The sequence below is a fragment of the Nitrobacter sp. Nb-311A genome (assembly GCF_000152905.1).
Lineage (GTDB): Bacteria > Pseudomonadota > Alphaproteobacteria > Rhizobiales > Xanthobacteraceae > Nitrobacter.
In genome coordinates, this window is the sequence record NZ_AAMY01000004.1 from 1 (window position 1) to 114,438 (window position 114,438).

Below are 114,438 nucleotides of genomic sequence, written 5' to 3' on the forward strand. Positions count from 1 at the left end.
CCTTCTTTGTCATTCGGCATGCAAAATTGACCCCGTAAGCCGGGGGATCGGCGTCCAAAATTGACCCCCTACAGGTTGGCTGTTGCGCTGCCTGCTTTGTCATGAAGCAGGTGGTCGGGGATGCTGATCGTGGAGACGATTGCGCGGATACGGCGCGAACACTTCATCAAGGGCAAGACGATCAAGGAGATCGCCCGTGACCTGAAGGTGTCGCGGAACACGGTCCGGAAGGTGCTGAGGTCGGGCAAGACCTTGTTCGAGTATGAGCGTTCGATCCAGCCGCGCCCCAAACTCGGGCGTTGGGCGGCGGAGCTTGATGAACTGCTGGCGGCGAACGCGGCCAAATCGGCTCGCGAACAGCTGACGCTGATCCGGATCTTCGAAGAGTTGCGCGGACGCGGCTATGACGGCGGCTACGATGCCGTACGGCGTTACGCCAGGCGTTGGAGCAAGGAGCGCGGGCAATCGACCGCGGCGGCCTATGTTCCGTTGAGCTTTGCGGCGGGCGAAGCCTACCAGTTCGACTGGAGCCATGAGATCGTTCTCCTCAACGGCGTGACGGCGATCGTGAAGGTCGCTCATGTCCGGCTGTGCCACAGCCGCATGCTGTTCGTGCGGGCCTATCCGCGGGAGACGCAGGAGATGGTATTCGACGCCCACGACCGGGCGTTCGCACTGTTCAAGGGTACCTGCAGCCGCGGCATCTACGACAACATGAAGACGGCGGTAGAGACGATCTTCGTCGGCAAGGATCGCCGCTACAATCGCCGCTTCCTGCAGATGTGCAGCCACTATCTGATCGATCCGGTCGCCTGCACGCCGGCGTCGGGCTGGGAGAAGGGTCAGGTCGAGAACCAGGTCGGGCTGGTCCGGGAACGGTTCTTCACGCCACGGCTGCGGTTCAAAACCCTGGACGAGTTGAACGCGTGGCTTCTGGATAAGTGCATCGCCTACGCCAAGGCGCACCGACATCCAGAACTGGCCGAACAGACGGTCTGGGAGGTGTTCGAAGCCGAGCGGCCCAAGCTCGTTCCCTATGCTGGCCGGTTCGACGGATTCCACGCGGTGCCGGCATCGGTCTCGAAGACCTGCCTGGTGCGCTTCGACAACAACAAATACTCGGTCGCTGCCAGCGCCGTCGGGCGCCCGGTCGAAGTTCAAGCCTATGCCGATCGCATCGTGATCCGTCAGGACGGGCGCATCGTTGCGGAGCATCCGCGATCGTTCGGACGCGGCGAGACGACCTACAATCCCTGGCACTACGTGCCGGTGCTCGCGCGCAAACCCGGGGCCTTACGTAACGGCGCACCCTTCAAGGACTGGGTGTTGCCGGCCGCGATCGAACGGATCCGGCGCAGGCTCGCCAGCACCGACGACGGCAATCGACAGATGGTCGACATCCTCAATGCGGTGCTGACGGACGGTTTGTCGGCGGTCGAAGCCGCCTGCGCCGAGGCGATCGCTCATGGCGTTCATTCCGCTGACGTCGTTCTCAACATCCTGGCTCGCCAACGCGAACCCGCTGCACCGGCCAACATTATGACGCCGGCGGCACTGACGCTCCGCCATGCGCCGATCGCCGATTGCGCCCGTTACGACAACCTCCGGAGGACCATCTGATGGAACGAACCCAAATCTTCGACCTCATGGGTGAGCTCAAACTCTACGGAATGAGGGCTGCCTTCGACGAGATCATGGCGACGGCCGTCAAGCGCCAGCACGAACCTCAGCACATCGTCGGCGACCTGCTCAGCGCCGAGATCAACGAGAAGCAGGCGCGGTCGATCAAGTACCAGCTCACCATCGCCAAGCTGCCATTGGCCAAGGATCTCGATGACTTCCAGTTCGAAGGCACGCCGATCAATCAGACGCTCGTCAATGATCTCGCCGGCGGCGGCTTCATCGCCCAGCAGCGCAACGTCGTGCTCGTCGGCGGCACCGGCACAGGCAAAACCCACCTGGCCATCGCAATCGCCAGAAGCTGCATCCGATCCGGCGCCCGCGGTCGCTTCTACAACGTGGTCGACCTCGTCAATCGCCTCGAGATCGAGACCCGTAACGGACGTCAGGGCCGGCTTGCCGAACATCTGACCCGGATGGACTTCATCGTGCTCGACGAACTCGGATATCTGCCCTTTGCCCAATCCGGCGGCCAGTTGCTGTTCCATCTCGTCAGCCGGCTCTACGAGCGTGCTTCCGTCATCGTCACCACCAATCTCGCCTTCGGCGAATGGCCCAGCGTGTTCGGCGACGCCAAGATGACCACCGCGCTGCTCGACCGGTTGACCCACCACTGCGACATCGTCGAAACCGGTAACGACAGCTGGCGCTTCAAAAGCCGCGACGACGATCACGCCACCCGCGCTCGTCTCGTCTCCGCAATCCCGGCCAGCTCCGACGAGTCGAGCGCTACCCTCAAACCACGCCGCGCGAAGGGGTCAAAATTGAACGCCGATACGGGGTCAAATTTGCGAGCCGATTGACAATGACCCAAGAGGAAGTCCGCGATGAAGCCGCGCTTGTGAACGGCGAACGGCTCTTCTCCACCGCAAAGATCTCTCGTTTCGAAAAGGATCCGGAAGGCACCCCGACGCCCCCCGGGCTTGAGAAGACGGCAATCGCGCGTCTCTACTATACTTCGTCCCGTATTGGCGTCGCTTGCCAAGAACTGGAGTTGTCACTGCGCATCGCCGACTTCGAGAAGAGGCCACTCGAGCACCTCATTCGCGCCGCCGAAGAGTTCCTGCGCGACGCACGGAAGTGGATCATTAACCTCTACGAGACCAAAGCCGTCGATGCCGCCACGCTCGCGGAGTGGAATCTCGATTGCGCGTCGCTCGATTCCCTGGCTCAGCAAATGCGCCTTTATCGCGCGCGCTTCGCTGAGGAAGCGCAGAAGGCGCGGCTTTACTCCGAATCGCTCAAATTTGGACGTGAGGTGCAAAGGCGCCTGCACGACGCTATTGTGGCATGCCCAAATGCCGAAGCGGCCGACGTGATCCTGGCCGGCCGTAGCTTGCTGAATGCCTTTTTCGCGACGTTCATGCTTGATGGCCTCAACGGCAATCAACTAACACTTCCGCTTTCGCACGATTTCGCGCGCAACTCTGCGAACCCTCACATCCTCCTGACCGGTTTCAAGGCGGCGAGTTGGACGAACGATCCGCGCATCGCGCTCTATCTCGGCGAACTTACAAGCCTGGTGGATACAGGCGGGAAGCCCCGCGGGGCACTCGATGTTCGCATCGCAAGACCCAGTCACAACATGATGTTGACCGCGGCGCGGCTGGTATTTCTGGCGAAGAAAATCGACAGGAACGAACTTACCCCTGTTCGCAATTGGCGTCCCAAGTGGCTCACGGGTGAGTTGCTCTCGCAACTCGAGCCTGCGCTTGAACTCGTTGAGTCGGATGAGAAAACTCGCAATCTTGCAAACTAAGGAGACATACAATGCCCGGACATATCAAGTCGCCCTCAACGCTTCGTCGCATCGTTGCCATCTTGCTTACATTTGCATTGATGAACGCGGTCGCAATCCAGCAGGCACTGGCATTGTCGCCTGGCCATGTAACCTAATCTGACCGTCGATCGAATAGACGAGATTGAAAAGGCCTCTCGCACAATTGCGAGAGGCCTTTTGCTTGGGTGGCGATTAAAAAGCGACATTTTCAAATTGGCCCATTCTGCAAACGTCTGATCGATTGGGTGACATCCTATGTGCGTTGACCAACTCGGGAAATGCACAATGAACCTCTTCGTTCTCACCACTGTTACCCTTGTGCTGACTGGCGTTCTCATCCCCTCAGCTCACGCCGAAGAACAGACTACGGTCTATGTCCAAGGCACGATCCCCCTGGACAAAGGCAAGCCAAGTCTCAGCGGCGGCGCAACTTATTCCCAGACGAGGGGCAATTCGTCCTCGTCGACTACGACGACCGTTGACGTCAACACTGATGGCAAGAACCTGAACGTCAAAGGTTCGCAGACAAACCAACGCCGCTAAACGGTCGGGAGCGAATGCAGTTTACTCGCATTTGCTCCCGGCTCTTTCATCGCTTCAAATTTAGCAAGGAAAGGAAGTACTAATGTCGAAACGACTTCTTATGGCCAGCATGGCATTTGTCGTGAGCGCGGGTGTGGCTGCTGCAACGGAGCAGCCGGAGCCTGGATGCTCAAATATTCCGAACGGGCCGACCGTTTGCCGCGACGGTTCGACGGTGTCCGTCGGAGGCAAGACGGATGAAAAGGGTATTCGCGAGTTCTTCGAGTATCCCATGGGAAAGAGCCCCCCACAGCGTTCCCCAGGATATCGGCCGTGGTGTCGAACACCTGGGCCAGGAAGTGGGAAAACTGGGCCGGCGTATTTTCCGCTGGTAAGTCAATTGATGTCTGATTGGCCTTGACGGAGGGCTGCGTTTCTCAAAGAAGCGCAGCTCTTTCTTATGCAGCAGGGCGAGGAACTGACCGGTTTCCGCGATTAGTTGAGTCTTTCTCCAAATCGCTCTGCGGAACAAGATATGAATCATATGCAAATATGGACATATTTAGGTTGTTTTTGCGTACGGGATTAGCTGACTTACTTGGATCGTATTGAAGAATGGACGTTTTCGGCCTATTTTTGCATATGGCGCTAGAAATGCGATCCAGCCTTGTAGACTATCTGGACGGCCTCCAAGCGGAGGGCCGAATAACCTTTACGCGCAATGAAGCAGTCGCCGCGCTCGGCATTACCGAAGGCGCTTTCCTGAAGGCAGCAGCCCGACTGCAGAAGCGTCACAAGCTATTCAACCCACGCCACGGATTCTACGTTGCAGTGCCGCCGCAATTTCAATCGTGGCACGCTCCGCCGCCATCTTGGTATATCGATGCGTTGATGAAGCATGAGGACCGGCCGTACTACGTCGGTCTCCTCAAAGCAGCTGAACTGCATGGGGCCACCCATCACGCTGTCATGGAATTTCAGGTCGTAACCGATCGACAGTTGCGGAAAATACGCGCCGGTCGATCGTGGATTACCTTTCACTTCCGCAAAGAGATGAAGTCGGTTTACCAGGGGATCATCGAGCGCAAGACGGATACCGGCACAATGAAGGTCTCATCACCTGAACTGACCGCTCTCGACCTGGTTCGCTATATCCACGTCGCCGGCGGAGTTGACGCCGTCGCCACCGTTCTCAACGATCTCGGCGCAAAAATTGACGGTGAAAGCCTTGCTACTATTGCCGGAAATTTCGACCGTGCTTGTGTGCAACGCCTAGGCTACCTGCTTGATCGATTGGGGCATGCAGAACGCGCGGACGCGATGCACAAACATTTGTCGGCAACCAAAACCGTGCCTTGGGTTGCGCTTGAACCGCAAAGGCACAGCAATGATTCCCCCTCGATACCACCGGCCGAACGCAGCGAGCGATGGCGCGTGACCGTCCAGCGCGAACCGGAGATCGACGAATGATTCCGAACCAAAACATCGTTGCCTGGTCCAAAGTGGCGCCGTGGGCTGAACCACGTCAAATAGAGCAGGACCTTCTCATTGCGCGCGCGCTCGTAAACCTTTTTGAAGATGCTTTTCTGCGTGACGAATTGCGCTTTCGCGGTGGCACGGCCCTCAACAAGCTGCATTTCCCCAAGCCTCTGCGTTACTCCGAAGACATTGACCTGGCCCGTACGAAAGAAGGAGCATCAAAGCCGATTTGGGACCGCATACATGAGGTGTTGGATCCCTGGCTGGGCGATCCTGAATACAAACGCAGTCCGACCGCGCCTTCGCTCCGCTACACGGTCGCGGCGGAGGATGGCTCGTCCACGATCCGGCTGAAGGTCGAGGTAAACGAAGTCGAGATCGTAGCGCTCGATCCAGCCAAGTCATTGCCATTCAAGGTCGAGAATCCTTGGTTCTCCGGCGAGGCCAACATCTCGACCTTCTCCCCTGAGGAAGTGCTATCGACAAAAATTCGCGCGCTCCTGCAGCGCAATAAGGGGCGCGACCTCATAGACCTTTCACACGCGCTTAACGTCTTTCAGGGTCTCAATGCGCAGCGAACCGTCGACATGTTCGTCGAGTACGTCAAACAAAAGCCGATCCCGCGGTGGGAAGCCGAAAAGCGTATGTTCGAGAAACTCGAGCGGGGCGGGTTTCTCGCGGACGTCCACCCTTTGCTAACCGCGGAAGAGCGCGCCCGCTTCGATGAGGCCGCGGGCAAGAAGGCATTCAAACGAGTGTTTGATGAGTTCATCGGTCGTATTCCTGGTAAGGCTTGGGCGACCACACCCGAACTTCTGAAGAAACACGGGTTTTGACGCCGAGGTGCGTCGACCAAATATTGTCTAGAAATCACCGCGTGGCCTCGGAGGGCAACGCTCCACCGCCAGTAGCAGCACTGGGCTGCGCGGACGAGGAGCGATTTCGCGTTGGAGAAAAATTGAAGAAGCAAAGAGTGGCAGCGCCGATTTCCTGCTCAAGGTATTGAAATCATTGGCGCTCCCTAGGGGAATTGAACCCCTGTTTCAGCCTTGAGAGGGCTGAAAAGCTTTTGCTCAATCGTTCACTCACGTCCGCCACTGTCCAATTAATATCAACATCTTACTTGAATCTCATTCGTCACTGGTCGCTGCCCTACGCTGATGTATATTTGACGGATATTCGACGACTTGGAGGCGGGGGTATGACAAGGACGCTCATAGAGGCTCAAATTACCACTGCGAAGGCGCGCTCCAAACTTGGCGCTGGCGTGCACTGGCGCCGCCTCGATGCCGAGGCGCACCTTGGCTATCGACGGGGGGCACGCAGTGGTGTGTGGCTTGTGCGCTGGCGCAATCATTATGATGGCGCCAACTACAAGCAGGCGCCTATCGGCCCCGCCAATGACCTTAACGATAAGCCCACCGAAGGAACCCTGACCTTTCAGGAGGCGGAGAAGCAAGCGCGGAAATGCCTCGCCATATTCCGAACAGAAGAGGCGGCGCGAGCGGCCGGGCCAGCGCCCGCCGTGAGCACAGCTGTTGAGGCATACATCCGGGAGCGCAACGCCCGTGATAGCCGCAGGGTCGGTCGCGAGATTCGATCCGATGCCGGTCGCCGCTTGCGGCGCTACGTACTTGGCCAGGAGAAACGCGGTAATAGAGAAGCGGTTAAGGCCGCCCCTCTCGCTGCAGTCTATCTCCATGCCTTGAAGGAAGATGATCTTTTGGGATGGCGCGAGGACCTGCCCGAAGGACTGAAGGCCACGACAAAGCAGCGGCTCATAAATGATCTGAAGGCTGCGCTAAACGCAGCTTGGCCTCGGTTTTCGGCGGAAGAAAAGAAACTCCATCCCACATTCCTTTCCATCGTGAAGGACGGGTTTAAGGCTGAGCGCATCGATGATGACGATGAGGCATCCGTCGCGCGAGACAACCAGATTCTTACGGATGCGCAGATCGGCATCCTGCTTCGGGCCGCGGCCGAAATCGATGCCGACCAGGGATATGAGGGCGATCTGTATCGGCTTGTCGTGTGCCTCGCCGCCACTGGCGCACGGTTTGCTCAGGCAAGGCGAATGCGCGTCAACGACGCACAAATAAAAGAGCGGCGCTTGATGATGCCAGGTTCCTACAAGGGTCGTGGCGGGAACGGAGGGGCCGTCCCGATTCCGGTGGGCCAGGATGTGATTGAGGCGCTATTGCCTGCGATAGCGGGTCGTCCGAACGAAGCTCCACTGTTGGAGCGATGGAGTTACGATCAGGAGGCCGGCAGCATTGCTTGGAAGAAATCAGAGCGGGCTCCGTGGAAGACGGCCGAACTTGTTCGCCCCTGGCGCGCTATCCGCGAGCGCGCTGGATTGCCGGCAGCAATTCCGTATGCGCTGCGACACTCCAGCATCGTCCGCGCCCTGCGAAATGGTCTGCCTATCCAGCACGTCGCTAAATTACACAATACCTCCGTGAAAATGATCGAGCGACACTACGCGAAATATATCGCGAGTGCCCTGGAAGACCTCGCTCGGGCGGCAGTCGTGCCGCTGGTGCCACAACACGGCGGGAATGTGGTTAGGATGGAAGGACGCGCGCGATGACGATGGATCTAGGGATTTTAGCGAAGCTGAAATCCGACAAGGCCGGATGATAAAATCGCCTTTTGTATCTTTGTAGCCGATTCTATTGGGTCGGGTCGCAGAATTGCACGGACGGACTATCCGGTCGCAACCTCAGGATATTCCACGAGCGAGTGAAGATGATGGCATGGTGGGCGGCTTATGGTGACCACTTCATCAGGAAGTTTTGTTCAAAAAAGCGGGGGTATGAAGACGAGCGTTAGCGTAACAGCACGGTCACGCTTGGATTCATTGTGCGACTCACATATATGATTATTTAACCGCGTAGGATGCGCGGCAATCCAGCCTTGGGTTGCCCCGCCTGCGCGTTTTTTTTGTGCGCTGGGCTCCCCACCAGATGGAGCGCACAGAATGAGCCCGCAGCTTAAAGCTGATCAAACACACCACCATATTCCCAGTAGCGATGATGGCAGCCTCATGACGGTTGCCGAAGTTTGTGCATTTGCGAAGTGTGGTCGAACGTTTCTCTACGGGGAAATAGCCAAACGCAGAATCCAGAGCTTTAAGCTCGGATCGGCCACTCGATTCAAACGCCAAGACGTCGAGGAGTGGCTGAGTAACCGCCTCGTCCCTGTCGGGCAGGAGGTGGCATAGTCATGGACAACCATGAAAAGAGGCTCGCATCGGCAAAATGCGAGCCTCCGAAAAACAATCTTGCTGGCGCTTCGATCAATTCCGAAAATACCGGATCGTTCACGGCTTCTCAAGCCCTTTCGCCAGAGCCGGTTATCGTCATCCTTGACCGCATACCGACGGTGGCCGCCTCAAGCCGCGTGAGCGCGAATTCGTCAGCGACATCATGCGCTATCAGGCCGCTGGTCGGCATCCGACTTATCCGAAATCGGACTGGTTGCGCGATTTCTGCCAAGATTGAAAGGGCGCGCGTATGAACGCGATTGATTTTGCGCGCGTCAACATGGCCGCGCTCGCGGTGCTGCCGTCGCTTTTGGCGCGGTGGTTACCGGGTGGACGAAGGCAGGGGCGCGAGTATGTCGCTCGCAACCCGCGCCGTACCGACCGCACGGCGGGAAGTTTCCGCATCAACATGACCACAGGCCGCTGGGCCGACTTCGCTACGGGTGATGCCGGCGGCGATCCGATCAGCCTTGCCGCCTTTCTTTTCGATCTGTCGCAGATCGATGCCGCGCGCCGGCTCTCTGCGATGCTGGGAATCCGCGAGGAATAAACATGCTCACCCAAGATGAGGCGTTCGCGCCATTGCACGTAACCAGTGCTACGTCACCGGCGCCCGATGACGAATGGCATCCGGTGTTGCCAGTGCCAACGGATGCCCCAGAGCTCTCTATGGAAATCATCAATCGCTCTTGCCCCGAGGGGTACACTTTCACGACCCAATGGCGCTACCTCAACGCCGCAGGCCAGATCCTTGGATACGTCGTTCGCTATGACCGGCCGGCGAACGGCCTGCCCGCGGCCAAACAGGTGAAGCCCTTCACCTTTTGCGAGAGCCCGAACGGCAAGCGGGAATGGCGGTGCAAGGGTTTCCCTGAGCCGCGCCCGCTCTACGGTCTGGCTCGCCTTGCCGCCCGCCCTGATGCCCCGGTGCTGGTGGTCGAGGGCGAGAAGACCGCCGATGCAGCGATGATGCGTTTCAAAGACTACGTAGTGGTTACGTCGCCCGGTGGTTCAAATGCTGCCCGAAAGGCTGACTGGTCCCCTCTCAAGGGCCGCCGTGTCGTGATCTGGCCCGATGCCGATGAGCCGGGAGCGAAATATGCCGACACCGTAGCCGATCTGCTCCAGGGCATAGCCGTAGCGACCTACGTCGTGGGTATTCCGCCATGTATGCCCCAAGCTTGGGATTTGGCTGATCTGCTTCCAGCCGACCTTACGGACAATGACATTGCGGGGTGGTTGGAGGGGGCAAAGCCAGCCAGACAGATTGTGGCCGATAAGCCGCTCCCACTCTTCCCGCCGCTGCCGCCAGCCCAACCGTTCCCCGTCAACGCGCTTGGCCCGGTCTTGTCCCGCGCCGCCGCCGCCATCGCCCGCAAAGTGCAGGTGTCCGAGGCTGTCGCTGCCCAATCGGTGTTTGCCGCCGCCGCGCTCGCAGCGCAGCCCCATGCGGATGTGATGCTACCCTATGGTCAGAAGAGGCCCCTTTCGCTCTTTTTCGTGACAGTGGCCGCGTCGGGCGACCGAAAGTCTACCGCCGACAATGAAGCCCTTTGGCCGATCCGCAAGTACGAGCAGGAGCTGAAAAAAGGGTATGATAGCGAGCGTCAATCGTGGTTGATAAATCACGCGGCATGGAACGGCGAGAAAAAGAAGATCGAAAATGACCGCAAGCTTGATTTCGAAGGCCGTGAGGCCGCACTGGTAGATCTTGGCCCCGAACCAGAACATCCGCTTCTTCCATTCCTGACGGCGCCCGACCCGACGATTGAGGGGCTACATAAGGCATGGGTTTCCGCGCAGGCTGGACTTGGCATCTTCACCGCCGAGGGGGGCATGTTCGTCGGCGGGCATAGCTTGTCGCGAGACAATCGGCTTCGCACCGCTGCGGGCTATTCGGAAATGTGGGATGGGCAGCCGATCAAGCGCATTCGCTCGCAGGACGGCGTATCGGTGCTTTACGGGCGGCGTCTGTCCGTGCACCTGATGGTGCAGCCTGAGGCGGCGGCTCAATTCCTGGCCGATCAAACCTTGCGAGATCAGGGACTTTTGTCCCGCGTGCTTGTGGCCGCTCCCGAAAGCATCGCTGGCACTCGGACTTATCGCGAAACATCGGCAGATGACGACGCCGCGATCCGTGCCTATGGCGCGCGCATCCTCTCCATTCTTGAAGCGCCGTGGCCATTGACCAAAGGCAGCAGGAACGAGCTTGAACCGCGCGTGCTGACCATCACCGATGATGCAGCGGCCTTGTGGGAAGCGTTCTACAATCAAATAGAGCGGCAGTGCGGGCCGGGAGGCGATCTGCAGCCTGTGCAGGATTTCGCGGCCAAGATTGCGGAGCACGCGGCGCGGATCGCTGGTGTTTTGACAATTGTGGAGGATTTTCACGCCACCACCATCGACGTTGAAGCCATGCGTTCGGCCCTGACGCTGGCCGACTGGTACATGAACGAGGCCGTTCGCCTTCAACAGGCTGCCCGCACCGATCCGAAACTTCTGGAGGCTGAAAAAATGCTCAACTGGTTACGCGAGCGCGGCAAGAATGTGATCGCTCTCCGGGAAATCATGCAGTTCGGGCCTTCACTCTTGCGAACGAAAAAAGCTGCTGAAGCGGCGCTGGCGGTACTCATAAACCACGGCTGGATTACCGGGGTTTCCGACCGTCCCCGAAAGGTCAGGCTGGTAAGGGGAGCGTGAGTAAGATGGCCTACCTGCGCTTCAAAATCCCAGAAATGACTTCGGCCGCTGCTACAGTTGCTACGTTTGCTACGGTCTCATAATCCGCGGGCGAAGTGTAGCAACTGCAGCAAGTGTAGCAGGGGCAGGGCGCAATTCTGACATCTAAACCGTAGCAACCGTAGCAGCTGTAGCAAACCACCCTCTCGATTGTGGTATTCGGGACGCTGCCGACCTTCGCGAGATTTTGGGTGACGGGGCGATCAGGCGGCGTGGTTTGCCGGCACGTGGATGACCTCGATACCGTCGTTGAATCTGACACCTGCGGCGCCACACCGTTTTTCGCAATCGCGCGCATGGCTTCGACGAGCTCTCGGGGCGCCCCAGCTCGGGGCGGAGTCTTGCGGCCTTCGTCAAGCCGACCGCGGTACTTGAGCTTGCGGTCGGCGCTGTAACCGAAGAAGTCCGGCGTACACACCGCCCCATACGCTCGCGCGACTGCTTCGGTCTCATCGTGCAGATAAGGAAACGGGAAGCTGTGCGCCTTTGCGAAAATGCTTCATATTTTCAAATGAATCTTCGGGATGCCTCGTTGCATCATTCGAGCAAATCGCCGCAAAGCCAACGCCCTCCGACATCAGTTCCCGCGCGTCCGCAACCATGCGGTCGATTATCACTTAGACGTAGGGACAATGGTTGCAAAACGACGCGACCGGCACGACCCCGCGCTCTTCTTCGCGAGGGAGTACGCCACCCAAGGCGGCCGTATCCGTGCTCGTTTCAAACGCCCTGCGCCTCGCCAGGAGAAATGGGCGACGCTTCATTACCCATCGTCCCATTCAACCTGGCGAAGTGCGTGTTCATGCGGTTTGCGCGGGGAGACCTCGCCGGCGCATTCGCCAAGCGCCGCCACCCTCAGAGTGAAAGGCCCCGACGTGAGGGCCTCTCACGTCCCGAGCCGCTTCCGAGAGCGTTACATGGCACTTCACGGCAAGGGCCGACGCTGTGAAGCGTCAGCCGCTGCTTCTCGTCATAGGATTCTCTGCGCCCTTCTTGGTCGTTACGGTGTCGATGTTGTCGTAATAGGAATCGAGCTCCGCGCGTTCCGCGGTCCAATCGAACAGCTCGGAGCCGGAGCTGCCGAACACGCTCTTCGGATAGCCCTTCAGCCGGTTGCCGCTAATATCGCTGCAGTAGCCGTCCAGTTCGGAGTCGAATCGGAGCAGCCGCCAAGGGACTGGGTAGTGCTCGGCTCCCATGCCGAGGATGCCGCCGATGCTGAGCACGGCATAGGCCGGCTCGCCGCTTGACTTATCGACCATGACAGATTCAATCGAACCTATCTTCTTGTCTTCGGCGCCGTAGACAGCCTTCCCGTTGTACTTGTCGCTTGAAATGAGGTTGTCGGATTTTCCATCCATAGCCATCCGCTTTCTCCTTGCTAGGTTGAAATTGCTAGGTTGGGCTTAGGAACCGCTCGCCGCTCGGCCGTAAGTTCCGGCTTGGGATGCGCTCACTGAGTCGCTGCTCGCGTCCCCCGGGTCCTTAGGCAACGACCGAGGATAGGCCCGGTTCCGATTGCTTCGGCAGGCTGCGACAGCGGACTCTCTATAGGATGATGGTGGGCGCTGACCGCGCAGTTCGTCCTGATGCACGCCTGGACGGAGCTATCGATTGGAAGGGAACCATCCGTTGCCAACTATATTTCCATCCTCATCGAAGCAATGGCAGCTATCGAGGAGAAGACCATGGCGAAGATAGAAAACGGGCGCGTCGTCGAGACTTCTAGGGAAGCGCGCGGCGCGGAACGTGGGCCCACGGTGCGGAACGTGCTGATCGCGGGCACGGGACTGGTTATCGCGGCCTTCGTGGTCGTCTACATCGTCTACTTCGGAGGTGGACAATAATGGGACGCAGACTGCTGCCCTGGCTTAATGCCGCTACCCGTTATCCTCCTTCTCTGGCTGCTATTCGGGCGCTAGCGCCCGCATGACGCCGAGGGGACATTCTCATGAAGCCCAGGTCCCGTGCGAAGCAGACTAGATCGCTTCATGACCGCCTTGCGGAGTTCGCTGCGGCGGCGCGCGCCGAGGCCGCCAGCCTTCCGGAAGGCCGTGAGCGCGATAGACTGCTCAAGACGATTAGGCGCGCTGAGGCCGCTTCCGAATTCGAAGCCTGGGCGAGCGCGCCCGAACCTGCGCCGAAGCAACCTTTATGACGTTCTTTATGGCTAGTTCGTCCTATGGACTCATCTGCCCGCCGTTGCTTTCAGCGCGGCGGACTTTTATTGGCGGCTTGAGTGGCTAGGCGCAAATTTCCCGGCATACCGGCCGAAGGCGCGAAGACCGCGGGAATGCCGGGTTTCATCAAGCCGCAGCTCGCCACGCTGAAGGCGAGGGCGCCGAGCGGCGACCAGTGGCTCAACGAGATTAAGTACGACGGCTACCGGGTGCAGCTGCACGCGAGCGGCGGGCACGCAAGGGCGTACACCCGCAACGGCCTCGATTGGACCAAGCGCTTCGCGGCGATCGCGAAGGCGCTCGATATTCCCGGGCAGGCGATTTTCGACGGCGAGGCGGTAGTCATCGAGGAGAGCCGCACCAACTTCTCCGAGCTCCAGTCGGCGCTGGCGGCCGGCAGGCAGGGACGCATCGAGTACTACGCCTTCGACCTTCTGTATCTCGACGGCTACGACCTGCGCGCGGTTGCTCAGATTGAGCGCAAACGCCTGCTGAAGGACTTATTCGATACGCGCGGGCTGAAGACGCCGCTTCACTACAGCGAGCACATCGCGGGCAAAGGCGCGGAGATGTTCGAGCACGCCGCGAAGCTCAACTGGGAGGGCATCGTCTCGAAGGACCGCGCCGCGCCGTACCGCTCCGACCGCAACGAGGGATGGATCAAGGTCAAGACGGCCAAGCGCGGCACCTTCCCCGTCGTGGGTTTCATCAAGGACCCGACGGGCGTCGCCGCCCTCTATCTCGGCAGATGCGAAGGCGGGGAGCTGGTGTACATGGGCAAGGTCGGCACCGGCTGGTCGCGGACCGCGTCGAGCAAGATACGTAAGCAGCTCGACACGGCCGTGACGGCGAAGTCGCCGCTAACGAAGCCGGTCAGGAAACCCAAGGCGACGTGGGTAGAGCCGCGCTTTGCAGCCGAGGTGGAATACCGCGACATCACATCTGAGGGATTGCTGCGGCAAAGCTCGTTCAAGGGGCTGGTTAAAGACGGCTGAGCCTTCCAGAGAGACCAACGCGTCGCCTCAGCGTTATCCAATGCACGCGCTCCCGCACCCCAGAGAACGTGTCATTGGAGGAAGCCATGCAGCCGATCTTCTCGATAGCGCTGGCTGGACCTGATTTGACGGAGATAGTGCAGCTGCTGTGGCCAATGCTGGGCTATAGATCTGCATGATCTGCATGAGACGCATTGATCCTACCGAAGATGCGAGAGGCTCTGGCGTTGCGAGATAGCGATCGGTTGCTGGTCCTTCTCGGATAGTCTCAGCTTCAAAAACCCTGGGCTTCCAATCTGACCCTGCATGAATGTCAGGCTGTGGCCTGCACCCGCTTCTCGATCGTCAATTCCGTTTCGCGCCGCTCATAGGTCAAGTTTGATGGACCATGGAAATCCCGTCCCCTGTATTCCGTTTGCCGTGCTCCCGATACCTTGGCTCGGGCTGAACGGGCCATCGGCGAGCTTGGCGAGGGGAAACCCTTCCTCATCGTGTATTACGGCTCGGATGGCAGTGGTGGCTGGCAGCGTCTTGATTGCCCACTCCGTACGCTTACAACACTTGAGCGGTTCGGCCTTGTCACTTGGGAAGGACGAACGCCTACCCTGACGTGTCTGGTCATCGGGTATCGGCGGGCGTAGAATACGATCTCAGGAGATTGAGTGGCATGAATGAATTTGACGCCGCCGACCGACGGAAGCAATACAAGCCATTAAGGAGAGGAAACGTCTGGAGTGGGGACCTGCCGCCTCTGATCACACCCGAAGGCGACGGCTTTATGCCGTTGTTTTCCTCAGCACATTGGATTGCGGTGTGCGGTGGAACGCGCAAGGCCAATCCGAAAGACGAGGAGTTTTGGCCGCGCGTTTATCGCGAATTGCTGGAGGCCATTTGCTCCGGCGGAATTTGCGTTGTAGGCAGCCGGCCACCGAGCACTGTCTCTCTCCCAGCGAGCCAATATATCAGGTAACCGCTATGGACACGTGCGAAGTTTTCAGGATGCTCGGTTTGAGGAGGATCGGGAGGAGGACGCGAACGGGAACGTCGCTGCCCAAGCGCGACTTTCTGCCCCGCGAAGAGGCCAAGTTCAAGATTTCAAATAGGATTCGTGTTGCCAATCAGAAGCAACGCAGCACCGCACATCCATGAGAAGCAAAAGCCTTCTCAACCTTTTTTTCGCCGCCCCCATTCTGGCTAAGTGCGAGGAAAAGCGAATCCAGGTTAACGGCTGCTAGGCGGCAGGTGCTGGGGAACCAACGACGCCCACCTCGCTTATCGGTCCGGATGCATCGCTCGCGGGCAATCCACGGCTGGACTCAATTGCCGGACAGTTTTTCTTATGGACCCACCACAAGTCTTAAAGCGAGAATTCAAGCCCCCGAAGCGAAGCTGGAAACAGATTCTGGCAGGTACTTACAAAAGTATCTCTGCAGATCGCGTCCTTGCCGTCGCAGCTGGCGTCACATTCTATGGATTGTTAGCGGTCTTTCCTGCAGTCGCGGCTCTGGTCTCACTGTATGGACTATTCGCGGACCCCGTAGCGATCAAACGTCACCTGGACCAGCTTTCATGGTTACTACCTGGCGGGGTGGTGCAAGTTGTCGGGGGTCAAATCCAAAGGGTAAGCTCAGCAGGCACCGGAACACTGGGGGTTAGCTTTATTATTGGCGTCGCTATCGCGATCTGGGGCGCCAATGCCGGCGTAAAGGCCGTCTTCGACGCAATCAACGTGGCCTATGGAGCCAACGAAGAGCGGAGCTTCGTCAAACTCAACTTGATTTCGCTTGCTTTCACACTTGGTGCGATCGCGTTTGCAATCATCGCCCTGGCGACTGTCGTTGTTCTTCCGGTGTTTCTACAGTGCGCCGGGTTGGACGCTCTATTCGATGCTCTCCTCCGATATGGAAGGTGGCCTCTAATTTGGCTTGCAATCGCAATCGCGTTGTCTTTGCTGTATCGATTTGGCCCTACCGACTCGCTCGATCCAAAATGGCGCTGGATAACGTGGGGCAGTGCGCTGGCTTCACTGCTCTGGCTTGCGGCCTCTGCGATCTTCTCCTGGTATGCTGCGAACTTTGGCAGCTTCAATGCGACGTACGGGTCGCTCGGGGCTGCGATCGGTTTCATGACGTGGATGTGGATTTCAGCAATCGTGATCATGCTTGGCGCAGAACTCAATTCTGAAATCGAAGAGGCTGCCGACGAGCCTCACGCGCAGCGACCAAAGGATGGAACCCGAGGTACGAGAACGGAGTGACCTATTGCAGGCGGACGAGCTCCGTTGCGACGTGTTCAGCCACTGATGGGACACAAAGCGGCTGAGAGCGCGCGCGTGTAACAAACGACGATCAGTCGCCGCTTCAAACCCAGGCGAACCGAAAGAAAATTCCTGTGATTTATCCAGGTCGTATTGAGAGCTACATCGAATGCGGCGCGCTCGGACTTAGCCGAGCTAAGTTCTCGCGGCTTTGTAACTGAGCAGTGCCGAACAGCGAAGTTTTTCCAAGAAGCTATGATCGTTCACGCGAACTACATTTGTCCCATCAGAACGAAAACGTCTGACAGAGCTTAGTGATCTCTATATTATAGAGGCAATGTCCCTCATTAAAGAAGGAGGAGTTGGTATGAAAAAACATGCTGTTGGATATTTGATCGGTAGCCTTGCCAAGGACTCCATAAATCGAAAACTCGCCGTGGCTCTTGTTAAGCTTGCGCCGTCGCATCTCGAAATGAAAGAGATCTCTTTTAGCGAACTGCCGCTTTACAGCTACGACTATGATGCGGATTTTCCGCCCGCCGCGCGCGCCTTCAAGGACGCCATCGCCGCTGTTGATGCTGTTTTGTTCGTGACCCCTGAATATAACCGATCGATCCCTGGCGGCCTCAAGAACGCCATTGACTGGGCAAGCCGACCCTACGGCAAGAATTCTTTTACGCGCAAACCCTCGGCCGTCATCGGGACGTCCCCCGGTGCGATCGGCACCGCGGTCGCCCAGCAAAGTCTCCGCAGCGTTCTGAGTTTCTGCAATTCCCCGCAGATGAATGCCCCTGAAGCGTACATTCAATTTACGTCCGGCCTCATTACCGATGATGGCAAGGTCACCGTCCCATCGACCGAGCAATTCCTGCGTACCTTCATGGAAGAATACGCGGCCTTCATTGCACGCGTACTGTCTGTCCTCCCTCGGGACGCCTGAAATGCAACGGCGGTGCTCACATCGTCGGCGCCTTTGAACTTGTAGGGTATTTGAACGGGAGTTTTTGAAGTGGCCGCCATGCCTGCCCTTTTCATCGGCCACGGAAGTCCGATGAACACCCTGGAGAATAATGGCTATACCCAAGCATGGCGGAAGCTTGGACAAACTTTGCCACGACCGCGCGCGGTGCTGGTGGTGTCGGCGCATTGGTTCATCGGGGCGACCGCCGTGACCGCTATGGCCCGTCCGCGCACCATTCACGACTTCTACGGCTTCCCAGAGGAGCTGTTCGCTTTCGAATATCCCGCACCAGGCCTGCCTGAATTAGCCGGCGAGGTGGCGGAGGTTGTGAAACCGCACTGGGTCGGTGCCGACCGGGATCAATGGGGCCTCGATCATGGCACCTGGAGCGTTCTTGCCCACCTCTTTCCGAAAGCCGATGTCCCGGTCGTCCAGTTATCGATAAACGCTCTGAAGCCGCTGGACTATCACCTTGACCTGGCGACCAAGCTGAAAGCTTTACGCAAGCAAGGCGTGATGATCCTCTCCAGCGGCAACATCGTGCATAACCTTCGCCGCATCGAGTGGAGCCGCCCTGATATTGGCTTCGACTGGGCACACCGCTTCGATGACGCGGTGGCTCGCCAGATGACCGAAGCGCCTGCCGATATCTTGAGAGCTGTCGAACATCCCGACTATCACATGGCTGTCCCCACACCTGATCACTTCATCCCGCTACTCTATACGGCCGGATTGGCCGCGGAAGATAGGGATGCCCAGGCTTTGCTACGCGGCTACGCCATGGGATCACTGTCGATGACCTGTTACGGCGTGGGCATGAAGAACGTGACATGCGAAGAAGCAGACGGAGCCGCGCAGCTCCCTAAAGGCGTGCCGCCCGACCAGACCAACATCTAAGCGCTGTGCGCGCTTCTACTCTGCCGCCCTTTTTTGTTTTCGGCGTGGCAGTCTTGTCAGTCTGCTGCTTTCTCGGGGCGTAGCCATCAAGCCACCCTCCTCGATGCCCTCGGCGAATATCAGTTCTTCGCGCTCTGGATTGTCCGCCGCGATGATCGGTGATGAGCCGATCATGATCTTGTCTTTGTCGGTGCCAGCCTTGCTCGATACGTCCGGTTTGAGTTTCGTGAGGTGTATCCCTATCGGCTCGTGTTATCGCCGAACCGTAAAATCATGGCCGGCGGATGCCCGCTCAGAACTTTCGGGCGGCCTTTATCGTTTCGCCTCCGGCCGGAGCGCCGCGGGCTAACTCAATGCGGTCTAGATCTTCAACATGAGACCTCTGGGTTCGCGTGAACGTCGCCAGAATTTCCCGCGCTGTGATGGCGGCCTGTTCATGCATCTGCCCGGTTTGCTCATTTATCTTCGAAAACGCGCCAAGCACTTATGCTTGGGCCAAGGACGCGCCGAGCCACGCGCAAGTGAGACGAACTGCACCACCGACCGTCCGGTTTTGCTTGCGGTAAGCGGGCTTCCCACCAGTTGCTGGCGCCCATCACAGGATGCCCTACCGACTATACGCCGGAGCGGGGAGCAAACGTATCTACGGGATGGAGCAGGTTTGCTGACGGCAGCGAGCTCGAGCACAACGAGGCCACCGACAGCCCGCTTCGGATTCTCGCGCAGCAAATCTCCGGCCAAGCCATTCGTCCGCGCCTTCCTGAACCAAAGATCATCGATCACGAGCCGAGTGCGATCCGGCCGAGCACCCGCAGAGCGTAACCAGCGTAACCACGCCAGACGACATCGAGTTTGAGGACGCGCCGGTTACACGCGCGCCAGTGGTTACGCGCGCCGTCGATGACGACGACGATCGCCCGTGCGAACCGCGCACACCATATCGCAATCCTACCAAGAAGACGGCGATGACCTCTGAACATCCGTGAAATACGTGTTTAACCAATTTCCGAGTCCTGACAGCTCGGAAAAGAAGCGGCTAGATCCTCTCATAGAATCGCAACGCATTGGCATATCCGAACGCCGCTGCGCTACGCGCCGATCGAAACTCGACGAGATCGCACTTGGCCAGCGGTCTCTGAGCATCCCATCTCTATTCTTTCTCCGCAGCGGGCAAGCACGACGCCGATCGCCATTCGCCCGAGCTCCGGTCATTGAACGCCCGGCGGAAGGTCGCTTCAGAATCGTAGCCGACTGCCTCGGCCACCGCGACGAACTTGGCGTCGGTGTCTGTTAGCTGCTGCGAGGGGCAAGCGCCATTGCGTCAAATATTGAATCCGGGGATAGCCGGTTAAGTGCGCGAAGCGCTCAGCTAGCGCCTCAAGCCTCCAGGCATTTCGTCGTCCGCGCATCGCGCGACCAACAAGCGTACGCACAGGTCAGCCAGTCGAGTGTGGTTGCTGGCGAGCTGGTCCTTAGGTGTGCGATCACTTCGATGAACATCAGCTCCGACAGGTTGAAAACATTCCGTCTGTTCGCGCGCTTGCTATTCGCCTGCCTCGTGGCAAAGCGAATGAAATTATTTGACCGATCCCGTGGGCATTTTTGGGAGGAAGACCTTGGCAATCGATAGGCGTATCTGGCGGCTTGGTCTGCTAGGCAGGTACTAAGGCGCGTCTCAGGCTGATCGTCTTGCGGCTGTCCCATACTTTGCTACTCTCTACGCGGAGAGTCGGCACCAGAGCGTTAGCTCATGGGTTTGAATTTTGATTTCCAACGGTGTATCGAATCTGGGATCGTATGTTCTTTGCTCATTCGCTGGAAGATCAGAATCTGGACTTGTGGCAGCCGCTAGCCGAGCACTTGGAAGCTGTATCTCGGTTGACTTCACAGCGCTCAGAAAAGTTTGGCGCTGGCCGTTTGGGCGCGGTCATTGGATTACTTCACGACCTAGGCAAATATTCGCGTGAGTTTCAGGACTATATCAGTGGAAAAGGGCCAAGCCCAGATCACGCAACAGCCGGCGCCTGCGAAATCAGGAAATCTGAAGCTGCAACTTCGGCAGATCGACTCGCGGTTCTGATCGGAGCTTACTGCATCGCAGGTCACCATTCCGGCTTGCCTAATTGGTTGGGTGACCGTGCGTTGTTGGAACGGCTTGGAAAGCGAATTCCGACAGTGGATCCGATTTGGCAGAAGCAGGTTTCGCATGATGCGTACAGCGACTTGCTCCCGAAACTAATGCCATATCGCCATAAAGGCGAGGTCGATAAAAGTAGAGTAGCTTTTCAGCTTGCGCTGTTTGGACGGATGTTATTTTCCTGCCTTGTCGATGCCGATTACCGTGATACGGAGGAATTCTATTCGCGCGCTGAAGGCGAGCGCATCGACCGGGAATGGCCTAACCTGACAGCGATTATTACGGATCTCATAGATCGTTTCGACGTGTATATGAAGGATTTGCCGGCCCGCGCAGGTGATATGCCTCTCAGCGTCTCGCGAGCCCAAATTCTTGCTCATGCGCGAGGCAAAGCTGGACTTCCACGTGGCGTGTTTACGCTCGACGTGCCGACTGGCGGCGGAAAGACGCTCGCCTCGCTAGGATTCGCGCTCGACCACACTAAAATTCACGGTATGGACCGGATCGTCTATGGTATCCCGTTCACATCGATCATCGATCAGACCGTCGAAATATTCCGCAACGTACTCGGCCACGATGTTGTTCTGGCGCACCATTCTGCGATCGAGGACGAGCGCCAAGATCGCAGACTCGAGAACGAGGAGGGCGAGCGGTTTGCCCGCGACAAAATGCGGTTGGCGATGGAGGACTGGGCGGCTCCAGTCGTCATTACCACTAATGTGCAACTCTTTGAGAGTTTGTTCGCCAGTCGCACGTCACGCTGCCGCAAACTGCACAACCTTGTGAATTCCATAATCATTCTTGACGAAGCGCAAACTATTCCGAGGCCGTTGCTGCGTCCTTGTGTCGCTGCGCTTGATGAGCTTGTCCGCAATTACGGGTGCAGCGTTGTGCTCTGTACTGCCACCCAGCCGGCCTTGGGTGAGCCTCGCTTCAAGGGCGGTTTCAACCTCTCTAAGGATCGCGAGCTTGCGCCAGATCCGGATAAACTGGCGACGGAACTGCAGCGCGTCCGTCTTGTGTATGGCGGCGACATGGACGATACGGCGCTCGTCGGTGCGCTCGCACGCACGGAGCAGGGGCTCGTGATTGTCAACAGTCGCAAGCATGCCCTTGCGCTCTACTGGGCCGCCGAATCGGCCGGGCTTGAGGGCATCATGCATTTGAGCACGCGCCATTATGCGGTGCACCGCCGCGAGATTCTTGAAAAAGTGAGACATGCACTGAAGACCGGTGCGCCCTGCCGTCTGATTGCGACCTCACTGATCGAGGCCGGCGTGGACATCGATTTCCCGAAAGGCTGGCGCGCCGAAGCCGGCCTCGATCAGATAGCGCAGGCAGCGGGGCGGGTAAACCGCGAGCGGACGCGCTGGCTCGACGAGAGTACCCTGACGGTATTTCGCGCCCCCGACTATCCACCGCCACCCGAGATCAGGAGCCTGTCCGGCGACATGGCGCGCATGATGCATAAACATGACAACCTGTTCTCACCTGCCGCCATTGAGGATTTCTTTGGCGAAGTTTATTGGCGCGCGAGTCCGCAAGGACTGGATGCCAAATCGATCTTCGACGATTTTAAGATCGGCGGTGGCATAGTCGATTTCTCCTACCGCACTGTCGGCGAAAAATTCCGCATGATCGAAATCGGCATGGTACCGGTCATTGTCCCGGGTGACGACAAGGCAAGCGAATTGATCGAAAAACTGTCCATCCCGCAAATTTCATCGGGTGCGATTGCGCGCGAGCTTCAGCCCTACATCGTGCAAGTACCGCCTAAGGCCCGCGAGCGGCTGATCGCCTGCAGCCGCGCGATGTTCGCCGCACCGAAATTGCGTCTCGACCAGTTCGCGGTACTCACCGACACTCAGTTGTATCGGCAAGATGTCGGTCTTCTCTGGGAGGACGCCGATTATTTGTCGGCCGAGGAGCTTATTTGGTAGTGGAATATATACTCCTATTAGGTATTTCGCTCTAATACCATTAGCGAGGAGATTGCGTTGTACGGCGTTCGCTTGAAGGTGTGGGGCGACCACGCATGTTTTACCCGACCCGAGATGAAGGTCGAGCGCGTCTCCTATGATGTGATGACGCCGTCCGCTGCGCGGGGAATCCTCGAAGCAATCCACTGGAAGCCGACGATCCGTTGGGTGGTTGACCGAATTCATGTGCTCAAGCCGATCCGTTTCCAGTCGATCCGTCGTAACGAGGTCGGCAGCAAGGCGTCTGCGAGCAAGATCAAAACCGCGATGAACCGCGGTACTCTCAAAGGCTTGCACCTGCTCGCTGATAAGGACCGTCAACAGCGCGCCTCGACCGTTTTGGCGGACGTGGCTTATGTCATCGAGGCAAATTTCCAATTGACGGTGAAATCCGATGCCAATGAAAAAGAGGGCAAGCATCTCGACATCTTCAACCGCCGTGCCGCTCGCGGCCAGTGTTTCCATCAGCCCTGTCTCGGCACCCGGGAATTCGCCGCAAAGTTCGAGCTGATTCCCGCTGATGCACCGCTACCTGTGGCGATCGACGAAACCCGCGACCTCGGCTTCATGCTGTGGGACATTGATCATGCGGCGAAAGGAAAGCCGTCCCTGCTGTTTCGCGCGCACCTCGATCGCGGTGTTGTGAACGTGCCGGCGCCCGCCTCTTCGGAGATCAGGCGATGAGCATTCTTGCAGCGCTGGCGAAGGCTTATGATCGCATCAAAGACGCGCCGCTGTTTGGCTACTCGGCGGAAAAGATTGGATTTGTTATATCGCTGAGCGATGATGGTGCGGTGGTCAGTGTGACTGATCTACGGAGTGAGGATAGGAAGAAATCACATCGCCTTATGCAGGTGCCTCAGCCTAGCAAGAAGTCGGTGAATATTTCACCGAATTTTCTTTGGGGAAACACATCATATACTCTCGGTATCACGGCCAGGGACGATAAGAAGTCGAAGCGTCTGGCTGACGAGCATGCAGCTTTTGTCAGGCACCACCTCGAAGCATTAAATCACGCCGATGATGTTGGTCTGGTTGCTCTGCGCCGTTTTCTTGAACATTGGACGCCAACGCAATTTGCAGATCTACATTGGCCAGATGAAGTGAGGGATCAGAATGTCGTTTTTGCACTCGAAAGCGAGCGTCGGAATAATGTCTATTTGCACGACCGTCTCGCTGCGAAATCGCTTTGGGAGAAGTTGAATTCACCAGAAGAAGCGGCAAAGGCCGTCTGTCTGATCAACGGCGACGAAGCGACAATTGCGCGGCTGCATCCATCGATTAAGGGCGTGTGGGGTGCTCAATCATCAGGTGCCTCAATCGTCGCCTTCAATCAGGAATCCTTTGAGTCTTACGGACACGAACAGGGTGACAATGCTCCGGTTTCCGAGGCCGCCGTATTTCGATATACTACCGCGCTTAATGCGTTTCTCGCAAAGGGCAGCCGCAACCGTATCCAGATCGGCGATGCATCGACAGTGTTTTGGGCGGATGCGTCCGATGCTGCCACGGCGGAAATGGCGGAAGATGCCTTCGCCGCGATGTTCGAGGAGGTGAACGAGGAGGTCGAAACCCGCAAGGTTGGCGATATTCTCGAACGCATCCGCAAGGGGCAGCCCTTGAAAGAGGCCGCGCCAGAGCTTTCGCGAGGTGTGCGCTTTCATGTCCTTGGCCTTGCGCCGAATGCCGCGCGGCTATCGATCCGCTTCTGGTTCGACAATGATTTTGGGGTGTTGGCCGAAAACTATCAGCAGTTTGTCGCCGACATGCAGATCGAGCCGCCGCCCCGAGAGCCTAATCCACCGTTGTGGCGCTATTTGATCGAGACGGCTGTGCTCGGCAAACGCGAGAACGTGCATCCCAACCTCGCCGGCGAATGGATGCGCTCCATTCTGACGGGCGCGGCCTATCCGCAGCCCCTTCTTGCGACGGTCCTGATGCGGATCCGCGCTGATGGCGAGGTCAACGCCTTGCGAGTTGCCATTCTCAAAGCGCTCGTCATTCGCAATTTCAAGAACGAAAGGGAGGCTTCCGTGTCGCTCGACCTAGAGAACAAAAACAAAGGCTATCTGCTGGGGCGCTTGTTCGCTGCCTACGAGTACGCACAGGCAAGGGCACTAGGCGACAAGATCAACGCGACAATTAAGGACAAGTTTTACGGTGCCGCCTCTGCTCAGCCGCGCAAAGTCTTTGCTATTCTGGAGAAGAATTCGGCCAATCATTTGTCTAAGGTCGGGAGGACCTCTATCGGCTCGCTTAGGTTCCTGCAAGATGCGATTGGCGGCATCATGGAGCAGATGTCGCCGGGCGATGAGCCTTTCCCCGCCTCGCTCTCGGCCCAGGAACAGTCGCTGTTCGGGCTCGGGTATTACCATCAGCGAAACGAATTCTTCAAACCCAAAACGAACCAACCGGCTGACTAGAAGGACTATCCGATGACCGCGCTCGCTAACCGCTATGATTTCGTGCTGCTGTTCGATGTAATGAGGGGGAACCCGAACGGCGACCCGGATGCCGGTAATCTCCCGCGGCTCGATCCCGAGACCAATCACGGTCTGGTTTCGGATGTAAGTCTCAAGCGCAAGGTACGAAACTACATCGAATTCGCCAGGAATGGCGTCGCTGGTTTCAACATCTACGTTCAGGAAGGAGCCATCCTGAACGAGCAGCATCGCAAAGCCTATTTGGCGGTGCGCCCCGGCGACGACAAGGTGGCCAAGGACACCAAGCTCAATCCGAAGAGCGAGGATGAGGCCGCTCGTCTGCGCGACTTCATGTGTCGCAATTTCTTCGATGTCCGTGCCTTCGGCGCGGTGATGTCAACTGGCATCAACGCCGGTCAGGTGCGCGGACCGGTGCAAATGACTTTTGCCCAGTCGGTCGAACCGATCGTGCCGCAGGAAATCACCATTACCCGCATGGCGGCGACCACTCCAGCGGAAAAGACCCTGCGTGCCGAAGGTCAGGAAGAGGGCAACGACCGGACCGACAACCGCACCATGGGCCGCAAATACATTGTGCCTTACGGCCTCTATCGCTCCCACGGGTTCGTCTCGGCCAAACTCGCCGAGCGGACGGGTTTTTCCGACGCCGATCTCGATGCGTTGCGCGAGGCGCTCACCTCGATGTTCGAGCACGATCGCTCGGCGGCGCGCGGCGAAATGGCGATGCGAAAGGCAATTGCCTTCAAGCATGCCAATCCGCTCGGCAATGCGCCGGCCCACGAGTTGTTTGACCGGGTGAAGGTCGGCCGCGGCGTCGATGACGAGTTCCGCAAGATCGACCGCCGCCTCGACAATCTGCCGCCTGCGCGAGAGTTCGCAGACTACGCGATCGAGATCGACCGCAACGAGCTGCCGGAGGGGGTGGAGATCGAGGAGTGGGCGTGAGGCGGTCATGGTCGCGCTGGAGCTCGACAGTCCCATCCCCATCTCCGCGCTTCAGCACGCGGTCTATTGCCTGCGTCAGGCAGCGCTCATCCATATCGAGCGCGTCTGGGCCGAAAACCGTCTTACCGCCGAGGGCCGCGTCTTTCATGGCGTGGCCCACGAGGCGGGCTCGCGCAAAAGCCGCGGCGTGCGCCGCGTCAATGCGCTGCCGCTCGCCTGCAAACGCCTCAACATCGTCGGTGTCGCGGACGTGGTCGAATTCCACGCCGGCCCGGACGGCGAGACCGCTTTTCCCATCGAATACAAGCGCGGCAAACCGAAGCTGCATCGCGCCGACGAAGTGCAGCTCTGTGCGCAGGCGCTCTGCCTTGAGGAAATGACGGACCGTCCAGTGCGCACGGGTGCGCTGTTCTACGGCGAGACAAAGCGCCGAGTTGTCGTTTCGTTCGACGCCGAGTTACGCAAGCTCACCGAAGGCACGGCCATTGTCTTCGGTGCTCTTGTGGGCGAAGGCCGCACACCGCCGCCGGTGTGGAAGGCGAGCCGTTGCCGCGCCTGTTCGCTGGTTGAGCTGTGCCGGCCACAGGCTATGACGAAATCTGCGTTGAGTTTCCGCCAGCGCGCCATCGCGGCGGCGTTTGCGTTGGGATCTGCGGCCGACGAGCCCACGTCATGAAGAAGCTGCTCAATACGCTCTATGCCACGACCGAGGCCGCAAGATTGCGCAAGGACGGTGAGAACGTCGTCGCCGATGTTGATGGCGTCGAGCGTGGCCGTGTACCGCTACACATGCTGGGCGCAGTCGTTGTGTTCGGGGCAATATCTGTGTCCCCACCGCTGATTGGTGCGTTGGCTCGGGCTGGCATCACGCTGGTGCTGCTCGACCGGCAGGGACGCTTCGAGGCGCGCGTCGAGGGGCCGATCAGCGGTAATGTGCTGCTTCGCCGTGCACAGTATCGAGCCTCCGAGCAGCCGGACGAGATCGTGCGCAGCATCGTCTCTGCGAAGATTGCGAATCAACGCTCCGTGCTGCTGCGCGTTTTGCGGGATCATGGCGAGGAAATGCCCTCCGAACGTTGCTCCGCGATTAGAGCGGCTGTTGACCGTATGGAACAGATTTTACGTCGGGTCGCCTTCACGAAGGAGGGAGCCGACGTTATGCGCGGTGCGGAAGGGGAGGCGGCGAACAATTATTTTGCGGTGTTCGGCGATCTGATCCGCGGGCCCGATCCCGACATTCGCTTTAACGGCAGGAGCCGGCGGCCACCACTTGATCCGGTGAATGCGCTGTTGTCGTTCCTTTACACGCTGCTCACGCACGACTGCCGCAGCGCTGCGGAAAGCGTCGGCCTCGATCCGGCTGTGGGTTTTCTGCATCGCGACCGGCCGGGACGACCGAGTTTGGCGCTCGACCTGATGGAGGAATTGCGGCCGGTGCTGGCCGATCGGCTCGCGCTGTCACTCATCAATCGGCGTCAAGTGCGCAGTGGCGATTTTGAGACACGTGACGGCGGCGCGGTGCTGTTGTCTGAAGTGGGTCGCAAGACGGTGCTGACCGCTTGGCAAGACCGTAAGAAAGAGGAACGTAGGCATCCATTTCTGGACGAAATGGCACCATTTGGGTTGGTGCCTTACTTGCAGGCGCAGCTTCTCGCTCGGCATTTGCGTGGTGATCTTGATGCTTACCCTCCCTGGTTTTGGAAATAGGAAGCCAGATGTTGGTGGTTGTGACCTACGACGTTAGCTTGACACAGCCTGGCGGTGCACGACGCCTCCGCCGCGTAGCACGAGCATGTCAGGATTATGGTCAGCGGGTGCAGTTCTCGGTGTTCGAAATTGAAGTCGATCCGGCGCAGTGGGCCGCACTTAAGGCCCGGCTCGAAGGCGTGATTGATCCCACACATGACAGCTTGCGCTATTATTACCTCGGAGCCAATTGGCATCGCCGGGTCGAACATGTCGGAGCCAAAGCCGCCGTGGATCTAGGCGGTCCGCTCATCGTGTGAGAGTAAGCGCGAAACACAAGCGTGCCACCATTTCCCGGGTGGTTCGCGACTACGGTAGCTGTTTGAAATCGTAAAAAGAATCCATTTGATGCTTGGTTGCATCCCGGGTGTAGTAGCTTCATTGGCCGTAGTTTCGCGCCGCTGGCAGTATTTCCCAAGATCGTGAGCCGTGTTAAGCGACGCCGGGGTCGCGCCCCTCGCGGGCGCGTGGATCGAAACTGGCAGCATGTTGAGGCCCTGATCATTGTACTGCGGTCGCGCCCCTCGCGGGCGCGTGGATCGAAACTTGCGAGAAAACTCACCAGACTGACGCTCCCACAGGTCGCGCCCCTCGCGGGCGCGTGGATCGAAACTGCTAGACCAGAGATGGGGTGACCTTTACCCCGAGTCGCGCCCCTCGCGGGCGCGTGGATCGAAACATTGTCTAACGTTGCGTAAATCATTGTCTTGCTCGGTCGCGCCCCTCGCGGGCGCGTGGATCGAAACTCCCATATGGGCAGACACTAAGCCGCACGACCTAGTCGCGCCCCTCGCGGGCGCGTGGATCGAAACCCGATCTTCCTCGGTCGTCCCACCATGATCCAGAGTCGCGCCCCTCGCGGGCGCGTGGATCGAAACGCGAACTGCGAGAGTTTGAGCGCAGAACGAGAGGTCGCGCCCCTCGCGGGCGCGTGGATCGAAACACGATGGAAAACAACGTATGGGCGCGGACCTATTGGTCGCGCCCCTCGCGGGCGCGTGGATCGAAACCAAAAAGGAAGTGGTTGGGGGCGAAAGGCGGGAAGTCGCGCCCCTCGCGGGCGCGTGGATCGAAACATCGCTTGAGCAGTGTGCATGAAGGAAAAAACAAGTCGCGCCCCTCGCGGGCGCGTGGATCGAAACTGAGGAACGCCACCAAGTATGACGCCTCGTTTATCGGTCGCGCCCCTCGCGGGCGCGTGGATCGAAACGTCCGTTCGGGCATCCAGGAAAGTGCGAGCACCGTCGCGCCCCTCGCGGGCGCGTGGATCGAAACTAGACGCGTATTACGCCGCATGGCTCTATGATGGTCGCGCCCCTCGCGGGCGCGTGGATCGAAACGATTTCACGTTCCTGTTCCGGCGTGATGTCGTAGTCGCGCCCCTCGCGGGCGCGTGGATCGAAACATCAACGCAATGGCAGAGAGCCTTTCAGAGCGTCGTCGCGCCCCTCGCGGGCGCGTGGATCGAAACTCAACCGCGAATCTCTGAGTGTGAACGTACACAAGTCGCGCCCCTCGCGGGCGCGTGGATCGAAACACTGGTGTCGTTGGCTGAATATCTCGATGACAAAGTCGCGCCCCTCGCGGGCGCGTGGATCGAAACAAACGCCACAAGGCGGGCAGTAGATGGAGCTAGGCGTCGCGCCCCTCGCGGGCGCGTGGATCGAAACGTGGTGACGCTCGATCTCGCGTGGATCTGGTCCGGTCGCGCCCCTCGCGGGCGCGTGGATCGAAACTTTGCTGGGGAGGGTTGACAGGCATTAGGGGAGGGTCGCGCCCCTCGCGGGCGCGTGGATCGAAACCACGTAACCCACAACTCGCTGTCTTCCTCGCGCAGGTCGCGCCCCTCGCGGGCGCGTGGATCGAAACCTGACACGAGAGGAACATCACGAGTCCCGCTTGAAGGTCGCGCCCCTCGCGGGCGCGTGGATCGAAACGATGCTTAAGCTAAAGCTGTCCCCGGATGATGTCAGGGTCGCGCCCCTCGCGGGCGCGTGGATCGAAACACCCATGACATCCAGCGCGCGCCTTCGATCTTAGGGTCGCGCCCCTCGCGGGCGCGTGGATCGAAACAGCCTTACGTGCTGCTCCAACTGCGGGATAGTCGTCGCGCCCCTCGCGGGCGCGTGGATCGAAACTTCTCCTTCTCCGGACCGGCGAGACGGCGGACAGGGTCGCGCCCCTCGCGGGCGCGTGGATCGAAACAAATTCGCACGGTTCGTCTACGTGGTGATTGCCGGTCGCGCCCCTCGCGGGCGCGTGGATCGAAACCAGCTTGAAGGAAATGCCGTGTTTCTTCGCGAGGGTCGCGCCCCTCGCGGGCGCGTGGATCGAAACTGGTAGCCGCTCGTTCCCGCAGCCTCTCAATCAGGTCGCGCCCCTCGCGGGCGCGTGGATCGAAACAGTTTGACGCGGCGGGCAATTTGCGATTCCGGCATGTCGCGCCCCTCGCGGGCGCGTGGATCGAAACTTGAATGAGGGCTATGAGATGGTCTCCGCACTGCCGTCGCGCCCCTCGCGGGCGCGTGGATCGAAACGTCGTATTTGTCAACGGTGCGCACGCGCTGCGCGTCGCGCCCCTCGCGGGCGCGTGGATCGAAACAAGCGCGCTCCGGGAACGCGAGAAGCCCATCACATTGGGGTACGGTAACGCCCATGACATCCAGGGTTGCAACTCCCTGCCTATCGTCATGGAGCAATGGGTAAAAACTTGGCGGCCGTCCGGAGATTCGTCTCGCCATTGCTCGACGCTTTCCGAAGATTGGCGAAGAGCGAAACTTCGTAGCCAGGGCGAACTTGCAAAATCGGAACCGCCCGAAGCCAACAACAATTGGCTCGGCATCCGAACAGAGCAATACGTAATGGGATATGGAGAGCTTGGTTCCTTCCACGCGCAACCCCCTCGATAGATCGAGCGCCGCGCAGAGTTTGGACGGAAACCGTCTGATCGGGGAGTCTGCCTATCCCCTGGAGCGAGACTAGATCATAGGCGCGCTTGGATTCAAGACCGGGTCGCCCGATCGGAAAAATATTTCAGTGCTCTCTGTCGGAGTCTTTTTGGAGCCTAGCTAGCGGTGGCCTTATTTGAAGATGCCCGCGTAAGCAGGACAAAAAAACCGCTATGCAAAGCTTGAATAGCCCGAGAGGAGCGATTTGTGAGGGCATCGTTGGACCAACTCTCTAGGACGCATCGGCATGATGAGGATCATAAGGTGACGTCAGGATTATTTTCGATGACCTCCGGCTCGTTCGCGGGCCACATCAGCGAGGCTCCTGTGACGCCGACAAGGGTTACGACCGCTAGTACGAGCGCCGTGAAAGATAGGCTAGCCGTCTCGCCGAGCCAGCCCGCCAGCGGATAGGTCAGAAGCCAGCACGCATGTGATAACGCGAACTGGGCGGCGAATACAGCAGGTCGGTCGGAGGTGTCCGCCGAGCGGCGGAGCAGCCGCCCGGTCGGTGTCTGCACTGCGCTGTAGCCCGCTCCCATCAGCGCCCACAGTCCAAGCAATAGCAGCCACAGGCTTTGTGAAGCGTTGCCGCGCAATATGGCGGAGAGGATCACGAGCTGAGGGATCAGCAGACCAGCGGCGGAAATCATGACAGCGCGATCCGGCAGCCGGTCCAGCATGGACGGTAACAGCAGGGCTGCGAACATCGATCCGCCGCCAAAACAAGCCAAAGCGATCGCGACATCCCCATCCGGCCGCCCCAGAACTCCGCGCACTAGAACGACTGTATTGACGATGACCATGGCACCAGCCGCAGCCACTGAGAGATTCAAAGCGAGCAGTCCGCGCAAGCGAGGCGTCGCTAGATAGATGCGGATGCCGCGTGCGATTTTGTTGCGAAAGGATTGACCGACACTCGCTGCTGTACTCTCAGGAGAGGGGAGTTGCACCGACAGGACCAGCAGGGCTGAAAACAAGAAACCGATGACGGTGCCGGCGAACAAGGCGTTGAAAGAAATTACCGTCAACAGCGCAGCGGCCAGCGCCGGACTGAGAAGGTTCTCGAGATCATAGGCAAGACGAGACAGCGACAGAGCACGGGTGTAGTCGCCTTCATCCGGAAGCACATCCGGGACGGTAGCCTGAAATGTGGGCGTAAACGCCGCTGAGGCGGCTTGTAGCAGGAAGATCAAAAGATAGATCTGCCAGACCTGCGTTGCGAACGGCAGTGCGATTGCAACCGATGCTCGGATCAAATCCATGGTCACGAGAAATGAGCGGCGCGGCACATGACCTGCAAGGCTGCCGGCGATTGGGGCGATGCCGACATAGGCTATCATTTTGATGGCAAGGGCAGTGCCGAGCACGGCTCCCGCCCTGTCGCCAGCAATTTCGAAAGCCAGTAGCCCGAGTGCCACGGTCATCAGACCCGTGCCGATCAAGGCGATGACTTGCGCCGCGAAAAGGTGCCGATAGATGCGGTTGGCAAGTATCGACAGCATTTTGTACCAATGAGGTTAATCTGGGATGTCGTTCTCTCTCGTCGTTGGTCTTACTTTATTCGGGACCGTCCGAACGACAGCCACGTTGGCTAACGACGGTCCCTCAGATCATTGGCGATCATTCGACCGTATATCGGGCGGTTAGGGAATGACCATGCACGTTGCCCGAGAATACGACGCGAGCCTGCGCTGCAAGTTCGGTCTCGGTCTTGCCGACCATCATGTTAGGATTAAGTGGCTTGAGCTGCACGGTGATAGTCTTGCCATCTTGCTGGATCGTTGCGCGGCCCTTCATCTCCTTGGTCGGCAAAGGCGATCCATCGTCGTCACCGACATAGAAAATGACCTCCTCGCCGTTGTGAACGAACTCGATTGGATGGCCCTGCGAGGTGACGAGGGGGCCGCCATGATCCCCCTTCTTCGTCTGGGCCATTGCCGGATCGAACGAGGCTGTCATCACGGAGATTATGGCCAGAAAACCGTACTTGAGCATCGCATTTCTCCCTTAGCGTTTTTGAGCCGATTTCAGAAAGCTTCCGCTAACCTGGAAGTTGCGGCGTGCTCGGCCAGAAGGCGACTCAAGGGCTTCCGGCCGAACAATAGGAACAGGATCGGCGTCACGACGGTGTCGAGCGCCGTTGCGCTCAGCAGGCCGCCGAAGATCGTGACAGCGACGGGATGGAGGATTTCCCGACCCGGCTCGTCGGCGCTGAGCAGCAATGGCGTCAGGGCGAGCCCCGCGCAAAGCGCCGTCATAAGAACGGGCGTCACGCGTTCCAGACTGCCCCGCACGATCAGGCGGCGGCCGAAGCGTTCACCCCCGTGCACAGCAAGATTGACGTAGTGAGATATTTTCAAAATCCCGTTGCGGGCCGAGATGCCTGCGAGCGTGATGAAGCCGATCATGGAGGCGACCGACAATGGCTCACCCGTGATGGTCAACGCGATCACGCTACCTATCAACGCCAGGGGGATGCCACCCATGATGATGAAAGCCAGCGCAGCCGATCGGTATCGACCGTAAAGAACGATGAAAATTATCGACAGCGACACCAACGACAAAACCCCGATCCGCCACGTCGCTTCCTCCTGCGCCTTGAACGCCCCCTCAAGGTTGGTCGTATATCCCTGCGGGAAACTGATCTCGGCCAGGGCACGCCGGATGTCTGACGCGATCTCGCTCATGTCACGACGGCCGTCGCCGTTTCCGTAAACGACGATTCTGCGTTGCGTACCTTCCTTTTGGATCTGGTTTGGCCCATCGGTTTCGATGACCTTTGCGAGCTCCTTCAAGGGAATGAATCCGGACAGCGTCGGGATCAGGAGATCCCGGAGACCACTGGTTGACCTGTCCTGATCGGACAGGCGCATGACAACGTCGAAACGCCTGTTACCATCGACGATTTGCGACACCTTGCGGCCGTTTGAAAGGGTATCTAATGCCTGGGTAATGGAGGCGGGGGTGAGACCGTGAAGTGCCGCACGCTCATAATCGACTTGGATCCGAACCTGCGGAATGAGAACCTGTTTCTCCACCTGGAGATCGACCAGCCCGGAGATTGGTGACAACCGCTGGCGGGTGGTTTCCGCCAATTGGCGCAGCGTATCGAGGTCTTGCCCATAGATCTTGAGGACGATCTGGGCGCGAACGCCGGACTGCAAATGATCAAGCCGATGGCTGATTGGCTGTCCGATTGCGACGGAGGCGGGTAAGGCTGACAGTTTGTCCCGGATGTCAGCGTAAATTTCGGTCTTGGGTCGCTTCGACGGCGCGAGATCGACGTCGATCTCGCTGTAATGAACTCCTTCCGCATGTTCATCGAGTTCGGCGCGGCCGGTTCGGCGTCCGACTGATTTTACCTCCGGCACCCGTGACAGAAGCTGTTCGGCCAAAAGGCCGAGACGGTTCGACTCCACCAGCGAAATTCCCGGATTGTACTGAAGGGACAGCACCAGCGTGCCTTCGTTGAATGGCGGGAGGAACCTGCGTGGCAACATCACCGCGGCATATCCGGCGACCAGAACCGCGATGCTGACTGCGCCGAGAACGAGTCTCCAGCGATCGAACGCCCAGGCGAGAAGCCGCCGATTGCCTTGCTTCAGCGTTCGCACGACGATGCTGTCGCGCGCGCGGGAATGAGCCTTTCCAGCGAGCAGATAGTAGGAGAGGACGGGTGTAACGGTCACCGACGTCAGCAAAGACGCCAATATGGAAACGATGTAGGCGATGCCGAGTGGGGTGAACAGCCGCCCCTCGGTTCCGGGAAGGGCGAACAATGGCACAAAAACCAGGACTGTAATCATCGTCGCATAGACGATGCCGGAGCGGACCTCCTGGCTCGCTTGCGCGATTACGTCGAGAACGGGCCGGGGATTTCGCTGCGCGCGGTTCTCCCGTAGCCGTCGCAGGATATTCTCGACGTCAACGACTGCGTCATCGACCAGTTCGCCAATCGCAATCGCAAGGCCGCCCAACGTCATGGTGTTGATAGTGAGCCCGAAGGCGAAGAAAACCAGAGCGGTCACCAGGATCGATATCGGGATGGCCGTTAGCGACACGAAGGTCGCGCGTGCGTTGACGAGGAAAACGAAGAGGATCAAGGCGACAACGATCGAAGCCTCGACCAGGACTCGCTCGACATTGCGGATAGAGGTCTCAATGAACGTGGCCTGCCGGAATTGGACGTTGGTGACGGAGATTCCAGCAGGCATCGTGAGCTGCAAGTCTCGCAGTGTGGCTTCGATCTCACGAGTCAACGCCACGGTATCCGCTGCGGGTTGCTTCTGAACGCTCACGATGACGGCTGGCTTGCCATTGTAGCCGGCATCGCCTCGCTTGACGCGCGGAGCAAAATCGACCCGCGCCACTTGCTTCAGCAAAATGGGCTGATGATCGAGCCCCGCAACAACGGTATTGCCAAGGTCGTCGATCTTCCTTGTTAGCCCCACGTTCCGGATCAAAAATTCCCGGCCGTGCTGATCGATGAATCCGCCGCCGGTGTTTGTTCCGAAGCGGGTGACAGCTCGCTCGATCTGTTCGTGTGTGACGCCGAGCCCCTGCATCGTCATAACGTTCGGTGTCACCCGGTATTGCCGGACCTCGCCGCCGATGGGAATGACCTGAGCGACGCCCGGAATGGCGAGCAACCGCGGCCTGACCACGAAATCGGCGATCTCGCGCACGTCCATCGCCGACGCCTTGCCCTCCGTGGTGAGCGCGATCAACATGATCTCGCCCATGATGGAGGTGACCGGACCCATTCGTGGATTCACGGAGGTCGGCAATTGCTCGCGGATCAGCGCGAGGCGTTCCGAAACGAACTGGCGCGCCCGGTAGACATCGACGCCCCAATCGAATTCAACGTAAACCACCGAAAGTCCGACGCCGGAGACTGAACGGACGCGGATGACGCCTGGCATTCCGTTCATCGAGGTTTCGATTGGAAACGTCACGAGTTGCTCGACTTCTTGCGGGGCAAGCCCCTCCGCCTCGGTCAAGATATTAACTGTCGGTCGGTTGATATCCGGAAAGACGTCGATCGAGATGCGCGTAAGCACGAACAGGCCGTAAGCGATCAGGACTGCCGCTGCTGCCAGTACGAACAGGCGATTGCGCAAACTCGTCTGCACGATGAGCTTGAACATGATGGCTCCTAGCGGATCTGGTTGATGAGGTCCGCGCCGCGCACGACGACACGATCGGAGGCATTAAGGCCAGCTGCGACGATTATGTTTTTGGCATCGAGCGGCTCGATCCGGACGGGTTTTGGCTCGAAACGTTCAGGGGCGACATGCACCCAGACAACGCTCTCGCCGTTGTTGGTCTGGACCACGGCGTCGCGCGGAAAGATCAGACCCTCCTTCGCCCTGCCGCCCTGGACGAGCACGGTGACAGGTTGACCGATACGAAGGCTCGACGGGGGCTGCGGAATGGAGAAGTGAACCACCGACGCGTGCTGCCTCAGCGCGCGGCTGGTTCCGAGATAAGACAAAAGAAACGAGGTGCCGTCCGAATCTGACGCCGTCGCTTGGACAGGACCCGCGGGATCAAGCTCGTCGTAGGCCAATGCTTCGACCCAGAGTCCTTGAGGATCGGCGATTTCGAACAGAACGTCTTGCGGCTGCACGACCTGACCAGGCACCGCCTTGGCCGCTGTGATGATGCCATCGGTCGATGCCCGCAAAAGCTCAAAGCCACCACGAGAGTTACGCATGGTCTCGCGTCGGGCCCGCAATCCTGCCAGTTCACTCTCAAGATCGTGGAGTTGACCCATCGGCGCGGCGCCGCGTTCAGCCAGCGGACGGAGGCGATTAATCTTGGTTTCAGCGAGCGCGATGAATTGCTCGATTTCCCCCATCTTCTCGGAAATCGTCGTGCGGTCTGCCACGGGCAGATAAGGTTCGATCCGGAGAAGCGTTTCTCCCTTGGTGACTTTCTGCCCGATCCGCGGCAACGTTCCGTTGTTGGGGACGATGCGGCCGCCGTAGAGGCTTTGGACAATGCTGCTGCGGTTTGGATCGCCGATAATACGGCCGATCAAATTAAATGCTGGCCGCGCAGTTCCGGGTTCGGCGGTAGCCGTGCGGATATCCAGTAGGCGCTGCGTCGGCTTGGCAGCAAACGCGGTGCCGTCCGAGAGCCGTCGGGGGGCGTCGCTTTGAGCTTGTAGCTGTGGCGTGCTGGGCGACATTCCCGCGTTCTGCCATCCGGCGGATGCGACGGCCGCCAGAAACAAGCAAGCTCCAGATGTCAGCCCGGCGATGGAGGCCGCGTTGCGCCGTCCCCGACGTCTCAGATAACCGAACAGAATACCAATTATGCTTCCCGCTAGAAGAAGGACTGCCAGTGTCCCCATCGGGGAAATCCGTGTCGAATTGTGCCGCGTGTTCGGTTGGATCGGCTGAGAGGGCATGAAGGAATCGACGAGCAGGTCGTCACCCTTTCCACCACTGATCGCGAAGATCACCTCCGTCGATCCGGAATGGCCCAGATCAGGAAAGGGAATTGTATAGCCGTTCGGGCCGCGCTTGGCTTCGACCGCTTCGAAATCGCCGATCGTGACCTGCAAGTTGACATCCGTGACAGGTTGGTTGGACACAGCGTCATCGATAAAAATCAAAAAACTGCCGTTCTTCAGGATACCGACGATTTCGTAGCGTGCGGATTGCGCCGTCACCCGAGGAAACACAGACGAGGCGGCTGCCGATTTTTGATCGTCGCCATGATCGTGCCCCTCATGGGCTATCGAAACGGAAATACTGAGCACCAAGGCAAACAGACAGCCAAATCCAATGGCCCCAAGCCTTGCGAACTGCCCACGCGGGCAGCATTGATTCAGGAACATTCAAAACCCCTTCAGACATGCGATTTTGCAGCAGCCGAAAGGCCGCCCGGACTACGCGATGCTGGGGGTACTTGGCGGGCGGATCAGAGCGGCCGGATCGATGCCGTCGGCGCGCTCCGATGGAGGCAGTTGGACAAAGCCGACGAACCCAGTTGGATCAGACAAAATGGGTGCAGTCGGAATGGTAACGGACATGCAAAATAATATGCACAACAACGGTGCGAAGTCGCCATCATGGTGACGATCGGCCTGACTGTGAACATGGCCCTCGGCGATGTCACCATGGTGGACATGCACGTGGCCTGCGAGGTGGCCGTGGTAGTGCATAGAACCGCTCAGGACAACCGCCGGCTCAGGTAGTACGCCAGCGGCGGCCGACACCTGAGAAATCGACATCATCATAGTCTGAACCAAAAGCGTACCTACCGCCAGGAACATCATCATCCTGGCGAGAGGGAGAAACTTGAGGTGCCGCTTGTGGTTCATTGCCCTCAAACTAGGAGAGAATGGAGCCGCAAACAAGGTGCCGCCTTAATGCACAAGCGCGTGTCGCCTCGCGCGTGTCGTCTCGCCCTTGTCGTATAGCCGGAGGAATGCAACGACTAAAAATTGGATCCAGCCCCTGACGGGACTCATCGTCTCCAAGATGACCATGATCCGACGCTGACGGGCGCGAGGCGGTGCAGTTTGCTCTCGACAAGAGCCCGAGTGACGAAGATACCCGGGTGCTTCGTGTGATGCTCGAGGGCGGGCGGACCGAGGATCAAGCGCGCGCTGGTGGCCCCCAAGAACGCTGCATTTACGAGAGGCCGGTCTCCGCGCAAGATGGCTCGACCTGATCACGAACGGTTCGCGACACCATTCCTGGCGGCTCTGTTGAAAATCTCCCGAGGAGCCAGTCGCCCAAATTGCAAAACTGAATCGTTTGCTCGTGGAATAGTAGTTCACGGTCGTTCGCCGATGCTTATTCGACTGATATTCGACGATATCCGCGAAATCTCCGTAAGTTATTGATTTTACTGGCGCTCCCTAGGGGAATCGAACCCCTGTTTCAGCCTTGAGAGGGCCGCGTCCTAACCGCTAGACGAAGGGAGCGTATGAACAGGCAATAACCTCGAAATCGCTACGCTGCAAGGTGTCTCCCGACATCAAGGCTCGCGTGCGAAACTCAGCGTTCCGGCCGATCGCAACGTACGTAAGTCGAACATTCGTATCTGGATGGAGCCGCCGAGATCGAGGGTCACCACGAGGCGGTCATCCGCGACCGCAGTTGCGACGATCTTGGCATCCTTTGGCAGGGTCGCGGTGACGTCGGCCGCCGGCCTGCTTCCCTCGACGCGGAAAAAGCGATAGCCGATAGCAACCAAAACGGCCGCCACGGCGAGGGCCGTGGTCAGACCAGCGACCAACATCATCCGCCGAACCCGCGCGAACAGCACGGCCTGTTCCGGCGTCGGTTCAGGGTTCAAAGGCTCGGTCATGCAAGGCTCGGCTCTCAAAGGTTCACCATCGGATCAGAGGCTGGACGTCGTTGTCACCGGTAACGAGGGGTCGGCGCGCCTTGACCGCGTCCTTGCCGTTCACAGCCCCGATCTATCGCGATCACGCTTGAAATCCCTGATTCTCGCCGGCCACGTCAGTGTTGTGAAAAAAGCGTCTGCTGCGGAGCGGACGAGCGGTCCACCCTCTGTTTCCGACCCCGCTTATCATGTCGCTCCGGGAGATACGATCACAATCCGCGTGCCGCCGCCAATATCGGCCAAACCGCAAGGGGAGGCCATCGCACTGGATATCGTTTACGAGGACAACGATCTCATCGTCATCAACAAGCCCAAGGGTCTGGTGGTTCATCCCGGAGCGGGCCACCAGGCCGGAACGCTGGTCAACGCTCTCATTGCGCATTGCGGCGGGAGCCTGTCCGGCATCGGCGGCGTCTGCCGGCCCGGCATCGTGCATCGGCTCGACAAGGACACCACCGGCCTGATGGTGGCTGCCAAGAATGACGCCGCACACAAGTCACTGAGCACGCAGTTCGCGGATCACGGACGCACGGGAGCGATGCGGCGCGGTTACCTGGCTTTTGTCTGGGGACTGCCGAACCGCCCCCACGGCACCATCGACGCTCCGATAGACCGGCACCCTTACGCACGCGAAAAAATGGCCGTACGCGCAGGCGGGCGGGAAGCGATCACCCATTGGGATGTAGTGCAGGCCTTTGATGATCCGGCCGGTAAGTCGGTGGCGGCCCTTCTCGCCTGCCGGCTCGCCACCGGCCGCACACACCAGATTAGGGTTCATCTCGCCCATGCCGGCCATCCTCTGATGGGAGACGGCGTCTATGGATCGCATTTCAGGACCAAGGCCAATCATCTGGGCCCGCGGGCCGCGGCTGCCCTGAGCGCTCTCGGGCGGCAGGCCCTTCACGCGTCCCTTCTCGTCATCGAACATCCCCGGACTGGAGAAATTCTGCGCTGGGAAACGGGTCTGCCGGAGGACCTGGCCTTGCTTCGATCGGCCTTAACGGCGGCGGAATGACGCAATTTCCGAAAAAGAACAAGTATAAGAGAGGCTTGGGATGTGATCACGAAAACGTAATCACTTTTTGTTCTTCTTTTTTTGCCTCGCTTCGTATATGCTGCACCTGCGTTGAACATCCAACGCGGAACATCGCAGCGTGGTCGGCTTTAACAAGGGACTGCCTGCCGGGCTCGCCGCTGTCGGGAGCCTGAACCAGTGGAGGGCGCAATCATGGCCCGTACTGCTACCCTACCGGTGCTCAATGGAGAGTCCGGACTTTCTCGTTATCTTGCGGAAATCCGCAAATTCCCGATGCTGGAACCGCACGAGGAATACATGTTCGCCAAGCGTTTGCGCGAACATGACGACCGCGACGCGGCGCATCATCTGGTGACCAGCCACCTGCGGCTCGTGGCGAAGATCGCCATGGGCTATCGCGGCTACGGCCTGCCGATATCCGAAGTTGTTTCGGAAGGCAACGTCGGCTTGATGCAGGCGGTAAAGCGATTCGAGCCCGAGAAGGGTTTTCGCCTCGCCACATATGCGATGTGGTGGATCAAAGCGTCAATACAAGAGTATATCCTGCGTTCGTGGTCGCTCGTGAAGATGGGCACAACCGCGAACCAGAAGAAACTGTTCTTCAATTTGCGGAAGGCGAAGAGCAAGATCTCCGCGCTTGATGAAGGCGATATGCGTCCGGATCAGGTCAAGCTCATCGCCAGGCGTCTCGGCGTTACGGAACAGGACGTTGTCGACATGAACCGCCGCCTCGGTGGCGATGCATCGCTCAATGCTCCGATCCGTGATGATGGCGAAGCCGGCGAATGGCAGGACTGGCTGGTCGATCAGTCGCCCACTCAGGAAGCCGTCATGGCTGAACACGAGGAGTTCGATCATCGTCGTCGCGCATTGACCGGCGCAATGGGCGTGCTTAATCCGCGCGAGCGCCGCATCTTCGAGGCCCGACGCCTCGCAGATGAGCCGATGACGCTGGAGGATCTCGCTGCCGAGTTCAATGTGTCGCGCGAACGCGTGAGACAGATCGAGGTTCGCGCCTTCGAGAAGGTGCAGTCAGCGGTGAAGACTACGATCGCACAGCAAGAACAAGCTGCCATGGAGGCCGCCCGCTAAAGGGGGAGCCTCCGTTCAAGAGATGAAAAAGGGCCGGCGCGGCGACGCCGGTCCTTTTTGTTTGCGATGCAGGAACGCGCGCCGGTCTCGACGGTGCCCTATGCTTTTTGATTCGACGGAATCTGTTGTGGCGGCAGCTCCGGGGCAAGCGGTGGTGCAATGTCCCCGCAGAACGCAAACCGGTTTTTTCCCTCGTTCTTGGCCGCATAGAGCGCACGGTCTGCAGCGGCGAGCAGACGCTCCGAACAAGCTCCGATCTCCCGGGTCCATTGAGCCAGACCGATAGAGGCCGCGATGGGAATATCGGCGCCGGTGCATCCGGCGGCGTCTTCGCGGCAGGTATTCAGCACGCGCCGCGCAATCTCCACGCCCTCTCCCAGCGTTGTGGAAGGTAACAAGACGCAGAATTCGTCGCCGCCAGTACGCGCCAGCAGATCGCCGGGCCGCAGCTGCATCTGCGTCATTAGCGTGAAATGCCGGAGGCAGGCGTCGCCGGCTGCATGACCGTGGGTGTCGTTGATCTGCTTGAAGCCGTCCAGGTCGGCCACGAGGATCACGAAGGATTCGCCGCTGCGCTGCGACATCGCGCATCTCTCCTCCAGCCGCCCGAGCAACTGTCGCCGGTTAGCAACGCCGGTGAGGTCATCCACAAGTGCAAGGTCGACAACCTCGTTGCGTAGTCGCTCAATCGCCATCAAAAGGAACGCGAAATTCCAGACCATCGACAGGAACACGAGGGCTAACGTCAAGGCAGCTTGAAGACCGTTGAAGTTGACGAACGATATTCCGCCGCCGATCTCGAAAACGGCGCAGACCGACCTGATCATGGTGATGCAGATGATAAGTACGCCAACAATTCCCGCGAGCCGGGCTGCCGAACTGATGTGGTCCTCCCCGCGCGACAGCACCAGTTTCAAGGTCATGGCGATCGGTGTGGCCTGAGCCGCGGAGTAGATGAAGATGCGCATCGGCATGTCGTCGCGCACATACTGGAAAAAGGAGACTCCGGCGACGGTCATACCGACTGTGATGAAAGTGGTTTGCCAGGAGACAGGTCGTTCGTAGAAGCGCCGGATTCCCATCGTGCAGAGGCAGATCGTGAAGATCACTCCGCCGCCGCCGATCACCAGGGGAAGCTCCAGGTCGACGTACCCGCGCAGTATGGATATTGCGGCAAAAAAAGCGGCGACGAAGGACGCCGCCGCCCAATAGGGTGCAGCCGCCAGCGTCGGATAGCTCCGCATGACGTAGGTCCAGACCAAACCCAACGCCAGGAAGTTCACAATGAACACGACCCACAGCGTCGGCACGCTCAGCATGTTAAATTTCGGAGCATGCGACGCCCCGCCTTCCCCGGTACTTTTTTACGACTTTTGACTTCCGGCAATGTGGACTGCAGCGATTAATGGAAGCTCTCCGCGACGAGAAGATCCTGAGCCATGGTTTTGAATTAATGAATGTCGGTGGCCTGTTTCAGGCGTAATCTTCTTGCTAGTCGCTCGCAAAAGTGTCGGATGTCAAAAGACGCCCTGTCGCACCGCTAAGCCGTTGGTTATGTTCTGGAGAGAGGTCTCAAAAAGCCCGCCGGTGAAGGGGGGACACCGACGGGCCAAGCGGACGAGGGATAGAGGCGTTAGCCCGTCCAGGCAGTTAATTCTTGCAGAGCAGCAAGGTTCCTAAATTTAGGCTGTCCGGCGACACGCGCAAGATTCCATCAAGCGGGCCGGCCAACAAGACCCAGAGGAGCGTTGAAGCAGCCATACTGAATCTGACCTGCTCGCTCCGAACGATGCCCGCTTACCCTGGACGTATCACTTCGTCGTTATAGTAGTCATCGAGCTCTGCACGGCGAGCTGTCCAATCGAACAGCTCGGAGCCATGCTTGGGAGCTCCTTTCAACCGATTTCCGCTAATGTCGCTGCGATAGCCGTCGAGTTCGGAGTCGTATCTGAGCAGCTTCCATGGCACCGGGTAATGATCGTCGCCCATACCGAGAAATCCGCCCACACTCAGCACAGCATAAGCCGGTTCGCCGCTGGACTTGTTGATCATGACGCACTCGATCGAACCTATCTTCTTATCTTCGGCACCATAGACGGCTTTCCCGGAATGCTTATCGCTCGAGATCAGGTTTTCAGTTCTTCCATCCATACCCATCAGCTTCTCCTTCCGTGGTGGGAAATAAAAGCATTCGCCATACCGAATGTTCCGAAATGCGGTTCATCAGCCGATTGTGGCGACATCGGACCGCGGAAGAACTCAAGACGTGGTCGTATTTCTTCGGATATTGCCGGATCATCTTGAGTGAGCGCGGTGGAGCGCTGACGGAAGGGGCGCGCAAGCGGTAAAATCTTTGCGGGAAGGGTTTGGACAGGGTTCCTTTTCTCGGGGAATGCGAGTAAAGATATATCTGTGATACATCAATTGAGAGGGGCGACCGGATTCGAAATCTGCCAACGGAGTTGCCTGCGGCTGGATTCAGAAGCTAGATTCACAAAAGGAAAGGCACGGCGATGGAAAGTATGAGCAAAGGTAGAGTCGTTATTATCGTTGCGCTGACGGGCATATTGCTGGCTACAGGCGTGTGGATGATTTCGATCTTGAATCAGACCGCCGGCGTCGAAATAGGAAAACATGGCTGGATTGCGTTGGGTCTTGGCACGTTCTTTTCGCTCGTCATCGGATGCGGATTGATGGTCCTGATGTTCATCAGCAGCCGCTACGGGCACGATGAAGCAGCGGATCCCTTTCGGAAACGGCCGCCTTCAAATTAAATCAGGCGTAAGCTCCGAGTCCGCGTCTCTGGCCACCTGAGCGACGCTCGACGTCGGATCAAGCGCTCGTCTGGTCTTTGAAATCGAGGCCGAAGTCGAGAATGCCGACGCTGTGCGTGAGCCAGCCGATCGAAATGAGATCGACGCCGGTTAAAGCAATCTCTGTGGCGGTTGCCGGCGTAATGCGGCCGGAAGCTTCGGTCACCGTCCGGCCTCGGGCCATCGCGACGGCCTCGCGGAGCATGTCGGCGCTCATGTTATCGAGCAGCACGGCGTCGACGCCCTGATCGAGTGCTTCACGCAGTTGATCGAGCGTATCCACTTCCAGCTCGATCTTGACGAGATGGCCGACGCTGTTCTTCGCGCGCTTCAGCGCTTCGGTTACGCTGCCGGCGATGGCAATGTGGTTGTCCTTGATAAGAACGGCATCGTCGAGACCGAACCGGTGGTTACTACCTCCGCCCGCGCGGACCGCGTATTTTTCAACAGCGCGCAACCCCGGCGTCGTCTTGCGCGTGCAGACTATTTTCGTGCCATGACCTTGAACCGCGGCAACAATCGATGCCGTCGCGGTGGCGATTCCGCTCAAACGGCACAGAAAATTCAATGCGACCCGCTCGGCTGTCAAAATCCCGCGCGCCCGACCCGACAAGGTCGCGATCACCTCACCAGGCTCGACGGTCGCACCGTCTTCGTGCTCCGCGTGCATCTGGATGGCCGGGTCCAGAAGTTCGAAAGCGAGCCGGGCAAGCTCGAGCCCGGCAACGGTGCCGTGCTGGCGAGCGACAATAAGGATCGTGGCACGGTGGCCAACGGGTACGATGGCGTCGGTCGTGAGATCGCCCGCGCGTCCGACGTCTTCAAGCAAGGCCATGCGAACCAGCGGTTCGATCATGATGCGCGGAAGGGCGGGGAGCGGCATTGTGACCTTGGGTGCGAGCTAGCTAACTAAATCGGGGATGCAGTCTTGTGCGGCATCGAACGCATCGCAAAGGCGAAGTGTTCTTCGCGCCGCGCTGATCGCCCGTTCGGGAAAGTCTGTGCGTGCATGCGCGCCCCGGGTTTCTTCACGGCGAAGCGCGGCGATCACGATCATCAGGGCGACGATGGCCGGGTCGCTCGCCGCCTGCCGGGAGGTGGCAAGCGGCAAGAGCGCGCGCGCGGCTGCACGCAGCTTTTCGCCGTCACGCAAAACTCCGGCGGCGCGGGACAGAATTGGCCGGATCAAGATCGGATCGCAGCCGGCGCCCGTGTCCGTCGTTCCGGGGAAGCGTCGTTTCGCAGGCGCCGTGGCGGCGATATCCTGGGCGACCAGGCCGGCGCACACGACCGCCTCCAGAAGCGAGTTGCTCGCGAGCCGGTTGGCGCCATGAAGGCCGGTGCAGGCGGCTTCACCGCAGGCCCAGAGACCGTCAATGGACGTTCGTCCGCGTTTGTCGACGGCAATTCCGCCCATATGATAATGCGCGGCGGGACGAACCGGGATCGGCTGTGTCAGGGGGTCGATTCCCGCATCGCGACAAAATGAGGTGATCGCCGGGAAACGTTTAGCGAAGTCGATGCCAGGCATGTGCGCTGCGTTGACAAACACGCGATGACCCGCTGCCATGTGCCGCCAGACCGCGCGTGCGACGATATCGCGCGGCGCAAGTTCGGCTCCGGGTGTATCAGCCATGAAGCGATCGCCGTTTTCGTCGATGAGAGTCGCGCCTTCGCCGCGCACTGCTTCGCTGACTAGTTTCAGCGGGAAGGAGCCGGTGTCGAGCGCCGTCGGGTGAAACTGGATGAACTCGAGGTCGGCCATGATGGCGCCGGCGCGCGCCGCGAGCGCGAGTCCCTGGCCGCACGATCCCGCCGGATTGGTTCCGTGCAGAAACAATCCGCCGATGCCTCCGGTCGCGATCACGATGTGATCGGTGACGAAGGTGACGAAATCACGCCCGGTCTGGCAGACGACACCTCTCACCGCATTGTCCTCGACGATCAACCGCTGTGCGCGGGTCGGCTCGCACACGGTGATCGAAGGCGTCTCATAGACCTTGCGGGCCAGGGTGCGAATGATGTCGTGGCCACTCGCATCACCTCCGGCATGAACGATCCGGCGGCGCGAGTGGGCTGCCTCAAGGCCAAGCGCGATATCACCCTTGGCGTCGCGATCGAAAGCCACGCCGAGCTGCAAAAGCCGCTCGATCGCAGCCGGCGCAGCGGCGAGGATTGCCGCGGCCACGCGCTCGTCGCAAAGCCCGTCCCCGGCAGCGAGGGTGTCGGCCAGATGCAGCGATGGGTTGTCGTCCGCTCCGATGCCTGCGGCAATACCGCCTTGCGCGAGAATGCTCGATGTCTCGAGACCCAAGGGTGCGCTGCTCAAGAGCAGCACCGGCCGCGGCGCCAGCGCGAGCGCCGTCATCAAACCGGCAAGGCCGCCGCCGATAACGACTGCCGCGCCGTTGGTGTCATGAAGCGTTGTCATCCGACGGACAGCATTCGCTCGACAGCGAGGCGTGCGCGCGCAGCGATGCTTGCGTCGATCGTGACCTCGTGCTGCATCGACTCCAGCGCGCGGCGAATATTCCCCAGCGTGATCCTCTTCATGTGCGGGCACAGATTGCAGGGACGAATGAACTCGAGGTCAGGATGATCGGCTGCGACATTGTCGCTCATCGAGCATTCCGTTAGCAGCATGACCCGGGGCGGTCGTCTGGCGGCGACATAGGACGCCATGGCGGCGGTCGATCCGGCGAAATCCGATTCCGCCACGACGTCCGGCGGACACTCCGGATGCGCCAGCACGACGACGCCGGGGTGATTGTCGCGCAGCTGCCGCACCTCTTCGGCGCTGAAGCGCTCATGCACCTCGCAATGCCCGGCCCAGGCGATGACCTTGACATGGGTTTCGGCGGCGATGTTCTTCGCCAGATATTCGTCGGGCAGCATGATGACGCGTTCGACGCCGAGCGACTCGACGACGGCTTTGGCGTTGCCCGACGTGCAGCAGATGTCCGACTCCGCCTTCACCGCGGCCGAGGTGTTCACGTAAGTGACGATCGGAACGCCGGGATAGGTGCGCCGCAGAAGCCGCACATCTTCGGGCGTGATCGAGTCGGCGAGCGAGCAGCCGGCGCTGGTGTCGGGAATCAGGACCGTCTTTGACGGATTCAGCAGTTTTGCTGTTTCGGCCATGAAATGCACCCCGGCGAGCACGATCACGTCGGCTTCCACCTCGGTTGCCTTGCGGGCCAGCGCAAGGCTGTCGCCAACGATATCGGCCACGCCGTGGAAGATCTCGGGCGTCTGGTAGTTGTGCGCAAGAACGACCGCGTTGCGACGCTTCTTCAGTTCGATGATCGCATCAACGTCGTTGGCGTAAGCCGGCCATTCGATCCGGGGGATCGCATGCCGCACCTTGGGATAGATCCGGGCCGATGGTCGCAATTCAAGGACGGACATGACAAATACTCCCAATCGACGCCTATTATACTGATGTTGAGTATAAGTATTGTCAAGTCCCCGAGATGGGTAATTTGGTCCCGGCAATCGCGCGCTCAGCCAATACGACGCGGCGGAAACGGAAAAGTTTTGCCGGCCGTCCCCCGGTTTCCTGGCTGGTTTCGCCGGTATCCTCCACCAGTTCCTGCTGTTCGATCAAACGGCGAAAATTGGGCTTATGCACAAGCTTTCCGGCCAGCGCTTCAACGCACCGTTGCAATTGCAGCAATGTGAACGTCTCCGGCATCAACTCGAAGACGACGGGGCGATATTTGATCTTGGCGCGAAGCCTGGCGATGCCGGTCGCCAGAATCCGACGATGGTCGAGTATCATCGGATCGCCCGGCACGGATGTGGTGATGGCTGTCGGAACGGGCGACCCGTCGCCCCGCAGGGCCTCCGGGATCAATCGTGCCTCGTACATGAGCTCATACCGTTGCAGGACGAGTTCCTCGTTCCAGATGTGATCGTCCAACCCGAACAGCCTCGCCGCTCGCTGCCGGCGATGGCTCCGCGTTGTCCGGTCCGGTGCTGCCGCGATCCATGCTGTAAGGCCGGACCGCAGCGTTTTGTCCGCTACCGGCGTACCAAGGCGATGATCCTCCCAAGGGAAATAATCATACCAGCTCCGCCAGCTCGCCTCATATTGGCTGGACTCGGCCTGCTCGCGGGTCAGGCCTTGCTCGCGGGTGAGGCCGAGATAGCTGATCGAGATGATGCGCTGGTCGGCGGCGCCGGTGCGATCCCGATCGGCGAAGGTGTAAAGCTGCTCGACGTAGCCTAGCGGCAGCCCCGTCTGGCGTTCGACCCAGGCGCGCAACCCCGATTGCAGCGAGCGATGAGCCAGTTCGAATGGACCCGATGGCAGTGCATTCTGATCCTGGATCGTCAGAACCCGGGGATCGCCCGCGGTCACCGCCACCAGCAGCGCAATGAGGTCCGCCGCGATTGCCTGTGTTGATGCAGGAGGCAGCGAACGCATGGGCGTCCTGGATTTGGCGAGCGGATCATTCATCGCAAGCGGTCATCGTCGAACGTGCTCATGCTCTGAAATCGAGTGCGTCCGGTGCGGACATCGAAGGAAGCTCATATGGACAGTATTTCGCGGAACATTCAACAGGAGGTCCGGGCTTGTGAAACGCTGCTTCCTGGACCGGCGAGCGCGCCTGCGTCGTGAGCGTTGCGTTGAACCTGATCGCAAGATAGTCATGCGGCCTGGATCACCCTCTGCCCTACGGCCAGCCATGATTCGTCACATCGTTTTATTCACCGCGAAAGACAAGGGCGATATCGACAAGATTATCGACGGTCTGTCGCCGCTCACCACGATCCCGCACGCGCGCAGGCTCGAGGTGGCGCGCAACCGGAAGACGGATCAGCTCGGCAACGACATCGACGTGGTGGTTTATGGCGAGTTCGACAGCGAGGCGGAACTTGCGGCCTACAAGGCGCACGATCTCTACCAGGCATCGACGGACCGGGTACGGCCGCTTCGGGACATGCGATTTGCGGCCGATTACGATGTCCCGGCCGATTAGGCCGTCGCGACTGCCGTCACCGGCGAGGTAAAGCGCAATATATGACGATGCACGGGATTTACACGACGGATTTGCGGGCGCTCGCGGACAGAGGGCGTCTGCGGACGTTGCGCGAGCGTTCAGGGATCGATCTCGCATCGAACGACTATCTGGGCTTGGCTGAATCTGATGAGTTGCGGCAGGCCGCCGCCGCCGCGCTGGCGCGGGGCGTGCCGGTCGGCTCCGGTGGATCCCGCCTGCTGCGCGGCAATCATCCTGAGCATGAAGCGCTGGAGCGCGAAGCGGCGGCTTTCTTCGGCGCTGAATCGGCGCTCTATTTCGGCGGCGGCTATGTCGCTAATTTCGCAATTTTCTCGACGCTGCCGCAGCGCGGCGATCTCGTCGTGCATGACGAGCTGATTCACGCCAGCGTCCATGACGGCATTCGTCGCGGCCGCGCTGAATCCGTCAGCGTCCGGCATAACGATGCCGATGCGTTCGACGCGGCGATCGTGAAATGGCGCAAGGCTGGCGGCACGGGGCGACCCTGGTTGTCGATCGAAAGCGTCTACAGCATGGACGGCGACAGCCCGAACCTCAACGAGTTGTTCGCAGTCGCCGACCGCCACGAGGCAATGGTCGTGATCGACGAGGCTCACGCGACCGGCGTGCTGGGCCCGCAGGGGCGGGGACTTGCCACGCCATTCGAGGGGCGCGACAACGTCATCACGTTGCACACCTGCGGCAAGGCGCTCGGGACGTCCGGCGGTTTCGTTCTTGCGCCAAAGATCATTCGCGACTTTCTGGTCAATCGCGCGCGACCGTTCATCTATGCCACCGCGCCTTCGCCTCTGACAGCCGCGGTGACGCGCGCGGCGCTCGAACTTTCCTTCACCAGTCCCACGCGGCGTGAGCGCCTGGCGCATCTGGTAAGGTTTGCTGGTAGCGAACTGCGTCGGCGCTGCCATATCGAGTCATCCGGCTCGCATATCATTCCGGTGATTGCGGGCGCCGATCAGGCGGCGGTGGAACTGGCGGCTTCGTTGCAGCGCAGGGGCTTCGATATACGCGCGATCCGTCCGCCGACCGTTCCCGAAGGCACCGCGCGATTGCGCATCGCGTTGACGCTCCATGTCAATGAGGCAATCGTTACCGACCTGTTCGCGGCTTTGGCGGAAGACATGCGGTTTGCCGCGTGAGCGCGCGGATCGTCGTCAGCGGGACCGATACCGGCGTCGGCAAGACGGTGTTTTCGGCTGCGCTTGCCGGCGCGCTTGACGGCTATTACTGGAAGCCGGTTCAGGCGGGACTGGACGAGGAAACCGACTCGCAAACCGTGTCGCGGCTGTCGGGTCTCGCCGCCGAGCGCGTATTCCCGGAGGCGTACCGGTTGCGGACGCCGGTATCGCCGCATCTCGCCGCCGAGCTTGACGGCGTCAGCATCGATCACCGGGCGCTGGAGGCGCCGCATACGGACCGACCGCTGGTGATCGAGGGCGCTGGCGGTTTGCTGGTGCCGCTGACGCGCGAGGTCACCTATCTCGATCTGATGGCGAGGTGGCGGCTGCCGGTGGTGCTCTGCGCCCGAACCGCTCTCGGCACCATCAACCACAGCCTGTTATCGATCGAGGCGCTGCGCGCGCGCGACGTTCCGATACTCGGCGTCAGCTTCATCGGAGAAGAAAACGTCGAAACCGAACGGATCATTATCGATATGGGTAGGGTGAAGCGTCTTGGCCGGCTGAATTATCTCGCGCCGTTGACCCGCGCCACGTTACGTCAGGCTTTTACCAACGGTTTCGATATCGGTGATTTCGTCAAGGAGCGAGCCCGATGAAGCCGCCATCTCCCGTCTGGCACCCGTTCACCCAGCACGCGCTACAGCCGGAGGCGATTCCGATCGCCAGGGGCAAGGGCGCCTGGCTTGAAACCGCCGACGGCCGCCGCATTTTCGATGCGATCTCCTCCTGGTGGGTGGTGACGCATGGTCATCGTCATCCGCATATCGTGCAGGCGATCAAGGATCAGACTGATCGTCTCGATCAGGTGATCTTCGCCGGCCTCACCCACGAGCCTGCTGAAAGGCTGGCGCGGCAGCTTGTTGCGATAACGCCGCCGGGACTCGACTACGTCTTCTTTTCCGACAGCGGCTCGACCTCGGTGGAAGTCGCGTTGAAAATGGCGCTCGGCTTTTGGCGGAACCGGGGTGAGCGGCGCAGCCGGATCCTCGCGCTGGAAGGGGCCTATCACGGCGACACCATCGGCGGCATGTCGGTGGGTGAGCGCGGCGTTTTCAACGCGCCGTATGATCCGCTGTTGTTCGATGTGGAGCGCATTCCCTTTCCCCGCGAGGGCCGTGAGCAAGCCACGCTGGATGCGGTCACGACGGTGTGTCGGAACACCGGCGTGGCGGCGCTGATCGTGGAGCCCCTGATCCTCGGGGCCGGCGGCATGCTGATCTATCCGGCCTGGGTTCTGGCGGAGATGAAACGGATCTGCGAGGCTCACGGCGTTCTGTTGATCGCCGATGAAGTCATGACCGGGTGGGGCCGCACCGGAACGCTCTTCGCCTGCGAGCAGGCCGGTGTGACGCCCGATGTCGCCTGTTACTCCAAGGGACTGACCGGCGGCACGCTGCCGCTGGCGGTCACATTGTGCCGCGCCGATATCTTCGAGGCGCACTATTCAACGGATCGCAACAAGACCTTTTTTCATTCCAGTTCCTACACCGCGAATCCGATCGCCTGCGCGGCTGCGTGCGCGAACTTGGAGATCTGGCGAAGCGAGCCGGTGATGGAGCGCATCGCCGCGGTCGCGCGCGCGCAAACCAGCGGTCTTGACCGTTTTCGCGAAGATCGGCGCTTTACAAATATCCGTCAGCTCGGAACCATCGCCGCGCTTGATGTCGTCGCGGATGATGCTGGATATCTGGCCGGCATCGGGCCGCGCCTTTACGATCATTTCCTGAGCCGTGGGCTGCTGGTCCGGCCGCTCGGCAATACGATCTACCTGATGCCGCCGTATTGCAGCACGCCGCAGGAACTCGACAGCGTCTTTGACGCGATCGGCGAGATCGCCGACGCGGTCGGATGACATAGCGTTTTCGAGCGAAGTGGATACCGGTTCGCGTGAAGAAAACGCGTTAAAACAAAAAATCTGGAGCGTCGCTTCTGATTCAATCAGAAGCGAAAATGCTCCAGGCGACATCGTTGCCGCAGCTGACAGCGATCGCCGTCAGAAGATCGACCAGCCATGGCTTCCCGCGACCGCTGCGAAGACAGTCGCCAGGCCGAGCCCCAGCAGAATCCAGTGGGCCCGCTGTAGCCATGAAAAGGCAATGTCCGGCTGTTCGGTCGCCAGCCGATGGAAATAGCGATGCAGGATCAAAGGTTCGCCAACGAACAGCACGAAGGTGAACAGCAGCCAGAGACCCACCATGGCGTCCATCCACCAGAAGGCGGGCATTCGAAACCGATCCCAAAGATCGAGTTGCCACGTCAGGTAAAGGCCGCTCAAGCCGACGATGATGACCGACGCGCGCGCCTGCCAGATGAAACGCCGCTCGATCGCCTCGAACGCTTTCAGCCGGTCCGGTCCGAGATCGCCGCGCCGCAGCGCCGGTAAGGCCACCGTTGTCGCCATCGAAACGCCGCCGATCCAGACGACCACGGCAAGGACATGTAGCGCACGCGCAACGACGATATCATCCATGAAGCACCCGCTAGAACATTTTCCGGCGACGCCGGTTCGCCGCAAGAAAATGCGACCAGACAATAATTTCCAGAGCATGGGCCGTTTCAACTTGATCGGATCATGCTCCAGGCCGGCTTGGGTTCAAACTGTAAGGCAAGGCAGTTGGGCAGGGATTGCGCAAACGCAATGGATTGTCATTCTGCGCAGAGACGCATTACTGTTCGCGAATGCATAAAATGGCATCTCTGTCTCGTCAGCTCCTTTCAACCCTCGAACTCTTTCGAGACCTGCCGACGACAGCGCTGGATGACGTTCTTGCATCTGCCAGGCCGCGCTCCTTTGCCCGCAACTGCCGTGTGTTTAACCAGGGCGAAACCCGCGTGCGTGCTCATATCCTCGTTGATGGCTGGATCAGGATTTCTCAATCTGGCAGCGATGGCGGACAGGTCGTCCTGCGCTTCATTGGGCCCGGAGATATTTTTGGTGCGGTCTCGTTGTTCACGGATCGGTGCTATCCGGCCGATGCCGATACGTTGACGGATGCGACTGAGGTGAGCTGGAGCGACAAAGTTTTGCTCGAGCTGATGAACAGTCATCCCCAGATCGCCGTCAATGCCATTCGGATCGTTGGCCAACGACTTCAGGAGGCTCAGCACAGGGTTCGCGAACTTGCCACCCAGAGCGCGGAGCGGCGCGTCGCTCATGGGTTGTTGCGACTGATTCGTCAGGTGGGCGCCACGACCTCTCAAGGCATCATCATCCGCTTTCCGCTTCGTCGGAAAGACATTGCCGATATTGCCGGAACGACTCTTTATTCCGCAAGCCGCATTCTGAGCGCCTGGGAACGAGCCGGATGGCTCAAGACGCTCGACCGGCGCATTGCGGTCGAAAGCCTCTCGGAACTGATGCGCATTGCGGAAGACGAAAGCGAAAAGGGAGTCGGGGCGACGGCTGTTTTCGGTCAACCGCCATAGCCGTAGGCGTGGCTCGCGCTATAGCGTTTTCCGGCGACGTGGAAACAGGTTTGCGTGAAGGAAACACGTCAAAAATCATAGAGCCCCGCTTCTGATTCAGGCAGAAGCGAAAATGCTCTAAGAGCCGAGCGCGGCGATCAGCCGGGCCGCGTGATCCTGGAGCACCTTGGCGTCCTCCTGCCGGCTCTGTGGCGGTAGGAGCGCTACTCCCGATTTCATCGGCATGACATGCATATGCAGGTGAAACACCACCTGTCCGCTGACGGCTTCGCTGAACTGCTGGATGATGATGCCTTCGGCATCGAAGGCCTTCATGGCTGCCACCGCAATCGTCTTGCTGGTTCGCGCGACTTCCGCCAGATCATCCGCCGAAATGTCGAGGATTCCGCGGGCGGGTGCCTTCGGGATCACCAGCGTGTGGCCCGGCGTGCGCGGCATGATATCGAGAAAGGCAAATGTATGCGTATTCTCGTAAACCTTGAAGCAAGGCAGTTCGCCGCGAAGAATTTTCGCGAAAATGTTCTGGTCGTCGTAGGCTGGCACCATTGTCATTAAGTCTGTCCCGGCTTGTTCGAGCTGCGTCAGAACGGTCCAAGTGTAGTGGTTCAGAGGTTCGCTTTCAGCGTCCAGCGAGTCCGCCAGGCGAACTTCTGAACCTGAACCACACTTAGAATTATAAAGCTGGTCGTGTCCCTTTGATTTCGAAGTTCGCATCAAAGGTTGCTGCAAGGATGTGCGAATTTCGCAATCGGGGACCCTAGTCGTGATTGCGCGGCCTATCCAATAACTTTGTCAGGCCAAGCCGTCTGATCCGTTCGCGCGTGAGTTGATCCCGTGCACCTTCCTTGATCAGCAAGTCGATGAACGCCAGCCGTTTTGATTCATCCGTCGCCGCGGCCAGAAGATCTCGATAGCGCTTGTAATCGTATCCTTTGTCGGATTCATCCATGGGAGGTCTCGTAGACTTCTCTTGCCCGTGAGCCCGGGTAGTCAATTACAGGGATGGCGGCCATTCTGCCCTTGGTATGAGGCGGCGCTCTGTTTGCAACGCACGCCGATCGGTCCGTCATAATAGGCAAAGGGTTGATCCGGCGTGACGGCAGGCCCGTAATTGTGGAGGTAGATATCAGTCTCGGGCGAGAGTGGTTTGTGATAGTGGTGCTTGTGATGACGATGCCCGGCCCCCGCGGATGTTGAGATGGCCATCGAAACCACGGCGGCTGCCAGAATACGACAAGGCGGAGTTCTGAAAAACATCGTTGGGCCTATCTCCTGTGCTGCGGATCGAGCGTCCAATCCAGAGTACAGGGTAAAATGGGAAATTGTTGTGGGCTGGTTCCATGTTCGGGCCGGCCCCGGCCGCTGTCAATGCCCCGTGGGCGAGGCACAGGAAATCTCAGGCTGCCTCCTCGTGCGACGGGCGGATCGAGCTGGCCGCAGCTTGAGGGCGGTCCGGCAGTCCTGGCCGCATTCTGGACCGGGGGCGTGCGAGCGCGGGACAATGCCGCCGGATAATGGTATTCGACCTGCAATTCGACAAATTCCCGGAAAGGACGCCCCCCGATGACGCTGCATACAGGACGACATACCCTTCAGATTCCAGGCCCCACCAATGTGCCTGACCGTGTGCTGCGCGCCATCGATATGCCGGTCCTCGATCATCGCAGTCCGGAATTCGCGGTGCTGGGCCATGAGGTGCTGGCCGACATCAAGCGGATTTTCCGCACCAAACAGCCCGTGATCATCTATCCGTCGTCGGGCACCGGCGCCTGGGAGGCCGCGATCGTCAACACGTTGTCGCCGGGCGATAAAGTGCTGATGGCGGAGACCGGCCAGTTCGCGACGCTATGGCTCGCCCTGGCCAACAGATTCAACCTCGATGTCGATGTGCTGCCCACCGACTGGAGGCGCGGCGCTCCCCTCGACCAGATCGAGGAGCGGCTCAAGGCCGATCGGGAGCACAAGATCAAGGCCGTGATGATCGTGCATAATGAGACGTCCACGAGCTGCGTCACCCATCCCCTTGAGGTTCGCAAAATTCTCGACCGCGCCAAACATCCGGCGCTGCTGCTGGTCGACACCATCTCCGGCCTCGGCGCGATGGAATATGAGCATGATGCCTGGGGTATCGACGTGTCGATCTCAGGGTCCCAAAAGGGCATGATGTTGCCGGCGGGACTCGGTTTCAACGCGGTGTCGGAAAAGGCGCTGGCGGCCTCAAAGGCCAACACGTCGCCGCGCGCTTATTGGGACTGGCATCAGGTGATCGCCAACAACGAGCAGGGCTCGTTTCCCTACACGCCGGCCACAAATCTCCTCTACGGCCTGAAGGTTGCGATCGCCATGATGGAGGAGGAAGGTCTGGAAAACGTGTGGGCTCGCCACAAGCGTCACGGTGCTGCGACGCGGGCTGCCGTGAAGGAGTGGGGGCTGGAACTCGTCTGTCAGGATCCGCACGCCTATTCGCCGGCGCTGACCGCCGTGATGCTGCCCGATGGCTACGATTCAGACGCCTTCCGCAAGGTGGTGCTGGACAATTTCGACATGTCGCTCGGCGCCGGTCTCAACAAGATCAAGGGCAAGGCTTTCCGCATTGGTCATCTCGGCCATCAGAACGACCTGATGCTGATGGGGGCTCTGGCGGGGATCGAGATGAGTCTCGACCTCGCCGAGGTGCCGCATCGCGCGGGCGGCGTTGCTGCGGCGATGGAGGTGCTTAAGGGGCGTGAGGCGGCGCCGATGCTGAAAGCTGTCGTGGCCTGAGCTGGATCGCGTCGATCGTCGGGGCTCGCTGCGGGGCCCCGACGCGCTATTTGAGTCGAGCAGTCTTGAGTTGGCAATAAACGACAGAGTGGGCGCATAAACGCTCTCACGGCCGTCAACGAAGACCTTCTCTCCGCCCTCCAACTCCATGTCCTCAAAGGTGGCATCGCCCATCTGACGTTTAACCCTCCCGCGTCCTCCCCCTGAGTGAAAGCCGAGATGTCTGAAGGGTGCATTTGGCGGAGGCGAGCGCGGTCATTTTTGATGGGCACCCGCAAATCCACAAACCCCCTTTGTTTTTACTCATGAAAATTGGCTTCGTTCTGCCAAATTAGAGATGCTGCATTGCTCGTTTGCGCCTTGAAAAGGCGCGCTTTTCGTATCGTTCGATCTTCCTCAATTCCGCATTCAAACGAACGCTGTCGTCAAGCGTTCGATCGCTTTCGAAAAAGCGATCGAATATCGTAGCCTTGACTTTCCTCACTTGCAGAAGAGCCAACTGCGCGTGGGCGGCTTCAACACTGGCGAAAGTGGGGTCGCTTTGGTTCGTTTCCTTGGAAAGAAGGCGCGCAAATCCCTCGATCTCGTCTCTGAATGGTGAGTTGGTGCACGTCAATCCGTGCTGAAGCGCGTTCTTCGCTGCCCTTGTTTTGCCGGCTTGAGAAATCGGTCCGGTGCTTCTTTGGGCATTTTTTCGGTTGGCGGCGATCTGTCGGGCCGAGGCCATGGTGGGTTACTCCGCTGCCTGTTTGAATGCGCCCAATTCACCCTCAATCAGGCCGGCTGTTGCCTTTTTCAACTGTTGTGCAGATTTCTCGTTGCGACGTTCGATTTCCCTAAGCGCCATCAATCGTCGGATTTCGTACGACGCAATCCGCTGCTCCACCGATCTCTGCCGCGCCTTTGAGGTGGGCGAGCGCCAACACCTTCGAGGGCGAATATCCTCGGGCCTGCAAATCGGCGTCGATTGCCTTACGGGCGGCCGCATCAACCAACCAGCGCTGCGCGTCACGCTCGGCGCCGAGAATTCGATCTACTGTTTTCAAGCTTTCAATCGGCCCGCTGAGCTTGCTGTATGCCGTCTTCAACAGATCAAAGACAACTTCTTTCTGATGAAGCCTAATGATGTCCGCCAAAATTAAACGCTCGCGACGGATCTGCCAGGACAAATCCACGAAATCCTTCAGATAGAGCTTGTTGATGACGTCAGGCTGGGTCATCGTGCTGACAATAGCCTGATAGAATGCGTCGTAGTCTTCCTGCTTCTCGTCCCCGACCAGCGGGGCGTCACCCAGAAAGCGGTCAAGGTCCGAACGAGGCCGCAACTTGGATGATTTGACAACCGGTTTGGGCATTCCGTTCGCCAGCCTTCACGAAGCACCAATTGCGAATCAAAAAAGCAATTCTATCTGTCTCGCCATCCGCCGGTTAAGTCGCGGCGCTTACTTTCTCCACAAATAAATTGTGAGGCTTCTTTATTCAGCAGCCGAGGGGTTTGAAGTCATCAATCAGGAGACGCAGAGCCTAACTCCTTCATCATGTCGAAGCCCCTGACTCCGCGTCGGCATCTGGCCGAGCTCAGTGCGAAGGGCTCCCGCATAGGAGACATTCCCATCGCTATGACGCACGGTTGAGAAAGATCGGCAACCCTCGCTTACCCGCATAGAGCGGACGATAGCGTTCCGTGTTGTATGTGGTGGCGACGTCCAATTTGCGTGGCCCGAGCTTGGGATCGGGAATCGGCACGAGATCGTAGCGGCCCTCGACCAACGCCGACATCAGGCCGGTCCTGCCTTCCAGGACCGCATCGTAAGCGATGTTGCCGAACGTCAAAGCGACGAGCTTGTCCACGAAGTCCGGATCCCCAGATCGCAGGTCATAGGTCAGGTCAGAAACGATCGTCTCTTCGCCAGCGCGCCATTTGATCTCGTCGGCAAGCGCTTCGGCGACGCTCGCTTTCTTGCGGTGACCGTAGGGATCGGGTTCACCGTATTCCTGCACTTTATAGCCCTCCCACTCAGCACCCTCGCTGAGCACGATCAGCGCATAGTTGCTCGGATTGGCGTGCTTCTCCTCGAGCAGCAATTGGATCAACTTGTAGAGATCGACCTTATATTCCGGTATGGCACACCGGATCGAGGTCGCGTATGCGGTATAGAGTGCTGTAAATCCGGCGTCGCGGCCGAACACCCGGAAAATGCCAATACGCTCATGGGACCCGACCGTGGTGCGCTGCCGCTGGATGGCGTCGCTCGCTCGGGTGATCGCGGTCGAGAAGCCTATGCAATACTCGGTGTTGCGGACGTCGTTGTCCATCGTCTTTGGGATGGTGATGACCTTGACGCCGCGTTCGTTGAGCCTGGCCGCATAACTGAGCGTGTCGTCACCGCCAATGGCAATCAGGTGCTCGATGCCTAATCCGGACAAGTTCGCGAGCACTTGGTCGGTCAAGTCCCAGGTTTCGGTGTCGCCGTTGGTATGCTTGGTCAATGGACGATCCGGGCCGACGAGATGGTCGGGCAACTTTTTCATTTTGGAGGGATTGGTGCGGCTCGAATGAAGGACCGTGCCGCCGCGCCGGTCGATGGTGCGGGTGTTTTCACGGTTCAGCGGAATGAGATAGTGGGACCTGCTTGTCGGGTCCTCGAGGTTCAAGTGCGTCAGGGCCTCCCAGCCACGGCGGAGACCCACGACCTCAATATCATCTTCAAAGCCGCGATAAGTAATGGTCTTGATGATTGCATTGAGACCGGGGACGTCGCCGCCGCCGGTGAGGATGCCAATGCGTCTTTTCGCCAAGCCCACCTCCCATGGTATCTCGCTTATCACCAGCGCGTCGCGTCTCTTAACTGGCCGCTTCCGCCTCGCGTGGCTCCTGCCGCCGACGCATTAAAAGCACGGCGCAGGCTACCATAACACGGTCAGTAGCGGATGAGTTAGCTACATCACCGATACCGATCGCATGTCATGATGAAGCGCCCTCACAATCGAAAGCCGCACACTTCTCGGCTCAGTGCCCGCAGGCGGAGCGCGTGTTCGCCCCCCACGGTGACCGCCTTATGCTTGCCGGGGCGTTTCATCAATTGTGGGCCGCGACTCACGTGATCTCGTTTTCCCGTGTCGCTAACCTGAGACGACTCCGTCCTGCCTGTGTTCGCTGGGCGGGGCGGAGGGCATCGGCGTGGTCCATAGCCAGCGTTAGGTCTTGGATCAGCTCTCCAGTCCCGTTCGTGGCGATGCAATTCAGTTCATCCACCCGCACCGAGAATCCGCCCAAGGGTTGTTATAAAAGAAGCGCTCCGATCAGAACGATGAACCCGAGGGCGGCGACGAGAAGCATGACCTTCTCGACGCCGCTAACACGCTGTAACTCCGGATTTGGTTGACCGACGAAGGGCAACTTTGGCTCCTGTTGTGTCAGATCGCTCACCGTAAAAAAAAAGGGGCGGACGTAACCAGCGGCGCTGCAATCCGCCCGCGTGATAATGAGGTCCGCCCCTTTCGAATCACAAGACCAGGATTTGAGCGCCCTCGAACAAAATCCAAGCAGGATGTCCATCCATGGAACCTGCGGTTGATGGCGATCCTGCTCATGACGCCCTGGGTCCTGTTCATCATCCCCGGTCTTATCGCTGCATACGTGATCTTCGCGCGACCGGTTCTGAAAGCGCGGTTCGTCCTGGTCGGGGAGTCGATCTGAACCGCACCGGCTTTTTCGGAGGCTGTTTGATTTAAGTTGTTATGCCGCCATGGTCGATTGTTCCAGCATGGCGTAGTAGCGTTGCTCGGCTTCGGCGGGCGGGATGTTTCCGATGGTCTCCATGAGCCGCCGGTTGTTGAACCAGTCGACCCATTCCAGCGTTGCGAACTCGACGGCCTCGAAGCTACGCCACGGCCCGCGTCGGTGGATTACCTCGGCCTTGTAGAGGCCGTTGATGGTTTCGGCGAGAGCATTGTCGTAGGAATCGCCGACACTGCCGACAGACGGCTCGATGCCAGCGTCGGCCAGGCGTTCGGTGTACTTGATGGATAGATATTGGGCGCCTCTGTCACTGTGGTGGACCAGCCCACCGCGATGGATCGGCCGTCGATCGTGCAGGGCTTGCTCCAACGCATCGAGTACGAAGCCGGCGTGCGCCGAACGCGACGCCCGCCAGCCCACGATCCTGCGGGCATAGGCATCGATGACGAAGGCCACGTAGACGAAGCCCGTCCAGGTGGCAACATAGGTGAAGTCGGAGAGCCAAAGAGCATTCGGCCTCGACGCCTTGAACTGGCGGTTGACGCGATCCAGCGGGCATGGCGCCGCCTTGTCGCTGATCGACTTGCCGCGGATAACACCTTGCAAACCCATGGTCCGCATCAGTCGCGACACCGTGCAACGGGCAACATCGAAGCCTTCGCGCTTGAGCTGCCGCCAGACCTTGCGCACGCCGTAGACCCGGAAGTTCCGATCGAAGACGCGCCGGACCTCGATCTTCAGGGCGGCATCCTGCTTGGCGCGCGCCGACAGCCTGGCGGGATCGCGCCGCCTGGCCACATGGGCGTGGTAGGTCGAGGGGGCGATCGGCAGAACCTTACAGATCGGCTCGACCCCGTGCGCCGTGCGATGATCGTCGATAAAGGCAATCATGGCTTGGACCGGCGGTCGAGCTCCGCCGTCGCAAAATAAGCGCTCGCTTTGCGCAGGATCTCATTGGCCTGCCGGAGTTCGCGGTTCTCCCGCTCAAGCGCCTTCAGCTTCTCGGCGACGTCCGTGGGAACGCCCGCTCGCTTGCCGCTGTCGACCTCCGCCTTCTTCACCCATTCCAGCAGGGTATGACCGGAACAGCCAATCTTGGGCGCTATCGCCTCAATCGCCGCCCAGCGGGACGGATACTCGCTGCCGTGATCCAAAATCATCCGAACCGCTCGGGCCCGAACCTCCGGTGAGAACTTGTTCGTCGTTCGTCATGGCTCCATCCTCTCTCAGGACTTGGAGCCTCCGGCAAACCCGGGGCGGTTCAATCGCCAAGATCGCCGCGTGGATCCGAGGCGGCTGACCGCAACTAGTCCAGTCTGAGATAGGCGTCCCGGCGCGCGGACCTGGGGGAGGCGCGCCGGGAGCCATGCCGGATCGGCTCTACAGCGCCAACACGGATGCCCACCCTATGCTGATCCAGTAGCATCACAAGGCAATTCGGTGATTAAAGGAATCTTTCTCGCGGCCGCCCCGCTGTGTGTTCCTGACGATCTATGGCGGGTGTGATGGAAGGACCACAAATGATGGAGCGGTGACGTGTGATGGCGAGTACGTTAAAAGCAACGGCCCGACACGCGGTCACTCGTGAGAGCAGGCGTGCCGGGCCGCGCTACCGGGTCGCTCTATAGCGCCAACACGGCTGCTCAAGCCTAGACCTATCCACCAACACCACAAGGTAAATCGATGGAGCTATCGCTGAAAGTTGGTGACATCGGGCCTTGGGAAGGCGGCATATCATGGGGGTGCTTGCCGCCTCCACTTCTCCACCGAAGGAGCGATATGCCGTGTCCAAAGATAACGTCATCGAGCTGATTCATCCAGGAAACGTCGACGATCAACTCACGGAAATCTTTCGCGATGGGGCGCGTGCTCTGTTGGCGCAGGCGGTCGAGGCCGAGGTCACGGACTTTCTCGGCAAGCATGCCGATTTGAAGACTGCGGACGGCCACCAGCGCGTCGTGCGCCATGGTCACCTGCCGGAACGCGAGGTGATGACCGGCATCGGTCCAGTTGCCGTACGCCAGCCGCGTGTACGCGATCGCGAGGCGGATGCTGCCAACCCCGACCGCATCCGGTTCTCTCCGTCGATCCTGCCGCCCTACATGCGCCGCTCGAAATCGATCGAGACGCTGCTGCCGATCCTTTACCTGAAGGGTATCTCTACCGGCGACTTCTCCGAGGTTCTGGCGGCGCTGCTCGGCAAGGATGCTGCCGGGCTGTCGGCATCCGCCATCGGCCGGCTGAAGGACGGTTGGCTTGATGAACACACCGCGTGGCAGAGGCGCGATCTGTCGGCGAAGCGCTACGTCTATATCTGGGCCGATGGCATCCATCTCCAGGCGCGCCTCGAAGACGAAAAGCAGTGCATCCTGGTGCTGATCGGCGCGACGCCGGAAGGCCGCAAGGAACTGGTCGGCTTCACCGATGGCGCCCGCGAGAGCGCGCAAGACTGGCGCGATCTGCTGCTTGACCTGAAGCGGCGCGGGCTCGACGTGCCGCCGCAGCTTGCCATCGCCGATGGCGCGCTCGGGTTCTGGAAGGCCGCGGGTGAGGTCTGGCCGAAAACGCGCGAGCAGCGCTGCTGGGTGCACAAGACCGCGAACGTGCTCGCCAAGTTGCCGAAGAGCCAGCAGCCGAAAGCCAAACGCGCGTTGCAGGAGATCTGGATGGCTGAAACCAAGGTCGCCGCCAAGTTGGCGTTCGACGCCTTCATCGAGAGCTACACGCCCAAATACGCGAAGGCGGCCGACTGCCTGAGCAAGGATCGAGACACGCTACTAGCGTTCTACGACTTCCCGGCCGAGCATTGGAAACATCTGCGGACGACCAATCCCATTGAAAGCACCTTCGCTACCGTGCGCCACCGCACGATCCGATCGAAGGGTTGCCTGTCCAACAGGACGGCGCTCGCAATGGTTTTCAAGCTGCTTGAGGCCGCGCAGAAAAGCTGGCGTCGTCTCGATGGTCACAACCAGTTGTCAAAACTCGTCCTCGGTGTGACATTCAACGACGGGATCGAGGTCATCGCCAAACCGACTGACCGTCAGTCCTCAACCGCCGCCGCCTGATCGGCCCGGCCGTCACCAAAAATTGGCGATAGCTCAAATCGATGACCCTGCGACTTCTTGCGGCGGTGCTGCTGTGGGACAAAGGACGAGAGCAATCGTAGGTAGCTTTAACGCTTCCTGGCCAGTTTTCTTCTTCCTCTCTATGGCGTTTTTTGCCTTCCGGGGTCCTATCGGCGGCGAGCCCATGGCGCGCATGGCCAGTTAGGCATTCGATGGCTTCACGATTGACGCCGCCCCGATAGCAGCTAACGCAACCACACGGAAATGACGACGAGACAGATAAGAAACGCCGGCACCAGAATTGGCGGAACAAGCCAGCTTCGGAGGCCCTTGATCACGATTGATCTCCTCCGTTGGCGCTGCTGATGTCAGCCTCAGTTTTGCAGCTGCGACCGCAACGGCTACATTTCCAACTATTGGTCACAGCACTTGGAGAATAGCTGGAGCCAGCCGGAGCTGTAACAATGTACCCACACGAACAAATGTCAGTCCCTTCGCGTCGAGAACGCCGCGGCATGGCAAGGCTCATGGCTTGAACTCGCGAAGCCGAACGCCGCTCAAAAATTTGGTGAAAATGTATCGGGTAGGTAATGCCGCTCATCGCGCACCTCCTGTCTAAGGCGGGAGCGCTGTAGCGTCTCTCAGCCGTCAGCGCCCTTTAAGAATGGCCGACGATCGCCTCAATATAGACACTAGATGCCAGATAGATAGAGGGCGATTCCATTTCGCGGGGGGGCTCACCTATGCAAACGAAGCTGATCCTGAAAATGTCAGAGTATTAAAGAAGCTGTTAGTCGAAGAAGAGGCCAAGCTGACGGATTGGTGCGCTCAAAAAAAAGAACCGTAGTTAGCGCCCACCATGGCCTAAGTTGCGGTTTGCGATGCTTTCCCTAGCTTCCGCTCTTGGGATCCAGCCGCTGAAGGGAGCGCTGAAATAATCTGGTGACGCTTAAAAAAGATTCGTTCATTGTCAATTTCGGGAGCACATTATAGCCAATAATTTTTAGGGGCCTAGGTGTTCCATAAGCAGTTTAATTTGGAAGCATGAAGCCTGATGAACCTGAGGACGTCGCATGGACGCCTTTCAGTGATGGCCGTGGTCTCGAATGTTGAAAGAGAAGACTCGGCGCTCCTTGTATGGAGCAGGAGCCGAAACACGCCTCGCCGGGCTGCAGGCAACTTCTCCAGCGGGCGACGGCCGATCCCGCGTTGCCGCTGGCTAGATTCCTTCTTGATGAGACGCACCTGCTGGCACTCATGGTCGAACACGGCGAGGGGCGTGCGGGTCTAAAAGTCCCATCGTTGGCCTTTCGCCACAGCTTGCGCGGCGAAGGACCTGTCCGAAGTTGGCGTTAGACTGGAAGTCGTTCAACCGAAACCCGACCCGCTTTTGACCCAGCGGTTTCGCACCAGTTTGCCATCTCAATTCGTCGGTTCCACAGTCCAGCTGGCTGACAGCTTCTCGCGGATATGATATGCTTAAAAATAGCTCGCCCTTGGGCGCGACTGGGGGCCACAAATCGATGCGATAGGCGGCTAGGCCACACGATGGAGGAGGCTATGTCCATCGAAAGCATTCTGAGGCAGAAGGGTACCGACGTCACAACAATAGGTCCGGAAGCTAATATCAAAAGCGCGGCGGGTTGGCTCCGTGCAAAGAATATTGGCGCTCTGGTGGTGACGAGGGGCGACACAGTTCTCGGCCTCGTTTCCGAACGTGAAATCGTTGATGCATTTTCTCGCTACGGCGAGGCTGCCGGGTCGATGCGTGTGAAGGAGATCATGCCACACGGTCTGACCACCGTGTCTCCGGACGAAAGCGTCACTCGCGTGATGAGGCTGATGACGCATCATCGTGTGCGCCACTTGCCGGTGCTACGGGGCGGCAAGCTAGCCGGTATTGTCAGCATCGGCGATGTGGTCAAGTATCGACTGGAGGAGCTGGAGCTTGAGACGAACGTCCTCCGCGATGCCTACAGCGTCTCGCGTTGACGGCTCGTCTCATAGGCGTGACCGTGTTTTCTGACCGAAGCCCAAATCGCTTGGGCTGGGGATGCGTGTTCGTGCGCATCCGATGATGATCTCCACCCAAGAAGTCCATTAGTTTCCAGGGTAGCGTCCGCTTGAATCGACTGATCCACCTCCCGGCCTCCGCCCCGTTGCGGCCCAAGGGGCGGGGCGAGTAGTCACTCCGATCTCTGCCTATGTAGGAAAAGGTCATCTCGCATTCTTTTGTCGGGGGAGTCGAACGCCGCATCAGTCAAATCCGGCCGACGCACTATTCTGTCGATACAGGCGGCCACGTGCCCTTCAGGCCACGTATAGCGACCCTAAGTCAGACTTGTCAGTGAGATTGCCCTGAATGGTCGCGGTCGAAGTCGCCACACGACGGATCCACTGAGGGAAGGTCATAGAAACCTCAGGTTGGCTCGGAGCGTTGGGAAACCGAGGCGTCGCATGATTCCCACTGGCGGCTTCCGAGCGAGGCCAGGTGCCGTTCGTCTCAGCAGGAGCCATGCTTTTCATTTCTGCTTCGGGAAGGAAAATACCATGTCAAACGTCAAGGAGCTTTCTGTCGTTTTTCTTTTGGCTCTGCTTGTCGGAGTGTGGGTCTGGGCATTTTCAGCGTGGACGAGCGATATCCCCATGATCAACTGGGTCGCCTTAGGGCTTGGAGGTCTGTTCACACTCATCGTCGGAAGCGGATTGATAGGCCTGATGTTCTACAGCAGCCGGCGCGGCTACGACGACGAGGCGTTCCGCAAAAGGCGTCCGAAGTAGTGGCAATTGCCGTTGAGCCTGGAAAAAAGGAGGTCTCTCAGTTCATTCCGGCGGGGTTTTAACGCGAGAGCTTGGCGGTTTTGGCTCGCCCGATTTGATCGCTCGGTCCATTTCCACCGCGGTCTCAGCTTTCTTGAGCTTCTTGAGTATTTCGTCGCGCTGCGGGCCGGGTCCGACGAGCTCGGCGCGTTCTTGCATCGCGTGGATAAATGCTGAAAGGCGATCACCCAGCGGAAGGGACTGTTTGAAACGGCGCCGTTGTACCATAGCGCTGCTCCTTACTCTGTGCTGCCCCACTTGTCTCACCCATAATGCTAGATGCCGAATTTGGTTCATGAAACGCAGCGCATACGTTCCGTGGACCCCTTAGGAACGTTCCTTGGCAGCTGGCATTGAAGCGTCGAGGTGCGTCTGAGCCATCCCACGGCTCGTCGGTAGCCATCTTCAAGTGGTTAAGAGGTGTTCCCAATGAATAAGATCGAAGAGAACTTTATGGCGTGGCTTCACAACGCGCACGCGATGGAGGAACAAGCCGTCACTATGCTGACCAGCTTGGCAAGCCGCACTCGCGACTATCCGGAACTCAAAAGCCGGATTGAGAGCCATCTCGCTGAAACCCGCAGTCAGATTGACGCGCTGGAGGAATGTATCAAGCGCCGCGGGGGCGAGACCTCGACGTTGAAAGACGTGGCCGCAAAGATTGTAGCTTTGGGCCAAGGCATAAGCGGCATGTTTGCTGAGGACGAGATCGTCAAAGGCGCCATGGCAAGCTATACGTTCGAGCACATGGAGGCGGCGGCCTACCGCGCGTTGATCGCTGCTGCCGAAGCCGTTGGCGATACGCAAACAAAAGCGGTTTGCGAGCGCAGCTTAGAGGAAGAGCTTTCGATGGCTTCCGATCTGGAGCGCCAATTGCCGAGCTTGACGCGCCACTATCTCAGCCGTTTGGAAGGGGAGCGCGCGAGCGCTTAAGTCAGCGCCACGCGAAGCGGTTTGCGGTCGAGCTCGTCCGCTCGATTGTTTTGGACTCTTCGGAGGGCTTTCATCTGGCATGTAGTCTTCACTTACCAAGTCGGTGCAGGAAGCCCCAGGCGACGCGGGTCGAGCCTTTGTTCGCCGCCGAGGTGGAGTACCGCGACACCACCTTGCTGCGGGTCCAAGGGGACTCGCAAAAGCGTAGTACCCACAATTTATCTCGACAGGACAGGAGCCCCGGGGAACCCCATTAGTTGGAAGCGGTCGGCCATTTTTAGGCAGTCGGCGGACTGAGAGCAAGCAGAGCTTCCGCCTAAGGAGCGAAGAATGTGCCGCAAGTGCGACAATCTGCGCCGGGAGATCGCCGCCAACCGCCAGCTTTCCACGGGATTGACGGACCCGAGCAGCATTCTCCTGAGGAGGGATGATATTAAAACTCTTGAAGAGAAAATGATCAGAATGACCGCAGAGCTCCATCCTGTCGCGAAGTACAAGTCGCGCGCCAGCAACGACAAGTCAGCATGAAATCGCCCCGGCGCGATTTCTAGTCCTGGTGAAGAAGCCACATTACCTTGCGCAAAATGCGCGATCTGCTAAACCGCGTGCTCCTACGATCGAATGAAGGAATGACGATTTGCCAAAGACGAAAACGGCTGTTCGTCGCGAGTGGACGAAGGACGACGTTCGCACTCTCAAGACGCTCGCGAAGCAAAAGGCGGGCGTCACGAAGATTGCGAGGACGTTGAAACGAACGCCCGGTGCAACGGCGGCCAAGGCGCATACCATGGGTGTGTCGCTAAGCACTCAATAGTGGTACGGACACTGAAGGCAACGGCCTGGACACTCTTGCTCCTCCTGTTCGTTCTTACGGTTAGTCCGCTTGGCTGGCGTCCGACGTTGGGGCATCCAAATGCTGAGCGACTATTGGCGCTCGCCGTGCTCGGGTTTGCCTTCTCGCTTGCCTATCCCCGCCGACTGCTTGTCGTCTTAACTCTGCTTGCGGGCGCTCTTTGCTGTTTTGAATACCTGCAGCACTTCGTGAATTACAGGCACGCCACTGTGCATGATGTCGCGATCAAATTGGCAGGCGCGGTGGTGGGGGCCGGCGGTGGCATCGTCGTTTCAAAATTGGTCGGCAACATTAGATCGGATTCAAACGGCATCAATTAGACACGCCGCTTCAGTATGCCCGACGAAATTTGCCAAGCTCGTCGTCTTCCTCTTAGAAAATGGCCTAGCGATGGCACGCTTGTTCCTTGCCGCCCTCGCGTTTGTATTGGCAAGCCCTTCCTCTGCGGAAACAATCACCGGCCAAGCGTCCGTGGTGGACGGTGACACTCTTGAAATCCATGGGCACCGTATACGCCTAATAGGCGTAGATGCGCCCGAATCCGATCAACTCTGCCGTGGGGACAATAGCCTACAATATCGCTGCGGTGCGAAGGCTGCGAACGAGCTGGCTCGGTTCATTGCGGGTAGGCCGGTTAGCTGCAAAAGCGTGGACGTTGACCGATATCGCCGTGTTGTCGCTATCTGCTCTGTCGGTGGACGAGACATTGGGGAATGGATGGTTAGGGCCGGACTTGCGGTTGATTGGCCTCGATACTCAAAGGGCACTTATGCTGGTGCTCAAAAGGAAGCGGAGCGCGAAGAGCGAGGCGTTTGGGTCGGTAGCCACGTCGCGCCGTGGAACTACAGAGCTTGCAGGCGGGACGGCGGGCGACCCAAAGGATGTTCGGATGATGCGAGCGGGTTGGACTAGCATTTCCGCTTGCCGGCATAGAAGCAAGTTCGGGTCGGCCGGGAATGGTGGAACGATCCGTGTTTCCCCGGTTCACGTAGCGCCACAACATTTACCGGGCTCATCCGGATTTCGTGCAAGCGTTTCTGGGGCGTCATCAATGACCCCAGCTCGCCATGTTGTTCTCATCGTAACCTGCTCCAGGTTAGATCGACCACGAAGCCGCGAGAGCACCTTAACTGCACGTCACTTCGCAAGCGCGTGAGCAGCCGCTTGATTGCCGAGCCTCGGCAGTGTTCGATCGACAACGGCTGTTCGGAACGCTCAGCAGCCGCGTCGTCTAGGACCGAACTGACACCGTCGTATGAACGGATGTTCAGCTACTTAGGGGACATTCTGGTTCACCCGCAGGAATCGACAAGCCCGTCGGCGCGGAGATTGCTGGCGAAGTTGACGCCGCCACTCGCATAAGGGACAACTTTGGACCTCTGTGCTTCGTCTTGGAGGAGCCATATGAAAAAGCTGCACGTTTTTGCACGCGCCGTGATCGCGATCGGCCTTGCTGCGGTTTTCTGCTCGTTGGACCCGGGGCCTAGTATGGCTGCAGGTTGGGAGTTCTGTCACGCCTATAGCCAGAATGCGGCAGTGCAAATAGAAGCCAAAGATAGGTTTCGCTGTGGTGGGACCGGACCACAATGGGGAACCAATCGTCGGGAGCATTTCGACTGGTGCCGAGCAGCCGAGCAAGACAGTGCGGAACGAGAAGAAAGAAATCGCCTCGGGCGCTTGGCTGCTTGTTCAAAACAGGCCGTTTGTGCGGCATATGCTAAAACGGCAGTAGGTCTTAATCGCCAGCGCGAGAGTTTGCGATGCCACGTTGGAGGCGCGCGCTGGCACAGCAACGAGGGCAGCCATTTCGGGTGGTGCATGAGCGCTCCCCAAAATTGGATTGAGAGTGAAAGCATCAGTCGGCTCCACGAGATCAATGCGTGCGACAAGTGCGCTCGTTATGCCGAAATTTCGGTCGTTCACAACAAACTAAACCGAGACAGAGGCTGCAACTTTTCAGGCGATCCATGGAGCGACGATTGGGGAGGCCATTATCGATGGTGTGTGGGGGCGGATCAATCAGAGCTAAACCAGGAGCATAGCCATCGTAGAGGCGCTCTGAGAAGCTGCGGTATTGGCTTTCCGCCCTGAGCGCGCTCGGCTACATTCGACAAATAGGGGCGACCAGCAAAGCTGTCCTCAGCCACCCTCAGCCACCAGCACGTGTTCCATCTCACATGAAAAACCCGCCGGCGCGGCGAGTTTGCCGATCATTTGTGTCCAGCAGGTATCGAGCTGAAAGGGTGTCGCCACTGCACGCCATGCGATGCAGGATCTGACCGCTATTTTCCAGGAAACGCTGCGGACACTCGATCACTCGTCAACCCGCTGCAGTTATCTGAAGGAAGGCATTCAGCGCCAGCAGAGTTGCTGGCGTCAGCTCCGACCGCATGTCCCATATGGCGTCTGGAGGAACTTTCAAGGGCTTGCCTTCGGTAACCACTAGGGTGTCGGTCTGAACACCGTAAGAGATGAAAAACTCCCCTCTCAGGTGACCGCCGGGTCTCTCCGGATCAGCACCGTCCAAGCTGAATAGATGTTGAAAGCGTTCGGCAGGAATGTGTTGGGTGATCTCTTCGGCGATCTCTCGGACCACACACTCCAAGAATGTTTCATCGCCTTCGCGGTGTCCTCCGAAGAGGCCGACTTTTCCGGGCTGAATGATGTGAGGGACGTTATCGCGCCGCTGCAAAAGCAGATTGCCGCTAACATCGATCAGAAGGGCCGCAGCGATTTCGCGGGTATACTGATTGCTCATCAGAAACTCTAACGACAGGGCTATCGACTTCGGGCGATGGAAAAGCTCCGTAAAGCGGGCCACCGCAATATCGGAACGCGACAGGCCAAGGCTAGTGCGGCCCAATCACCAGTCGGCACGCTCGGACAATCCTCCCGCCGAGCTGGCATGAGTGCGGGGGCCCGAGTCCAACTCTCTGCGACTTCCGCCCAGAACGAATGGCGGCGGATGATAGCAAACGGTAACCGACAACAATGGATAAATCGACCCCAACCCGTACCCGCATCGCCTAATGAAAAAAGCCGATCTATCTCTGAATCTTCGAAATCTTTGATAGGCGATGCGAGCTCGAACCTCGACCCGCTACCTAAAATCGGTGTTGGTTACGTTGGTTGCGCGTCCAGCTTTTGTCTGAGTTCATCGATCAACTGCTGGTCGTCGGTCTGAACGCGAAGATATCCGTTCCAGGTAATCGGACCGCATTTGGTGTGTTCGCTCGCGATCTGATTCTTCAACGACGGGAACAACTCCCTATGGCGAGGAGGAATGAGAAGGTTCATGTCGTATCTCCACCTATGAGAATGATTCAATGTGGACTGCCGAGATGATCTCCGAGATAGCGCACAAGAGACGTCTCCGAGGAATCAATACTCACCATGGGGCGGGTAGTTTCTGGCCAGAGTATGATCACCGTTCGAAGACATTCGCCACGAACTCTTAGCGAGTAGCGGAAGAGTGGAAAATGCGGTTCAATCGCGTCCAGCCAGGCACTTCCGGCGATCTTGACGGAGTGGTTGGTCCTTTGCAGAATCGAATGGGTCAACTGGCGACGGCGATCCGTTTGTCAAAGCCGTTCGGAAGCTCGATATCGACTTCGAGGGTAGACACGGTTTCCCCTCTGTCCATTCGGACAACCACCTTTTCCGGATCCAGCGCGACGTGTCGCGAGACCACCGCAAGAATCTCCTCTCGCAAGACCCCAAGTAAGTCGGGCTGGCTACGTAACCCACGCTCGTGCGCGAGGAGAATTTGCAGCCTTTCCCGAGCAACCGGCGCGGAACCGGTGCGGCGCCGAATGAACTGCAGAAGGTTCAGGCTCATGCTGCCCTCCGTCCAAGTAGCCGGTCCATGAAACGTCGGCGCTGCTCGGTCGGCACCATCATGGCGATCGTCTCGCCGTTGAGGCGCCGCGCGGCGTCTGTGTAAGCCCGCGCCGGCAGGCTCGCAGCATCGTTCAACGTGACCGGAGAGCCGACGTTCGACGCTTTCAGGACGTCCTGGCTTTCAGGAATAATCCCCAGAAGGGGAATCGCCAGGATCTCGAGGATGTCGTCAATGCTGAGCATTTCACCGCGTGCCGCTCGGCCCGTGTCATAGCGGGTGATCAAGACATGCTTCTTCATTTGTTCGCCTGCCTCCGCTTTGACGGTCTTAGAATCAAGCATGCCGATGATTCGGTCGGCATCGCGAACAGATGAGACTTCAGGGTTGGTGACGACAATGGCTTCATCCGCGTAGCGCATCGCCAGCGTTGCACCACGTTCGATGCCCGCGGGGCTGTCGCAAATCACCCAGTCGAACTTCGTCCGCAAATCGGCGATGATGTCGCGAACGCCGTCGTCCGTCAGGGCGTCCTTATCCCGCGTCTGCGACGCAGGAAGTAACCACAGGCTCTCGAGTCGCTTGTCGCGGATGAGGGCCTGCGAGAGCTTGGCGACGCCCTGTGCTACGTTGACAAGGTCGAAGACCACACGGCGCTCCGCTCCCATGATAAGATCGAGGTTACGGAGGCCGACGTCGAAATCAACGACCACGACTTTCTCGCCGTCCCGCGCGAGCGCTGCACCAATCGCGGCCGTGGACGTGGTTTTGCCGACGCCGCCCTTGCCTGATGTCACGACCAAGACTTTGGCCATCATGGCCTCCTTTGTAGGTTAATTGAGCGGTGTTATTCGAATGACTTCGCCGTCCAGCCAAGCCTGTGCGGGTCGGCGACGCAGCGTTTCACCGATATCTTCTGCGGTCTGGTAGTAGCCGTCGATGGCAACAAGTTCCGCCTCGATTTTCTGACAATAAATCCGCGCGGCCGCATTGCCGTTAATGCCGGCCATCGCTCGTCCTCGCAGCGTCCCGTAAACGTGGATAGAGCCTCCGGCGACAATCTCCGCACCGGAGCCCACAGAGCCCAGCACAGTGATGTCGCCTTCGGCAAATACGATCCGCTGGCCCGATCGGACCGGGGTCTGGAGCAGAAGCGATGGTGTCGGCGGCCGCGGGTCCTCCACTTGCTTCGGCTCGGCCTGCTCGATTGCACAACCGCGCCCGCCGATCAGTACGGGCGGCAAGCCTGCATCCAGCCCTGTCGCTTCCACGCCTTCAAGGCCGAGAACGCGGATGCCGCGGCTCTCAAGGTTCGAGACCAGATGCGCGATACCATGGGAGCTCAGATCGACCGCGGAAAGATCGAGGACGATCGGGCGCCCGACGAAAAAGCCGGGTGAACGGGCAAGCGTCGCATCAATTTCCTCAAGCCAGTTCACGATCGGCATAAATGGCGAGAAAACAAACGCGATGTAAGACCGGCCACGGAGGCGCATCACCTGGCGCTGGGGCTCGACTTTTGAGTCCATGAATGACGGCTCTCGGGCTTGAATTGTTTAGCATTGTTTAATTTCAGATTGACCAGCGGTGGTTAATGACTGGTTAACGAGCCCGCTTTTGTTTGCGAAATGTTAAGGAACTCCAGCGGGCTGCTGGCTCGATGCGCTCAACTGGCGAGGTCATAGCAAATTCGATGCATCGATCGCCGCGGTACCCCCGTGCGCTGGCCCGAATTTCCGCTTTCTCTGCTGAAAAGGGACGCCGGACTTGCCGGTTTCTGCTATAGCCCGCACTTAATTACGGTGTGAATCCATGAACGGGGCTCATAGATGAGTGGATACAAGGAACCCAGCTTCGCTGCCCGGCAAAAGGCGGCGCTTGAGGCCCGAAAAAATAGTCTCGACAAGTTTCGCGCGCGGCCCGGTCCAGACGACCCCTCGGTAAAGCAAAGACAGGCCCAGCGCGAAGCCCAGGCAGCTGCCCGCGAGAAGACCCGGCAGTCTCGCGAGATCGAAAAGGCCGCGCGAAAAGCTCTCGAGGCGGAGGCCGCCGCGACCGCCGCAACGCGTCTCGCCCGCGAGAAGAAAGAAGCAGCGGACGCCGAGGCCGCGCTCAAAGTCGAGCGTAAGGCAGCGCGCGACGCCCGTTACGCGGCCAGAAAAGAGCGGAAGAAATAGCTCGACCAACCTTGGTCAGAGCCTTGCAACTCAAAGCCAGAAAGAAAGGAGTTTCACGGTTGAGTCTGGCGGATGGCTGCAACTAGAGTGCCGTCGGATTTCGGCGTAGACACTCTTGCTGGATGTCCTGAAGATTTAGGCGGTCAAACATGGCCACTCTGAGCTTCCGATAGGAAAAAATTCTAAGATGGGAGCGTCCGAGCAACCCGAAAACCAAGGTACCTGAGCCGGTAGTCGGAGGCGAACCAATAACGGCTCGCCGAGCGGAGGAAGGCCGGAGCGAGGAGGAAGGACCCTCCACGCACGACCCGATGATAACAGTTCCCCCCTTCGATCCAAGCAGAGCCATCCGTGGGCGCGCCGTTGTATGTGTCGTGGTAGCAATCCTCCGTCCACTCCCGGACATTGCCTACCAAATCATTGAGACCGAACCTGTTAGCCGCAAATGATCCAACAGGTGCGGTTTGTTTCGCATCCCATTGGCTGCCACAGGAGTGGCAGTTGGCGTGGTTGGTGCCGACTGCGTCTCCCCACGGATAGACCGTCTGTGTGCCAGCGCGCATGGCATACTCGTATTCGGATCCCGAGAGCAGCCGATACGACTTGCCCGTCTTCTTCGATAACCACGCGACGTAAGCTTGGGCATCGTCCCAGGAAACGTTGATCACCGGGCGACGGCCACGGCCCCAGCCTTCGTCGGAGGGCTTATAGCCGTTGCAGCCGCCTTCGGCGACGCAGGCATCCCATTCGTCGAAAGTCACCTCAAAGCGGCCAACTGCGAACGGTCGAGCAATCGTGACTCGATGTTGCGGGCCTTCTTCGGGGGAATGCCCAGGCTCGCTTTTCAGTGACCCCATCTTGAAGCTTCCGGCTGGAACCACCACCATCTCGGGGCAATTTGCACAGTCTTTAAACATCTCCTTGGTCTTCAGCACCTGCTGCTGCATCGAGGGTGGCGCTACCTCCTGAGCGGAGGCGCCCGTCACCGCGACAATGAACGCGGCGCCAAGGACGCAAAACTTAAGCAACGATGTCAGTGCTGGCAGAGCGCACCACCTGTCGACGCCGCGTGCTGGAGTTCCTGACTGCCGCCGCGTTTCATCTTCGAGGCATTTTTTTCGTTGTTCGGGTTCGAACGGCGCAGGTTCATGCGAGCAACTGAAAAAGCCAATGCGTTTCGAAAGCTCAAGGAGGGAGGACATGAAATACATCCGTCAGCAGGGGCTGTTACGAACAGAGAATTGCAAAGAGAGAAGCGATCGTCGTCACGCACCGCTTGCCGTTAGTATCTCCGCAGTCGCACTCGTTTGTTCAATGAGCGGTTTTGCATTCCTGAAGCCGATCCGCGAAAGCACGATGTAGAATGCCGCGACATTCATTAGCGCCCAGATCGCAAAGCCCAGGGTATAGTCGCCGAGAAGTTGCTTGCTGGTGGCCAGGATCAACGTCATGGCGAAGCCGCAGGCCGCGCCGGCGGCCTTGGCTAGCCCGCTGACCGCACCGACATGGACAAAGTACATCGGGATCAACTTGATGACCGCCGCTGCGGCGGCGCCGGACAGCAGCGCAAGCCCATACATGGCAAACAGCTGGACGGGTAACGAGATTTGCACGGCCATGAGCACGGCCAGAACGACCATTAGCCCGAACAGCCAGCTCAAAATTCTGAATGGATCCGAACGGTCCGCCAACCAGCCGCCCAGCGGCCGGGTGGCCGCGACACAGACCACCAAGGGGGGAGTATATACCATGGAAGCCCGGATGGCATCCACATGCCAGCGGTCAAGCAGATAGATCGACATCGCCGACGCGAAGAAGGTAAGGGTGCCAAACGAGACCCAGTAAAGGTAGGTCACCAGCCACACCACCACACCTGAACGGTAGACGGCGAAGATTTCACGCAGGGAGGTCTTTTTGAGCTTCCTGTTCGGCGGATCCGACGTGAAGAACCAGTAGACCAGAGCCATCAAAAGGGTAACACCGGCGAAGATTGGGAATATCATGCGCCAGCCATCGGGGCCACTCAGAACGCGGGTAATCAGGAAAGTGACGGTCACCATGCCGACGGTGATTCCGACATTGCCCATACCGAAGATACCGAGCGCTGTACCCTGCTTGGATTTGGGGTACCACGACGATACATGAGCGTTGCCGACAACGAAGCTCGCACCTCCCAGTCCGAGAAGGGTCCCGACCAGAAGGAAGGCGTAATAGCCGCGGGCAAAGTATCCAACAAGAAGAGGAAGGGTGAGAGTCAGAAGCAGGAGGGTGAAAACGCCCCGGCCGCCGAACTTGTCGGTCAAGATGCCAAGCGGAATGCTGACCGCAGCGGCGAAAAAAGGCTCCATCGCCGTCAGAACCAGCACCTGAGTCGCGCTGAAATCGTACCATTTGATTAGAAAAGGGGCGAGCGCGGCAAACATCCCCCACACCGCAAACCCCAGTGCAAATGCCAGGGATGAAATCCACAAAACCCTGGAGTTGCCCGAGGGTTCAACCTTCACATCAGTTACGAGAGCCGGATTTTCCACGACATCTCCTACTAGAGATCACGCTACACCAACTTCAAGCTCCGCTTCCGATCGCGCGGTAAAGTGCGAGTCGCAGACGAGTCTTCCGGTAAGAATATCTCTTGGTGATCTCAGGTTCATCAATTTTCTAGGCCAACAATCGACGATCACGCCTATTAGTTCCGCGCGCTGCTCGATCTCAGCCAGCCGCCGTTTGTCCATCTCGCGAGGCTACGAATGTCAGCGATTAAGGAGATTAAACAATCCCGGGGGGATAACGGTGCGGGGCTCACGTGAGGAGCTGGGAATGCGAAGGCCATGACCTCCATTCGGAGCAGGAAGGGCTTATTTCTGGCAGGTATCGCATATTCGTCTGACCGAACTCGGGGGCGAAACTTAGGGTTACCTTGGCGCAAGAGGAACCTAATTCGCAACCTGGCGTTCCTGGCTTAAACGGAGGAACGTCAATGCTTAAGGACGAGCAAATCGCCCTGCTTAAGGATATCAGCGCATCCATAGCTTTCGATGACAGGCGAGCCGCCGTGGATGAACTGGTTATGGAAGGGTACCTCGTGAAGGATGGCGACCTCTATGAGCTCACGGCGAAGGGTGAGATGGAGGTAGAGTCTCACGCCGCATTGCAAGGTTCCCGTAGCTTGTAACTCGGCCTCGCAACCCCTTTATTCGATTTTGAGCACATCCACGGCATTATGTTCGCATTCAATCTGCGATGTGCGATTTAACCCGCCTGCTGGGTGACATCTGTTGCTAGTTGGCGCGCAATGCTGGAAGGAGGTCAGCCCTTGCCCAGATCAACAGCCGGTCGGAACTCCAGAATTGCTTCCTGTCAACGCATCATCTGATTTGCGGAGCTTGGAAACCATGCCTCCGGCCACGCCCACCCCCATTACGTAGATCCAGCCTTCTACGTAGTCGGAGAGGTGTGAATTGAAGAGGGAGCCCAAGACGTTCTGGCTGACCACGATGATTCCGAGCCAGGAGATCCAGCGCATTTCCGTGAACATCAGGAAGTGAGTGATCCACATCGCATAGAGCAAGATGACCCCGATCACACCCCATTCGATCGCGAAATAGAGCGTCTGGTTGTGCGGGTTAGCGACGATTTGATCGCCCGTCACTGTTTTACCGATTGCCTCGCGCTCGAAGAGGCCGCGGATCGAGCCTGTGCCGTGCCCGCCGAGCGGCGAGTTGTGGATGAATTTAAGTGATTTCGTCCAGTATTCGAGACGAAGGCCGACCGAGGTTTGCTGGCTCTGGCTCAACATGTATTGCTGCTGGATGCTGGCGATCCGTTCTCGCAGATTGGGAGCAAGGAACCAAGTGAACGCGGCGGTGAGGGCAATCGCCAGATACAAAACGAGCACATCGCGCCATTTCATATATCGAAACGTTGAAATCAGCAGGAGAACGGGGAGCGAGACGAGGGCGGTTCGTGACGAGGCCACAAGGGCCATGTTGGAAAGAAACGCCACGCCAAGCAAGGCGAATGCGGTTGCCGCATAACGTCTTTGCTTCCGCCACATCGCGATGGCGAGCGCGGCGCTACCGAAGATGCACAGCACGAACTCCACGCCCTGGGTGATCCAGTTCTTGACCGGAACCCCAGGAATTTTATTCGGTGTCAGGTTAATCCGCGGCTCGAACCAGCTCAGCCACGACAGGATCAGCAGAACGGTGGATGATGCCAAAAACGCGAGAAAGACGGTGAAGCCTTTCCCGGAGCGCTCGAACTGGTGCATCAGCAGCGGAATGGCGAGCAGCTTGACCATCGATCCCGCGGCGTGAATCCGGGCGGCCCACGTGGCGTCGGCCCACAGCATTCCAAGCGCTGCGAGACAGAACAATGCAACGGGCAGCCAGTATACCGGGCGGCGAAACTGCGCCCGGAACTGCTGCGCGTCGATCACGGTCAGGAGCGCGATCAGCCAAAGTACTGTAAAAACGCCGAAGATTGTAGTGGACCACGGTAGCGAAAATGCCATCAAGACGGCGAGATGATCCGCCATTCGGGATCGGGGTGCCGCGTTGGTCCAATCAGCCATGAGTTGGTTCAAGCGCATCGCATCTGTTCGCCCTGAGAGTCCGCGTTGAGTTTCGCGAGAAACGTCATGCTCAGCCAAAAGTTAAAACCGAAATCGATTCGACGCAGACCGATCGAACCCACCCCCTATCGTCCCTGCCGCCCGTTTTGAGTATGACACGTATTGAGCCGATGGAATGAGCACCACCCGCGTCGTTGCCAGGTGACCGGGAAAATTGAGGTTCTGCAAGGTGGGAGGGACGCTTTTGAACTCGCGCACCGCGCATGCAACCGCTTGCGAGGCAATTATTGATATTCGGGATCAACGAAGCTAACAAGTCGCCGGCAAGGACGCTGTTGACCCACGGATGACGTTTTTTGACCCCGCTCGCAGCATCATTCGTAAAATCGGCAACGCAATTCAGAGACAAGGCCGCTCTTTGGGTTGATGGCGAGAATTACACCTATGGCGATCTCCATGAGTTTGCGTTGCGTCTCGCCGGCGGATTTCCGCTATCGTCTAAAAGCGGCTTCGATACGTGCGCTATCTTCGCCCACCGAAGCCTTGTCGCCTACGCTGCCATCGCCGCGTGTCATCTGGCCCGATATGCCTATGTCGCGCTGACACCCGCGCAGCCGATTGGCCGTTCACAATCGATTATTACCCAGTCCCAGCCAGCGGTCATCGTCGTCGACGCAAAGTGTTTGAAAAGTTTGCCGCTGCTTTTGCAGAAGGTAAGGGGTCCGACTGTGATCCTGCTCCCTGATCAGGATGCGATCCCGGACTGGGCGGCTGACTTTCCGCAGCATCAGTTTCTGAACAAGAGCCTTTTGACATCGCCGGGTGAACCGCAGCAGGGCAGCGGCCACGACCTAGCGTACGTCATGTACACCTCAGGCTCGACCGGCGAACCGAAGGGGGTCATGGTCTCCCATGGTAATGTCGCAACGTATGTACGGAACGTCGTGGACCATTTCTCCTACAGCGAAGCCGATCGCTTCGTTCATTTACCTGAATTGAATTTTGATCTTTCGGTGCATGACTTGTTTTCAGCATGGTCGGTTGGCGGAACTTTGTATTGTGTCCCGCAAGAGGAGGTGTTGATACCGGACGGGTTTGTGAAACGTCATCGATTGACCGCCTGGACTTCCGTTCCATCCGCCGTGTTGATTCTCAAGAAGTTCAACAAGCTGCGAACCGACGCCTTCGAAAGTATTCGGGCCAGTATGTTCTGTGGCGAGCCGTTTCCAGGTGCGTTGGCGGCGGAATGGATGGTGGCGGCTCCGAACTCGCGCGTTGACAATTTCTATGGACCAACGGAGGCAACCGTTGCCGTGACGGCCTATCCTTGCAGCCGTGGCACGGACTTTTCCGTTTTGCCGCTTGGAGAGCCTTTTGCGGGGCAGGAAGCGGTAGTCTGTGATGCCGATCTAAGACCCGTAAGTGACGGCGAGACGGGAGAACTGTTATTAGGCGGCACTCAGGTATCGGCCGGATACTGGAACCGGCCCGATCTGACCGACGCTCAATTTATCGAGAGACATTTTCCCGGCCTGTCAAGCGGCCGCTGGTATCGTACAGGAGACCTTGCGTGCAATCAGGCGGGGATCGGCCTGATATACAAGGGACGCGCGACCCGGCAGATAAAAATTCACGGCTATCGCGTCGAACTGGGAGAGATAGAAGCAACTTTGAGGAAGTTCAGCGATAAGGAGTTTGTGGCCGTCATTTCGATTCATGGCAGCGGCGGGGAAGTTCTTTACTTATCCGCCTTCATTGAAGGGCTGTCGTCGGATGCGGAAAAATTTATGAGGGCCGAAAGTGCTAAGGTGCTGCCAAACTATATGATGCCTCGTTACATTTTTAGCATCGACGCGATGCCCCTCAACTCAAATGGTAAAATCGATTATGCCGAGCTTGGAAGAATCAATGAAAGACGCATCAAAGTCGGAAGTTGAGCTGGCTTCATTGATTCTCGGTTACCTTTGCGAAGCGGCTCCCGATCAGGCGGCCAGCCTGACGGTCGACGCGAAAATTCTGGATGTGATCGACTCGTTCTCGTTCGTCGAAATGTTTGGATTCATCGAGGCGGAAAGGGGAGCTGCGATCGATCTTTCGAAAGCCGGCCCGCAGGACCTCGAAACCGTGCAAAGTTTCGCCCGGTTTTTGAGCCGAATATAGATGCCAGCGTTTGTGATCACGGGTGACGGCCATCCCGCTTATACAGTGTTGAAAGCGGTCCATGAGACGCAAGGCGCCTCGATATCCGCCTTTATTCCGGGGTCGTCGTCTGCGGTCAAGGCGACGGCCTACGCAGAGAACAACGCCATACCGATTTTGCCGCGCGCGATGCTGATGGGCAGGGAGCCGTTTTCGAAAAGCTTTCGAGCGGAGTGGCTGGTCAATATCAACGGCACCACGATTATCGATCCTGGCGTTATCCGTATGTTCGCCGGACGAGCGTTGAACATGCACCCCGGTCTGCTTCCGAAATACGCGGGACTGCATTGTCATCAGTGGGCTATTCGAAATGGAGAATCGGTTCAGGGTTTGACAGTGCATGTCATGGACGCGGGGATAGATACTGGTCCCATTATGGCGCAGCAAACCATTCCCATATACGATTCCGATACCGGTCTGTCGTTGTTCATGCGCGCGATGGAAATGGGAGCTCACCTGCTGATCGGTGTGCTCACGAGGATCATCGCGAACGATATTCCGCCAGCGGTGCCTCAGAACCTGTCGCAGCGAACCTTGTATCGCCACAAGGACGCGCTTGACGGCGAGGTCGATTGGAACTGGAGCGCGCGCCGTATTCGCGATTTCGTGCGCGCCGCAAACTATGATCCGCTCGTTTGTCCGACTTATGTACCGACCGCGCTCGTCTCCGGCGTTCCGGTTGTCCTGCGCGTGTGTGACGTGGCGCGGCCGGGAGAGCATATTGAGCCGGGAGTTCTGAGAGAGGTCGACGGAAGCCCGGTCATCGGATGCGGAAACGGCGAGGTCGTCGTTATCAAGCGGGCGTTACGGCAAGGGCGCATCATGACCGGCAGCGATTGGCAACAGCTGGTCGGTTCGGAAAGATGATAACCCGTCCTGTTCAACAAGCCGATGCAGAAAGTATTGCCCGCGTGCATGAGCATGCGTTGCCCTGGTCCATCAACGGTCGCTTGGGCTATTCACATCTGAAGGGCATGTACGAGCGGCTACTCAGCGGGCCGGATTGCGTCGGCTATGTTTCAGTTCACAAAGACGAAATCATCGCATTCCAGATCAGCACGACGAACTGGGAGGCAGCGCGCAAGCGCCTCGCCGAAATCGATTGGCGAAGCAAGGCGAGGGTTGTCGGAACTTGTTTGTTGCATCCATACGATCTGATTGCGCTGTTTGAGGCTGTTTTTTTGATTCCCTGGGCATTCAAGCGAACAAAAGTCAAAGCTGAAATCATGGCCTGGGCCGCGGAGCCTGCCAATCCAATTGCTGTCATGGGAGCGTATCAGTGTCTGCTTTCTTCAATCGCCGAACTGGCACGCCGAGGCGAAACAAGATGCCTTGGACAAATGCAAAAGCCAAACGAACGTCCTACGAAAGCTCTCAGCAAGCTGTCACCGGTCATTTTTTCGAAGTATATTCGAAATGACGTTTTGATTTTTAATTGCGCCGAGATCGCAAAGAAGGTGGTTTGACACGCTTCTTTTTTTTCATGTCGATCCTGGCTCGGGAGGCAATATGGTTGACGGGAACGGGCAGCGCCGGGTCGCCCTGATTACGGGCGTAACGGGGCAGGACGGCGCTTATCTGGCCGAATTTCTGCTCGGAAAAGGCTATCTCGTTCATGGCGTCAAGCGGCGGTCGTCCTCCTTTAATACAGCACGCATCGACCACCTCTATTCGGACCCGCTGGCCGGGGAGGTGCCGTTTCTGCTGCACTACGGGGATATGACGGATTCCACCAATCTGATCCGTCTCGTGCAGCAGATTCAGCCAACCGAGATTTACAACCTCGCGGCGCAGAGCCATGTCGGCGTCAGCTTCGAAAGCCCGGAATACACGGCAAATGCGGATGCCGTCGGCGTGCTACGAACGCTGGAGGCAATCCGGATACTAGGTATGTCGGATAAGGTCCGCTTCTATCAGGCCTCGACGTCCGAACTGTTCGGCCTTGCGCAGGAGATTCCGCAATCGGAAACCACGCCGTTCTATCCGCGCTCGCCATACGGTGTTGCAAAGCTGTACGGCTACTGGATTACGGTCAACTATCGTGAGGCCTACGGAATGTTCGCCGCTAACGGGATTCTATTCAATCACGAAAGCCCGATCCGCGGCGAAACGTTCGTCACGCGCAAGATCACGCGCGCCGTCGCGCGGATCGAGATCGGTCTGCAGGAAACTCTGTTTCTTGGCAATCTTGAAGCCAAGCGCGACTGGGGGCATGCCAAGGATTTCGTCGAGGGCATGTGGAAAATCCTTCAGGCGGATAAGCCGGACGATTATGTGCTCGCGACCGGGGAGTGTCGCTCGGTGCGAGAATTCGTGGAGATTGCCTTTGCCGAGATCGGCCGCCGTATTGAGTGGCAAGGCAGGGGCGTTGACGAAACCGGGGTCGACGCAAGGACCGGCGCCGTCCTGGTTCGGATCGATCCCGTCTACTTTCGTCCCACCGAGGTCGACTTGCTCGTCGGCGATGCTTCAAAAGCTCGCGCCGAACTGGGATGGCAGCCGAAAACGTCTTTCTCGCAGATGGTGAAGGAAATGGTTGCGAGCGATCTGCAAGCGGCCAGACTGGAACGCGCAACTCATCAGCATTCGCTCGAGCAGCATCCAGTGCCTGCGCGGTGAGAGGCGGCGGCAGCTTCAGTTCGCCGGCAAACGGAGGCGTTCGGAGTCAGACTTTGCGCAGGGCATAGAAGACCAGCGAACTTCCGGCTTCTCGCTTTAGCCTGCCGTGAATTGCCGCTATTAACCAGTATACCAGGGCCGCATAATACTGGCGCAGCTCCGGGAACAGGAACCAGCGCCCGAACAGCCGCTTGGCTGCCATTGACGGAAGGGCGCAAGGCATCAGAAGATCATAAAATGACGAGAAGTTCGGCGATGCATAGAGTCGTTCCTCGGCCACCTCGAATCCTGCAGCGGTGAACAGCTCCCGCCATCCGGCGCGTGAATGCACGTTGTAGTGCTGCCAGAAACGATTGTGGAATTTGCCGTATCGCGCTTCCAGCCCGGTCGCACCGAAAAGGTTGAACAGCCGCGCGGGCAGCGAATTGTGCTCCAGACGGTCTGTCGGAATAGTAAGAAAAAGCTGTCCGTTCGGGGCCAGAAGGCGATGCACTTCTTTCAGCACCGGCATCAGAGCGGGAATGTGTTCGATGACGCTGTTCGATAGGATGGTGTTGTAGGCTTGATCGGGTTTCGGAATCCTGTCTCCCGCGCACACCATTAGTTCGTGGTAGGAATCCTGTTGCTTGGCGCGCTCGACTTCCGCCGGATCGAGGTCGATGCCCGTATCCAGCTTTTCGTCGAACAGGATCGCTGCGAAAATTCCATCGCCGCATCCGATATCAAGGATCGGCCGGACCCATTCGCGTTCCTTGAGAATCTCGCATTCGACGGCGCGCTCAAATGCGAGCGCGGCGGGAGCCAGATCGAGATAGCGGCGAAAAAAATTGTTTCTGAAGATCACTGCTCAACCCGCGTTGCGGATGTGGTGACAAAAACGGTCGCAAATATATCCGATCTGCTCACCGGTGAGATCAAGAAAGGTAGGTAGCGAGATAACGCCGGCGCTTGCGACCAGCGCATGGGGTAGCTCAGGTGCGTCGTAAGGCGGCATCAGGCTGAGCGCGTAAAAACCTGGACGCGTTTCGATGCCGTCCTCGAGCATCGCGGCCATGATCCTGTCCCGTCTGGATCGCTGCCGTGAGGGATCGGTGTCCTCGATCAGTACGGCGATGACCCAAAGCACCGGATCAACACGATCCGCAAAATGCTGCAATCGAACCCCGGAACAGGATTGCAGGGCGTCGCGGTACAGCGCATGGATGCGGCGGCGATCCGTCAGGATGTCGTCAAGGCGCGCGAGTTGCGCGCAGCCAATGGCGGCCTGCAGATTGGTCAATCTGAAATTGTAGCCGACCACGTCGTGCCAGTACCTCTTGTCCTGGCGCATCCCGTGGTCTCGTAAGACCCTCATGCGCCGGGCGAGGTCGGGGTCGTTCGTCACGACGAGACCGCCTTCGCCCGTCGTGATCGTTTTGGTAGCGTGAAGGCTGAACGTGCCGACGCTTCCCATCGTGCCGGCGCATTTGCCGTCGAAACGAGAAAAGGCCGCTTCGGCGGCGTCTTCAAGGATAGCCAGATTATGCGCCTTCGCGCATGAGGTGATCGCGTCCATGTCGGCCACGTTGCCGTAGAGATGAACGGGGAGCACGGCCCTGGTGCGAGGCGTCACCAGCCGATCAATCTCATCCGGGTCGAGCAGCCAGGAGTGTGCGTCGATATCGGCGTACAGGGGGGTGGCGCCCACTGACAGGATCATGTTGGCGGCGGCCACGAACGTGAATCCCGGTACGATGACTTCGTCTCCGGGGCCAATTCTCAGACCACGAAGTGCCAGCTCCAAAGCGACCGTTCCGTTTGCTACCGCCACGGCTTCGGCGACCTGCATGCGCTCGGCCGCCACCCGTTCCAGCCGCTGGACATACGGTCCGCCCGAAATCCATGCCGACCGCAGCGCTTCGATGACCATCGATTCTTCGTTCCCGAAAAGCTTTGGCCGTGCCCAAGGGATATGGACTGTTTGAGTCATGGCGTTCTGGAGCGTATCCCGCTGGGACCCGTGTCGGATGCGTTTCCCACCACTTCAAATTCTGGAAGTGGAAAAATCAGGTGGCCGCCGTCGGCGAGAAACGCCGCTTCGCGCGCAACGAACTCTTCCCGGAAGTGCCACGGCAGAACAAGAAAATAGTCTGCATCCTGGCGCGCTAATTCTTCGGATATGATTGGAATGGCCGTTCCGGGTGTGCGCCGGCCCCATTTTTCCGGATTTCGGTCGGCGCAGGCCGTCAGCAGATTTCCATCCAGTCCGAAATGCTGCAACAGCACGTTGCCTTTGGTCGATGCGCCATAGACATAGACGCGCTTTCCGCGCCCAACCTCCTTGGTAATGAAATCCTTCAAGCGGGAGCCTAGCGCCGCAACATTGGCGCGGAATGCCGCAAACGGTTTGTCCGTGGTGATCTCGAGCGCGGTCTCGCGTGCGCGCAGCGCGTCAATGATGTCCCGGTTTTCGGGATAGGCGGCATCATTGTGACACACCCAAAGCTGGAAGCTACCGCCATTGATATCGTTCAACTTGATGTCGAAAACCCTCAGATTTTTGTCCCTGGTAAGCCTTTCGATTTGCGCCAACGCATAATATTCAAGATGTTCGTGGCAGATCGTGTCGAACGAGTTCTTGTCGAGCATATCGGGAAGATAGCTCTGTTCGAGCACCCAGACGCCGTCGGGAGCGAGCACCGTGGCGATGTCCCCGACAAAACTGCCGGGGTCTTCAAGATCATAGAACATCGCGATTGATGTGATGGCGCGAGCTTTGCGGCCGGGGAGCAGATCAGCGAACGATTTGGCGTCAAAGAAGCCGGCATGAATCCTGAACTCGCCGGGATACTGATTGGCGAACGAGCGGGCGATCGGATCGATTCCGGCGCGCACAAGATCCGGCATCGGATAGCTCTTGAGCAATGTTCCGTCGTTGCAGCCGATATCGAGCACCACGTCGCCGGAAACGATCGCCGCGCGTGACGCCACGGCATTCGCGATCTGGCCGAGGTGGTTGCGCATCGTCGCATTGGTGCCCGATCGATAGCCGTAATTGTCTCCGAACATTTCGGATACACGGACTGAATGCCGCAACTGCGTCAGCCCGCATTCGTCACAGCGCACGAGCTGCAGCGGCGCTTTCGGGGGGGGCGGTTCTTCCGCGGCCGGGAAGCGTCCGGTCAAGGCTTGCAGTCCGAGGTCGATCGCAGCGTGCAGATCCGAACTGCCGCAAATCCGGCACTTGGTTATTGCGTGAAACAGGTCCGGAGTTACCATCGGTTGGCCGCCCTGAGATAGATCAGCCGCGCAACCTCGCGCGTGTAGCGCATGAATATCGATATAAAACGGGTCTTGCTACCCCCCGCTGCTCGCTCGCCATAGAAGACGGGGACTTGCACGTGAGTCATCCGCTCGCGTTGCGACAGCAACAGAAGCCGGAAAAAGTAGTCGCCGTAGCCCCAGAAGATTTTGTCGAAATCGAGCTTGAATAACGCGGCGCGCTGGATCGCAAACAGACCGCTCAGGTTGTCGTCTATGCGTGTACCCAGTGAGATGCGCATGAAGATATTGTAGAGGTAGCTCAGAAAGTAGCGCAGCCGGTTCGGCATTCCGCCGCCAAAGATGAACCGCGATCCGATCCCCAGATCGACCAGTCTGGCCACTTCGAAAATGAGTACGGCGTCCTTCGGCTGGTGATTGAAATCCGTATCCATGACCAGGATGACCGAGCCTTGCGACTTCTCGATCCCCTCGCGGATCGAAAATGCAAGCCCGGGATTGGCGGCACGCTCGATCACGACTACGCCGCTGTCATCGGCGAATGCCGCGCGCGCAGCCATTGCGGTGCCGTCAGGACTTCGATCGTCGATCACCAGAATTTCGTATCTGACGCCGACACGTTTGAATTCCCGACGCAGCTCGTGCACCAGCGGAACGATATTCTCACGTTCCTGGAATGTCGGCAGTATAACGCTGACATCAGGCTGGCCGGTCGGCTTGTATGGCTCGGTCAATGGCATCACTTGCGGAAAACGCGCGATCAGGCGGGATTTATTGCCGGCGTGAATGAGATGTTGACGTCTTTGGGTCTGTGCCGTTCGTCGGTCGGGGTTGATCGATCATTTAAGTGGCCTTGTCAACGTGAGCTTAATCGCCTTTGGCGCCTGTCAAGCGGCGCAAAATGCTGCTATCCCCGCAATATTGATGCTCGCAGGGCAGGCCCTGACAGTCCGCAGGGAGGGGCATTGCGGACCCCTGACTTTGATGTCAGAAACCCGAATGTGCTTCGCCATTCGGCGTGCAGTCGCTTATCATGGAATGATAAATCTGTAGCGGGACCGCCAATGCCGACCTGGCGCTCGGTCGTAATCTATCTGTTCGCCTCGCTTCTGGTATCGGCGATTTTCCATTCCAACCTGTTGGCGCGGCTTGCCGTCGACAATCAGCAAAAGGTCGGCGTGCCGCTTGCGAGTTCCCGAACGGACGCGAGTGACAACTACGCCTATTTCAGTCTGATCGAGCAGGGCTTGGGAGCGTGCAATAGGGCGACATATCCCGAGGCCACAAGAATTGAAGGCAATTCTCTTGCCTGCACATATATCGGCGGCGTGCTCGTCGGTAACGTCATGTGGCGTCTCTCTCATGCCGTCACACCCTCGAAGCGTGCAGCGATTTCATTGCTGCTGATTCTCAGCACAGCGCTTCTGGCGATGTCCTTAATCCTTGCATTCGGTGCAGTTCTCGACCGGCAGTTTGGCTTCGCCTCAGCGTTGTCGATTGCAGGAATATCGTTATTTCTGCTCGATAACTTCGCCCTCAGCTTTTATCTGCAGTCGCTGCAGCTGGATTTTGTCGGAGTGCTTGATCTCGAGCCAGGCTTCGCCCGTCTTCTCAACCCTTCTATTTTCTGGTCGTTCGGGCTTCTGACGCTTACCGGCGTGCTTCTTGCCATGCGCCAACGCAGCCGTGCTCTGGCGGGATGCGCAGCGGTTGCCGCCGCCATATGCGCCACCGCGGGGCTTGCCGTGACGGCTGCGTTGATCGGCGGATTGGCGCTCTTTCTCGGTCTTCAACTCGTCATAAAACGGCGAATCGATTGGCTAGTGTTTTGCGTGACCGCGGTGCTGGTTTCTGGTGCGGCCTATATGCTGCTCGGCTTTTCTACGTTTCACAACACCCAGCTCGGTGCGAGCGTCCACCATGGCGAAATGATGCGACTGCGCGCCAATTTCTACTTTCTCTGGCTGCTTGTTCCGGTCGCGATCGGCAAGATCAGCATCGCGGGGCGAGAGCAGAACATGCTCATGAAATGTCTGCTGCTGTCTTCCGCAATGATGGGAATGTTTTGCGACTCGGTCGAATTGGGGTCGCGATTGTGGCTGCGCGGCTCGTGCGTATTTGCCTTTCTTGCGGTCGCCGCGTGGTCATGGAACCTTGCGGAATCTGCTGTCGGAACGGCTCGCGGCCCGCGGTCGGCCGATTTTCCGCTGCGGGTGAGATGGAGTATTCGCGCCGGGTCCGCGCTCTCCGCTATCGCTGTCGCCGCCATTCTGTTTGGCGCGATGCAGATCGTTCGTCCGTTCCATCTCGACCGGCCGCGAGGTTTCGTCGATCGCGACAAATATGAGATGCTCACTTGGCTCGAAGGACATGCGCCGTCCGGTTCGGTGATCGCCTCGACCAGTATCGAGGACAGTTTTCTGATCGAATTCTATACGTCAGGACGTCCTTACGTTCCGCTCTTTGGTCTTACGATCCTGCCGCAGTCTGAAATCGTCAGACGTTACTTCCGCACTATCGGCGAGATCGAGGAAGGCCGGCTGCTTTTTGACCGGCTTTCCGCGATCACACCGAATGCGTTATCGTCTTACAACGTTGCGCTGAAAGATGGTCTAGGGCGTCCATTCGACGAAACCGCCTATCAGTCGTTGGCGTTTTATTTGATGCTGCTCTATTATCCCTTTACCACGGAAAGTCGGAATATCTTCTCAGCGAACGCACCGACGGCCGTCTTTCTCGACTGGCTGCGCGGGTTGCGCGACCAATCGCGCGGGGAATGCACACGCTATGACTATCTCATCATTCGGGCGTCTGAACATCTGACCGAGGGCGGCCGGCACGATGAACTGTACCGCAACGCAAGCTACGCCGTGCTCCATCCGAAAAGTTCGGCCGATGGAAACCGCGCGATCGATTGCCGCTAGGTTGAGCCGAGTATCGGGGCCAAACCCGTGACAGCGAATGTGAAACACATGCGCGGGATTTTGTTACTTGTCATCAAGATTGCGGTTTCAATCGCATTACTGGTTCTCGCACTGCGAAAAGTCGATTTTTCTGATGTCGCCGCGCGGATCGATCTGGTTACGCTGTGGTGGCTTATCTTTGCGCTCGCCGCTGTCCTGTTGCAGATTTTTTTCGGCGCTCTGCGATGGCGCGAGATCGCGCAGCTTTGCGGCGCGCCGTTGACGATTTGGCACGCTTTCCGTTTGAACATGATCGCGGCGTTCTTCAATCAGGCGCTACCGTCTTCCGTCGGCGGCGACGCGATGCGCGTGTGGTTCGTCGGCCGTGGCGGCGCTGGCTGGCGTGCAGCCGGCTATTCGGTCTTGATTGATCGCGCAATCGGTCTTGCGGTGCTGGCGGTTCTTATAGCCGGGAGCCTGCCATGGAGCTTGCGACTGATCGCGGATCCGCACGGTCGCGTGGCGCTCCTGCTGGTCGACGTTGCGGCGATAGCCGGCGGGATTGGCTTCCTGGTGTTGGGCTTCCTGCCATGGAGGTGGCTGACCCGCTGGCAAATTATACGGCATGTTCGGGCGTGTTCCCAAATCGCCGGGCGGCTGGTCACCAGCCGCGTTCACGGTCCTTCGCTTGTCATTCTGTCTTTGCTGGTCAACGTCCTGAATGCAGTAGTGGCGTGGGCCGTCATCCGATCCATCGGGGCCGACGCGTCGTTTGCACAGCTCTTTTTGCTGATTCCCCCTGTCATGCTCGTCACGACGATACCTGTATCGATCGCGGGCTGGGGCTTGCGCGAGGCGACGATGGCGCTGGCCTTCGCTTACGCAGCATTGCGCCCCGAGGATGGGGTGGGGGCATCGCTATTGTTCGGAATCGTGAACTTTCTCGCGGGCGGCCTTGGGGGGGTGGTCTGGATTGTGAGCTCCAAACTGGCAGACCCGGACGATTCGGCTGTGGATGAGGCCGGCGAGGTACCAAGTCGGGTTCGCTAACAACGTTGTAATATAAACGAAAATCCGAGAACCCTCGCGTTCACGGCATGAACAAAAGGCTTGACGTTCACAGTGTGAACGGGGTAAGCGGCAGTCCGATAAACGGGGCGATCAAGGTGTCGGACACCGCCAATACCAAGGACAGTGAGAACGGGATTATCCTGGGATTGCTGACGTCCCTCGCCGAGGATGGCGGGCTGTCGCAACGGCGGCTGGCTGCGGAACTTGGTATCGCGCTGGGTCTTGTCAACGCGTATCTGAAGCGCTGTGTCAGTAAGGGGCTGGTTAAAGTCCAGAACGTTCCAGCGCGCCGCTACGCTTACTATCTTACGCCGAAGGGATTCGCGGAAAAGTCGCGCCTGACTGTCACTTACCTGTCGCAATCCTTCAGCTTCTTTCGTCAGGCGAAAAGCGACTGCGTCGCCATGTTCGAGGCGGCCAAGTCGCGCGGCCTGCGCACCGTCGTCTTGATGGGGCGTTCGGATCTGGCCGAGATCGCCGTGCTGTGCGCGATAGAAAGCGGCGTCGAGATTGTTGCGCTGATTGATGCCGAAACCAAATCGGGCCGGTTTCTGGGGATTCCTCTTGTCGCCTCGATCGGCGCCGTCGAGAGGAATTTCGACGCGGTCGTTATCACGGATTTGGTCGGCGCCCACGAGAGCCGGAATCTGGCCGCGCTGGCGGTTGGCAGGGATAGGGTTCTGCTTCCGCGTCTTCTAGGTATCGTGGAGGACCGTGAAGATTCGAATGATCAGAAAGATCCTGGCGGTCAGAAAGACTTGGCGTCATGACCGCTTCCGGACAACAGTGGTATGTGGTGCAGACCCATCCGCATGCGGAAGGCAAGGCGGCCGCGCATCTGCGACGCCAGGGCTTTGAGGTCTATTTACCACGCTATGCCAGGCGACGCCGCCATGCACGTCGCGTTGACATCACGGCATCGCCGCTGTTTCCACGATATTTGTTCGTGGCGATCGATCTCGTTCATCAGAGGTGGCGTGCCATACGCTCGACGGTCGGTGTCACGAACCTCGTCTACAGTGGCGACGAGCCAGCGCCGGTGCCGGACGATGTCGTCCGGCGTCTGAAACAACGTGAAGATTCGAAGGGCTGCGTTCAACTCGATCTTGCGCCCCGATTTTCCGCCGGCGATACCGTTCGCGTCGTCGACGGCGCGTTTTCTGATTGCCTGGGCCTGTTCGAGTCGATGAGCGACGGCGAGCGTGTTCTGGTGCTGCTTGATCTTCTGGGCCGCAAGGTCCGGGTGACCATGGATATCGATACGATCGAGGCCGCGTAGAGCCATCGGTTTTGATCACATCGGCGCTCACGGCGGGCGAGAGGGATGAATCCCTTTCACCCGAATGGCGGTAGCATGGCTGTCGCAGATGACATTGTCGAATGAACCGATGAAACTTCAGGGCAAGAAAGTTCTAGTAACCGGCGCCGATGGCTTTATCGGATCGCACCTCACCGAGCACCTCATCGCGCAGGGCGCGAATGTGCGTGCATTCGTTTATTATAACAGCTTCAACTCCTGGGGTTGGCTCGACGAGACCGATGCGCAAGTCAAGCGCGAACTTGATGTGTTCGCCGGTGATATCCGTGATCCGAATGGCGTGCGGACGGCAATGCGTGGATGCGACGTGGTGTTTCATCTTGCCGCACTTATCGCAATTCCATACTCGTACCATTCTCCCGATGCGTATGTGGACACCAATGTCAGGGGTACGTTGAATGTCGTGCAGGCCGCGCGCGATCTCGGCGTTGAGCGGGTGGTTCATACCTCGACCAGCGAAGTTTACGGGACAGCCCGTATCGTGCCGATTACGGAGGAGCATCCGCTCCAGGGACAATCGCCTTATTCGGCGACGAAGATTGGTGCGGACCAGCTCGCGATGAGCTTCCACCTTTCGTTCGGTACGCCGGTCAGCATCATCAGACCGTTCAACACGTATGGCCCGCGACAGTCGGCGCGGGCGGTGATCCCCACGATCATCACGCAAATCGCTTCGGGCGTGAAACGGATCAAGCTCGGTGCAATGACGCCGACGCGAGATTTCAATTACGTTCGCGACACTGTGCGAGGGTTCGTTGCAGTCGGCGAATGCGACCAAGCCGTTGGGAAGGTTCTGAATGTCGGCAGCAATTTCGAGATTTCGATCGGAGACACGGCCAGCTTGATTGCCCAACGGATGGGGAAGGACGTCGAGTTCGAACTTGACCAGCAGCGCGTGCGTCCGGCCGGCAGCGAGGTCGAGCGCTTGTGGGCCGATAATACGAAAATCAACGAGCTGACAGGGTGGACGCCGGAGTATGCGCGCCGGGACGGGCTCTGTCGCGGCCTGGATGAAACCATCGCCTGGTTCAGCGACGCCGCCAATCTGCGACGCTACAAGGCCGACCTCTACAATATCTGACGATGCGCGAAACGACGGCTCCACGCGTGAACGGCGACCGGATGCAAATACATCCCGAACGTGCATCGAATGTGGTGGCGTCGGTGCTCGCAGCCATGCACGGATTGTTCGGCACGCCGGACAAGCGGATTGCGCTGCACGAGCCGGAGTTTCGCGGCGAAGAATGGACCTACGTCAAGGAGTGCATCGATACCGGATGGGTATCGTCGGTGGGCTCCTATGTCGACCGGTTCGAGCGCGATCTGGCGGCGTTTGTGGGCTGCAAGCATGCCGTTGCGACATGCAACGGAACATCCGCGCTTCACATCTGCTTGATTTTGGGAGGCGTGGAGGCGGATGATGAAGTTCTTATTCCGGCGCTGACCTTCATCGCGACCGCGAACGCGGTATCGTATATCCGCGCGGTGCCGCACTTTGTCGACAGCGAGACAATTTCGCTGGGAGTCGATGCAGGGCGGCTGGAGCGTTATCTCGAGCGTGTCGCACAGGTTATCGGTGGCGTTTGCGTCAATCGCGCCACGGGTCGACGGATACGGGCGCTCGTCGTCATGCATGTGTTCGGGCATCCATCGGATCTCGATGCACTAGTGGAAGTGGCCCGGCGATGGAAACTGGCCTTGGTCGAGGATGCCGCCGAATCTCTCGGTTCGTATTACCACGGTCGCCATACCGGAAATTTCGGATGCCTCGCTGCGCTGAGTTTCAACGGCAACAAGGTGATGACCACGGGCGGGGGCGGTGCGGTCCTTACAAACGATTCCGAACTGGCGAAGCGGGCGAAGCATATCAGCACGACGGCGCGCGTCGCGCATGAATGGAATTTCCTGCACGACGAGGTAGGCTACAACTACCGGATGCCGAATATCAACGCCGCGCTCGGCTGTGCGCAGCTCGAGCGGCTGCCGTCGATGCTGCAACGCAAGCGCCATCTGGCGGACCGTTACGGACAGGCATTTGCGGGGATCAATGGCGTCCGGCTTCTGCGCGAGCCACCGGGCACATCGAGCAACTACTGGCTGAACGCTATCATGCTGGATAATGGATTGGCCGCACGTCGCGATGAACTGCTCGGCACGCTCAACGAGGCAGGTTTCATGTCTCGTCCTGTCTGGACGTTGATGCACAGGTTGCCCATGTATCATGCCTGTCCGCGTATGGACCTCGATGTCGCCGAACGCATCGAGGCGCAACTCGTTAACCTCCCCAGCAGTCCCGGGTTGATCGCCTCACCATGAACCGACGAATTTGCGTCGTGACGGGCAGCCGCGCCGAATACGGATTGCTGCGCTGGATCTTGAGCGATTTGCGGGCCGCGGTCGATGTCGATCTTCAGCTGGTTGTGACCGGCATGCACCTGTCGCCGGAATTCGGCGGCACGGTCGGGGAGATCGAGAGGGACGGCTTTTCCATCACTCGCCGTGTGGACTCGCTGCTGTCGAGCGGCACTCCCGGGGGCATAGCAAAGTCGATCGGTCTCGGGGTGATCGGCATGTCGGATGTCCTGGAAGATCTCAAGCCGGATATCGTGCTGATACTTGGCGACCGGTTCGAGATCTTCGCCGCCGCGCAGGCCTGCCTGGTCCATAACATTCCGATCGCCCATATCGCGGGGGGAGACACGACCGAAGGCGCGATCGATGAAGCTATGAGGCATGCCATTACCAAGATGGCGCATGTCCATTTTGTCACGAATGCGGAATCAGCACACCGGGTGCGCCAACTCGGGGAAGATCCGTCGCGCATCTACGAGGTTGGAAGTCCGGGTCTTGACCATCTGCGTCGGCAGCCGCTCCTCGACCGGTCGGCGGTGGAATCCAGACTTGGAGCGCGGCTCGGCGAGAAAAATCTTCTGATTACTTTTCATCCGGTCACGCTTGAAGCCGCGCATGGCGAAGCGCAGTTCGCCGCACTGCTGGATGCACTCGATATGCTCGATGACGATACCGCGCTGTGGTTTACCCATCCAAACGCCGACGCCGGCGGCCGGACGATGGCTGCAAAGCTGAAGGCGTGGGTGCAGGCCCACCCGAATCGTGCGCGTCTGTATACGTCGCTTGGCCAGTCGCTTTACCTCAGTCTCATGGCTCAGGTGGACGCTGTAGTCGGAAATTCGTCGAGCGGACTTTACGAGGCGCCATCGCTCGGTGTCGCGACCGTCGATATCGGCGACCGGCAGCGTGGCCGTCTCGCCGCGACTTCGGTGCTGCACTGCGCGCCCGATTGCAACGCCATTCGGGAAGCGATCGCGAGAGCGATCCAGCTTGATTGTTCGGGAACGAAGAGTCCCTATGGTGACGGACATTCGTCGGAGAGAATCGTCGAAGTCCTAAGAGCGCTACCTCCGGCAATGGAGCTGATCGGCAAGCGGTTTCACATGATCGGGAACGCCGATGCCTGAGCGCACCCTGATCATCGCTGAAGCGGGCGTCAACCACAACGGCTCGGTCGAGCAGGCGCTCAGGCTTGTCGATGTCGCCGCCGATGCCGGCGCTGATATTGTCAAGTTTCAGACTTTCAAGGCGGACAAACTTGCGACGGCAAAGGCCGCGAAGGCGGAATATCAGGTCGTCAACACCCATGAAGCCGGTTCGCAGCTCGACATGCTTAGCGCGCTGGAACTATCGCTTGCGGATCATCGGATCATTGCGGAGCGTGCCCGCAGCCGGGGCATCGGCTTCATGTCGACGGCGTTCGATGTCGAAAGTCTGGCGATGCTTGCGGCGTTCGAGATGCCGGCGATCAAGATTCCGTCCGGCGATGTGACCAGCGTCGATCTCTTGTTGCGATCGGCGCGATCGGGAAAGCCGCTGATCATTTCGACGGGCATGGCGACCTTGGGAGAGGTGGAGCAGGCGCTGGGCGTCGTGGCTTTCGGACTCGTTACAGACAAGATGCCGAAGTTTCGCAAGGATTTCGAAGAAGCCTATTGCAGCAACGCAGGTCGCAACGCTTTGCGCGAAAAGATCACGTTGCTGCACTGTGTGACGGAATATCCCGCGCTGCCGCAAACGATCAATTTGCGCGCGATGACCGCCATGGCCGCGGCGTTCGGCCTGCCCGTGGGATATTCCGACCATACGATCGGCATCGAGATCGCGCTTGCCGCGGTCGCGCTGGGGGCGGTCGCCATTGAGAAGCATTTCACGCTCGATCGCGGTCTGCCGGGCCCTGACCACAATGCGTCGCTTGAACCGCACGAATTGAAACAACTGGTGATGTCGATCCGCAATATCGAAAGCGCGTTGGGAAACGCCGTGAAGGGTCCGGACGCCCATGAGATGCGCAATCGCGCGGTGGCTCGCCGCAGCCTCGTCGCCGCGCGTGCGATCCGCAAGGGGGATATCCTGACGCAGGACATGCTCGCCGAAAAGCGGCCCGGCACCGGCTTGCCGCCGATCGAGGCGCTGAGACTGATCGGCCGCCCCGCTGGGCGCGACTATATGCCTGATGATTTGATCGAACCATGAAGCCCGTCATCATCATTGGAGCGGGTGGACACGCAGCCGTCGTCGCCGATGCCTTACAGGCGGCGGGTGTCAGTGTGTTGGGATTCACCGACGCCGACTCCACCAAGCATCAATCGCGGCAGTGCGGCCTGCCGATTCTGGGCGGCGATGCCATCGTTCTGGCTGGTTACGATCGGAATGAAGTGTTGCTGGCTAACGGCGTCGGCGGCGTGAGAGGGACCGATGCGCGCAGGGCTCTGCAGTTGCGCCTTCAGGAAGCGGGTTGGCGGTTCACGACGGTGATACATCCGACCGCGATCGTCTCTCCTCATGCGCGGGTCGGCCACGGTGTTCAACTTCTCGCGGGCAGCATCGTTCAGGTTTCCGCAGTGATAGGTGAGGGGACAATCGTGAATACCGCGGCGATCGTCGAGCATGATGTCGAGGTCGGAGACTATGTGCATGTGGCGCCGCGTGCGCTGTTATGCGGCGCGGTAACGGTCGGGAATTTAAGCCACATCGGAGCCGGCGCGGTGGTGCGTCAAGGTATTCAGCTTGGACAACATACGTTGGTTGGTGCCGGGGCCGTCGTCGTCAAGGATTTTGACGGAGGCGGGGAACTGGTTGGCATGCCGGCCCGTCCCGCCGGAGGTATCGCATGAAAAACTGGGAGATCGTTCTTATTGATCCCGAGTTGTCGCTGCGAGAAGCGCTCGAGGTGATCGACAGGGCAGGGACGCGCATGGTTCTGATTGTCGATGAAAATCGCAGGCTGCTCGGGACGCTCAGCGACGGCGACGTACGCCGCGGGCTTCTGCGGGGGCTTACGCTGACCGATAGAGTTTCGCAGTCGATGCACGTCAATCCGACCGTCGCGAAGTCCGACGAGGACATTCCGGCTATCATCGCATCGATGCGGAGCCGGGGTGTCTATCAGATGCCCATCCTCGATCATGAAGGCATCGTCGTTGGCCTGCAGACCATCGATGATTTGCTGACAACGCCGAAGCGTGACAATTGGGTTGTGATCATGGCCGGCGGCCGGGGCGCGCGGCTGGCCGAACTGACCAGCGAGACGCCCAAGCCGATGTTGAAGGTCGGCTCACGGCCCTTGCTTGAGACCATCATCTCGAGTTTCTCGCAGCAGGGGTTCCACCGTATCTTGCTGGCGGTCGGTTACAGAGCCAGGCAGATCGAGGACCACTTCGGCGACGGGTCGTCGTTTGGGGTGGATATCTCGTATCTTCGCGAGGACAAGCCGCTCGGGACCGCAGGCGCGCTGAGCTTGCTGACCGAGCAGCCAACGCTGCCATTGGTCGTGACCAATGCCGACCTTCTGACCAAGGAAGATTACGGCCATATGCTCGACAGACATGTCGAGTCGAGAGTCGACGGGACAATGGCTGTTCGTACCTATGACATGCAGGTTCCGTTCGGCGTTGTGCGCGAAAATGGCGCGGGAATTGAGGCGATCGAGGAGAAGCCAATTCAGAGCTTTATCGTCAATGCAGGCATGTATGTGCTGTCGCCATCGAGTCTGGGTCTGATCCCGAAGAATGCGACGTTCGACATGCCGTCGCTGTTTGATGCGATGATGAAGCATGGAATGACGACGCGGTGCCATCACATCGATGGCTATTGGCTCGATATCGGTCGAATGGCTGACTATGAGCGGGCGAACGTCGATTTTGCAGAGATTTTTAGATGATCGACGGGCGGTCGGTTCTCGCGATCATCGCGGCCCGCGGCGGATCGAAGGGAGTGCCGGGCAAGAACATCGTGCCGATCGCCGGGCGTCCGCTGATCCAGTGGAGCATCGATGCTGCCCGAAAATCGTCTCATGTGGATCGGCTGATCCTGTCGTCTGACGATGCGGCAATCATCGAAGTCGCCAAACGCGCGGGATGTGATGTGCCGTTTATCCGAGATGCGGCGCTCGCCACCGATGAGGCGTCATCGATGGATGTCGTGGCTGACGCGTTACGCCGCGTCCCCGGTCATGACATCGTCGCTCTGTTGCAGCCGACGTCGCCGCTGCGAACGGCAGCCGACATCGACGGCGCATTGATGAAACTTGTTGAAAGCGGCGCGCCGGCTTGCGTTAGCGTCCGCGAAGCAGAAGATCATCCCTATTGGACTTTTCGGCTCGATTCAGCCGGCCGGCTCGCGCGATTTACTGAACCGGATGGCGATCTACCGCAGCGCAGGCAGGATTTGCCGCCGGCGTGGTGTTTGAACGGCGCAGTCTATGCCGCCCGTGTCGACTGGTTCATGCGTGCGCGGACGTTTCTGTCGGATGAAACCGTCGGTTTCGTCATGCCGGCCGACCGTTCGCTCGACATCGATACATTTGCCGACATCGAGCGGCTTAGGAATATAGCAGGAGAGAATGGCAATGGATCGATACCCTCGTCACCGTGACGTCGACATGGCGCCGTTTTCGTCCGAGCGGCCTAATCATGCGCGTTACGGCCTGCCGGTGCAGGTTTGCTTTTGCAAGAGCTGCGTAATTTCCAACCAGCGTCCTAACTCCACGATCGAGTACGAGCACACGAAGAACAGCAAGAAAAAAACCATCAACTTCGACGCCGAAGGCGTCTGCGACGCCTGTCGGGTGGCTGAGCACAAGGCTAGGACTATCGATTGGTCGGCCCGCGAAGCGGAGTTGCGCGAACTTTGTGATCGTCATCGCAAAACCGACGGGACCTATGACTGCATTCTGCCCGGCTCTGGCGGAAAGGACAGCTTTTATGCGGCGCACATTCTGAAGACCAAATACAATATGCATCCACTGACGGTCACCTGGGCGCCTCATATCTATACGGATTGGGGGTGGCGCAACTTCCAGTCATGGGTCCATGCCGGGTTCGATAACTTCCTCTGCACGCCGAATGGTCGGGTTCATCGCCTGCTCACGCGCCTCGCGGTGGAAAATCTTTTTCATCCGTTTCAGCCGTTTATCTTCGGCCAAAAATCTCTCGCGCCGAAGATGGCGCTTCTGCACAAGATTCCGCTGGTATTCTACGGCGAGAACGAAGCGGAGTATGGTAATCCGGTCGCCGACACGCAAACGGCGCGCCGCGACTGGTCGTATTTTGCGGCTCAGGACAAATCCAAGATTTACTTGGGGGGGACGTCAATTGCCGATCTGCAGGATCAGTTCGGCGTCGACCTACACGAACTGCAGCCGTACATGCCGGCCGATCCCGTGGCAGTCGAACGGCAGAAAGTCGATGTGCACTACCTTGGCTATTACCTGAAGTGGCACCCGCAAAGCTGTTACTACTATGCCGTTGAGCATGGCGGCTTCCAGGCTTCGCCGGAGCGAACCGCGGGGACTTACAGCAAATACAATAGCATCGACGATCGCATTGATGATTTTCATTACTACACGACGTTCATCAAGTTCGGTATCGGCCGTGCTACCTACGATGCGGCTCAAGAAATTCGTTCCGGCGACATTACCCGTGAAGAGGGTGTCAGCCTAGCGCGTCGCTTCGACGGAGAATTTCCCGAGCGGTTCGCCGAAGAAATCTTTCGCTACCTGAGCATTCCCGAGGCTGAGTTTCCAAAGGCATCAAAGATGTTCGAGCAACCCGTCATGGATCGGAGATATTTCGATAATCTGGCTGACTCCTTCCGGTCGCCGCATCTTTGGAAGTACGAGAAGGGCGCGTGGTCATTGCGCAAGACAGTCTGGAACGAAGAATAGAACGTGGCCAACGTACGTCTCATCGCCCGGCTCGATGTCAAGGGCCCCAACCTGATCAAGGGAGTGCATCTTGAGGGTTTGCGGGTTATCGGCGATCCCCAGGAGTATGCGCGCCGTTACTACGAGCAAGGCGCGGATGAGCTTATCTATATCGACATTGTCGCAAGTCTCTACGGGCGCAATAACCTGACGGATATCGTCCGGCATGCGGCGCGCGATGTTTTCGTTCCCATGACCGTCGGCGGCGGCATCCGCAGTTCCGATGATGTGCGGGATCTGTTGCGCGTGGGCGCGGACAAGGTTGCGATAAATACCGCGGTAGTGAAACGGCCGGAGCTGATCACCGAGGTCTCGCGCCGGTTCGGTTCGCAATGCATGGTATTGTCGATCGAGGCGAAATCACGCGGCGATGGCCGCTGGGAGGTCTACACCGATTGCGGCCGCGAGCGTTCGGGTCTCGACGCCGTTGAATGGGCGCGGCGCGGCATCGAGCTTGGTGCAGGTGAAATCCTGTTGACGTCAATCGATCGCGAAGGAACGCGCAAGGGTTTTGACGCGGAATTGACCAGGGCGGTCGCCTCTGCCGTCTCCGTTCCCGTTATAGCGAGCGGCGGATATGGCGAGCCACGCCATCTCGCCGAGGTTGTTTCCGCGGGCGCGGACGCAATCGCAGTTGCCGACGCACTTCACTACAATCGTACGACCGTTCCTCAGTTGCGCGAAGCCGCGCAGGCGCAAAACATTCCTGTGAGGGCGGTGTGAGCAAGGCCAGAGTGACCGTCGTCGATTATGGCACCGGTAATCTCTTCAGCGTGCAACGGGCGCTGGACCATTGCGGTGCGGACGTCAAGATGTCTTCGAAGACGGACGACATCGTTGCCGCGGATCGGCTTGTGTTACCCGGGGTCGGCGCCTTTGCCGATGGAATGAAGGGATTGCGTGATCGCGGCCTTATCGAGCCGTTGCTGCAATTTGCTGCGACGGAGCGACCGATGCTCGGAGTCTGTCTCGGAATGCAAATGCTGGCAACGACGAGCGAGGAGTTCGGCCAGCACCAAGGACTTGGCCTGATACCCGGCCGGGTCAGGCAGGTTCCGACGCAAGCAGTCAACGGAGAGCCTAACAAGATTCCTCATATCGGCTGGAGTGAAATATCGCCCGCATCCGGCGGCACGTGGAAGGAGACGATGTTGGAGAATACTACGGCCGGCACGCCTGTGTACCTGGTGCATTCGTTCCATCTTATTCCCGACGATCCTGCGCATCTGCTGGCCGATTGCGGCTATGGAGGCCATCGCGTGACGGCGGCCGTTCGCTCAGGCGCGATAGTGGGAGCTCAGTTTCACCCCGAGAAGAGCGGCAAGGAAGGTCTGAAAATGCTGACCGCGTTTCTCCGGCTGTAAGGTCCGACTGTATCTGACATGAAGGTGTTCCGAGCCGGGGCCATCTACGCGGCCGCCAATGTAGCGTCAGCAGCGGTACCGTTTTTGCTCTTGCCGCTCCTCACCCGGGTGCTTTCTCCTGCCGAATATGGGCACATCGTTGCCTTCGCACTGCTGATGACGTTCTGCATGCCTTTCGCAGGGCTTAGTGTACATGCGGCCGTTGGAGTCGCCTGGTTTTCGCGGCCGCGCGATCAGATCCCGGCGTACAACGGCACGGCTTTGGTCCTCGCGATCGGGGCCACGTTGCTGGTTGCGCCGATTGCTGTTCTGATCGTGATGGCAGCGCCCTCGCTGGTCGCGGACCTTCCGGCGCCATGGGCGGCGGTGGCGGCGCTAACCGCTGGCGCGAATGTCATTCTTCAGTGCCGCCTGGTGCTGTGGCAAAGCCAGCAGCAGCCATTCAAAAATGCGCTTCTGCAAGTGACGGCGAGCGTGCTGAATGTCGGCTTGTCGTTGATTGCGGTTCTTTGGCTTGGGTGGGGCGCCGCTGGCCGTAATGGGGGGATCGCGCTTTCAGCCGTCGCCATGGCGTCTGGAGCGCTCATCATATTCGCAGTTTCGCGGGACGCGGTTTTGTCAATCCGCGTCGACTATTTGAAACAGCAGATACGCTACGGACTGCCGTTGATTCCCCATGTGATGGCAGGGGTCATTCTCGCGACGGTCGATAGATGGATGGTTTCGACGCAGCTCGGTTCGAAAATACTCGGCATTTACGGAGCCGGGGCCCAGCTGGGAATGGTGATGACCATCCTCGCCGATGCCTTCGTGAAAGCCTATAACCCCTGGCTCTACGCGAGGTTGAAAACAGGGGATGCGAGCGACAAGCTTCGCATCGTGGGAGTGATCTATATCGCCGCGCCGATCTTTCTCGGCCTGGCGGCTGCGGTTGAGGTCGGTTTGCACTGGACCAGCGGCCTTTTGCTTGGCCCGCGCTACGCGGAGGCTGTGCAGATGCTTCCCTGGTTCGTGCTTGGCGGGGCCTTCAGCGGCGTCTATTTCTGCACATCGAGCATCTATTTCTTTCAAGAGCGGACAGCTCTCCTGGCGTCGTCCTCGGTCAGTGCGGCCGCGTTGGGTGCGATCGTCGTCTGGGTATTGATCTTGACGTTCGGCGCGCAAGGCGCGGCGATAGGGTATGCCGCCACGCAAGGCATTCTGGCTTTGTTTGCGACGACCGTCGCCATAAGAAGCTTCGATCTGCCGTGGTTCGAACCGCGGCGTGCGATAGCCGCGTTGTTGCATGGCGCTTACATTTCAAATCCCCTTGAATCCCCAAGCCTCCAGGATCGCCCTTGATATGACAATACGCTCTTCCGCTCCCACCGGCTTGCGTGCGGCTGTTACCGGTCTTGGCCGCATGGGAATGCGGCACCTCGAGGCGATCACCGGTCTCGGAATGACGGTCTGTGGCGTGTCCGATATAGCGGAGCAAGCCCGCGCCGCAGCAAGAGAAGCCTGCAAGCTCGATCCATCCGCGAGCTTCGCCGACGGTGTTGAAATGCTGCGCAGCGTTCGTCCCGATGCGCTTGTCGTAGCGACAACGGCGCCATCTCATGCGCCGCTCGTCGTGGCGGCGGCCAAGGCGGGAGTGCGTTATATCCTCTGCGAGAAGCCAATGGCGACCTCGCTTGGCGAGGCGCGTGAGATGATGGATGCGTGCAGGCGCTCAGGAACCCTGCTGGCGATCAATCATCAGATGCGCTTTATGGAGCAATACACCCGCATGAAAGCCTTGATCGGGTCCGAGCAACTCGGACCCCTGGCGAGCGTCGTGGTGGCCGCGTCGAATTTCGGGCTGGCGATGAATGCCAGTCATTACTTCGAGATGTTCCGGTATGTCAGCGGCGTTCCCGTCCACTCGGTCAACGCTTGGTTTGAAGACGCCAAGCTCGCTAATCCGCGCGGCCCGCAGTTCGAGGACAGATCGGGACGTATTCTGGCGCACAGCCAGAGCGGCCCGTCATTGTATCTCGATTTTTCGGTCAACGCCGGCAACGGCATCAACGTCGTTTACATTTGCCGGTATGGCCAGATCGTGGTGGACGAACTGAACGGCGCGATGCGGGTGATCGCCCGAAAGAGCGAGTTTCGCGATCTTCCCACGACCAGATACGGCATGCCGTCTGACATTCGTACGGAAAGTATTGCGCCCGCGGACGTGGTGGGACCGACGAAAGCGCTCTGGACAGCGCTTCTCGCCGGACAATCCTATCCCGATGGCGAAGCCGGAATTCATGCGCTGGCGTGCTGTGTTGCCGCGCACGTCTCGCACGAAAATGACGGGGCCGCCGTTGCAATCGGGCAGTCGTTGCCTGATGCGCGCCGGTTTCAATGGGCCTGAGACGAATGCGAGCTGAGCGTTGATCATGAAAAGATGGAAGATTGCGATCGTCGGGGCCGGGCACATGGCTCAGGAACACGCGAGGGCGATCCATTCGCTGACCGAGGTGGATATCGCCGGAGTTTGCAGCCGCACCCGGTCGCGTGCGGAAGCGCTTGCACAGACCTATTCGGTGCCTGTTTTTAACAGCATTGAAGAGATGTATGATGCCACGCGAGCCGATGCTGTCGTGGTTGCCGTCAACGAGCTGTCGATGCCGGAGGTCTGTGGCGAGTGTTTCAGGTTTCCGTGGGTATGTCTGCTCGAAAAGCCGGCCGGCGTCGATCTCGCCGCCGCGGAGCGCATTCTCGATAACAGCCGCCGGACCGGCAGCCGCGCATACGTGGCGCTAAATCGTCGGTCGTACGCCGCCACGAGGCAGGCGCTTGCCGAATTGGCGGCTGACGATAGTCCGCGGTTGATTTCGATTCTCGATCAGGAGGATCAGGAAGCAGCACGCGGTGCGGGACAGCCAGAGGAGGTTGTTCGCAACTGGATGTATGCCAATTCGATCCATCTCATCGACTATTTCAGTTTCATGGCGCGGGGCGACGTTGTTTCCGTCGAACATGGCATCCCCTGGTCGCCGGACTCGCCCGGGTTCGTCGTTGCCACGATCCGGTTTTCCAGCGGCGATGTCGGCGTGTATCAGGTTGCATGGAACGCGCCGGGGCCATGGTCGGTGAGCGTCACGAATCGTAGCCTCCGTCTCGAGATGCGCCCGATCGAGAAGCTTGCGGTTCAGCGGCGCGGCGAGCGCCGTCTGACCGATGTCGCTCCTGAATCCATCGATTCCGAATACAAGCCCGGTCTGCGTTATCAGGCGGAGCAGCTCGTGGAGGCGCTCAAGGGACATGCGCCGAACCTCGCCTCGCTCGAGGAGGCGACGCGCTCCATGGCGTTGTGCGCAAGAATCTACGGACTTGGCTCCCGTGACTAGTGGCGAAGAGCGGGCGGCGCGGCTTGAGAAGCTGTTCGCGCTTGAGCGTCGGCACGATTTTTTCTCATATCGGGCCGATGGATGGTCGGCATGGCGCGTGATGAGAAACCCGGTTTACTGGCGTGTTGCCGACCTGCCGTTTTCAAAGCCGGCGAGGCCGATTTACATCCGCATTCTTGAGGCGCTGCGCGGGACGCTGGGAGCGCTCTGGCTTCTGATCGCGAGCAGGAAAAAGGATCTGCTCATCAAGACCTGTCGTTCCGCGCTACGCACGAAGCATGGTGACAAGTACGAAGACCTGCATTTCGATAGTCTTCTTCGCCGTGGCTATTCCTGCGTCAAGCTTGAGGAAATCAACTCGTCCGACTTTAAGGTCCAAGCGGCCGCGGCCTGGCGGCCCTCTGACCTCAACCCGGTGGTGTTTACATTCTGGGGCCGCGTTCTTGGCCGATTGTTTCCGGCTGACGCAATGCCGTTCTGCCGGTTTGTCGCAGAGCACCTTCAATCTGAACTGCAGGTCGCGGTGGATCCACGCTGGTTGCAGATGCGACTATCCACTGTAATCTGGCAGGCGAAGCTCTATGGCGCTCTTCTTGCCCGCATAAAACCTCGCGCGGTTCTCGTTTCTGATACCGGTGAATACGGATTGCGCATCGCTACGCATCGCGCAAACATCAGGTTCATCGAGGTGCAACACGGCGTGTTCGATGCAACACAGCCTGATGCTATTCCGCTGTGGGTCGAAGGATCTGGTGCTGAACTGGTCCTGCCTGATGTTCTTGCTATCCGCGGGAGCTACTGGATGAAGAAACTGGCCGCGACGCGGCAGGGGCGAGACCATGCGGTCGCGGTCGGCGATGCAATGACGGACTCGGCAAGAGCCAGGCGCGCTGCCAAGGTCAGCGACGGTCGTATCCGTCTCGTGCTGACGTCCCAAGGACTCGATACGGAACGACTCGTGGCCTGGATCGGTGAACTGGCGCGCGCTGCGCCGCCGTCTCTTGATTGGCATTTGTCGATCAAACTGCATCCGATCTATGATTCCAGCCCCGAGAAATTTGATGCGCTGAAATCTCACGCGAGAATCAGGATCATATCGGGCGCCGAGCAGCCGAACGTGTTTGATTTGTTGGCCGACAGTGATCTGCATCTGACTATCGCGTCGGCGTGCCATTTCGATGCCGGTGCAATCGGCGTGAGGAGCGTGATCATCCCGCTCGATGGCCATGAACTGCTAATGGATACCGTCGACGGCCGTTTGTTCTATCGCGCCGCTAGTCCACGGGACGTCTGGGATATCGTGGCAAGTCCGCCGTCCTTTGATTCCGCGGAATCAGACCACTTTTCCGCACCCGGCTATGTCGACAATCTGGCGGCTCTGCTGCCCGCTTCGTCTCTTGATTCTTGCAGGCGCCAGCTTCAGGAGTCGCTGGGGCATTGAGCACTCACGTCTTGTCTGTCGGAACCCCAGCAGCCTTGCCAATGGCCGCGCGGATGAATCGACCACAGCGGCTGATGACCGTATTTATTGCCTTGTCATTGACGGTAACGATGTCGCTTGGGCAGTTGAACAGCTTTGAACGTGGTTCTTTCCAATACTGGTTGCTTGTAACTCCGGCGTTGCTGTTTCCTCTGCTGGATCCGCATGTGCTTCTAAAAACCCTGTTTGGCAGAGCAAAGCTACTGCTCGTCATGGTGCTGTGGGCCGGTAGTTGGTATTTTGTGATTGGCGACATACGCGTCATTATTCAACTCGGCGGGTTTGTTCTGGTCTTGGCCTGGATCTCGACGGATCAGGCGACGCTTGATGTGCAGGATCTGGTCCGGCTCTACGTGCTGCTGATCCTGGTCGGCGTCTCTATCAAATTTCTGTCTGACCTCAACCACTATGGTTTGATACCGGGCTATTCCGATCCGGTTTATGGCCGGATGCGGGTATCATTCTTTCCGAACGTGGCTTATACGGGTCTCCTCTCACTAGGGATGCTGATGGTGTTGACCAGCAGCAAACAGCGCGCGAAACGTCATCCAATCGTTCTCGCCGTTGCTGTTTATTTCCTGGTGTTTTCGTTCGTGAGAGCGGCGTTGATCGCAGCCCTGATATATCTGGCTTTGCATCATTTTTTTAGCAAGTATCGCAGGCCAAGACCCGTGCGCCTGTTCTGGATCGCCATCATTGTGGGGTTCGGTTTCAATCTGGCAATCTTTTCATCCGCTCCGATCCTGTATCTGCTGCAGGATAATCAAGTGATCTCAACGTTTCTCTTGCGTGGTCAGACCAATTTATCCATTTCGGATATTCTTTATTCGCTGTATCGCCCGTGGTTATGGAATGCCCACCTCCATCTCTTTTTCTCCAGTCCGGGTTGGATGGGGTGGGGATCGTCTTATCAGGCCATATTTGAGGCAAGTGAAAAGCCGCTTGCGACAAATGGCTCGGAGTCCTTGCCAACTCGGCTGCTGGCGACCTACGGGTTAGCCGGCATACTATTCACGCTTTATCTCGTCGGCCGGCTACGCGTGTCTGCATTTCGCGATGACCGCTGGGCGTGCGCCTCTTTTCCGGCGATTTTGATCCTGATGATGAACTGGGGAAGTGTCTTTCATCCCACCGATGGAATGTTTGTCCTCTTGATGTTGATGATCACCAGGGGGTCTGCCGGCTTCATGGAGCGCTCCCAAATCTCGCGATCTCCCACTGTTCTGTGATGAAGGTTCTGTACATTGATAGTGATGGGCCGCTCGGCGGCGCTTCCCGGAGCCTGTTCGAGGTAGTGCGGCCGTTGTCTGCTGAGGCGGTTGATCCGTATTTCGTCGCAGTCGAGGGGACGGCGTTGCAGTTCTACCGGCAGATCGCTAAAGACAGCATGACCACACGCGGCCTGACAAAGTTCGACAATACCCGATATAGTCACTACAAGGGCGTCCGCTGGCTGGTCGTGCTGCGCGAGATATTCTATTTGCCTTTCACCGTAGCTGTACTGCTGCGAGCCAAGCGGAAGTGGAATCGGATTGATGTGATTCACATCAACGAGTTCTTGGGCATCATTCCAGGCATGATCGCCAAGTGGCTGTTCCGGGCTCCGCTGGTCGTGCATGCCCGCTCCCTCGCGTGGCAGGATGAGCATTCATTGCGGTGCCGCTGGCTGAAGAAACGGCTAAGAGCCAACGCCTCTGCCGTGGTAGCGATCGATCAGAATGTTCGCGCCACACTGCCGGCCGACATTGAGGTCGACGTCATCCAGAATTCTTTTACACCGAAAGTTCTCTCCTCGCCGGATCGTGCCATGCTGGCGCGGCTTGATGGATTACGGTTGGGGTCACTGAAGGTGGGTTTCGTGGGCAACCTGCATCGCTCGAAGGGAATATTCGATTTGCTCGAGGCCGCGAAACTCGTGAAGGCGACGGGTCGTGATGTCGAGTTCTTGATCGTTGGCGGAGGCACCGTGTCCGACAAGGGTTTGAAGGCATGGGCGCTAAATCGCGCCGGGCTTGCGCAGAACGTTCAGAAGGAACTGACCGAGCGCGTCAGCGTGGAGGGGCTTTCCGATATTTTCCATCTGCTTGGGCCGACCGTTGATATCCAACGGGTTTATGAGCGCATGGATGTAGTGGCGTTTCCGTCGCACTTCGATGCACCGGGCCGTCCCGTGTTCGAGGCGGCATTCTCCTCGGTTCCTTCGATCGTGGCGGTCGAAAATCCTTATCCCGATACGCTGGTACATGGCGAAACAGGGCTGGTAATCCCGGCGAGAAACCCGCAGAAACTGGCCGAAGCCATCATGCATTTTGCCGATAATCGCGACGACGTACGTCGAATGGGGAGAAACGCCAGGCAACTAGCCGAAACGAACTGTCACCCTGAGAGCAACGCAAAAAAACTGCTAGCGGTTTATACGCGCGTTATCAGAAACGGCCGTTCGAATCACGGTGTCTGAAAGCTGGAAGAGAATGTGGTGCCGGCAAAACGTCCTTACATGATCTGCAATAACTGCATCATGGATACTTCGGATTCGAACATCACGTTCGATTCACGCGGCTGGTGCGATTACTGCAACAACTATCATCAGAATATCCTGCCCAACTGGCGTCCCGACGAGCGCGGCGAGCGCGAGATACTTGCCGAAGCCGAACGAATTCGGTCGGAGGGCAAGGATCGCGATCACGACTGCATCATCGGCGTCAGCGGCGGCGTCGACAGTTCGTATGTCGCCTACCTCGCCAAGGAGAGGCTTGGCCTGCGACCGTTGATCTTCCATGTCGACGCCGGCTGGAACTCGCAGCAGTCAGTGAACAACATCGAGAAGATGGTGGACGGACTCGGACTCGATCTCCACACCGAGGTGATCGACTGGCAGGAAATGAAAGATCTTCAACTCGCGTTTTTCAAAGCTCAAGTGCCGCATCTGGATACGCCGCAGGATCACGCTTTCTTTGCCGCGCTCTACAACTTCGCGGCGACCCACGGATTCAAGTACGTTATCACGGGCGCCAACTATTCGACAGAATGCGTGCGCGAGCCACTGGAATGGCACTATCACGCCACCGACCTGCGGCAATTACGCGATATTCATCGCCAGTTCGGGACGCGGCCGCTGAAAACGTTCCCGCTCACCGATATCTTCACCTATCGGGTCTATTATCGTTTTTTCAAGGGAATGCGGGTCGTCAAGCCTCTCAACCATTTTCCTTATATCAAGGACGATGCGATGCAGGAGCTGGCGGATCGTTTCGGATGGCAGAAGTACGCGCACAAACATTATGAGTCGCGCTTTACCCGGTTTTACGAAGGATACTGGCTGCCGACGAAATTCGGTTTCGACAAGCGCCGCGCGCATTTTTCGAGTCTGATACTCACCAAGCAGATGACCCGGGATGAAGCGCTTCGCAAGATATCCGAGCCGGCCTATGACAGGGATGATGTCGAGCACGAGTTCGAGTACGTCGCCACCAAGCTCGATCTAACGGCTTCCGAGCTTCGAGCATTGATGGCCGGTCCGAACAAAAGTTATCGCGACTACAAGTCGATGATGCCGCTCATCGATCTGGGAACGCGGGTTCTGCGGATGCTTGGCGTGCAAAGAATGGTCGTTCGATGATCGCAATCGTCGATTATGGCCTGGGCAATATCGCCGCCTTCGTCAACGTCTACAACCGAGCCAACATCAAGGTGACGGTTGCGAAGAGTAGCGACGAGCTCAAGAGCGCGTCGAGGCTGATCCTGCCTGGCGTCGGCCATTTCGATCACGCCATGGAATTGTTGCAGCGTTCGGGTATGCGGGACACGCTCGATCGGCTGGTGCTCGGCGACAAAGTGCCCGTCATCGGCATTTGCGTCGGAATGCAAATTCTTGCCCGACGCAGTGAGGAAGGCGCCTTGCCGGGGCTTGGATGGATCGATGCCGACGTCAGGGCGTTCAGTTCCTGGGAGGCAGCCAGGGACATGCCGCTTCCGCACATGGGCTGGAACGATGTCCGCCCGCGCGGAGCCGATCCGCTATTCAACGGCCTCGAGCGGGACGCGCGATTTTACTTTCTGCATTCGTACTACGTCGGTTGCGATCGTCAGGATGATGTGCTGGCAACCTGCGACTACGGCGCGGAGTTCAGTTGCGCGATTCGTCACGCCAACGTGTATGGCGTTCAGTTTCATCCTGAAAAGAGCCACAGCTTCGGCAACCGGCTTCTCAAGAATTTTGCAGAGCTTTAAGCGTGCTGAGACCGAGAATCATTCCCGGCCTGTTGATTCACAAGGGCGGTCTGGTCAAGACAGTCGGTTTCAAGCAGCCGAAGTATGTCGGCGATCCGATCAATGCGGTTAAGATTTTCAACGAAAAGGAGGCCGATGAACTCTCGGTGTTCGACATCGATGCGACGGCAAACGGAGCGGAGCCAGATTTCCGGATGATCGCCAATCTGGCGATGGAGTGCCGGATGCCGCTTTGTTACGGCGGCGGCATCAAGACCGTCGAACAGGTGAAGCGTATCGTCGGGCTCGGCGTCGAGAAGGTAGCCATCAGTTCGGCCGCGATTGCGTCGCCCGAGCTTGTCGGGGCGGCGGCGCAGGAGATCGGCGGGCAGAGCGTTGTTGTTGTGATCGATGCCAGGAAGGACGGCCGCACCGGACAAAGCCAGGCGTGGACCCACAATGGCACCCGGTCGACGGGGCGTTCGGTGATCGATATCGCAAGACAGGTCGAGGCGCTGGGCGCCGGTGAGATCGTGATCAATTCGATAGACAACGACGGGATGATGAAGGGTTATGATCTTGAGCTTGCCGTCGAGGTTCGAAAGGCGGTGCGCTTGCCTGTGACGTTTCTTGGTGGCGCCGGATCGCTTTCCCACATGGAGGCGGTGGTTGCCGCATGCGGCGTGGTCGGTGTTGCGGCCGGAAGCTTCTTCGTGTTCAAGGGGGCGTATAAGGCTGTCTTGATCAGTTACCCTTCCGCCGACAAGAAGGACGAGCTTGTTCGAGCGGCCGCTTCAGCCTCGCCGCCCGGCGCGGGCGCGATTGCATGACAAGCCTAGGATCGCGTAAGGCTTGGACAGGCATGACATTCTGGCGGAGACGCGGGTTTATTCATGTTCAGTGACAAGGTATTGCTCATTACGGGCGGAACAGGGTCGTTCGGTAAAGCCGTGTTGAAGCGATTTTTGTCGTCTGACCTGCGTGAGATCCGAATTTTCAGCCGCGATGAAAAGAAGCAGGACGATCTTCGGAAGCGATATCCTGATGCAAAGCTAAAGTTCTATATTGGCGATGTCCGGGATTCGCGAAGCGTACGAGCCGCGATGCGCGGCGTGAACTATTGTTTTCATGCCGCTGCCTTGAAGCAGGTACCTTCCTGCGAATTTCATCCGATGGAAGCGGTCCGGACCAACGTTCTGGGAACAGAGAATGTGCTTGAATCTGCGATCGCCTCGAACGTGGAGCGGGTTGTCTGCCTGAGCACCGACAAGGCCGTTTATCCGATCAATGCCATGGGCATATCCAAGGCGATGATGGAAAAGGTGATGGTTGCGATCTCTCGCAATCTGGAGAACACCGTTATCTGCGGTACCCGGTATGGCAATGTGATGGCGTCGCGCGGATCGGTGATTCCGCTGTTTGTCGAGCAGCTCGTGGGAGGCAAGCCGATCACGATCACGGATCCGGCCATGACCCGGTTCATGATGACGCTGGATGAGTCGGTCGAGCTGGTTCTGCATGCGTTCGTGCATGGCAACAACGGCGATATTTTCGTGCAGAAAGCCCCGGCTGCGACGGTTGCGGTGCTGGCGCGAGCGCTGACATCGCTGATGGGTAAGCCGGATCACCCGATCGTCGAGATCGGAACGCGGCACGGCGAAAAACTCTATGAAACGCTGCTGAGCCGCGAGGAGATGAGCCACGCTGAGGACAGGGGCAATTATTATCGGGTTCCGGCCGATGGTCGCGACCTGAATTACACGAAGTTTGTGGAAGAGGGGGAGCGGCGTATCAGTTCCGAGGACGACTACAACTCCCACAATACCGTCCAGCTCGATGAATCCGGTATGACGCAGCTTCTTCTCAAGCTCGATCTCGTTCAGCGCATCGCGCGCGGCGAGAATGTGGTGATGGACGAATGACGATCATGAAGATCATCATCACGGGCGCTGACGGCTTTATCGGCACCAATCTCCGGATCCGCTTGCGTGAGCTCGGTCATACCGACGTCGTGCGCGTCACTCGCGAAACAGAACCCGAGCAGCTTGCTGACGCGCTGTCATCCTGTGATTTCATCTTTCATCTTGCCGGCGTGAATCGTCCGAAGACCGAAGCCGAGTTTCTTTCAGGTAACGCCGGCTTCACCGACCGGTTGTGCAGCGCGCTTACCGTCAGCAGCCGTTCGGTGCCGATTGTGATGTCTTCTTCGACGCAGGCCGCTCTCGATAACCCGTATGGACGCAGCAAGCTCGCGGCGGAACAGCGGCTGCGCGCGTATCGTCGCGAGACGGGGGCGCCGATCCACATCTTCCGGCTGGCGAATGTGTTCGGGAAGTGGGCTCGCCCGAATTACAACTCCGCTGTCGCCACTTTTTGCCATAACATCACGCGGGGCCTTCCGATCTGCGTCAACGATCCGGCCGCAACGCTGCGGCTGGTTCATATCGACGACGTCGCGGATGCGTTCATCAAGTGTCTTGAGGGAGCATCGTCTTCGGTCGAATTTGCCGAGGTCTCGCCGGTCTATGAAACGACTGTCGGTGCGGTCGCCGAGGCGATCAGGGCATTTGCTGAAAGCCGGTCGTCGCTGATCAGTCCGCCGGTCGGCGTCGGCCTCATGCGGGTGCTCTATTCTACTTATGTCAGTTATCTGCCGGCGGAATCGTTCGTCTACGACGTGCCACGGTACGGCGATCAGCGTGGCATGTTCTCGGAGGTGCTCAAGACCACGGATAGCGGTCAGTTTTCATATTTCACTGCGCTTCCAGGCATTACACGCGGTGAGCACTATCATCATACGAAGACGGAGAAATTTATCGTGATCCGCGGCAAGGCGCGGTTCGGATTCCGTCATATTGAAACCAATGAGCGTCACGACATCTTCGTCCAGGGTGGCGAAGGTCAGATCGTTGAAACGGTTCCCGGCTGGGCCCATGACATTACAAACGTTGGCGACGACGAGTTGATCGTGATGTTATGGGCCAATGAGATCTTTGACCGGTCTCGCCCCGACACCATCGCCATGAGAGTCTCGGCGTGAAAAAGCTCAAGGTCGTCACGATCGTCGGAACACGACCGGAAATCATTCGGCTCTCCCGCGTGATTGCTCGACTTGACCAGTATTGCGATCACGTTCTCGTTCATACGGGTCAAAACTACGATTACGAGCTCAATCAGATTTTTTTCGACGATCTTGAGGTACGCGAGCCCGATCATTTTCTGGACAGCGCCGGGTCGAGCGCGGCTCAGACCATTGGCAACGTGATCGCCAATGTCGATCGCGTGTTTTCGGAAGCGAAGGCTGACGCGATGCTCGTGCTCGGCGACACCAATAGTTGTCTTGCCGTCATTCCCGCGAAGCGCCGCCGAATCCCCGTGTTTCATATGGAGGCGGGCAATCGATGCTTCGATCAGCGGGTGCCGGAAGAAATCAACCGCCGCATTGTCGATCACACCGCGGACGTCAACCTGACCTACAGTACGATTGCCCGGGAATACCTGTTGCGCGAAGGCTTGCCGCCGGATCTGGTCATCAAGACCGGGAGTCCGATGTTTGAAGTCCTGACGCACTATCGCCCGAAGATCGATGCGTCCGATGTGCTTACGCGGCTGAATCTGTTGCCGGAGGATTATTTTGTCGTCAGCGCGCATCGCGAGGAAAACATCGACACGTCGTCGGCCTTCACGAAACTGGTGGCCGTGCTCAAC

At 58.7% G+C, this 114,438-nt stretch carries 108 protein-coding genes, 1 tRNA gene, 1 CRISPR repeat array and 1 other annotated feature (1 of these 111 only partly in view); of the genes, 73 read left to right on the forward strand and 36 right to left on the reverse strand.

The window, feature by feature from the left end:
* The first annotated feature begins 120 nt into the window (after positions 1 to 120).
* From istA to NB311A_RS01770, 10 genes are all read left to right on the forward strand, one after another.
* Positions 121 to 1,620, forward strand: a complete 1,500-nt coding sequence (istA, locus tag NB311A_RS01720) for an IS21 family transposase (protein ID WP_009796680.1) — start codon at positions 121 to 123, stop codon at positions 1,618 to 1,620.
* Positions 1,620 to 2,483, forward strand: coding sequence for an IS21-like element helper ATPase IstB (gene istB, locus NB311A_RS01725; protein WP_009796681.1), 864 nt, complete (start codon positions 1,620 to 1,622; stop codon positions 2,481 to 2,483). The genes istA and istB overlap by 1 nt, the downstream gene beginning before the upstream one ends.
* Positions 2,484 to 2,485: 2 nt before the next feature.
* Positions 2,486 to 3,439, forward strand: coding sequence for a hypothetical protein (locus NB311A_RS01730; RefSeq protein WP_009796682.1), 954 nt, complete (start codon positions 2,486 to 2,488; stop codon positions 3,437 to 3,439).
* 306 nt (positions 3,440 to 3,745) lie between these two features.
* Entirely contained in the window at positions 3,746 to 4,003 is a 258-nt protein-coding gene (locus NB311A_RS01735; protein WP_131522865.1) for a hypothetical protein, read from the forward strand.
* A 594-nt stretch (positions 4,004 to 4,597) separates the two neighbouring features.
* Positions 4,598 to 5,452: a type IV toxin-antitoxin system AbiEi family antitoxin gene (locus tag NB311A_RS01740; protein WP_009796684.1), complete on the forward strand. Its 855-nt coding sequence runs from the start codon at positions 4,598 to 4,600 to the stop codon at positions 5,450 to 5,452.
* Entirely contained in the window at positions 5,449 to 6,297 is an 849-nt protein-coding gene (locus tag NB311A_RS01745) for a nucleotidyl transferase AbiEii/AbiGii toxin family protein (RefSeq protein ID WP_009796685.1), read from the forward strand. The genes NB311A_RS01740 and NB311A_RS01745 overlap by 4 nt, the downstream gene beginning before the upstream one ends.
* A 365-nt stretch (positions 6,298 to 6,662) precedes the next feature.
* The gene (locus tag NB311A_RS01750) at positions 6,663 to 8,051 is read left to right on the forward strand and encodes a tyrosine-type recombinase/integrase (RefSeq protein WP_009796686.1); all 1,389 of its coding nucleotides are present in this window, start codon (positions 6,663 to 6,665) and stop codon (positions 8,049 to 8,051) included.
* Positions 8,052 to 8,507: 456 nt separating this feature from the next.
* Positions 8,508 to 8,684, forward strand: coding sequence for a helix-turn-helix domain-containing protein (locus tag NB311A_RS23010; protein WP_371256453.1), 177 nt, complete (start codon positions 8,508 to 8,510; stop codon positions 8,682 to 8,684).
* A 292-nt stretch (positions 8,685 to 8,976) separates the two neighbouring features.
* Positions 8,977 to 9,276 carry a hypothetical protein gene (locus NB311A_RS01765; protein WP_009796689.1) on the forward strand — a complete coding sequence of 100 codons (300 nt, stop codon included), beginning with the start codon at positions 8,977 to 8,979 and terminating at the stop codon, positions 9,274 to 9,276.
* 2 nt (positions 9,277 to 9,278) lie between these two features.
* Positions 9,279 to 11,426, forward strand: a complete 2,148-nt coding sequence (locus NB311A_RS01770; protein WP_083780350.1) for a DUF3987 domain-containing protein — start codon at positions 9,279 to 9,281, stop codon at positions 11,424 to 11,426.
* 992 nt (positions 11,427 to 12,418) lie between these two features.
* Here NB311A_RS01770 and NB311A_RS01780 read toward each other — a convergent pair.
* Positions 12,419 to 12,832, reverse strand: coding sequence for a PRC-barrel domain-containing protein (locus NB311A_RS01780; RefSeq protein WP_040673753.1), 414 nt, complete (start codon positions 12,830 to 12,832; stop codon positions 12,419 to 12,421).
* Positions 12,833 to 13,153: 321 nt separating this feature from the next.
* Here NB311A_RS01780 and NB311A_RS21690 point away from each other — a divergent pair, with 321 nt between their 5' ends.
* The 6 genes from NB311A_RS21690 to ygiD all read left to right on the forward strand — a co-directional run bounded on the left by NB311A_RS21690 (position 13,154) and on the right by ygiD (position 18,755).
* Entirely contained in the window at positions 13,154 to 13,312 is a 159-nt protein-coding gene (locus NB311A_RS21690) for a hypothetical protein (protein WP_165475205.1), read from the forward strand.
* A 446-nt stretch (positions 13,313 to 13,758) separates the two neighbouring features.
* Complete coding sequence (gene ligD / locus NB311A_RS01795; protein WP_207382330.1) at positions 13,759 to 14,640, forward strand: non-homologous end-joining DNA ligase; 882 nt, start codon at positions 13,759 to 13,761, stop codon at positions 14,638 to 14,640.
* 667 nt (positions 14,641 to 15,307) lie between these two features.
* Positions 15,308 to 15,610 (forward strand): hypothetical protein, encoded by a 303-nt coding sequence (locus NB311A_RS21505; protein ID WP_131522866.1) that lies wholly within the window; start codon positions 15,308 to 15,310, stop codon positions 15,608 to 15,610.
* A gap of 369 nt (positions 15,611 to 15,979) precedes the next feature.
* On the forward strand, positions 15,980 to 16,897 hold the full coding sequence (locus NB311A_RS01800; RefSeq protein ID WP_009796697.1) for a YihY/virulence factor BrkB family protein: 918 nt from the start codon (positions 15,980 to 15,982) through the stop codon (positions 16,895 to 16,897).
* A 367-nt stretch (positions 16,898 to 17,264) separates the two neighbouring features.
* Positions 17,265 to 17,837 carry an NADPH-dependent FMN reductase gene (locus NB311A_RS01805; protein WP_009796698.1) on the forward strand — a complete coding sequence of 191 codons (573 nt, stop codon included), beginning with the start codon at positions 17,265 to 17,267 and terminating at the stop codon, positions 17,835 to 17,837.
* A 78-nt stretch (positions 17,838 to 17,915) separates the two neighbouring features.
* Entirely contained in the window at positions 17,916 to 18,755 is an 840-nt protein-coding gene (gene ygiD, locus NB311A_RS01810) for a 4,5-DOPA dioxygenase extradiol (RefSeq protein WP_009796699.1), read from the forward strand.
* A 15-nt stretch (positions 18,756 to 18,770) separates the two neighbouring features.
* On the opposite strand, the gene NB311A_RS22180 is transcribed toward ygiD, so the two are convergent.
* Positions 18,771 to 18,929 carry a hypothetical protein gene (locus tag NB311A_RS22180; RefSeq protein ID WP_009796700.1) on the reverse strand — a complete coding sequence of 53 codons (159 nt, stop codon included), beginning with the start codon at positions 18,927 to 18,929 and terminating at the stop codon, positions 18,771 to 18,773.
* 1,623 nt (positions 18,930 to 20,552) lie between these two features.
* Here NB311A_RS22180 and NB311A_RS01825 point away from each other — a divergent pair.
* The 7 genes from NB311A_RS01825 to cas2 are packed head-to-tail and all read left to right on the forward strand — an operon-like array spanning position 20,553 to position 28,266.
* On the forward strand, positions 20,553 to 22,832 hold the full coding sequence (locus NB311A_RS01825; RefSeq protein ID WP_009796703.1) for a CRISPR-associated endonuclease Cas3'': 2,280 nt from the start codon (positions 20,553 to 20,555) through the stop codon (positions 22,830 to 22,832).
* A 57-nt stretch (positions 22,833 to 22,889) separates the two neighbouring features.
* On the forward strand, positions 22,890 to 23,555 hold the full coding sequence (cas5c, locus tag NB311A_RS01830) for a type I-C CRISPR-associated protein Cas5c (protein WP_040673754.1): 666 nt from the start codon (positions 22,890 to 22,892) through the stop codon (positions 23,553 to 23,555).
* Positions 23,552 to 25,294 carry a type I-C CRISPR-associated protein Cas8c/Csd1 gene (cas8c, locus tag NB311A_RS01835; protein ID WP_009796705.1) on the forward strand — a complete coding sequence of 581 codons (1,743 nt, stop codon included), beginning with the start codon at positions 23,552 to 23,554 and terminating at the stop codon, positions 25,292 to 25,294. The genes cas5c and cas8c overlap by 4 nt, the downstream gene beginning before the upstream one ends.
* A gap of 12 nt (positions 25,295 to 25,306) precedes the next feature.
* Positions 25,307 to 26,260, forward strand: coding sequence for a type I-C CRISPR-associated protein Cas7/Csd2 (gene cas7c / locus NB311A_RS01840; protein WP_009796706.1), 954 nt, complete (start codon positions 25,307 to 25,309; stop codon positions 26,258 to 26,260).
* A 7-nt stretch (positions 26,261 to 26,267) separates the two neighbouring features.
* Complete coding sequence (gene cas4 / locus NB311A_RS01845) at positions 26,268 to 26,936, forward strand: CRISPR-associated protein Cas4 (protein ID WP_009796707.1); 669 nt, start codon at positions 26,268 to 26,270, stop codon at positions 26,934 to 26,936.
* Positions 26,933 to 27,967 carry a type I-C CRISPR-associated endonuclease Cas1c gene (gene cas1c / locus NB311A_RS01850; RefSeq protein WP_009796708.1) on the forward strand — a complete coding sequence of 345 codons (1,035 nt, stop codon included), beginning with the start codon at positions 26,933 to 26,935 and terminating at the stop codon, positions 27,965 to 27,967. Before cas4 ends, cas1c begins: the two co-directional genes overlap by 4 nt.
* An 8-nt stretch (positions 27,968 to 27,975) precedes the next feature.
* A complete protein-coding gene (gene cas2 / locus NB311A_RS01855) occupies positions 27,976 to 28,266 on the forward strand; it encodes a CRISPR-associated endonuclease Cas2 (RefSeq protein WP_009796709.1) in 291 nt (96 codons plus the stop codon).
* Positions 28,267 to 28,453: 187 nt separating this feature from the next.
* Positions 28,454 to 30,608: direct repeats of the CRISPR family, unit length 32 nt; unit sequence GTCGCGCCCCTCGCGGGCGCGTGGATCGAAAC.
* Between the two features lie 603 nt (positions 30,609 to 31,211).
* On the opposite strand, the gene NB311A_RS01860 is transcribed toward cas2, so the two are convergent.
* From NB311A_RS01860 to NB311A_RS01890, 7 genes are all read right to left on the reverse strand, one after another.
* On the reverse strand, positions 31,212 to 32,459 hold the full coding sequence (locus NB311A_RS01860; protein WP_009796714.1) for an MFS transporter: 1,248 nt from the start codon (positions 32,457 to 32,459) through the stop codon (positions 31,212 to 31,214).
* A gap of 118 nt (positions 32,460 to 32,577) precedes the next feature.
* Complete coding sequence (locus NB311A_RS01865) at positions 32,578 to 32,952, reverse strand: hypothetical protein (protein ID WP_009796715.1); 375 nt, start codon at positions 32,950 to 32,952, stop codon at positions 32,578 to 32,580.
* Between the two features lie 32 nt (positions 32,953 to 32,984).
* Complete coding sequence (locus tag NB311A_RS01870; protein ID WP_009796716.1) at positions 32,985 to 36,104, reverse strand: efflux RND transporter permease subunit; 3,120 nt, start codon at positions 36,102 to 36,104, stop codon at positions 32,985 to 32,987.
* Positions 36,105 to 36,112: 8 nt separating this feature from the next.
* On the reverse strand, positions 36,113 to 37,804 hold the full coding sequence (locus NB311A_RS01875) for an efflux RND transporter periplasmic adaptor subunit (protein ID WP_009796717.1): 1,692 nt from the start codon (positions 37,802 to 37,804) through the stop codon (positions 36,113 to 36,115).
* 51 nt (positions 37,805 to 37,855) lie between these two features.
* Positions 37,856 to 38,290 carry a hypothetical protein gene (locus NB311A_RS01880; RefSeq protein WP_040673755.1) on the reverse strand — a complete coding sequence of 145 codons (435 nt, stop codon included), beginning with the start codon at positions 38,288 to 38,290 and terminating at the stop codon, positions 37,856 to 37,858.
* Between the two features lie 534 nt (positions 38,291 to 38,824).
* Positions 38,825 to 38,899 (reverse strand) — tRNA-Glu (locus NB311A_RS01885).
* Between the two features lie 53 nt (positions 38,900 to 38,952).
* Entirely contained in the window at positions 38,953 to 39,285 is a 333-nt protein-coding gene (locus NB311A_RS01890; RefSeq protein ID WP_009796719.1) for a hypothetical protein, read from the reverse strand.
* Here NB311A_RS01890 and NB311A_RS01895 point away from each other — a divergent pair.
* Positions 39,284 to 40,339 carry an RluA family pseudouridine synthase gene (locus tag NB311A_RS01895; RefSeq protein ID WP_009796720.1) on the forward strand — a complete coding sequence of 352 codons (1,056 nt, stop codon included), beginning with the start codon at positions 39,284 to 39,286 and terminating at the stop codon, positions 40,337 to 40,339. The two genes, NB311A_RS01890 and NB311A_RS01895, sit on opposite strands and share 2 nt — an antisense overlap.
* 213 nt (positions 40,340 to 40,552) lie before the next feature.
* Positions 40,553 to 41,452 (forward strand): RNA polymerase sigma factor RpoH, encoded by a 900-nt coding sequence (gene rpoH / locus NB311A_RS01900; RefSeq protein WP_040673773.1) that lies wholly within the window; start codon positions 40,553 to 40,555, stop codon positions 41,450 to 41,452.
* A 98-nt stretch (positions 41,453 to 41,550) separates the two neighbouring features.
* Here rpoH and NB311A_RS01905 read toward each other — a convergent pair whose 3' ends face one another.
* Both NB311A_RS01905 and NB311A_RS01910 read right to left on the reverse strand, forming a co-directional pair.
* Positions 41,551 to 42,771 (reverse strand): GGDEF domain-containing protein, encoded by a 1,221-nt coding sequence (locus NB311A_RS01905; RefSeq protein WP_009796722.1) that lies wholly within the window; start codon positions 42,769 to 42,771, stop codon positions 41,551 to 41,553.
* A 478-nt stretch (positions 42,772 to 43,249) separates the two neighbouring features.
* The gene (locus NB311A_RS01910) at positions 43,250 to 43,603 is read right to left on the reverse strand and encodes a PRC-barrel domain-containing protein (RefSeq protein ID WP_009796724.1); all 354 of its coding nucleotides are present in this window, start codon (positions 43,601 to 43,603) and stop codon (positions 43,250 to 43,252) included.
* A gap of 362 nt (positions 43,604 to 43,965) precedes the next feature.
* On the opposite strand from NB311A_RS01910, the gene NB311A_RS01915 reads away from it, so the two are divergent.
* Positions 43,966 to 44,226, forward strand: a complete 261-nt coding sequence (locus NB311A_RS01915; protein WP_040673757.1) for a hypothetical protein — start codon at positions 43,966 to 43,968, stop codon at positions 44,224 to 44,226.
* A 58-nt stretch (positions 44,227 to 44,284) separates the two neighbouring features.
* Here NB311A_RS01915 and nadC read toward each other — a convergent pair whose 3' ends face one another.
* Genes nadC through NB311A_RS01935 form a run of 4 tightly spaced genes read right to left on the reverse strand, consistent with a single transcriptional unit; the run spans position 44,285 to position 48,694 of the window.
* A complete protein-coding gene (nadC, locus tag NB311A_RS01920) occupies positions 44,285 to 45,148 on the reverse strand; it encodes a carboxylating nicotinate-nucleotide diphosphorylase (RefSeq protein ID WP_009796727.1) in 864 nt (287 codons plus the stop codon).
* Between the two features lie 18 nt (positions 45,149 to 45,166).
* Positions 45,167 to 46,696, reverse strand: coding sequence for an L-aspartate oxidase (locus NB311A_RS01925; protein ID WP_009796729.1), 1,530 nt, complete (start codon positions 46,694 to 46,696; stop codon positions 45,167 to 45,169).
* The gene (gene nadA / locus NB311A_RS01930; protein ID WP_009796730.1) at positions 46,693 to 47,673 is read right to left on the reverse strand and encodes a quinolinate synthase NadA; all 981 of its coding nucleotides are present in this window, start codon (positions 47,671 to 47,673) and stop codon (positions 46,693 to 46,695) included. Before nadA ends, NB311A_RS01925 begins: the two co-directional genes overlap by 4 nt.
* Positions 47,674 to 47,725: 52 nt before the next feature.
* Positions 47,726 to 48,694 (reverse strand): hypothetical protein, encoded by a 969-nt coding sequence (locus NB311A_RS01935; protein ID WP_245256900.1) that lies wholly within the window; start codon positions 48,692 to 48,694, stop codon positions 47,726 to 47,728.
* 262 nt (positions 48,695 to 48,956) lie between these two features.
* Between NB311A_RS01935 and NB311A_RS01940 the strand changes: the two genes are divergently transcribed.
* From NB311A_RS01940 to NB311A_RS01955, 4 genes are read left to right on the forward strand one after another with little or no spacing between them, the layout of a single operon-like run.
* On the forward strand, positions 48,957 to 49,250 hold the full coding sequence (locus tag NB311A_RS01940) for a Dabb family protein (RefSeq protein WP_009796732.1): 294 nt from the start codon (positions 48,957 to 48,959) through the stop codon (positions 49,248 to 49,250).
* Between the two features lie 41 nt (positions 49,251 to 49,291).
* Positions 49,292 to 50,428 carry an 8-amino-7-oxononanoate synthase gene (locus NB311A_RS01945; RefSeq protein WP_009796733.1) on the forward strand — a complete coding sequence of 379 codons (1,137 nt, stop codon included), beginning with the start codon at positions 49,292 to 49,294 and terminating at the stop codon, positions 50,426 to 50,428.
* Positions 50,425 to 51,066: a dethiobiotin synthase gene (gene bioD / locus NB311A_RS01950; protein ID WP_009796734.1), complete on the forward strand. Its 642-nt coding sequence runs from the start codon at positions 50,425 to 50,427 to the stop codon at positions 51,064 to 51,066. Before NB311A_RS01945 ends, bioD begins: the two co-directional genes overlap by 4 nt.
* Positions 51,063 to 52,322, forward strand: a complete 1,260-nt coding sequence (locus NB311A_RS01955; protein ID WP_009796735.1) for an adenosylmethionine--8-amino-7-oxononanoate transaminase — start codon at positions 51,063 to 51,065, stop codon at positions 52,320 to 52,322. The genes bioD and NB311A_RS01955 overlap by 4 nt, the downstream gene beginning before the upstream one ends.
* Positions 52,323 to 52,463: 141 nt before the next feature.
* Here the strand turns inward: NB311A_RS01955 and NB311A_RS01960 are convergent, their stop codons facing one another.
* Positions 52,464 to 52,940: a membrane protein gene (locus NB311A_RS01960; protein WP_009796736.1), complete on the reverse strand. Its 477-nt coding sequence runs from the start codon at positions 52,938 to 52,940 to the stop codon at positions 52,464 to 52,466.
* Positions 52,941 to 53,158: 218 nt separating this feature from the next.
* Between NB311A_RS01960 and NB311A_RS01965 the strand changes: the two genes are divergently transcribed.
* Positions 53,159 to 53,896: a Crp/Fnr family transcriptional regulator gene (locus NB311A_RS01965; RefSeq protein ID WP_245256901.1), complete on the forward strand. Its 738-nt coding sequence runs from the start codon at positions 53,159 to 53,161 to the stop codon at positions 53,894 to 53,896.
* A gap of 117 nt (positions 53,897 to 54,013) precedes the next feature.
* Here NB311A_RS01965 and NB311A_RS01970 read toward each other — a convergent pair whose 3' ends face one another.
* Positions 54,014 to 54,439 (reverse strand): HIT family protein, encoded by a 426-nt coding sequence (locus NB311A_RS01970; protein WP_086008670.1) that lies wholly within the window; start codon positions 54,437 to 54,439, stop codon positions 54,014 to 54,016.
* A gap of 214 nt (positions 54,440 to 54,653) precedes the next feature.
* A complete protein-coding gene (locus NB311A_RS01975; RefSeq protein ID WP_009796739.1) occupies positions 54,654 to 54,845 on the reverse strand; it encodes a hypothetical protein in 192 nt (63 codons plus the stop codon).
* A gap of 614 nt (positions 54,846 to 55,459) precedes the next feature.
* Between NB311A_RS01975 and NB311A_RS01980 the strand changes: the two genes are divergently transcribed.
* Positions 55,460 to 56,659, forward strand: coding sequence for an alanine--glyoxylate aminotransferase family protein (locus NB311A_RS01980; RefSeq protein ID WP_009796741.1), 1,200 nt, complete (start codon positions 55,460 to 55,462; stop codon positions 56,657 to 56,659).
* A 331-nt stretch (positions 56,660 to 56,990) separates the two neighbouring features.
* Here the strand turns inward: NB311A_RS01980 and NB311A_RS01985 are convergent, their stop codons facing one another.
* The 4 genes from NB311A_RS01985 to NB311A_RS02000 all read right to left on the reverse strand — a co-directional run bounded on the left by NB311A_RS01985 (position 56,991) and on the right by NB311A_RS02000 (position 60,218).
* A complete protein-coding gene (locus tag NB311A_RS01985) occupies positions 56,991 to 57,386 on the reverse strand; it encodes a hypothetical protein (protein ID WP_009796742.1) in 396 nt (131 codons plus the stop codon).
* 109 nt (positions 57,387 to 57,495) lie between these two features.
* Entirely contained in the window at positions 57,496 to 57,879 is a 384-nt protein-coding gene (locus NB311A_RS01990; protein WP_131522867.1) for a hypothetical protein, read from the reverse strand.
* A 397-nt stretch (positions 57,880 to 58,276) separates the two neighbouring features.
* Positions 58,277 to 59,458, reverse strand: a complete 1,182-nt coding sequence (locus NB311A_RS01995; RefSeq protein ID WP_040673776.1) for a 6-phosphofructokinase — start codon at positions 59,456 to 59,458, stop codon at positions 58,277 to 58,279.
* Positions 59,459 to 59,942: 484 nt separating this feature from the next.
* Positions 59,943 to 60,218, reverse strand: a complete 276-nt coding sequence (locus NB311A_RS02000; RefSeq protein WP_009796746.1) for a hypothetical protein — start codon at positions 60,216 to 60,218, stop codon at positions 59,943 to 59,945.
* An 18-nt stretch (positions 60,219 to 60,236) separates the two neighbouring features.
* Between NB311A_RS02000 and NB311A_RS22860 the strand changes: the two genes are divergently transcribed.
* Complete coding sequence (locus tag NB311A_RS22860) at positions 60,237 to 60,359, forward strand: hypothetical protein (RefSeq protein ID WP_009796747.1); 123 nt, start codon at positions 60,237 to 60,239, stop codon at positions 60,357 to 60,359.
* Positions 60,360 to 60,398: 39 nt separating this feature from the next.
* Here the strand turns inward: NB311A_RS22860 and NB311A_RS02005 are convergent.
* Positions 60,399 to 61,561, reverse strand: a protein-coding gene (locus NB311A_RS02005; protein WP_207382332.1) for an IS3 family transposase whose coding sequence is annotated in 2 segments (ribosomal slippage) — positions 60,399 to 61,327 and positions 61,327 to 61,561 — 1,164 coding nt in all. Because the reading frame shifts where the segments join, the coding sequence is not laid out codon by codon here.
* Positions 61,218 to 61,334 (reverse strand) — a sequence feature (AL1L pseudoknot). Its footprint overlaps the gene before it by 117 nt.
* Positions 61,562 to 62,137: 576 nt before the next feature.
* On the opposite strand from NB311A_RS02005, the gene NB311A_RS02015 reads away from it, so the two are divergent.
* The 3 genes from NB311A_RS02015 (at position 62,138) to NB311A_RS02025 (ending at position 66,250) form a co-directional block, all read left to right on the forward strand.
* On the forward strand, positions 62,138 to 63,469 hold the full coding sequence (locus NB311A_RS02015; protein ID WP_009796750.1) for an IS256-like element ISNisp4 family transposase: 1,332 nt from the start codon (positions 62,138 to 62,140) through the stop codon (positions 63,467 to 63,469).
* Positions 63,470 to 65,029: 1,560 nt separating this feature from the next.
* Entirely contained in the window at positions 65,030 to 65,461 is a 432-nt protein-coding gene (locus tag NB311A_RS02020) for a CBS domain-containing protein (protein WP_040673779.1), read from the forward strand.
* Positions 65,462 to 66,019: 558 nt separating this feature from the next.
* Positions 66,020 to 66,250, forward strand: a complete 231-nt coding sequence (locus NB311A_RS02025; protein ID WP_009796753.1) for a hypothetical protein — start codon at positions 66,020 to 66,022, stop codon at positions 66,248 to 66,250.
* A 42-nt stretch (positions 66,251 to 66,292) separates the two neighbouring features.
* Here NB311A_RS02025 and NB311A_RS19900 read toward each other — a convergent pair whose 3' ends face one another.
* Positions 66,293 to 66,517, reverse strand: a complete 225-nt coding sequence (locus tag NB311A_RS19900; protein WP_009796754.1) for a hypothetical protein — start codon at positions 66,515 to 66,517, stop codon at positions 66,293 to 66,295.
* A 201-nt stretch (positions 66,518 to 66,718) separates the two neighbouring features.
* Between NB311A_RS19900 and NB311A_RS02030 the strand changes: the two genes are divergently transcribed.
* The 4 genes from NB311A_RS02030 (at position 66,719) to NB311A_RS19910 (ending at position 68,987) form a co-directional block, all read left to right on the forward strand.
* A complete protein-coding gene (locus NB311A_RS02030) occupies positions 66,719 to 67,222 on the forward strand; it encodes a ferritin-like domain-containing protein (RefSeq protein ID WP_009796755.1) in 504 nt (167 codons plus the stop codon).
* 330 nt (positions 67,223 to 67,552) lie between these two features.
* Positions 67,553 to 67,750 (forward strand): hypothetical protein, encoded by a 198-nt coding sequence (locus tag NB311A_RS02035; RefSeq protein WP_009796756.1) that lies wholly within the window; start codon positions 67,553 to 67,555, stop codon positions 67,748 to 67,750.
* Between the two features lie 399 nt (positions 67,751 to 68,149).
* Positions 68,150 to 68,395 carry a VanZ family protein gene (locus NB311A_RS21700; RefSeq protein WP_009796758.1) on the forward strand — a complete coding sequence of 82 codons (246 nt, stop codon included), beginning with the start codon at positions 68,150 to 68,152 and terminating at the stop codon, positions 68,393 to 68,395.
* Between the two features lie 70 nt (positions 68,396 to 68,465).
* Positions 68,466 to 68,987 carry a thermonuclease family protein gene (locus NB311A_RS19910; protein WP_083780353.1) on the forward strand — a complete coding sequence of 174 codons (522 nt, stop codon included), beginning with the start codon at positions 68,466 to 68,468 and terminating at the stop codon, positions 68,985 to 68,987.
* Positions 68,988 to 70,395: 1,408 nt separating this feature from the next.
* Here NB311A_RS19910 and NB311A_RS02045 read toward each other — a convergent pair.
* From NB311A_RS02045 to minC, 5 genes are all read right to left on the reverse strand, one after another.
* A complete protein-coding gene (locus NB311A_RS02045; protein ID WP_009796760.1) occupies positions 70,396 to 70,896 on the reverse strand; it encodes an NUDIX domain-containing protein in 501 nt (166 codons plus the stop codon).
* Between the two features lie 299 nt (positions 70,897 to 71,195).
* A complete protein-coding gene (locus NB311A_RS21705) occupies positions 71,196 to 71,372 on the reverse strand; it encodes a hypothetical protein (RefSeq protein WP_009796762.1) in 177 nt (58 codons plus the stop codon).
* Positions 71,373 to 71,631: 259 nt separating this feature from the next.
* Complete coding sequence (minE, locus tag NB311A_RS02050; protein ID WP_009796763.1) at positions 71,632 to 71,913, reverse strand: cell division topological specificity factor MinE; 282 nt, start codon at positions 71,911 to 71,913, stop codon at positions 71,632 to 71,634.
* Positions 71,910 to 72,728, reverse strand: a complete 819-nt coding sequence (gene minD, locus NB311A_RS02055) for a septum site-determining protein MinD (protein ID WP_040673781.1) — start codon at positions 72,726 to 72,728, stop codon at positions 71,910 to 71,912. The genes minE and minD overlap by 4 nt, the downstream gene beginning before the upstream one ends.
* A gap of 18 nt (positions 72,729 to 72,746) precedes the next feature.
* Entirely contained in the window at positions 72,747 to 73,442 is a 696-nt protein-coding gene (minC, locus tag NB311A_RS02060) for a septum site-determining protein MinC (RefSeq protein WP_009796765.1), read from the reverse strand.
* 300 nt (positions 73,443 to 73,742) lie between these two features.
* Between minC and NB311A_RS02065 the strand changes: the two genes are divergently transcribed.
* Positions 73,743 to 74,090: a DUF6481 family protein gene (locus tag NB311A_RS02065; RefSeq protein WP_009796766.1), complete on the forward strand. Its 348-nt coding sequence runs from the start codon at positions 73,743 to 73,745 to the stop codon at positions 74,088 to 74,090.
* A 182-nt stretch (positions 74,091 to 74,272) separates the two neighbouring features.
* Here NB311A_RS02065 and NB311A_RS02070 read toward each other — a convergent pair whose 3' ends face one another.
* Together NB311A_RS02070 and NB311A_RS02075 are read right to left on the reverse strand one after the other, a co-directional pair.
* Entirely contained in the window at positions 74,273 to 75,292 is a 1,020-nt protein-coding gene (locus NB311A_RS02070; protein WP_116394699.1) for a formylglycine-generating enzyme family protein, read from the reverse strand.
* Between the two features lie 63 nt (positions 75,293 to 75,355).
* On the reverse strand, positions 75,356 to 76,621 hold the full coding sequence (locus tag NB311A_RS02075; protein WP_050752045.1) for a nitrate/nitrite transporter: 1,266 nt from the start codon (positions 76,619 to 76,621) through the stop codon (positions 75,356 to 75,358).
* A 446-nt stretch (positions 76,622 to 77,067) separates the two neighbouring features.
* Here NB311A_RS02075 and NB311A_RS02080 point away from each other — a divergent pair, with 446 nt between their 5' ends.
* A complete protein-coding gene (locus tag NB311A_RS02080; RefSeq protein WP_009796770.1) occupies positions 77,068 to 77,262 on the forward strand; it encodes a hypothetical protein in 195 nt (64 codons plus the stop codon).
* A gap of 150 nt (positions 77,263 to 77,412) precedes the next feature.
* Here the strand turns inward: NB311A_RS02080 and NB311A_RS02085 are convergent, their stop codons facing one another.
* Positions 77,413 to 78,627, reverse strand: a complete 1,215-nt coding sequence (locus tag NB311A_RS02085; RefSeq protein ID WP_245256902.1) for an O-antigen ligase — start codon at positions 78,625 to 78,627, stop codon at positions 77,413 to 77,415.
* Positions 78,628 to 79,019: 392 nt separating this feature from the next.
* Here NB311A_RS02085 and NB311A_RS02090 point away from each other — a divergent pair, with 392 nt between their 5' ends.
* The 5 genes from NB311A_RS02090 to gmd are packed head-to-tail and all read left to right on the forward strand — an operon-like array spanning position 79,020 to position 83,481.
* Entirely contained in the window at positions 79,020 to 80,600 is a 1,581-nt protein-coding gene (locus NB311A_RS02090) for an amino acid adenylation domain-containing protein (protein ID WP_009796772.1), read from the forward strand.
* Positions 80,572 to 80,823, forward strand: coding sequence for a hypothetical protein (locus NB311A_RS02095; RefSeq protein ID WP_009796773.1), 252 nt, complete (start codon positions 80,572 to 80,574; stop codon positions 80,821 to 80,823). Before NB311A_RS02090 ends, NB311A_RS02095 begins: the two co-directional genes overlap by 29 nt.
* Positions 80,824 to 81,729: a methionyl-tRNA formyltransferase gene (locus tag NB311A_RS02100; RefSeq protein ID WP_009796774.1), complete on the forward strand. Its 906-nt coding sequence runs from the start codon at positions 80,824 to 80,826 to the stop codon at positions 81,727 to 81,729.
* Positions 81,726 to 82,328, forward strand: coding sequence for a hypothetical protein (locus tag NB311A_RS02105; protein WP_009796775.1), 603 nt, complete (start codon positions 81,726 to 81,728; stop codon positions 82,326 to 82,328). The genes NB311A_RS02100 and NB311A_RS02105 overlap by 4 nt, the downstream gene beginning before the upstream one ends.
* Positions 82,329 to 82,371: 43 nt before the next feature.
* The gene (gene gmd, locus NB311A_RS02110; protein ID WP_009796776.1) at positions 82,372 to 83,481 is read left to right on the forward strand and encodes a GDP-mannose 4,6-dehydratase; all 1,110 of its coding nucleotides are present in this window, start codon (positions 82,372 to 82,374) and stop codon (positions 83,479 to 83,481) included.
* Between the two features lie 46 nt (positions 83,482 to 83,527).
* On the opposite strand, the gene NB311A_RS02115 is transcribed toward gmd, so the two are convergent.
* Genes NB311A_RS02115 through NB311A_RS02130 form a run of 4 tightly spaced genes read right to left on the reverse strand, consistent with a single transcriptional unit; the run spans position 83,528 to position 87,482 of the window.
* A complete protein-coding gene (locus NB311A_RS02115) occupies positions 83,528 to 84,325 on the reverse strand; it encodes a bifunctional 2-polyprenyl-6-hydroxyphenol methylase/3-demethylubiquinol 3-O-methyltransferase UbiG (protein ID WP_009796777.1) in 798 nt (265 codons plus the stop codon).
* Positions 84,326 to 84,328: 3 nt separating this feature from the next.
* The gene (locus tag NB311A_RS02120) at positions 84,329 to 85,450 is read right to left on the reverse strand and encodes a DegT/DnrJ/EryC1/StrS family aminotransferase (protein WP_040673758.1); all 1,122 of its coding nucleotides are present in this window, start codon (positions 85,448 to 85,450) and stop codon (positions 84,329 to 84,331) included.
* Positions 85,447 to 86,739: a class I SAM-dependent methyltransferase gene (locus NB311A_RS02125; RefSeq protein ID WP_009796779.1), complete on the reverse strand. Its 1,293-nt coding sequence runs from the start codon at positions 86,737 to 86,739 to the stop codon at positions 85,447 to 85,449. Before NB311A_RS02125 ends, NB311A_RS02120 begins: the two co-directional genes overlap by 4 nt.
* The gene (locus NB311A_RS02130) at positions 86,733 to 87,482 is read right to left on the reverse strand and encodes a glycosyltransferase (protein ID WP_009796780.1); all 750 of its coding nucleotides are present in this window, start codon (positions 87,480 to 87,482) and stop codon (positions 86,733 to 86,735) included. Before NB311A_RS02130 ends, NB311A_RS02125 begins: the two co-directional genes overlap by 7 nt.
* 324 nt (positions 87,483 to 87,806) lie before the next feature.
* On the opposite strand from NB311A_RS02130, the gene NB311A_RS02135 reads away from it, so the two are divergent.
* The 26 genes from NB311A_RS02135 to wecB form a co-directional block, all read left to right on the forward strand.
* Positions 87,807 to 89,666 (forward strand): hypothetical protein, encoded by a 1,860-nt coding sequence (locus tag NB311A_RS02135; RefSeq protein ID WP_009796781.1) that lies wholly within the window; start codon positions 87,807 to 87,809, stop codon positions 89,664 to 89,666.
* A gap of 48 nt (positions 89,667 to 89,714) precedes the next feature.
* Entirely contained in the window at positions 89,715 to 90,695 is a 981-nt protein-coding gene (locus NB311A_RS02140) for a lysylphosphatidylglycerol synthase transmembrane domain-containing protein (RefSeq protein WP_009796782.1), read from the forward strand.
* Positions 90,696 to 90,811: 116 nt separating this feature from the next.
* Positions 90,812 to 91,486 (forward strand): winged helix-turn-helix transcriptional regulator, encoded by a 675-nt coding sequence (locus tag NB311A_RS02145; RefSeq protein ID WP_050752050.1) that lies wholly within the window; start codon positions 90,812 to 90,814, stop codon positions 91,484 to 91,486.
* Positions 91,483 to 91,995: a transcription termination/antitermination protein NusG gene (locus NB311A_RS02150; protein WP_009796784.1), complete on the forward strand. Its 513-nt coding sequence runs from the start codon at positions 91,483 to 91,485 to the stop codon at positions 91,993 to 91,995. The genes NB311A_RS02145 and NB311A_RS02150 overlap by 4 nt, the downstream gene beginning before the upstream one ends.
* Before the next feature lie 88 nt (positions 91,996 to 92,083).
* On the forward strand, positions 92,084 to 93,115 hold the full coding sequence (locus NB311A_RS02155) for an NAD-dependent 4,6-dehydratase LegB (protein WP_305807332.1): 1,032 nt from the start codon (positions 92,084 to 92,086) through the stop codon (positions 93,113 to 93,115).
* 2 nt (positions 93,116 to 93,117) lie between these two features.
* Positions 93,118 to 94,350, forward strand: coding sequence for a LegC family aminotransferase (locus tag NB311A_RS02160; protein WP_009796786.1), 1,233 nt, complete (start codon positions 93,118 to 93,120; stop codon positions 94,348 to 94,350).
* The gene (gene neuC, locus NB311A_RS02165; protein ID WP_040673759.1) at positions 94,347 to 95,513 is read left to right on the forward strand and encodes a UDP-N-acetylglucosamine 2-epimerase; all 1,167 of its coding nucleotides are present in this window, start codon (positions 94,347 to 94,349) and stop codon (positions 95,511 to 95,513) included. The genes NB311A_RS02160 and neuC overlap by 4 nt, the downstream gene beginning before the upstream one ends.
* A complete protein-coding gene (gene neuB / locus NB311A_RS02170) occupies positions 95,506 to 96,582 on the forward strand; it encodes an N-acetylneuraminate synthase (RefSeq protein WP_009796788.1) in 1,077 nt (358 codons plus the stop codon). The genes neuC and neuB overlap by 8 nt, the downstream gene beginning before the upstream one ends.
* Positions 96,579 to 97,223 carry an acetyltransferase gene (locus NB311A_RS02175; RefSeq protein ID WP_009796789.1) on the forward strand — a complete coding sequence of 215 codons (645 nt, stop codon included), beginning with the start codon at positions 96,579 to 96,581 and terminating at the stop codon, positions 97,221 to 97,223. Before neuB ends, NB311A_RS02175 begins: the two co-directional genes overlap by 4 nt.
* Complete coding sequence (locus NB311A_RS02180) at positions 97,220 to 98,269, forward strand: nucleotidyltransferase family protein (RefSeq protein WP_009796790.1); 1,050 nt, start codon at positions 97,220 to 97,222, stop codon at positions 98,267 to 98,269. Before NB311A_RS02175 ends, NB311A_RS02180 begins: the two co-directional genes overlap by 4 nt.
* Positions 98,266 to 98,982, forward strand: coding sequence for a cytidylyltransferase domain-containing protein (locus NB311A_RS02185; RefSeq protein ID WP_009796791.1), 717 nt, complete (start codon positions 98,266 to 98,268; stop codon positions 98,980 to 98,982). Before NB311A_RS02180 ends, NB311A_RS02185 begins: the two co-directional genes overlap by 4 nt.
* Positions 98,957 to 100,273 carry an N-acetyl sugar amidotransferase gene (locus tag NB311A_RS02190; protein WP_009796792.1) on the forward strand — a complete coding sequence of 439 codons (1,317 nt, stop codon included), beginning with the start codon at positions 98,957 to 98,959 and terminating at the stop codon, positions 100,271 to 100,273. Before NB311A_RS02185 ends, NB311A_RS02190 begins: the two co-directional genes overlap by 26 nt.
* A 3-nt stretch (positions 100,274 to 100,276) precedes the next feature.
* Positions 100,277 to 101,035, forward strand: coding sequence for an imidazole glycerol phosphate synthase subunit HisF (gene hisF, locus NB311A_RS02195; protein WP_009796793.1), 759 nt, complete (start codon positions 100,277 to 100,279; stop codon positions 101,033 to 101,035).
* Entirely contained in the window at positions 101,032 to 101,676 is a 645-nt protein-coding gene (hisH, locus tag NB311A_RS02200; RefSeq protein WP_009796794.1) for an imidazole glycerol phosphate synthase subunit HisH, read from the forward strand. Before hisF ends, hisH (NB311A_RS02200) begins: the two co-directional genes overlap by 4 nt.
* An 18-nt stretch (positions 101,677 to 101,694) precedes the next feature.
* Positions 101,695 to 103,017 carry a lipopolysaccharide biosynthesis protein gene (locus tag NB311A_RS02205; RefSeq protein WP_009796795.1) on the forward strand — a complete coding sequence of 441 codons (1,323 nt, stop codon included), beginning with the start codon at positions 101,695 to 101,697 and terminating at the stop codon, positions 103,015 to 103,017.
* Between the two features lies 1 nt (position 103,018).
* Positions 103,019 to 104,062 carry a Gfo/Idh/MocA family protein gene (locus NB311A_RS19520; protein ID WP_165475207.1) on the forward strand — a complete coding sequence of 348 codons (1,044 nt, stop codon included), beginning with the start codon at positions 103,019 to 103,021 and terminating at the stop codon, positions 104,060 to 104,062.
* Positions 104,063 to 104,087: 25 nt separating this feature from the next.
* Positions 104,088 to 105,041, forward strand: a complete 954-nt coding sequence (locus NB311A_RS02215; protein WP_009796797.1) for a Gfo/Idh/MocA family protein — start codon at positions 104,088 to 104,090, stop codon at positions 105,039 to 105,041.
* The gene (locus NB311A_RS02220) at positions 105,034 to 106,482 is read left to right on the forward strand and encodes a hypothetical protein (protein WP_009796798.1); all 1,449 of its coding nucleotides are present in this window, start codon (positions 105,034 to 105,036) and stop codon (positions 106,480 to 106,482) included. The genes NB311A_RS02215 and NB311A_RS02220 overlap by 8 nt, the downstream gene beginning before the upstream one ends.
* 41 nt (positions 106,483 to 106,523) lie before the next feature.
* Entirely contained in the window at positions 106,524 to 107,750 is a 1,227-nt protein-coding gene (locus NB311A_RS02225) for a hypothetical protein (protein WP_009796799.1), read from the forward strand.
* Positions 107,750 to 108,979 carry a glycosyltransferase family 4 protein gene (locus NB311A_RS02230; RefSeq protein ID WP_009796800.1) on the forward strand — a complete coding sequence of 410 codons (1,230 nt, stop codon included), beginning with the start codon at positions 107,750 to 107,752 and terminating at the stop codon, positions 108,977 to 108,979. The genes NB311A_RS02225 and NB311A_RS02230 overlap by 1 nt, the downstream gene beginning before the upstream one ends.
* An 18-nt stretch (positions 108,980 to 108,997) precedes the next feature.
* The gene (locus NB311A_RS02235) at positions 108,998 to 110,140 is read left to right on the forward strand and encodes an N-acetyl sugar amidotransferase (protein WP_245256903.1); all 1,143 of its coding nucleotides are present in this window, start codon (positions 108,998 to 109,000) and stop codon (positions 110,138 to 110,140) included.
* Positions 110,137 to 110,751 (forward strand): imidazole glycerol phosphate synthase subunit HisH, encoded by a 615-nt coding sequence (gene hisH / locus NB311A_RS02240; protein ID WP_009796802.1) that lies wholly within the window; start codon positions 110,137 to 110,139, stop codon positions 110,749 to 110,751. The genes NB311A_RS02235 and hisH (NB311A_RS02240) overlap by 4 nt, the downstream gene beginning before the upstream one ends.
* 2 nt (positions 110,752 to 110,753) lie before the next feature.
* Positions 110,754 to 111,560, forward strand: coding sequence for an AglZ/HisF2 family acetamidino modification protein (locus tag NB311A_RS02245; protein WP_009796803.1), 807 nt, complete (start codon positions 110,754 to 110,756; stop codon positions 111,558 to 111,560).
* Positions 111,561 to 111,623: 63 nt separating this feature from the next.
* Positions 111,624 to 112,652 (forward strand): polysaccharide biosynthesis protein, encoded by a 1,029-nt coding sequence (locus tag NB311A_RS02250; RefSeq protein WP_009796804.1) that lies wholly within the window; start codon positions 111,624 to 111,626, stop codon positions 112,650 to 112,652.
* A complete protein-coding gene (locus tag NB311A_RS02255) occupies positions 112,649 to 113,770 on the forward strand; it encodes a capsular polysaccharide biosynthesis protein CapF (protein ID WP_009796805.1) in 1,122 nt (373 codons plus the stop codon). The genes NB311A_RS02250 and NB311A_RS02255 overlap by 4 nt, the downstream gene beginning before the upstream one ends.
* Positions 113,767 to 114,438, forward strand: the 5' portion of a protein-coding gene (gene wecB, locus NB311A_RS02260; protein WP_009796806.1) for a non-hydrolyzing UDP-N-acetylglucosamine 2-epimerase. It continues 462 nt past the right edge of the window; the window shows 672 of its 1,134 coding nt (coding positions 1-672); the start codon lies at positions 113,767 to 113,769; its stop codon lies beyond the right edge, outside the window. The genes NB311A_RS02255 and wecB overlap by 4 nt, the downstream gene beginning before the upstream one ends.

Bases quoted from the DNA above. Each gene is read 5' to 3' on its own strand.
- istA (WP_009796680.1), top strand. From the start codon at position 121: ATGCTGATCGTGGAGACGATTGCGCGGATACGGCGCGAACACTTCATC.
- istB (WP_009796681.1), top strand. From the start codon at position 1,620: ATGGAACGAACCCAAATCTTCGACCTCATGGGTGAGCTCAAACTCTAC.
- NB311A_RS01730 (WP_009796682.1), top strand. From the start codon at position 2,486: ATGACCCAAGAGGAAGTCCGCGATGAAGCCGCGCTTGTGAACGGCGAA.
- NB311A_RS01735 (WP_131522865.1), top strand. From the start codon at position 3,746: ATGAACCTCTTCGTTCTCACCACTGTTACCCTTGTGCTGACTGGCGTT.
- NB311A_RS01740 (WP_009796684.1), top strand. From the start codon at position 4,598: ATGGACGTTTTCGGCCTATTTTTGCATATGGCGCTAGAAATGCGATCC.
- NB311A_RS01745 (WP_009796685.1), top strand. From the start codon at position 5,449: ATGATTCCGAACCAAAACATCGTTGCCTGGTCCAAAGTGGCGCCGTGG.
- NB311A_RS01750 (WP_009796686.1), top strand. From the start codon at position 6,663: ATGACAAGGACGCTCATAGAGGCTCAAATTACCACTGCGAAGGCGCGC.
- NB311A_RS23010 (WP_371256453.1), top strand. From the start codon at position 8,508: ATGACGGTTGCCGAAGTTTGTGCATTTGCGAAGTGTGGTCGAACGTTT.
- NB311A_RS01765 (WP_009796689.1), top strand. From the start codon at position 8,977: ATGAACGCGATTGATTTTGCGCGCGTCAACATGGCCGCGCTCGCGGTG.
- NB311A_RS01770 (WP_083780350.1), top strand. From the start codon at position 9,279: ATGCTCACCCAAGATGAGGCGTTCGCGCCATTGCACGTAACCAGTGCT.
- NB311A_RS01780 (WP_040673753.1), bottom strand. From the start codon at position 12,832: ATGGCTATGGATGGAAAATCCGACAACCTCATTTCAAGCGACAAGTAC.
- NB311A_RS21690 (WP_165475205.1), top strand. From the start codon at position 13,154: ATGGCGAAGATAGAAAACGGGCGCGTCGTCGAGACTTCTAGGGAAGCG.
- ligD (WP_207382330.1), top strand. From the start codon at position 13,759: ATGCCGGGTTTCATCAAGCCGCAGCTCGCCACGCTGAAGGCGAGGGCG.
- NB311A_RS21505 (WP_131522866.1), top strand. From the start codon at position 15,308: ATGAATGAATTTGACGCCGCCGACCGACGGAAGCAATACAAGCCATTA.
- NB311A_RS01800 (WP_009796697.1), top strand. From the start codon at position 15,980: ATGGACCCACCACAAGTCTTAAAGCGAGAATTCAAGCCCCCGAAGCGA.
- NB311A_RS01805 (WP_009796698.1), top strand. From the start codon at position 17,265: ATGAAAAAACATGCTGTTGGATATTTGATCGGTAGCCTTGCCAAGGAC.
- ygiD (WP_009796699.1), top strand. From the start codon at position 17,916: ATGCCTGCCCTTTTCATCGGCCACGGAAGTCCGATGAACACCCTGGAG.
- NB311A_RS22180 (WP_009796700.1), bottom strand. From the start codon at position 18,929: ATGATCGGCTCATCACCGATCATCGCGGCGGACAATCCAGAGCGCGAA.
- NB311A_RS01825 (WP_009796703.1), top strand. From the start codon at position 20,553: ATGTTCTTTGCTCATTCGCTGGAAGATCAGAATCTGGACTTGTGGCAG.
- cas8c (WP_009796705.1), top strand. From the start codon at position 23,552: ATGAGCATTCTTGCAGCGCTGGCGAAGGCTTATGATCGCATCAAAGAC.
- cas7c (WP_009796706.1), top strand. From the start codon at position 25,307: ATGACCGCGCTCGCTAACCGCTATGATTTCGTGCTGCTGTTCGATGTA.
- cas4 (WP_009796707.1), top strand. From the start codon at position 26,268: ATGGTCGCGCTGGAGCTCGACAGTCCCATCCCCATCTCCGCGCTTCAG.
- cas1c (WP_009796708.1), top strand. From the start codon at position 26,933: ATGAAGAAGCTGCTCAATACGCTCTATGCCACGACCGAGGCCGCAAGA.
- cas2 (WP_009796709.1), top strand. From the start codon at position 27,976: ATGTTGGTGGTTGTGACCTACGACGTTAGCTTGACACAGCCTGGCGGT.
- NB311A_RS01860 (WP_009796714.1), bottom strand. From the start codon at position 32,459: ATGCTGTCGATACTTGCCAACCGCATCTATCGGCACCTTTTCGCGGCG.
- NB311A_RS01865 (WP_009796715.1), bottom strand. From the start codon at position 32,952: ATGCTCAAGTACGGTTTTCTGGCCATAATCTCCGTGATGACAGCCTCG.
- NB311A_RS01870 (WP_009796716.1), bottom strand. From the start codon at position 36,104: ATGTTCAAGCTCATCGTGCAGACGAGTTTGCGCAATCGCCTGTTCGTA.
- NB311A_RS01875 (WP_009796717.1), bottom strand. From the start codon at position 37,804: ATGTTCCTGAATCAATGCTGCCCGCGTGGGCAGTTCGCAAGGCTTGGG.
- NB311A_RS01880 (WP_040673755.1), bottom strand. From the start codon at position 38,290: ATGAACCACAAGCGGCACCTCAAGTTTCTCCCTCTCGCCAGGATGATG.
- NB311A_RS01895 (WP_009796720.1), top strand. From the start codon at position 39,284: ATGCAAGGCTCGGCTCTCAAAGGTTCACCATCGGATCAGAGGCTGGAC.
- NB311A_RS01890 (WP_009796719.1), bottom strand. From the start codon at position 39,285: ATGACCGAGCCTTTGAACCCTGAACCGACGCCGGAACAGGCCGTGCTG.
- rpoH (WP_040673773.1), top strand. From the start codon at position 40,553: ATGGCCCGTACTGCTACCCTACCGGTGCTCAATGGAGAGTCCGGACTT.
- NB311A_RS01905 (WP_009796722.1), bottom strand. From the start codon at position 42,771: ATGCTGAGCGTGCCGACGCTGTGGGTCGTGTTCATTGTGAACTTCCTG.
- NB311A_RS01910 (WP_009796724.1), bottom strand. From the start codon at position 43,603: ATGGATGGAAGAACTGAAAACCTGATCTCGAGCGATAAGCATTCCGGG.
- NB311A_RS01915 (WP_040673757.1), top strand. From the start codon at position 43,966: ATGGAAAGTATGAGCAAAGGTAGAGTCGTTATTATCGTTGCGCTGACG.
- nadC (WP_009796727.1), bottom strand. From the start codon at position 45,148: ATGCCGCTCCCCGCCCTTCCGCGCATCATGATCGAACCGCTGGTTCGC.
- NB311A_RS01925 (WP_009796729.1), bottom strand. From the start codon at position 46,696: ATGACAACGCTTCATGACACCAACGGCGCGGCAGTCGTTATCGGCGGC.
- nadA (WP_009796730.1), bottom strand. From the start codon at position 47,673: ATGTCCGTCCTTGAATTGCGACCATCGGCCCGGATCTATCCCAAGGTG.
- NB311A_RS01935 (WP_245256900.1), bottom strand. From the start codon at position 48,694: ATGCGTTCGCTGCCTCCTGCATCAACACAGGCAATCGCGGCGGACCTC.
- NB311A_RS01940 (WP_009796732.1), top strand. From the start codon at position 48,957: ATGATTCGTCACATCGTTTTATTCACCGCGAAAGACAAGGGCGATATC.
- NB311A_RS01945 (WP_009796733.1), top strand. From the start codon at position 49,292: ATGACGATGCACGGGATTTACACGACGGATTTGCGGGCGCTCGCGGAC.
- NB311A_RS01955 (WP_009796735.1), top strand. From the start codon at position 51,063: ATGAAGCCGCCATCTCCCGTCTGGCACCCGTTCACCCAGCACGCGCTA.
- NB311A_RS01960 (WP_009796736.1), bottom strand. From the start codon at position 52,940: ATGGATGATATCGTCGTTGCGCGTGCGCTACATGTCCTTGCCGTGGTC.
- NB311A_RS01965 (WP_245256901.1), top strand. From the start codon at position 53,159: ATGGCATCTCTGTCTCGTCAGCTCCTTTCAACCCTCGAACTCTTTCGA.
- NB311A_RS01975 (WP_009796739.1), bottom strand. From the start codon at position 54,845: ATGGATGAATCCGACAAAGGATACGATTACAAGCGCTATCGAGATCTT.
- NB311A_RS01980 (WP_009796741.1), top strand. From the start codon at position 55,460: ATGACGCTGCATACAGGACGACATACCCTTCAGATTCCAGGCCCCACC.
- NB311A_RS01985 (WP_009796742.1), bottom strand. From the start codon at position 57,386: ATGGCCTCGGCCCGACAGATCGCCGCCAACCGAAAAAATGCCCAAAGA.
- NB311A_RS01990 (WP_131522867.1), bottom strand. From the start codon at position 57,879: ATGACCCAGCCTGACGTCATCAACAAGCTCTATCTGAAGGATTTCGTG.
- NB311A_RS02000 (WP_009796746.1), bottom strand. From the start codon at position 60,218: ATGGACATCCTGCTTGGATTTTGTTCGAGGGCGCTCAAATCCTGGTCT.
- NB311A_RS22860 (WP_009796747.1), top strand. From the start codon at position 60,237: ATGGCGATCCTGCTCATGACGCCCTGGGTCCTGTTCATCATCCCCGGT.
- NB311A_RS02015 (WP_009796750.1), top strand. From the start codon at position 62,138: ATGGGGGTGCTTGCCGCCTCCACTTCTCCACCGAAGGAGCGATATGCC.
- NB311A_RS02020 (WP_040673779.1), top strand. From the start codon at position 65,030: ATGTCCATCGAAAGCATTCTGAGGCAGAAGGGTACCGACGTCACAACA.
- NB311A_RS02025 (WP_009796753.1), top strand. From the start codon at position 66,020: ATGTCAAACGTCAAGGAGCTTTCTGTCGTTTTTCTTTTGGCTCTGCTT.
- NB311A_RS19900 (WP_009796754.1), bottom strand. From the start codon at position 66,517: ATGGTACAACGGCGCCGTTTCAAACAGTCCCTTCCGCTGGGTGATCGC.
- NB311A_RS02030 (WP_009796755.1), top strand. From the start codon at position 66,719: ATGAATAAGATCGAAGAGAACTTTATGGCGTGGCTTCACAACGCGCAC.
- NB311A_RS02035 (WP_009796756.1), top strand. From the start codon at position 67,553: ATGTGCCGCAAGTGCGACAATCTGCGCCGGGAGATCGCCGCCAACCGC.
- NB311A_RS19910 (WP_083780353.1), top strand. From the start codon at position 68,466: ATGGCACGCTTGTTCCTTGCCGCCCTCGCGTTTGTATTGGCAAGCCCT.
- NB311A_RS21705 (WP_009796762.1), bottom strand. From the start codon at position 71,372: ATGAACCTTCTCATTCCTCCTCGCCATAGGGAGTTGTTCCCGTCGTTG.
- minE (WP_009796763.1), bottom strand. From the start codon at position 71,913: ATGAGCCTGAACCTTCTGCAGTTCATTCGGCGCCGCACCGGTTCCGCG.
- minD (WP_040673781.1), bottom strand. From the start codon at position 72,728: ATGGCCAAAGTCTTGGTCGTGACATCAGGCAAGGGCGGCGTCGGCAAA.
- minC (WP_009796765.1), bottom strand. From the start codon at position 73,442: ATGGACTCAAAAGTCGAGCCCCAGCGCCAGGTGATGCGCCTCCGTGGC.
- NB311A_RS02065 (WP_009796766.1), top strand. From the start codon at position 73,743: ATGAGTGGATACAAGGAACCCAGCTTCGCTGCCCGGCAAAAGGCGGCG.
- NB311A_RS02070 (WP_116394699.1), bottom strand. From the start codon at position 75,292: ATGTCCTCCCTCCTTGAGCTTTCGAAACGCATTGGCTTTTTCAGTTGC.
- NB311A_RS02080 (WP_009796770.1), top strand. From the start codon at position 77,068: ATGCTTAAGGACGAGCAAATCGCCCTGCTTAAGGATATCAGCGCATCC.
- NB311A_RS02085 (WP_245256902.1), bottom strand. From the start codon at position 78,627: ATGGCGGATCATCTCGCCGTCTTGATGGCATTTTCGCTACCGTGGTCC.
- NB311A_RS02095 (WP_009796773.1), top strand. From the start codon at position 80,572: ATGAAAGACGCATCAAAGTCGGAAGTTGAGCTGGCTTCATTGATTCTC.
- NB311A_RS02100 (WP_009796774.1), top strand. From the start codon at position 80,824: ATGCCAGCGTTTGTGATCACGGGTGACGGCCATCCCGCTTATACAGTG.
- NB311A_RS02105 (WP_009796775.1), top strand. From the start codon at position 81,726: ATGATAACCCGTCCTGTTCAACAAGCCGATGCAGAAAGTATTGCCCGC.
- gmd (WP_009796776.1), top strand. From the start codon at position 82,372: ATGGTTGACGGGAACGGGCAGCGCCGGGTCGCCCTGATTACGGGCGTA.
- NB311A_RS02120 (WP_040673758.1), bottom strand. From the start codon at position 85,450: ATGACTCAAACAGTCCATATCCCTTGGGCACGGCCAAAGCTTTTCGGG.
- NB311A_RS02125 (WP_009796779.1), bottom strand. From the start codon at position 86,739: ATGGTAACTCCGGACCTGTTTCACGCAATAACCAAGTGCCGGATTTGC.
- NB311A_RS02130 (WP_009796780.1), bottom strand. From the start codon at position 87,482: ATGCCATTGACCGAGCCATACAAGCCGACCGGCCAGCCTGATGTCAGC.
- NB311A_RS02135 (WP_009796781.1), top strand. From the start codon at position 87,807: ATGCCGACCTGGCGCTCGGTCGTAATCTATCTGTTCGCCTCGCTTCTG.
- NB311A_RS02140 (WP_009796782.1), top strand. From the start codon at position 89,715: ATGCGCGGGATTTTGTTACTTGTCATCAAGATTGCGGTTTCAATCGCA.
- NB311A_RS02150 (WP_009796784.1), top strand. From the start codon at position 91,483: ATGACCGCTTCCGGACAACAGTGGTATGTGGTGCAGACCCATCCGCAT.
- NB311A_RS02155 (WP_305807332.1), top strand. From the start codon at position 92,084: ATGACATTGTCGAATGAACCGATGAAACTTCAGGGCAAGAAAGTTCTA.
- NB311A_RS02160 (WP_009796786.1), top strand. From the start codon at position 93,118: ATGCGCGAAACGACGGCTCCACGCGTGAACGGCGACCGGATGCAAATA.
- neuC (WP_040673759.1), top strand. From the start codon at position 94,347: ATGAACCGACGAATTTGCGTCGTGACGGGCAGCCGCGCCGAATACGGA.
- neuB (WP_009796788.1), top strand. From the start codon at position 95,506: ATGCCTGAGCGCACCCTGATCATCGCTGAAGCGGGCGTCAACCACAAC.
- NB311A_RS02175 (WP_009796789.1), top strand. From the start codon at position 96,579: ATGAAGCCCGTCATCATCATTGGAGCGGGTGGACACGCAGCCGTCGTC.
- NB311A_RS02180 (WP_009796790.1), top strand. From the start codon at position 97,220: ATGAAAAACTGGGAGATCGTTCTTATTGATCCCGAGTTGTCGCTGCGA.
- NB311A_RS02185 (WP_009796791.1), top strand. From the start codon at position 98,266: ATGATCGACGGGCGGTCGGTTCTCGCGATCATCGCGGCCCGCGGCGGA.
- NB311A_RS02190 (WP_009796792.1), top strand. From the start codon at position 98,957: ATGGATCGATACCCTCGTCACCGTGACGTCGACATGGCGCCGTTTTCG.
- NB311A_RS02205 (WP_009796795.1), top strand. From the start codon at position 101,695: ATGAAGGTGTTCCGAGCCGGGGCCATCTACGCGGCCGCCAATGTAGCG.
- NB311A_RS19520 (WP_165475207.1), top strand. From the start codon at position 103,019: ATGACAATACGCTCTTCCGCTCCCACCGGCTTGCGTGCGGCTGTTACC.
- NB311A_RS02215 (WP_009796797.1), top strand. From the start codon at position 104,088: ATGAAAAGATGGAAGATTGCGATCGTCGGGGCCGGGCACATGGCTCAG.
- NB311A_RS02225 (WP_009796799.1), top strand. From the start codon at position 106,524: ATGGCCGCGCGGATGAATCGACCACAGCGGCTGATGACCGTATTTATT.
- NB311A_RS02230 (WP_009796800.1), top strand. From the start codon at position 107,750: ATGAAGGTTCTGTACATTGATAGTGATGGGCCGCTCGGCGGCGCTTCC.
- hisH (WP_009796802.1), top strand. From the start codon at position 110,137: ATGATCGCAATCGTCGATTATGGCCTGGGCAATATCGCCGCCTTCGTC.
- NB311A_RS02250 (WP_009796804.1), top strand. From the start codon at position 111,624: ATGTTCAGTGACAAGGTATTGCTCATTACGGGCGGAACAGGGTCGTTC.
- NB311A_RS02255 (WP_009796805.1), top strand. From the start codon at position 112,649: ATGACGATCATGAAGATCATCATCACGGGCGCTGACGGCTTTATCGGC.